Origin of the sequence: Pseudonocardia alni, from assembly GCF_002813375.1 — a bacterium.
GTDB classification, from domain to species: Bacteria; Actinomycetota; Actinomycetes; order Mycobacteriales; family Pseudonocardiaceae; genus Pseudonocardia; species Pseudonocardia alni.
Genome location: NZ_PHUJ01000003.1, coordinates 2120372 through 2234521, shown reverse-complemented (window position 1 = coordinate 2234521; position 114150 = coordinate 2120372). Strand labels below are relative to the sequence as shown.

At 74.4% G+C, this 114150-nt stretch carries 114 protein-coding genes and 1 pseudogene (2 of these 115 only partly in view); 69 read left to right on the top strand and 46 right to left on the bottom strand.

Features of this window, described 5'->3' with window-relative positions; all coding sequences use genetic code 11:
- The 12 genes from ATL51_RS29690 to ATL51_RS11250 all read left to right on the top strand — a co-directional run.
- Positions 1-1112: the 3' portion of an MraY family glycosyltransferase gene (locus ATL51_RS29690; RefSeq protein WP_322789676.1), read on the top strand. 739 nt of this gene lie to the left of the window's left edge; 1112 of the gene's 1851 nt are visible here — the last part of the coding sequence; its start codon lies beyond the left edge, outside the window; its stop codon occupies positions 1110-1112.
- A 280-nt stretch (positions 1113-1392) separates the two neighbouring features.
- Entirely contained in the window at positions 1393-1869 is a 477-nt protein-coding gene (locus ATL51_RS11300) for a hypothetical protein (RefSeq protein WP_157818324.1), read from the top strand.
- A gap of 360 nt (positions 1870-2229) precedes the next feature.
- Positions 2230-3003 (top strand): F0F1 ATP synthase subunit A, encoded by a 774-nt coding sequence (atpB, locus tag ATL51_RS11295; RefSeq protein WP_062397367.1) that lies wholly within the window; start codon positions 2230-2232, stop codon positions 3001-3003.
- Positions 3004-3127: 124 nt separating this feature from the next.
- Positions 3128-3373, top strand: a complete 246-nt coding sequence (locus ATL51_RS11290; RefSeq protein WP_020621511.1) for an ATP synthase subunit c family protein — start codon at positions 3128-3130, stop codon at positions 3371-3373.
- 63 nt (positions 3374-3436) lie between these two features.
- A complete protein-coding gene (locus tag ATL51_RS11285) occupies positions 3437-3985 on the top strand; it encodes a F0F1 ATP synthase subunit B (protein ID WP_062397364.1) in 549 nt (182 codons plus the stop codon).
- Positions 3985-4815, top strand: a complete 831-nt coding sequence (locus tag ATL51_RS11280; protein ID WP_100878599.1) for a F0F1 ATP synthase subunit delta — start codon at positions 3985-3987, stop codon at positions 4813-4815. The genes ATL51_RS11285 and ATL51_RS11280 overlap by 1 nt, the downstream gene beginning before the upstream one ends.
- A gap of 75 nt (positions 4816-4890) precedes the next feature.
- A complete protein-coding gene (gene atpA / locus ATL51_RS11275) occupies positions 4891-6528 on the top strand; it encodes a F0F1 ATP synthase subunit alpha (protein WP_100878598.1) in 1638 nt (545 codons plus the stop codon).
- 12 nt (positions 6529-6540) lie between these two features.
- Positions 6541-7563: a F0F1 ATP synthase subunit gamma gene (locus ATL51_RS11270; RefSeq protein ID WP_100878597.1), complete on the top strand. Its 1023-nt coding sequence runs from the start codon at positions 6541-6543 to the stop codon at positions 7561-7563.
- Positions 7563-8996, top strand: a complete 1434-nt coding sequence (gene atpD, locus ATL51_RS11265) for a F0F1 ATP synthase subunit beta (protein WP_062397356.1) — start codon at positions 7563-7565, stop codon at positions 8994-8996. The genes ATL51_RS11270 and atpD overlap by 1 nt, the downstream gene beginning before the upstream one ends.
- An 18-nt stretch (positions 8997-9014) precedes the next feature.
- Complete coding sequence (locus ATL51_RS11260; RefSeq protein ID WP_100878596.1) at positions 9015-9386, top strand: F0F1 ATP synthase subunit epsilon; 372 nt, start codon at positions 9015-9017, stop codon at positions 9384-9386.
- Positions 9387-9405: 19 nt separating this feature from the next.
- Positions 9406-9855 (top strand): DUF2550 domain-containing protein, encoded by a 450-nt coding sequence (locus ATL51_RS11255; protein WP_062397354.1) that lies wholly within the window; start codon positions 9406-9408, stop codon positions 9853-9855.
- A gap of 61 nt (positions 9856-9916) precedes the next feature.
- Entirely contained in the window at positions 9917-10657 is a 741-nt protein-coding gene (locus tag ATL51_RS11250) for a GIDE domain-containing protein (RefSeq protein WP_100878594.1), read from the top strand.
- A 24-nt stretch (positions 10658-10681) separates the two neighbouring features.
- On the opposite strand, the gene ATL51_RS11245 is transcribed toward ATL51_RS11250, so the two are convergent.
- A complete protein-coding gene (locus ATL51_RS11245) occupies positions 10682-11275 on the bottom strand; it encodes a cob(I)yrinic acid a,c-diamide adenosyltransferase (RefSeq protein ID WP_100878593.1) in 594 nt (197 codons plus the stop codon).
- Between the two features lie 124 nt (positions 11276-11399).
- On the opposite strand from ATL51_RS11245, the gene murA reads away from it, so the two are divergent.
- On the top strand, positions 11400-12668 hold the full coding sequence (murA, locus tag ATL51_RS11240) for a UDP-N-acetylglucosamine 1-carboxyvinyltransferase (RefSeq protein WP_100878592.1): 1269 nt from the start codon (positions 11400-11402) through the stop codon (positions 12666-12668).
- Positions 12669-12867: 199 nt separating this feature from the next.
- Entirely contained in the window at positions 12868-13719 is an 852-nt protein-coding gene (locus ATL51_RS11235) for a DUF1206 domain-containing protein (RefSeq protein ID WP_100878591.1), read from the top strand.
- Positions 13720-13723: 4 nt separating this feature from the next.
- Here ATL51_RS11235 and ATL51_RS11230 read toward each other — a convergent pair whose 3' ends face one another.
- Positions 13724-14056: a hypothetical protein gene (locus ATL51_RS11230; RefSeq protein ID WP_062397345.1), complete on the bottom strand. Its 333-nt coding sequence runs from the start codon at positions 14054-14056 to the stop codon at positions 13724-13726.
- Between the two features lie 218 nt (positions 14057-14274).
- Between ATL51_RS11230 and ATL51_RS11225 the strand changes: the two genes are divergently transcribed.
- Positions 14275-16293: a protein meaA gene (locus ATL51_RS11225; protein WP_100878590.1), complete on the top strand. Its 2019-nt coding sequence runs from the start codon at positions 14275-14277 to the stop codon at positions 16291-16293.
- Between the two features lies 1 nt (position 16294).
- On the opposite strand, the gene ATL51_RS28155 is transcribed toward ATL51_RS11225, so the two are convergent.
- From ATL51_RS28155 to ATL51_RS11200, 7 genes are all read right to left on the bottom strand, one after another.
- Entirely contained in the window at positions 16295-16441 is a 147-nt protein-coding gene (locus ATL51_RS28155) for a hypothetical protein (protein ID WP_157818323.1), read from the bottom strand.
- Positions 16442-16881: 440 nt separating this feature from the next.
- Positions 16882-17031: a hypothetical protein gene (locus ATL51_RS28150; RefSeq protein WP_157818322.1), complete on the bottom strand. Its 150-nt coding sequence runs from the start codon at positions 17029-17031 to the stop codon at positions 16882-16884.
- Positions 17028-17471 (bottom strand): hypothetical protein, encoded by a 444-nt coding sequence (locus ATL51_RS11220; RefSeq protein ID WP_157818321.1) that lies wholly within the window; start codon positions 17469-17471, stop codon positions 17028-17030. The genes ATL51_RS28150 and ATL51_RS11220 overlap by 4 nt, the downstream gene beginning before the upstream one ends.
- A 2-nt stretch (positions 17472-17473) precedes the next feature.
- A complete protein-coding gene (locus tag ATL51_RS11215) occupies positions 17474-17758 on the bottom strand; it encodes an FHA domain-containing protein (protein WP_100878588.1) in 285 nt (94 codons plus the stop codon).
- Positions 17759-17777: 19 nt separating this feature from the next.
- Positions 17778-19058 (bottom strand): methyl-accepting chemotaxis domain-containing protein, encoded by a 1281-nt coding sequence (locus ATL51_RS11210; RefSeq protein WP_100878587.1) that lies wholly within the window; start codon positions 19056-19058, stop codon positions 17778-17780.
- Positions 19059-19092: 34 nt separating this feature from the next.
- Positions 19093-19998 carry a transporter substrate-binding domain-containing protein gene (locus ATL51_RS11205; protein WP_100878586.1) on the bottom strand — a complete coding sequence of 302 codons (906 nt, stop codon included), beginning with the start codon at positions 19996-19998 and terminating at the stop codon, positions 19093-19095.
- A gap of 23 nt (positions 19999-20021) precedes the next feature.
- Complete coding sequence (locus ATL51_RS11200) at positions 20022-20795, bottom strand: enoyl-CoA hydratase-related protein (protein ID WP_100878585.1); 774 nt, start codon at positions 20793-20795, stop codon at positions 20022-20024.
- Positions 20796-20855: 60 nt separating this feature from the next.
- Between ATL51_RS11200 and ATL51_RS11195 the strand changes: the two genes are divergently transcribed.
- Both ATL51_RS11195 and ATL51_RS11190 read left to right on the top strand, forming a co-directional pair.
- A complete protein-coding gene (locus ATL51_RS11195; protein ID WP_157818320.1) occupies positions 20856-21617 on the top strand; it encodes a TetR/AcrR family transcriptional regulator in 762 nt (253 codons plus the stop codon).
- A 29-nt stretch (positions 21618-21646) separates the two neighbouring features.
- Complete coding sequence (locus ATL51_RS11190; protein WP_100880647.1) at positions 21647-22885, top strand: cytochrome P450 family protein; 1239 nt, start codon at positions 21647-21649, stop codon at positions 22883-22885.
- Here ATL51_RS11190 and ATL51_RS11185 read toward each other — a convergent pair whose 3' ends face one another.
- A complete protein-coding gene (locus ATL51_RS11185; protein WP_392567398.1) occupies positions 22886-23422 on the bottom strand; it encodes an NUDIX domain-containing protein in 537 nt (178 codons plus the stop codon). It abuts the gene before it with no gap.
- A 45-nt stretch (positions 23423-23467) separates the two neighbouring features.
- Here ATL51_RS11185 and nucS point away from each other — a divergent pair, with 45 nt between their 5' ends.
- The 4 genes from nucS to ATL51_RS11165 all read left to right on the top strand — a co-directional run bounded on the left by nucS (position 23468) and on the right by ATL51_RS11165 (position 27996).
- Positions 23468-24127, top strand: a complete 660-nt coding sequence (gene nucS, locus ATL51_RS11180; protein ID WP_100880646.1) for an endonuclease NucS — start codon at positions 23468-23470, stop codon at positions 24125-24127.
- A gap of 62 nt (positions 24128-24189) precedes the next feature.
- The gene (locus tag ATL51_RS11175; protein WP_392567365.1) at positions 24190-25722 is read left to right on the top strand and encodes an aldehyde dehydrogenase family protein; all 1533 of its coding nucleotides are present in this window, start codon (positions 24190-24192) and stop codon (positions 25720-25722) included.
- 139 nt (positions 25723-25861) lie between these two features.
- Complete coding sequence (locus ATL51_RS11170) at positions 25862-27646, top strand: 3-hydroxyacyl-CoA dehydrogenase family protein (RefSeq protein ID WP_073578495.1); 1785 nt, start codon at positions 25862-25864, stop codon at positions 27644-27646.
- A gap of 113 nt (positions 27647-27759) precedes the next feature.
- The gene (locus ATL51_RS11165) at positions 27760-27996 is read left to right on the top strand and encodes a hypothetical protein (protein ID WP_083474308.1); all 237 of its coding nucleotides are present in this window, start codon (positions 27760-27762) and stop codon (positions 27994-27996) included.
- A 112-nt stretch (positions 27997-28108) separates the two neighbouring features.
- Here ATL51_RS11165 and ATL51_RS11160 read toward each other — a convergent pair whose 3' ends face one another.
- From ATL51_RS11160 to mce, 3 genes are all read right to left on the bottom strand, one after another.
- Positions 28109-29458, bottom strand: a complete 1350-nt coding sequence (locus ATL51_RS11160; protein ID WP_157818319.1) for a coiled-coil domain-containing protein — start codon at positions 29456-29458, stop codon at positions 28109-28111.
- A gap of 132 nt (positions 29459-29590) precedes the next feature.
- Entirely contained in the window at positions 29591-30922 is a 1332-nt protein-coding gene (gene ccrA, locus ATL51_RS11155) for a crotonyl-CoA carboxylase/reductase (protein ID WP_100878582.1), read from the bottom strand.
- Positions 30923-31111: 189 nt separating this feature from the next.
- Positions 31112-31570 carry a methylmalonyl-CoA epimerase gene (mce, locus tag ATL51_RS11150; protein ID WP_100878581.1) on the bottom strand — a complete coding sequence of 153 codons (459 nt, stop codon included), beginning with the start codon at positions 31568-31570 and terminating at the stop codon, positions 31112-31114.
- 138 nt (positions 31571-31708) lie between these two features.
- Between mce and ATL51_RS11145 the strand changes: the two genes are divergently transcribed.
- A complete protein-coding gene (locus tag ATL51_RS11145) occupies positions 31709-32896 on the top strand; it encodes an acetyl-CoA C-acetyltransferase (protein WP_073578592.1) in 1188 nt (395 codons plus the stop codon).
- Between the two features lie 75 nt (positions 32897-32971).
- Positions 32972-33964: a methylmalonyl Co-A mutase-associated GTPase MeaB gene (gene meaB, locus ATL51_RS11140; protein WP_100878580.1), complete on the top strand. Its 993-nt coding sequence runs from the start codon at positions 32972-32974 to the stop codon at positions 33962-33964.
- Positions 33965-33982: 18 nt separating this feature from the next.
- Here the strand turns inward: meaB and ATL51_RS11135 are convergent, their stop codons facing one another.
- On the bottom strand, positions 33983-35068 hold the full coding sequence (locus ATL51_RS11135) for a hypothetical protein (protein WP_100878579.1): 1086 nt from the start codon (positions 35066-35068) through the stop codon (positions 33983-33985).
- Between the two features lie 84 nt (positions 35069-35152).
- Between ATL51_RS11135 and ATL51_RS28145 the strand changes: the two genes are divergently transcribed.
- Positions 35153-35347, top strand: coding sequence for a hypothetical protein (locus ATL51_RS28145; RefSeq protein ID WP_157818318.1), 195 nt, complete (start codon positions 35153-35155; stop codon positions 35345-35347).
- A gap of 10 nt (positions 35348-35357) precedes the next feature.
- On the opposite strand, the gene ATL51_RS11130 is transcribed toward ATL51_RS28145, so the two are convergent.
- Positions 35358-35861 (bottom strand): MarR family winged helix-turn-helix transcriptional regulator, encoded by a 504-nt coding sequence (locus ATL51_RS11130; protein ID WP_073578491.1) that lies wholly within the window; start codon positions 35859-35861, stop codon positions 35358-35360.
- 65 nt (positions 35862-35926) lie between these two features.
- Between ATL51_RS11130 and ATL51_RS11125 the strand changes: the two genes are divergently transcribed.
- Positions 35927-36241: a thiamine-binding protein gene (locus ATL51_RS11125; RefSeq protein WP_100878578.1), complete on the top strand. Its 315-nt coding sequence runs from the start codon at positions 35927-35929 to the stop codon at positions 36239-36241.
- On the top strand, positions 36238-37041 hold the full coding sequence (locus ATL51_RS11120) for an alpha/beta fold hydrolase (RefSeq protein ID WP_100878577.1): 804 nt from the start codon (positions 36238-36240) through the stop codon (positions 37039-37041). Before ATL51_RS11125 ends, ATL51_RS11120 begins: the two co-directional genes overlap by 4 nt.
- A gap of 163 nt (positions 37042-37204) precedes the next feature.
- Here ATL51_RS11120 and ATL51_RS11115 read toward each other — a convergent pair whose 3' ends face one another.
- Positions 37205-37450, bottom strand: coding sequence for a hypothetical protein (locus tag ATL51_RS11115; protein ID WP_073578488.1), 246 nt, complete (start codon positions 37448-37450; stop codon positions 37205-37207).
- Positions 37451-37923: 473 nt separating this feature from the next.
- Here ATL51_RS11115 and ATL51_RS11110 point away from each other — a divergent pair, with 473 nt between their 5' ends.
- The 3 genes from ATL51_RS11110 (at position 37924) to ATL51_RS11100 (ending at position 41614) form a co-directional block, all read left to right on the top strand.
- A complete protein-coding gene (locus ATL51_RS11110; RefSeq protein ID WP_301548992.1) occupies positions 37924-38871 on the top strand; it encodes a tetratricopeptide repeat protein in 948 nt (315 codons plus the stop codon).
- Positions 38872-38994: 123 nt separating this feature from the next.
- Positions 38995-40314 carry a glycosyltransferase family 87 protein gene (locus ATL51_RS11105; protein WP_100878574.1) on the top strand — a complete coding sequence of 440 codons (1320 nt, stop codon included), beginning with the start codon at positions 38995-38997 and terminating at the stop codon, positions 40312-40314.
- A gap of 43 nt (positions 40315-40357) precedes the next feature.
- Entirely contained in the window at positions 40358-41614 is a 1257-nt protein-coding gene (locus tag ATL51_RS11100; RefSeq protein WP_100878573.1) for an MFS transporter, read from the top strand.
- Positions 41615-41737: 123 nt separating this feature from the next.
- Here the strand turns inward: ATL51_RS11100 and glgB are convergent, their stop codons facing one another.
- The 6 genes from glgB to ATL51_RS11070 all read right to left on the bottom strand — a co-directional run bounded on the left by glgB (position 41738) and on the right by ATL51_RS11070 (position 49777).
- Entirely contained in the window at positions 41738-44326 is a 2589-nt protein-coding gene (glgB, locus tag ATL51_RS11095) for a 1,4-alpha-glucan branching protein GlgB (protein WP_100878572.1), read from the bottom strand.
- 87 nt (positions 44327-44413) lie between these two features.
- Positions 44414-45514 (bottom strand): glycosyltransferase family 4 protein, encoded by a 1101-nt coding sequence (locus ATL51_RS11090; protein WP_100878571.1) that lies wholly within the window; start codon positions 45512-45514, stop codon positions 44414-44416.
- Positions 45511-46374 (bottom strand): alpha/beta fold hydrolase, encoded by an 864-nt coding sequence (locus ATL51_RS11085; protein WP_157818317.1) that lies wholly within the window; start codon positions 46372-46374, stop codon positions 45511-45513. The genes ATL51_RS11090 and ATL51_RS11085 overlap by 4 nt, the downstream gene beginning before the upstream one ends.
- Complete coding sequence (locus ATL51_RS11080; protein ID WP_161151909.1) at positions 46371-47618, bottom strand: glycosyltransferase; 1248 nt, start codon at positions 47616-47618, stop codon at positions 46371-46373. The genes ATL51_RS11085 and ATL51_RS11080 overlap by 4 nt, the downstream gene beginning before the upstream one ends.
- Entirely contained in the window at positions 47606-48253 is a 648-nt protein-coding gene (locus ATL51_RS11075; protein ID WP_100878570.1) for a DedA family protein, read from the bottom strand. Before ATL51_RS11075 ends, ATL51_RS11080 begins: the two co-directional genes overlap by 13 nt.
- 168 nt (positions 48254-48421) lie before the next feature.
- Positions 48422-49777 carry a maltokinase N-terminal cap-like domain-containing protein gene (locus ATL51_RS11070; RefSeq protein WP_100878569.1) on the bottom strand — a complete coding sequence of 452 codons (1356 nt, stop codon included), beginning with the start codon at positions 49775-49777 and terminating at the stop codon, positions 48422-48424.
- A gap of 394 nt (positions 49778-50171) precedes the next feature.
- Between ATL51_RS11070 and treS the strand changes: the two genes are divergently transcribed.
- The gene (treS, locus tag ATL51_RS11065) at positions 50172-52490 is read left to right on the top strand and encodes a maltose alpha-D-glucosyltransferase (RefSeq protein ID WP_301548991.1); all 2319 of its coding nucleotides are present in this window, start codon (positions 50172-50174) and stop codon (positions 52488-52490) included.
- 68 nt (positions 52491-52558) lie between these two features.
- On the opposite strand, the gene ATL51_RS11060 is transcribed toward treS, so the two are convergent.
- A complete protein-coding gene (locus tag ATL51_RS11060) occupies positions 52559-54550 on the bottom strand; it encodes an alpha-1,4-glucan--maltose-1-phosphate maltosyltransferase (protein WP_073578589.1) in 1992 nt (663 codons plus the stop codon).
- Positions 54551-54807: 257 nt separating this feature from the next.
- Here ATL51_RS11060 and glgP point away from each other — a divergent pair, with 257 nt between their 5' ends.
- On the top strand, positions 54808-57381 hold the full coding sequence (gene glgP, locus ATL51_RS11055; protein ID WP_073578588.1) for an alpha-glucan family phosphorylase: 2574 nt from the start codon (positions 54808-54810) through the stop codon (positions 57379-57381).
- Here the strand turns inward: glgP and ATL51_RS11050 are convergent.
- The 4 genes from ATL51_RS11050 to glgX form a co-directional block, all read right to left on the bottom strand.
- Positions 57378-58088 (bottom strand): fibronectin type III domain-containing protein, encoded by a 711-nt coding sequence (locus tag ATL51_RS11050; RefSeq protein WP_167409989.1) that lies wholly within the window; start codon positions 58086-58088, stop codon positions 57378-57380. The two genes, glgP and ATL51_RS11050, sit on opposite strands and share 4 nt — an antisense overlap.
- Before the next feature lie 178 nt (positions 58089-58266).
- Positions 58267-58683 (bottom strand): hypothetical protein, encoded by a 417-nt coding sequence (locus tag ATL51_RS11045; protein WP_100878567.1) that lies wholly within the window; start codon positions 58681-58683, stop codon positions 58267-58269.
- Positions 58684-58776: 93 nt separating this feature from the next.
- Positions 58777-59004, bottom strand: coding sequence for an FmdB family zinc ribbon protein (locus tag ATL51_RS11040; RefSeq protein WP_073578478.1), 228 nt, complete (start codon positions 59002-59004; stop codon positions 58777-58779).
- A gap of 64 nt (positions 59005-59068) precedes the next feature.
- A complete protein-coding gene (gene glgX / locus ATL51_RS11035) occupies positions 59069-61090 on the bottom strand; it encodes a glycogen debranching protein GlgX (protein WP_100878566.1) in 2022 nt (673 codons plus the stop codon).
- A 100-nt stretch (positions 61091-61190) separates the two neighbouring features.
- On the opposite strand from glgX, the gene ATL51_RS11030 reads away from it, so the two are divergent.
- The 9 genes from ATL51_RS11030 to ATL51_RS10990 all read left to right on the top strand — a co-directional run bounded on the left by ATL51_RS11030 (position 61191) and on the right by ATL51_RS10990 (position 69254).
- Positions 61191-61961 (top strand): ABC transporter ATP-binding protein, encoded by a 771-nt coding sequence (locus ATL51_RS11030; protein WP_073578587.1) that lies wholly within the window; start codon positions 61191-61193, stop codon positions 61959-61961.
- 148 nt (positions 61962-62109) lie between these two features.
- Entirely contained in the window at positions 62110-62889 is a 780-nt protein-coding gene (locus ATL51_RS11025; protein ID WP_073578476.1) for an enoyl-CoA hydratase/isomerase family protein, read from the top strand.
- Between the two features lie 79 nt (positions 62890-62968).
- A complete protein-coding gene (locus tag ATL51_RS11020; protein WP_073578475.1) occupies positions 62969-63925 on the top strand; it encodes a class I SAM-dependent methyltransferase in 957 nt (318 codons plus the stop codon).
- Complete coding sequence (macS, locus tag ATL51_RS11015) at positions 63922-65097, top strand: MacS family sensor histidine kinase (RefSeq protein WP_100878565.1); 1176 nt, start codon at positions 63922-63924, stop codon at positions 65095-65097. The genes ATL51_RS11020 and macS overlap by 4 nt, the downstream gene beginning before the upstream one ends.
- A complete protein-coding gene (locus ATL51_RS11010) occupies positions 65094-65747 on the top strand; it encodes a response regulator (RefSeq protein ID WP_073578474.1) in 654 nt (217 codons plus the stop codon). Before macS ends, ATL51_RS11010 begins: the two co-directional genes overlap by 4 nt.
- A 128-nt stretch (positions 65748-65875) precedes the next feature.
- Entirely contained in the window at positions 65876-66481 is a 606-nt protein-coding gene (locus tag ATL51_RS11005; protein WP_073578473.1) for a DedA family protein, read from the top strand.
- 70 nt (positions 66482-66551) lie between these two features.
- Positions 66552-67214 carry a helix-turn-helix transcriptional regulator gene (locus tag ATL51_RS11000; RefSeq protein WP_083659183.1) on the top strand — a complete coding sequence of 221 codons (663 nt, stop codon included), beginning with the start codon at positions 66552-66554 and terminating at the stop codon, positions 67212-67214.
- Positions 67215-67257: 43 nt separating this feature from the next.
- Positions 67258-67779 carry an ArsR/SmtB family transcription factor gene (locus ATL51_RS10995; RefSeq protein ID WP_301548990.1) on the top strand — a complete coding sequence of 174 codons (522 nt, stop codon included), beginning with the start codon at positions 67258-67260 and terminating at the stop codon, positions 67777-67779.
- 11 nt (positions 67780-67790) lie between these two features.
- Positions 67791-69254, top strand: coding sequence for a serine hydrolase domain-containing protein (locus tag ATL51_RS10990; protein WP_073578471.1), 1464 nt, complete (start codon positions 67791-67793; stop codon positions 69252-69254).
- A gap of 113 nt (positions 69255-69367) precedes the next feature.
- Here the strand turns inward: ATL51_RS10990 and ATL51_RS10985 are convergent, their stop codons facing one another.
- The gene (locus tag ATL51_RS10985; protein ID WP_073578470.1) at positions 69368-70306 is read right to left on the bottom strand and encodes a nucleoside hydrolase; all 939 of its coding nucleotides are present in this window, start codon (positions 70304-70306) and stop codon (positions 69368-69370) included.
- A 33-nt stretch (positions 70307-70339) separates the two neighbouring features.
- Positions 70340-70543, bottom strand: coding sequence for a hypothetical protein (locus tag ATL51_RS10980; RefSeq protein ID WP_073578469.1), 204 nt, complete (start codon positions 70541-70543; stop codon positions 70340-70342).
- Positions 70544-70624: 81 nt separating this feature from the next.
- Between ATL51_RS10980 and ATL51_RS10975 the strand changes: the two genes are divergently transcribed.
- Positions 70625-71344 carry an acyltransferase gene (locus tag ATL51_RS10975; RefSeq protein WP_301548989.1) on the top strand — a complete coding sequence of 240 codons (720 nt, stop codon included), beginning with the start codon at positions 70625-70627 and terminating at the stop codon, positions 71342-71344.
- A 14-nt stretch (positions 71345-71358) separates the two neighbouring features.
- Here the strand turns inward: ATL51_RS10975 and ATL51_RS10970 are convergent, their stop codons facing one another.
- From ATL51_RS10970 to ATL51_RS10960, 3 genes are all read right to left on the bottom strand, one after another.
- Positions 71359-72597, bottom strand: coding sequence for a glycosyltransferase family 4 protein (locus tag ATL51_RS10970; RefSeq protein ID WP_073578468.1), 1239 nt, complete (start codon positions 72595-72597; stop codon positions 71359-71361).
- A 76-nt stretch (positions 72598-72673) separates the two neighbouring features.
- The gene (locus tag ATL51_RS10965; protein ID WP_100878563.1) at positions 72674-74167 is read right to left on the bottom strand and encodes a 1,4-alpha-glucan branching protein domain-containing protein; all 1494 of its coding nucleotides are present in this window, start codon (positions 74165-74167) and stop codon (positions 72674-72676) included.
- On the bottom strand, positions 74164-74913 hold the full coding sequence (locus ATL51_RS10960; protein WP_100878562.1) for a class I SAM-dependent methyltransferase: 750 nt from the start codon (positions 74911-74913) through the stop codon (positions 74164-74166). The genes ATL51_RS10965 and ATL51_RS10960 overlap by 4 nt, the downstream gene beginning before the upstream one ends.
- A 152-nt stretch (positions 74914-75065) precedes the next feature.
- Here ATL51_RS10960 and ATL51_RS10955 point away from each other — a divergent pair, with 152 nt between their 5' ends.
- Together ATL51_RS10955 and ATL51_RS10950 are read left to right on the top strand one after the other, a co-directional pair.
- Positions 75066-75290 carry a hypothetical protein gene (locus ATL51_RS10955; RefSeq protein WP_100878561.1) on the top strand — a complete coding sequence of 75 codons (225 nt, stop codon included), beginning with the start codon at positions 75066-75068 and terminating at the stop codon, positions 75288-75290.
- A gap of 172 nt (positions 75291-75462) precedes the next feature.
- Positions 75463-75669 (top strand): hypothetical protein, encoded by a 207-nt coding sequence (locus ATL51_RS10950; protein ID WP_073578464.1) that lies wholly within the window; start codon positions 75463-75465, stop codon positions 75667-75669.
- Positions 75670-75683: 14 nt separating this feature from the next.
- Here ATL51_RS10950 and ATL51_RS10945 read toward each other — a convergent pair whose 3' ends face one another.
- Positions 75684-76907, bottom strand: a complete 1224-nt coding sequence (locus tag ATL51_RS10945) for a PucR family transcriptional regulator (RefSeq protein WP_253068573.1) — start codon at positions 76905-76907, stop codon at positions 75684-75686.
- Positions 76908-77204: 297 nt separating this feature from the next.
- On the opposite strand from ATL51_RS10945, the gene ATL51_RS10940 reads away from it, so the two are divergent.
- The 3 genes from ATL51_RS10940 (at position 77205) to ATL51_RS10930 (ending at position 81287) form a co-directional block, all read left to right on the top strand.
- Positions 77205-79004, top strand: coding sequence for a DUF3556 domain-containing protein (locus tag ATL51_RS10940; RefSeq protein ID WP_100878560.1), 1800 nt, complete (start codon positions 77205-77207; stop codon positions 79002-79004).
- A 77-nt stretch (positions 79005-79081) separates the two neighbouring features.
- Positions 79082-79852, top strand: coding sequence for an SDR family NAD(P)-dependent oxidoreductase (locus tag ATL51_RS10935; RefSeq protein WP_100878559.1), 771 nt, complete (start codon positions 79082-79084; stop codon positions 79850-79852).
- A gap of 22 nt (positions 79853-79874) precedes the next feature.
- Positions 79875-81287, top strand: a complete 1413-nt coding sequence (locus ATL51_RS10930; protein WP_100878558.1) for a phytoene desaturase family protein — start codon at positions 79875-79877, stop codon at positions 81285-81287.
- Between the two features lie 7 nt (positions 81288-81294).
- Here ATL51_RS10930 and ATL51_RS10925 read toward each other — a convergent pair whose 3' ends face one another.
- Positions 81295-81591, bottom strand: a complete 297-nt coding sequence (locus ATL51_RS10925; RefSeq protein ID WP_100878557.1) for a hypothetical protein — start codon at positions 81589-81591, stop codon at positions 81295-81297.
- A 398-nt stretch (positions 81592-81989) separates the two neighbouring features.
- On the opposite strand from ATL51_RS10925, the gene ATL51_RS10920 reads away from it, so the two are divergent.
- The 9 genes from ATL51_RS10920 to ATL51_RS10880 all read left to right on the top strand — a co-directional run bounded on the left by ATL51_RS10920 (position 81990) and on the right by ATL51_RS10880 (position 90804).
- A complete protein-coding gene (locus ATL51_RS10920) occupies positions 81990-82775 on the top strand; it encodes an electron transfer flavoprotein subunit beta/FixA family protein (protein WP_073578459.1) in 786 nt (261 codons plus the stop codon).
- 45 nt (positions 82776-82820) lie between these two features.
- Positions 82821-83768, top strand: a complete 948-nt coding sequence (locus ATL51_RS10915) for an electron transfer flavoprotein subunit alpha/FixB family protein (RefSeq protein WP_073578458.1) — start codon at positions 82821-82823, stop codon at positions 83766-83768.
- Positions 83769-83963: 195 nt separating this feature from the next.
- Positions 83964-84731 (top strand): GNAT family N-acetyltransferase, encoded by a 768-nt coding sequence (locus tag ATL51_RS10910; RefSeq protein ID WP_301549245.1) that lies wholly within the window; start codon positions 83964-83966, stop codon positions 84729-84731.
- The gene (locus ATL51_RS10905) at positions 84728-85858 is read left to right on the top strand and encodes a lysophospholipid acyltransferase family protein (RefSeq protein ID WP_100878555.1); all 1131 of its coding nucleotides are present in this window, start codon (positions 84728-84730) and stop codon (positions 85856-85858) included. The genes ATL51_RS10910 and ATL51_RS10905 overlap by 4 nt, the downstream gene beginning before the upstream one ends.
- A gap of 67 nt (positions 85859-85925) precedes the next feature.
- Positions 85926-87134 (top strand): cysteine desulfurase family protein, encoded by a 1209-nt coding sequence (locus ATL51_RS10900; RefSeq protein WP_100878554.1) that lies wholly within the window; start codon positions 85926-85928, stop codon positions 87132-87134.
- A gap of 3 nt (positions 87135-87137) precedes the next feature.
- Entirely contained in the window at positions 87138-88220 is a 1083-nt protein-coding gene (mnmA, locus tag ATL51_RS10895) for a tRNA 2-thiouridine(34) synthase MnmA (protein WP_073578456.1), read from the top strand.
- A 268-nt stretch (positions 88221-88488) separates the two neighbouring features.
- Positions 88489-88950: a nitroreductase family deazaflavin-dependent oxidoreductase gene (locus ATL51_RS10890; protein WP_100878553.1), complete on the top strand. Its 462-nt coding sequence runs from the start codon at positions 88489-88491 to the stop codon at positions 88948-88950.
- A gap of 101 nt (positions 88951-89051) precedes the next feature.
- Positions 89052-89498, top strand: a complete 447-nt coding sequence (locus ATL51_RS10885) for a nitroreductase/quinone reductase family protein (protein WP_253067394.1) — start codon at positions 89052-89054, stop codon at positions 89496-89498.
- Between the two features lie 271 nt (positions 89499-89769).
- Positions 89770-90804, top strand: a complete 1035-nt coding sequence (locus tag ATL51_RS10880; RefSeq protein WP_301549244.1) for a uroporphyrinogen decarboxylase/cobalamine-independent methonine synthase family protein — start codon at positions 89770-89772, stop codon at positions 90802-90804.
- 375 nt (positions 90805-91179) lie between these two features.
- Here ATL51_RS10880 and ATL51_RS10875 read toward each other — a convergent pair whose 3' ends face one another.
- Complete coding sequence (locus tag ATL51_RS10875; RefSeq protein ID WP_100878551.1) at positions 91180-91959, bottom strand: isocitrate lyase/PEP mutase family protein; 780 nt, start codon at positions 91957-91959, stop codon at positions 91180-91182.
- Between the two features lie 104 nt (positions 91960-92063).
- On the opposite strand from ATL51_RS10875, the gene ATL51_RS10870 reads away from it, so the two are divergent.
- From ATL51_RS10870 to ATL51_RS10845, 5 genes are all read left to right on the top strand, one after another.
- The gene (locus ATL51_RS10870; RefSeq protein ID WP_073578452.1) at positions 92064-92465 is read left to right on the top strand and encodes a hypothetical protein; all 402 of its coding nucleotides are present in this window, start codon (positions 92064-92066) and stop codon (positions 92463-92465) included.
- Between the two features lie 213 nt (positions 92466-92678).
- Positions 92679-92999 (top strand): hypothetical protein, encoded by a 321-nt coding sequence (locus tag ATL51_RS10860; RefSeq protein WP_100878549.1) that lies wholly within the window; start codon positions 92679-92681, stop codon positions 92997-92999.
- Positions 92999-93658, top strand: coding sequence for an SDR family oxidoreductase (locus tag ATL51_RS10855; RefSeq protein ID WP_100878548.1), 660 nt, complete (start codon positions 92999-93001; stop codon positions 93656-93658). The genes ATL51_RS10860 and ATL51_RS10855 overlap by 1 nt, the downstream gene beginning before the upstream one ends.
- A gap of 195 nt (positions 93659-93853) precedes the next feature.
- A complete protein-coding gene (locus tag ATL51_RS10850) occupies positions 93854-94249 on the top strand; it encodes a VOC family protein (protein ID WP_083659162.1) in 396 nt (131 codons plus the stop codon).
- Between the two features lie 95 nt (positions 94250-94344).
- Positions 94345-94650 (top strand): DUF6506 family protein, encoded by a 306-nt coding sequence (locus tag ATL51_RS10845; protein WP_073578447.1) that lies wholly within the window; start codon positions 94345-94347, stop codon positions 94648-94650.
- Between the two features lie 139 nt (positions 94651-94789).
- Here ATL51_RS10845 and ATL51_RS10840 read toward each other — a convergent pair whose 3' ends face one another.
- The 6 genes from ATL51_RS10840 to ATL51_RS10815 all read right to left on the bottom strand — a co-directional run bounded on the left by ATL51_RS10840 (position 94790) and on the right by ATL51_RS10815 (position 99400).
- The gene (locus tag ATL51_RS10840) at positions 94790-95110 is read right to left on the bottom strand and encodes a transcriptional regulator (RefSeq protein WP_073578446.1); all 321 of its coding nucleotides are present in this window, start codon (positions 95108-95110) and stop codon (positions 94790-94792) included.
- Positions 95103-95501, bottom strand: a complete 399-nt coding sequence (locus ATL51_RS10835) for a hypothetical protein (protein ID WP_073578445.1) — start codon at positions 95499-95501, stop codon at positions 95103-95105. Before ATL51_RS10835 ends, ATL51_RS10840 begins: the two co-directional genes overlap by 8 nt.
- A gap of 583 nt (positions 95502-96084) precedes the next feature.
- Entirely contained in the window at positions 96085-96939 is an 855-nt protein-coding gene (locus ATL51_RS10830; protein WP_301549243.1) for a DMT family transporter, read from the bottom strand.
- A gap of 34 nt (positions 96940-96973) precedes the next feature.
- Positions 96974-98605 carry a peptide chain release factor 3 gene (locus ATL51_RS10825; protein ID WP_073578444.1) on the bottom strand — a complete coding sequence of 544 codons (1632 nt, stop codon included), beginning with the start codon at positions 98603-98605 and terminating at the stop codon, positions 96974-96976.
- 9 nt (positions 98606-98614) lie between these two features.
- Positions 98615-99013, bottom strand: coding sequence for a VOC family protein (locus ATL51_RS10820; protein WP_100878547.1), 399 nt, complete (start codon positions 99011-99013; stop codon positions 98615-98617).
- A 3-nt stretch (positions 99014-99016) separates the two neighbouring features.
- Entirely contained in the window at positions 99017-99400 is a 384-nt protein-coding gene (locus ATL51_RS10815) for an ankyrin repeat domain-containing protein (RefSeq protein ID WP_253067387.1), read from the bottom strand.
- A 118-nt stretch (positions 99401-99518) separates the two neighbouring features.
- Between ATL51_RS10815 and ligA the strand changes: the two genes are divergently transcribed.
- Both ligA and ATL51_RS10805 read left to right on the top strand, forming a co-directional pair.
- Positions 99519-101966, top strand: coding sequence for an NAD-dependent DNA ligase LigA (gene ligA, locus ATL51_RS10810; protein WP_100878546.1), 2448 nt, complete (start codon positions 99519-99521; stop codon positions 101964-101966).
- Positions 101967-102205: 239 nt separating this feature from the next.
- Entirely contained in the window at positions 102206-102925 is a 720-nt protein-coding gene (locus ATL51_RS10805; protein ID WP_062397181.1) for a 3-keto-5-aminohexanoate cleavage protein, read from the top strand.
- 149 nt (positions 102926-103074) lie between these two features.
- On the opposite strand, the gene ATL51_RS10800 is transcribed toward ATL51_RS10805, so the two are convergent.
- Positions 103075-103731: an ACT domain-containing protein gene (locus tag ATL51_RS10800; RefSeq protein WP_073578441.1), complete on the bottom strand. Its 657-nt coding sequence runs from the start codon at positions 103729-103731 to the stop codon at positions 103075-103077.
- 338 nt (positions 103732-104069) lie between these two features.
- Here ATL51_RS10800 and gatC point away from each other — a divergent pair, with 338 nt between their 5' ends.
- From gatC to ATL51_RS29875, 4 genes and pseudogenes are all read left to right on the top strand, one after another.
- Positions 104070-104396, top strand: a complete 327-nt coding sequence (gatC, locus tag ATL51_RS10795) for an Asp-tRNA(Asn)/Glu-tRNA(Gln) amidotransferase subunit GatC (protein ID WP_100878545.1) — start codon at positions 104070-104072, stop codon at positions 104394-104396.
- Positions 104393-105892, top strand: a complete 1500-nt coding sequence (gatA, locus tag ATL51_RS10790; protein ID WP_073578440.1) for an Asp-tRNA(Asn)/Glu-tRNA(Gln) amidotransferase subunit GatA — start codon at positions 104393-104395, stop codon at positions 105890-105892. Before gatC ends, gatA begins: the two co-directional genes overlap by 4 nt.
- Positions 105889-107394 (top strand): Asp-tRNA(Asn)/Glu-tRNA(Gln) amidotransferase subunit GatB, encoded by a 1506-nt coding sequence (gatB, locus tag ATL51_RS10785; protein ID WP_073578439.1) that lies wholly within the window; start codon positions 105889-105891, stop codon positions 107392-107394. Before gatA ends, gatB begins: the two co-directional genes overlap by 4 nt.
- Positions 107395-107445: 51 nt before the next feature.
- Positions 107446-107589 (top strand): annotated as a pseudogene (locus tag ATL51_RS29875) (MarR family transcriptional regulator); the annotation flags it as partial.
- A 53-nt stretch (positions 107590-107642) separates the two neighbouring features.
- Here ATL51_RS29875 and ATL51_RS10775 read toward each other — a convergent pair.
- Positions 107643-108740, bottom strand: a complete 1098-nt coding sequence (locus ATL51_RS10775; RefSeq protein WP_253067385.1) for a glucose dehydrogenase — start codon at positions 108738-108740, stop codon at positions 107643-107645.
- A gap of 55 nt (positions 108741-108795) precedes the next feature.
- Here ATL51_RS10775 and ATL51_RS10770 point away from each other — a divergent pair, with 55 nt between their 5' ends.
- The 3 genes from ATL51_RS10770 to ATL51_RS10760 are packed head-to-tail and all read left to right on the top strand — an operon-like array spanning position 108796 to position 111243.
- A complete protein-coding gene (locus ATL51_RS10770; protein ID WP_073578438.1) occupies positions 108796-109716 on the top strand; it encodes a 2-hydroxyacid dehydrogenase in 921 nt (306 codons plus the stop codon).
- A gap of 25 nt (positions 109717-109741) precedes the next feature.
- Positions 109742-110344 (top strand): DoxX family membrane protein, encoded by a 603-nt coding sequence (locus tag ATL51_RS10765; RefSeq protein ID WP_100878543.1) that lies wholly within the window; start codon positions 109742-109744, stop codon positions 110342-110344.
- Positions 110341-111243, top strand: coding sequence for a phosphotransferase (locus ATL51_RS10760; protein ID WP_157818315.1), 903 nt, complete (start codon positions 110341-110343; stop codon positions 111241-111243). The genes ATL51_RS10765 and ATL51_RS10760 overlap by 4 nt, the downstream gene beginning before the upstream one ends.
- Positions 111244-111263: 20 nt before the next feature.
- Here ATL51_RS10760 and ATL51_RS10755 read toward each other — a convergent pair whose 3' ends face one another.
- The 3 genes from ATL51_RS10755 to ilvD all read right to left on the bottom strand — a co-directional run.
- Positions 111264-112646, bottom strand: a complete 1383-nt coding sequence (locus ATL51_RS10755; protein WP_100878541.1) for an NAD-dependent succinate-semialdehyde dehydrogenase — start codon at positions 112644-112646, stop codon at positions 111264-111266.
- 166 nt (positions 112647-112812) lie between these two features.
- A complete protein-coding gene (locus ATL51_RS10750; RefSeq protein WP_100878540.1) occupies positions 112813-113811 on the bottom strand; it encodes an aldo/keto reductase in 999 nt (332 codons plus the stop codon).
- A 70-nt stretch (positions 113812-113881) separates the two neighbouring features.
- Positions 113882-114150: the final stretch of a dihydroxy-acid dehydratase gene (gene ilvD, locus ATL51_RS10745; RefSeq protein WP_100878539.1), read on the bottom strand. The gene runs 1573 nt beyond the window's last position; 269 of the gene's 1842 nt are visible here — the last part of the coding sequence; its start codon lies beyond the right edge, outside the window — the gene reads right to left on this strand; its stop codon occupies positions 113882-113884.

The window sequence follows — 114150 nt, the reverse complement described above, 5'->3', positions numbered from 1 at the left end:
CCGGCTCGATGATGGTCGGGGTGATGCTGGCCGCCGCGATCACGAGCGCGTCCGGCCGCGTCCCGCAGTCGGACACCCCGTCGGCCGGGGATCTGCTGGCGCTGGTCTCCCCGGTGGTCGTGCTGGTCGGGATCGTCTTCATCCCGTCGCTGGACCTGCTCATGGCGGTCGTGCGCCGGACCCGGGCCGGGACCAGCCCCTTCAGCCCGGACAAGATGCACCTGCACCACCGCCTGCTCCAGGTCGGGCACAGCCACCGGCGCGCGGTGCTGCTGGTCTACCTGTGGGTCGCGGTGATCGCCTTCGGCGCGGTCGCGCTGGCCCTGGTCCCCCGCACCGGGCTGGTGCTCGCCGCGACCGGGATCGCGTTGGTCGTGGCGTTCGTGGCCTCGGCAGTGCCGCACCGGTCGCGGATGCGCACCGCCGCCTCCGCGGCGCCGGTCGCCGCGGGGGAGACGGCGATCGCCTCGACCGACGACCTCCCGGACGCCGGGCCCGGGCGCCGGGCGCCCCCGGCCCGGCCGTCCGCCGGTGGTCCGGTCGAGGACGGTCCCGGACCGCCGGGCCCCGCCGCGGCGGCACCGGTGCCGGGCCGGGTCGTGCCGGGCGGGGACACGTCCGGTCGGGAGCCGTCACGGCGGGACACATCGGGTCGGGACGCACCCGGGGGGCCTGCGCCGTGGACGCGGGGCGCGCACCGGCCGAGCGGCGGGCGTGGCCCGTCGCGGACCGGGACGCGACGCGCGCCCGCCGGCACCGGGGGACCGCTGGTCGCCGGTACTGCGGGACCTGCGCCCGCCGGACCCGGACCCACCCGGCTCGCGGGCACCCCGACCGGGGGGCCGGAACACGTCGGCCCGACGACGTCCGCCGATGCCGGGCCGCCCACACCACCGACCCCGCCCCGGCCCGTCGCCGCCCGTCCGCGGATGCCACGCGGCACGGCCGCCGGACCGCCGACGCCGGCCCCGACCGACCCCGGGCCGGTCCCGCCCCGCCCGCAGCACCCGCGCGGCACCGGCCACCGCGCCCACCCCGCCGCGACACCGGGGCCGGACCAGCCGACCGTCCCCACCCCCGCGCACCACCCCGCCCGGGACCGCGACGCCTGACCGGCGCCGGTCCTGGCCCTGGGGAGAGGTGTCCGCGCTCACGGATCAGGCCCGCCCGCCCCGTACGCCGCCCGGTCCCAGGGCCGTCGAGCGCGTCGAGAAGCACCTGGGTGCCGCCCGACGGCGGTCCGACGACGCTCGGGAGCTTCTCGACGCGGGCCGGGCGGCACGGGACACCGCGGGGGACGGCGCCGGTCGGGGCGCCGGACCCGCCGGTTACCGTGTGCGCGGAGCCGTACCCGCTGGTGGGGCGGCCGGTGAGCCGGGAGGCGGACGCACCGTGTGGCGATGGGACCGCTGGGGGACCGTGGAGTACGACGGTCCCGCGCTCGGTCAGGCGCAGGTCGTGCGGCGGCTGTCGGGGTCGATGGCCCGCGGCGCCGCCCTGGTCGGCGCGGCCACCACGGTGGCCTGCGCCGTCGGCGGGATCGTCGCGGCCGGGGTCCCGGGCCTGTCCGCCGCGGCCCTCGGTGGTCTGCTGGCCACCGGCTCGGCCCTGCTCACGCCGGTGCTGATGCTGCGTACGACCCATCTCGAGCCGGGCGCTGTGATGCTGGCCGCATTCGGCGGCCTCGCGATGAAGGCCATCATTCTCCTGCTCGCCCTGTTCACCCTCGGGGGTGCGCCGGGTCTGCACCGCATGTCACTGGCCGTCACCATGCTCGTCGTCTTCATCACGACGACGGCGGCGGAGGCCTGGGCAGGGCAGAAGCTCCAGATCCTGATCGGCACCGATCCGGGGTCCACAGATGCCTGACCTGGGGTTCGACGACCGTTTCGTCCGTTCCTGCGGCGCCCTCGCGGGCGTCCGCGCGGGCTGTCGAGGGCGTCGGGCGGATGGCCGGGCGGCGACCGCCGGGGGAGTTAACGGTGAATCACCCGACGCGACCCACCGGACCCGATCAAGATCGTTTCGTCGGACGAACGCGCAGGTGAGGTGCGTACGAGCCCCCGACATCGTGTAGAAGTACGGCTGATAGCATCCGCCACGTAGGCGATGTGGGTGACTTCCGGTGTTTCGACCCGGCCGCCCGGAAACACATCGCGCCACGAGGCACCTTGCAGGCGATCCCCCGTTCCGCGTGGATGCGGAACGGGAGCACCGGAAGGACCCCCATTGGGCACGTTGGTACTGGCGGCCGAGGAGTTCACTCCGCCCGGCGCAGGTCTGTTCGAGTACCCGCCGATCTTCGGCGCCGTCACCAAGCCGATGGTGCTGGCGGTCCTGTCGCTGATCATCGTCGCGGCCGTCTTCACGCTGGGCACGCGCAAGCTGTCCATCGTGCCGAGCCGATTCCAGTTCGGACTGGAGTCCTTCTACAACATCCCGCGCAACACGATGGCGCGTGACCAGATCGGCTCCGAGGACTTCAAGCGGTACATCCCGCTGATCCTCGGCCTGTTCAGCTTCATCCTGGTCAACAACATCTTCGCGATCATCCCGGTGATCCAGTTCCCGACGCTGTCGCGGATCGGGTTCCCCATCGCGCTGGCGCTGTTCGTCTACGTCTTCTACCACTACGCCGGGTTCAAGAAGCACGGGTTCTTCGGCTACATCAAGCACGCCGCGCTGCCGCCGGGCGTCCCGGTCTTCATCGCGCCGCTGATCATCGTGATCGAGCTGCTGCAGAAGTTCCTGGTGCAGCCGCTCTCGCTGGCACTGCGTGTGTTCGCCGCGATGTTCGCAGGCCACCTCATCCTCGCCCTGACCGCCGTGGGTGCGGCGTTCCTGGTGTCGGCGGGCTCCGCGCTCGTCATCGCGTCCCCGGTGGTGTTCGCCGCCGGGATCGCGTTCACGTTCCTGGAGGCGCTGGTCCAGGTCATCCAGGCCTACGTCTTCGCCTTGCTGGCAGCCGTGTTCATCGGCGCGGCGATCTCCGAGGACCACTGACAGCACCACCGAGACCCCGGTGCCGCCGGCACCGCGCTCGCACCACCTGCTTCATCCGCCGGCCCGTCCGGGCCGATACACCGAACGACCCGCATCCCGCGGACCCGACGGAAGGAAACCCGAAGTGAACGTCACCCAGGTTCTGGCCCAGGAAGCCGCCAACATCAACCCGGGCCTCGCGGCCATCGGGTTCGGCGCCTCGGCCATCGGCGCCGGTATCGGCGTCGGCCTGATCTGGTCGGCCGTCATCAGCGGCACCGCCCGCCAGCCGGAGGCCCGCGGCCAGCTGATGGGTATCGGCTGGACCACCTTCGTCCTCGCCGAGCTGGTCATGCTGATCGGCCTGGTGCTCTTCTTCATCGCGCAGTAAGAGCCGGCAGATCACTCTCATGCCGGTCCCGGTACCGGCGGCCATGTCAGGGAAGGACACACGGTGGAACTGATTCTCGCCGCCGAACAGCCGCTTCCGATTCTCCCGCACCTCGATGAGCTCGTGCTCGGTGTGGTCGCGTTCGCGATCCTGCTGTTCCTGCTCTGGAAGTTCGCGGTCCCGCGCTTCGAGACGCTCTACGAGGAGCGGACCGACGCGATCGAGGGCGGCCTCAAGCGTGCTCAGGAGACCCAGGAGCAGGCGGACCGGCTGAAGAAGGAGTACGAGGAGCAGCTCGCCGGCCTCCGGGCCGAGGCGGCGCGCATCCGCGACGACGCCCGGGCCGAGGGCCAGCAGATCAAGGCCGAGCTCCGCGAGGAGGCCGAGGCCGAGGCCGCGCGCATCAAGGCCCGTGGCGAGGAGCAGGTGGCCGCGTCACGCGACGCCGCCCAGCGTGCTCTGCGCAACGAGGTCGGGGGCCTGTCGGTCCAGCTGGCCGAGCGCCTGCTGCGCGAGCAGCTGGCCGACGACTCGCGTCGTTCCGCGACGATCGACTCGTTCCTCGGTGAGCTCGACCAGCAGGGCGTGGCCCAGCGGAGCGGGGCGAACTGATGGCGGCTGTCCTGCAGCCCGCCAGCCGTGAGTCCCTCGCGGCGCTGACCGAGCGGTTGGACTCCTGGACCGACTCCGCGTCGGCCCGGGACCTGACCACGACCGCGGACGAGCTGTTCGCGGTGGCCCGGTTCCTGGACTTCGAGCGCTCCGTCCGGCGCCTGCTGGCCGACGCGTCCTCCCCCGAGGACGCCCGCGCGGACCTGGTCCGCCGGCTGTTCGGGTCCCAGCTCTCGCAGCCGACCGTGGACCTCGTCTCCGAGCTGGCGGGCAAGCGCTGGTCCACCCCCCGCGACATCGTCACCGGCGCGGAGGGCCTGGCCCGCCGCACGGCCATCGCGATCGCGGACCGCAACGGCTCCCTCGACGAGGTCGAGGACCAGCTGTTCCGGTTCGGCCGGGTCGTCGCCCGCGAACCGCAGCTGGCGAGCCTGCTCGGCGACGCCGCCCGGCCCGTCGAGGGTCGCGTCCAGCTCCTGGACTCGGTGCTCGGCGAGAAGGTCTACCCGGTGACGGCGGCGCTGCTCCGCGAAGCGGTCCGGCTGCCCCGCAGCCGGCACCTCGACGTCGTCGCCGAGGAGCTCGCCGAGCTCGCGGCGGCCCGCCGGGACCGCTCGGTCGCCAAGGTGCGCACACCCGTCGAGCTCTCCTCCGAGCAGGAGACCACGCTCGCCGAGACACTGGGCCGTATGTACGGCCGCACGATCTCCCTGCAGGTCGAGCTCGACCGGAGCCTCCTCGGAGGCCTGGTCGTGCAGGTCGGCGGCGAGGTCATCGACGGCAGCGTGGCGGGTCGACTCGCCGCAGCTCGCCGATCCCTGCCCAGCTGACCTGCTTCGGACGCGATCGCCGGACCCCGGCGGAACGACCCGAAGACCCCGTTCGAGAGAAGGAACGACGCAGCCATGACAGAGCTGACGATCTCCTCCGAGGAGATCCGGAGTGCGATCTCCAGCTACGTCTCGTCGCTGGAGAGCGGCACGTCCCGCCGTGAGGTCGGGACCGTCGCCGACACCGGTGACGGCATCGCCCACGTCGAGGGTCTGCCCTCGGCCATGACCAACGAGCTGCTCGAGTTCGAGGGCGGCGTCCGCGGTGTCGCGCTGAACCTCGAGCAGAACGAGATCGGTGCGGTCGTCCTGGGCGACTACACCGGCCTCGAGGAGGGCCAGCAGGTCACCCGTACCGGCGAGGTCCTGTCCGTGCCGGTCGGCGAGGGCTACCTGGGCCGGGTCGTCGACCCGCTGGGCAACCCGATCGACGGCCTCGGCGACGTCGAGAGCGACGCCCGCCGCGTGCTCGAGCTCCAGGCGGCCGGCGTGATGGACCGCCAGTCCGTCGGCGAGCCGCTGCAGACCGGGATCAAGGCCATCGACGCCATGACCCCGATCGGCCGCGGCCAGCGCCAGCTGGTGATCGGCGACCGCAAGACCGGCAAGACCGCGGTCTGCGTCGACACGATCATCAACCAGAAGGAGAACTGGGAGTCGGGCGACCCGAAGAAGCAGGTCCGCTGCATCTACGTCGCCATCGGCCAGAAGGGCTCCACGATCGCCGGTGTCCGGCAGTCCCTCGAGGACGCCGGTGCGCTGGAGTACACGACGATCGTCGCGGCCCCCGCGTCCGACCCGGCCGGCTTCAAGTGGCTCGCGCCCTACACCGGCTCGGCCATCGGCCAGCACTGGATGTACCAGGGCAAGCACGTCCTCATCGTGTTCGACGACCTGTCGAAGCAGGCCGAGGCCTACCGCGCGATCTCGCTGCTGCTGCGCCGCCCGCCGGGCCGTGAGGCCTACCCGGGCGACGTCTTCTACCTGCACTCGCGTCTGCTGGAGCGCTGCGCGAAGCTCTCCGACGAGCTCGGCGCGGGGTCGATGACCGGTCTGCCGATCATCGAGACCAAGGCGAACGACGTGTCGGCCTACATCCCGACCAACGTCATCTCGATCACCGACGGCCAGGTCTTCCTCGAGTCCGACCTGTTCAACCAGGGTGTCCGGCCGGCGATCAACGTCGGTATCTCGGTCTCCCGGGTCGGCGGCTCGGCGCAGATCAAGGCCATGAAGACGGTCTCGGGCTCGCTGCGTCTGGACCTGTCGCAGTTCCGTGAGCTGGAGGCGTTCGCCGCCTTCGGTTCCGACCTCGACGCCGCGTCGGCCGCCGCTCTGGGCCGTGGCGAGCGCCTGGTCGAGCTGCTCAAGCAGGCGCAGTACGCGCCGGTCGCGGTGCAGGACCAGGTCGTCTCGATCTGGCTGGGCACCTCCGGCAAGCTCGACTCGGTGCCCGTCGCCGACGTGCAGCGCTTCGAGTCGGAGTTCCGCGAGTACTCGCGTCGCCACGCCTCCGGCGCCCTGAACGAGATCACCGACACCGGGAAGCTCTCCGACGACGCCGTCGAGACGCTGACCAAGTCGGTCGACGAGTTCAAGCGCAACGAGTTCACCGCGTCCGACGGTTCCTCGGTCGTCCCCAAGGAGAAGGCCGAGAAGGCCCTCGACGAGGACGATGTCGAGCAGGAGACCGTCACGGTCAAGAAGAACTGAGGCTGATACCCGATGGCGGCACAGATCCGGGTGCTGCGCCGGCGTATCCGGTCGACGCAGTCCATCAAGAAGATCACCCGTTCCCAGGAGCTGATCGCGACCTCACGGATCGCGAAGGCCCGGGCGCGGGTGGACGAGGCACGTCCGTACGCCGAGCTGATGACGAGCACCCTGTCGGAGCTCGCGTCGAACTCGGCGCTGGACCACCCGCTGCTCGTCGAGCGGGAGCAGCCGAAGCGGGCCGCGGTCCTGGTCGTCACCAGTGACCGAGGTCAGTGCGGCGGCTACAACGCCAACGTCCTCAAGGAGGCCGAGCAGCTCCAGGCCCTGCTCCGTGAGCAGGGCAAGGAGCCGGTCCTCTACGTGATCGGCCGCAAGGGCGTCTCGTACTACCGGTTCCGCAACCGGGAGATCGAGGAGTCGTGGACCGGATTCTCCGAGCAGCCCGGCTACGAGCACGCGGCCGAGGCGGCGAAGACCCTGGTCGACGCGTTCATGGCCGGTGAGGACGACCACGACGGCAACACCGACGGTGTGACCGGCGTGGACGAGCTGCACCTCGTCTACACCAGCTTCAAGAACATGATCACCCAGGTGCCGCAGGCCCGGCGGATGGCTCCGCTCGAGGTCGAGTACGCGGCCGACAGCGCCTCCTCGAGGCCGGTCGGTGCCGGGTCGGAGCTGCCCTCGGTCGCCCGCGACGCCGACGCCGACACGGCCGAGAGCCAGCGGGACCACCCGGAGAGCAAGGGGCTCCAGCCGCTCTACGAGTTCGAGCCGGACCCGGACACGCTCTTCGACGCGCTGCTGCCGAAGTACATCGGGGCCCGCCTCTACGCGGCCCTGCTGGAGTCGGCGGCATCGGAGTCGGCGAACCGGCAGCGGGCCATGAAGGCCGCGACGGACAACGCCAACGAATTGATCCGTAGCCTGACCCTGGAGGCCAACCAGGCTCGCCAGGCACAGATCACCCAGGAGATCAGCGAGATCGTCGGTGGGGTCGACGCTCTCGCCAGCGCAGGAAGTGAGAGCTGATGACCACGACCGCCGAAACTTCGGCCGGCCCGATCACCGGGCGCGTCGTCCAGGTGACCGGCCCGGTCGTCGACGTCGAGTTCCCGCGTGACCAGGTCCCGAACCTGCTCAACGCCCTCACGCTGGAGGTGGACCTCTCCGGCGACAAGCGCAAGCTGACGCTGGAGATCGCCACGCACCTGGGTGACAACCTGGTCCGGGCCATCTCCATGCAGCCGACCGACGGCGTCGTGCGCGGCCAGGAGGTCACCGACCTCGGCCGCCCGATCTCCGTGCCGGTGGGCGACCAGGTCAAGGGCCACGTGTTCAATGCCCTCGGCGACTGCCTGGACGACCCGTCCATCCAGTTCACCGGTGACCTGCGGTCGATCCACCAGAAGGCCCCGCGCTTCGACGAGCTCGAGGGCAAGACCGAGATGCTGGAGACCGGCATCAAGGTCCTGGACCTGATGACGCCCTACGTCGTCGGCGGCAAGATCGGTCTGTTCGGTGGTGCCGGCGTCGGCAAGACCGTGCTGATCCAGGAGATGATCCAGCGTGTCGCGCTGAACTTCGGTGGCACCTCGGTGTTCGCCGGCGTCGGTGAGCGCACCCGTGAGGGCAACGACCTCATCACGGAGATGACCGAGTCGGGCGTCATGAAGAACACCGCTCTGGTGTTCGGTCAGATGGACGAGCCGCCGGGCACCCGTATGCGCGTCGCGCTCTCCGCGCTGACCATGGCGGAGTACTTCCGTGACGTGCAGGAGCAGGACGTGCTCCTGTTCATCGACAACATCTTCCGGTTCACCCAGGCCGGCCAGGAGGTCTCGACCCTCCTCGGCCGCATGCCGTCCGCGGTGGGCTACCAGCCCACCCTGGCCGACGAGATGGGCGAGCTGCAGGAGCGGATCACCTCGACCCGCGGTCGTTCGATCACCTCGATGCAGGCGATCTACGTCCCCGCGGACGACTACACCGACCCGGCTCCGGCGACGACGTTCGCGCACCTCGACGCCACCACCGAGCTCTCCCGGCCGATCTCCCAGAAGGGGATCTACCCGGCGGTGGACCCGCTGACCTCGACCTCGCGGATCCTGGACCCGCAGTACGTCGGTGACGAGCACTTCCGCGTCGCCAACGAGGTCAAGCGGATCCTGCAGAAGTACAACGACCTGCAGGACATCATCGCCATCCTCGGTATCGACGAGCTGTCCGAGGAGGACAAGCAGCTCGTCGGCCGGGCGCGTCGCATCGAGCGCTTCCTGTCGCAGAACCTGCTGGTCGCCGAGCAGTTCACCGGCCAGCCGGGCTCGACGGTCCCGCTCAAGGAGACGATCGAGGCGTTCGACAAGATCGCCAAGGGCGAGTTCGACGACGTCCCCGAGCAGGCGTTCTTCCTCTGCGGCGGTCTCGACGACCTGGAGAAGAACCGCAAGAAGCTCGAGGGCTGATCACCGATGCCTGCTGAGATGACCGTGGAGCTGGTCTCCGTGGAGCGCCGGCTGTGGTCGGGCGACGCACGCTTCGTGCTCGCCCGGACCACGGTCGGCGAGGTCGGCATCCTGCCCGGCCACCAGCCGATGCTGGCCCAGATGGAAGAGGCCGGGGTCGTCCGCATCGACTCCACCGACGGCTCGAAGCGCACCATCGCGGTGCACGGCGGGTTCCTGTCGGTGTCGGCGGAGCGGGTGTCCATCCTGGCCGAGTTCGCCGAGCAGGCGGACGAGATCGATGTCGAGCGGGCCCGGCGGGCGCGCGACGGCGCCGACTCGTCCACCGACGAGGGCAGATCGGCGATCGCCCGGGCCGAGGCCCGCCTTCGGGCGGCCGAGGCGAACTAGCACGGGGACCGGGCAGGCAGTGGAGCTCATCGCGGCGTTCGTCGGAGTTCTGCTGCTGTGCCTGGTCGTCCCCTTGGTCTGGCTCGCCGTACGGCGGGTACGACTCATGCGCAACGGCGGTGTGGACCTGTGTCTGCGCCGCCGTTTCGCTGTCACGGACTGGCACTTCGGCGTCGGGCGCTACGAGGGCGAGCGGTTCGCCTGGTACCGCCTGACCAGCTTCCGGATCGGTGCGACCGTCGTGATGGACCGGGCCGACCTGGAGATCGTGGACCGGCGGCCGCCGCACCGGTCGGAGGAGTTCGCGATCCCGATGGCGGTCGAGGTGCTGCGCTGCCGCGGCCGCGACGCCGCGGGCCGGGGCATCGACGTCGAGCTGGCGATGTCGGCGGGCGTCCGCACCGGCTTCATGGCCTGGCTGGAGTCCACCCCGCCGGGGCAGGGGCACGGCTACCGCGAGGCGTCCTGACCTCGCCGGATCGGTAGCTCTACGGACCTGTCGTCCGTTCTGTCCGTTCTATGCTGCCGCCGTGGATCTGGTCCTCCTGGCGTTCGCGGGCATTCTCGGCCGGCTGGCGTGGACGTCGTTCCGCGAGGCCCGCGACGGGCACGCCCGCTGGACGCGCGGCCTGGCCGCGACCCCGGTGACGGTCGCGGAGCTCGTCGCCATGGCCGGGTCCGTCCGCGACGAGCTCGACGCCCCGGCGTTCCGTCAGGTGGTGTCGCTGTCCGGCACCGTCGAGCCGCTCGACGACGAGGCACGCCCGGCCCCGCTGACCGGGGTCGACTCGGTCTGGTTCCGGTTCGTCGAGGAGGCGCTCTCCCGCGGCCGGGACGACCGGGAGGAACGGCAGGTCGTCGCCGAGCAGCGGCGGGAGCGGCCGTTCCGGCTGACCGACGGTGGCGCGGAGGTCGTGGTCGACCCCCGTGACGCGCGCACCGAGATCCCGGTCGCCGAGCGCCGCCGGGTCACCGACGACGGCGGGGGCCGCGAGTTCGGCCTGTTCCGCCTCGTCGACCCGACGGTGGCCCGAGAGCGCACCGAGTGGCGGATCGAGCCGGGCTCCCGGCTCACCGTGGTGGGGGAGGCCCGGCTGTCCGGGGACCGGGTACGGCTGTCCGCCGCGGCCGGCCACCCGCTCACGCTCACCGTCGCCGAGCGCGGCGACCACCTGGAGCGCAGCCGGAGGCGCAGCGGCACCGCGATGCGGCGTGCCGTGGCGTTCGGCTGCGGCGCCGTCGTCGCGCTGCTGGTGGCGGTGCTGACCTGAGCGGGCCGTCCGGAGCGGGTCCGGTCAGGTGTCCGTGGTCGGTGCTCCGTGCGGGCCGCCCGGCTGCCACAGGACGTCGCCGTCGGGGTTCGCGACCCGGCCGAGGATGAACAGCAGGTCCGAGAGCCGGTTGAGGTACTGCGCGGTCAGCGGGTTGGTGTGCTCCCGGTCGACCTCCAGCAGGCCCCACACCGACCGCTCGGCACGCCGGGTGACGGTCCGGGCGACGTGCAGGTACGCCGCGCCCGGGGTGCCGCCGGGGAGGATGAAGGAGTTGAGCTTGGGCAGCTCGGGGTTGAACTCGTCGCACCAGCCCTCGAGCCGGGTCACATAGCCCTCGGTGACCCGCAGCGGCGGGTACTCGGGGTTCTCGACGATCGGGGTGCACAGGTCGGCACCGACGTCGAACAGGTCGTTCTGGATCTGCCGCAGCGGGTCGACGACCCGTTCCGGGAGTCCCCCGACGGTCACGGCGACCCCGATCGCGGCGTTCGCCTCGTCGGTGTCGGCGTAGGCCGCCAGCCGGGCATCGGTCTTCCGGACCCGGCTGAAGTCGCCCAGGGCCGTCGTACCGTCGTCGCCGGTCTTCGTGTAGATCCGCGTGAGATGCACCGCCACCCCGACAGGCTAGGGGCGCCGGTGCCTCGGCGACCAGATGCGGGGGTGCGCCGGACGGTCCGAAGGGTCAGGGCCGTCCGGGCCGGGCATCCGGCGCGGTGACGGTCCCGTTACCGTTCCCGGCGTGGTGGAGCATTTCGCGGTCAACGGCGGGGCCCGGCTGAGCGGGTCCGTCGACGTCGTCGGGGCGAAGAACAGCGTGCTCAAGCTCATGGCGGCGGCGCTGCTGGCCGAGGGACGGACGACGCTCGAGAACTGCCCGGAGATCCTGGACGTGCCGCTGATGGCCGACGTCCTGCGGAGCCTGGGCTGCACGGTCGCGATCGAGGGTTCGACCGTGCACATCGACGTGCCCGCCGACCCCGGGGCTGAGGCCGACTACCGTTCGGTCTCCAAGCTGCGCGCGTCGGTGTGCGTGCTCGGGCCGCTGGTCGCGCGCTGCCGGCGGGCGGTCGTCCCGCTCCCCGGGGGCGACGCGATCGGTTCGCGGCCGCTGGACATGCACCAGAACGGGCTGCGCAAGCTCGGCGCGACCACCGACATCGTGCACGGCAGCGTCACCGCGACGGCGGGCGACCTGCACGGCGCGCAGATCTGGCTGGACTTCCCGAGCGTCGGCGCGACCGAGAACATCCTGATGGCCGCGGTGCTCGCCGAGGGCACGACGGTGATCGACAACGCGGCCCGCGAGCCGGAGATCGTCGACCTCTGCGTGATGCTGCAGCAGATGGGCGCGAAGCTCGAGGGGGTCGGGAGCTCCACGCTGACCGTGCACGGCGTCGCGGGGCTGCAGCCGACCACGCACCGCGTCATCGGGGATCGGATCGTCGGTGCGACCTGGGCGTTCGCGGCCGCCATGACCCGGGGCGAGGTCACCGTGCGCGGCGTCGACCCGCACCACATCGACCTGGTCCTCGACAAGCTCCGCAGCGCGGGCGCCGAGATCGCCACCGCCGAGCAGGAGTTCTCGGTCGCGATGCCCGGCCGCCCGGAGGCGGTCGACTTCGTGACGCTGCCCTACCCGGGCTTCGCGACGGACCTGCAGCCGATGGCGATCGCGCTGTCCGCCGTCGCCGAGGGCACGTCGATGATCACCGAGAACGTGTTCGAGGCGCGCTTCCGCTTCGTCGACGAGATGGTGCGCCTGGGTGCGGACGCCCGCACCGACGGGCACCACGCCGTCGTACGGGGGCGGCCGGAGCTGTCCAGCGCGCCGGTGTGGGCCAGCGACATCCGGGCCGGCGCCGGGCTGGTGCTGGCCGGGCTGTGCGCACGGGGCACCACCGAGGTCTGGGACGTCGCGCACATCGACCGCGGCTACCCGCGGTTCGTGGAGAACCTGTCCGCGCTCGGCGCCGACATCCGGCGGGTCGCGGGCGAGCCGGAGCGGTAGACGCTCGGCCCGCAGGGGCGCCGACGGCGGCTCGCCGTGGCGGCGCCGGTACCCGGCGGCGAACCGGCCGGGGTGGGCGACACCCCTCGGCGCGACACGGCCCGGGTGCGGCCTCGCCGTTGCTCCGAACGGCCCACCAGCCCGGCGGACCGGTCCGCGCCGTGCCACCCTTCGCGTCGACTCGACGAGGAGGCCCGTCATGGTGAGCACTCCCGACGCCGCGGACGTCTCGCAGGCCGGCCGCAAGGCGGGCCGCGGGGCGCGGGACGCCGCGCACTCGACACCGGTGCGCGTCGCCGCCCGGGTCGGCATCGCCGCGAACGGGGTGCTGCACCTGCTGATCGGCTGGCTCGCCGTCCAGATCGCGCTCGGCTCGGGCGGGCAGGCCGACCAGAGCGGCGCCCTCGGGGCGATCGCCGCCGAGCCGGCGGGCCGGGTGTTCCTGTGGGTGCTGGTGGTCGGGTTCGCCGCGGTCGTCCTGTGGCGGACGGTCTCGGCGGTGTGGGGCTTCCACTACGTCGGCGACAGCACGAAGCGGACGGTGAAGCGGGTCGTCGCCGGCGGGCAGGCGGTCGTCTACGCCGTGCTGGCCGTCACCGCGGCGACCACCGCGGTCAGCGGGCGCGCCTCGAGCGGCGGTGGTGGGCGGGCGACCGCCGGACTGCTCGGCCTGCCGGGCGGGCAGGTCCTCACCGCGCTCGTCGGGCTGGGTGTGCTGGTCTGCGGCGGCGTGCTGGCCTGGAACGGCTACCGGAAGAAGTTCACCGAGGACCAGGACCTCGGCGGCGCCGACAGCCGGCTGCGGCGGATCAACGCCCGTACCGGGCAGGCCGGGTACATCGCCAAGGGGATCGCGATCGGTGTGCTGGGCATCCTGCTGGGCGTCGCCGCGCTGACCTTCGACCCACAGCGCGCGAACGGGCTGGACTCGGCGCTCAAGACGCTGCGCGAGCAGCCCTACGGGGTGTTCCTGCTGGTCGCGGTGGGCGTCGGGATCGCCTGCTACGGGGTGTTCTGCTTCCTCGACGCCCGCTACCACCGGGTGGACTGAGCGCTCAGTCCAGGGAGCGGCGGCTCAGCACCACGCGGGCGTCCTTCACGTCGCGGGGGAAGACGAGCAGCGCCCAGCCGCCGCCGTCGGCGCGCGAGGTCGTCGCGCGGATGCCCTCGGAGCGCAGCCGGTCGCGCAGCACGCGGGCGGCCTCCTGGCCCGGTACCCGGGAGACCTCGGTGAGCAGCCCGGTGGCCACCGGGTCGTCCGGGTCGTCGGTGGGCAGCGCGTGGTGCTTCTGGTGGCCGTAGGTCCAGCGCAGCAGCAGCCCGAGCACCAGCAGCACCACCGCCAGGCCGATGACGGCGCCGAGCCGCGGGACCAGGTCGAGCTCCATCCGCCGATGGTCGCACCCGGACGGGCGACGCGCCCTGTCCGAGGGGTCGGGTGGTGAACCGATCCAGCGCTCGGTTTCCCGCGCGCGTCGCGTACTTTGCCGAACACGCCGACTGTGACGAGGGACGACTCCGTGCCCGTCGCCGGCTACTGACGAGTAGTCTCTGTCCGCATCACAGGCAGTGCCGACTGTGCTCCCGCGACGACACGGAGGTTCCGGTGCCGTACCCCACCGATCGTGAGCGCGACCGTCCGTGGGTGATCCGCACCTACGCCGGTCACTCCTCGGCGGAGAAGACCAACGAGCTCTACCGCCGCAACCTGGCCAAGGGGCAGACGGGTCTGTCCGTGGCCTTCGACCTCCCGACCCAGACCGGCTACGACCCGGACGACGAGCTCGCCAAGGGCGAGGTCGGCAAGGTCGGCGTGCCGGTCAGCCACATCGGTGACATGCGCACGCTCTTCGAGGGGATCCCGGTCGCCGAGGCCAACACCTCGATGACGATCAACGCCCCGGCGATGTGGCTGCTCGCGCTGTACGTGGCCGTCGCCGAGGAGCAGGCGGAGCAGTCCGGCCTGGACTACGCCGAGGTCCGCGCGAAGCTGGCCGGGACGACCCAGAACGACATCGTCAAGGAGTACCTGTCGCGGGGCACCTACGTGTTCCCGCCCGGGCCCAGCCTGCGGCTGATCACCGACATGGTCGCCTGGTCGGTCGGCGAGATCCCCAAGTGGAACCCCATCAACATCTGCAGCTACCACCTGCAGGAGGCCGGGGCCACACCGACGCAGGAGCTGGCCTACGCGCTGTCCACGGCGATCGCCGTCCTCGACTCGGTGCGCGACTCCGGGCAGGTGCCGCCCGAGAAGTTCGGCGACGTGGTCGGGCGCATCTCGTTCTTCGTCAACGCGGGCATCCGGTTCGTCGAGGAGATGTGCAAGCTCCGGGCGCTGGGCAGGCTCTGGGACGAGATCACCCTCGAGCGCTACGGCGTGCAGAACCCCAAGCAGCGGCGCCTGCGCTACGGGGTGCAGGTCAACTCGCTCGGCCTGACCGAGGCACAGCCGGAGAACAACGTCCAGCGCATCGTGCTGGAGATGCTCGCCGTGACCCTGTCCAAGGACGCCCGGGCCCGTGCGGTCCAGCTGCCCGCCTGGAACGAGGCGCTGGGCCTGCCGCGGCCCTGGGACCAGCAGTGGGCGCTGCGGATGCAGCAGGTGCTGGCCTACGAGACCGACCTGCTGGAGTACGAGGACATCTTCGACGGGTCCCGCGTGGTCGAGGCGAAGGTGTCCGAGCTCGTCGAGGGAGCCCGCGCCGAGATCGACCGGGTGCAGGAGATGGGCGGGGCGGTCGCGGCCGTCGAGTCCGGCTACATGAAGGGCGAGCTGGTCAACTCCCTGGCCGCCCGCCGTCGCCGGCTGGAGTCCGGCGACGAGGTCGTGGTCGGGGTCAACAAGTTCGACACGACCGAGCCGAGCCCGCTGCAGGCCGAGGGCGCCGAGGCGATCTTCACCGTCGACCCGGCGACCGAGCGGTCCGCCGTCGAGGCGATCCGCGAGTGGCGCGCCGCGCGGGACCAGGACGCCGTCGACGAGGCGCTGCGGGCGCTGCGCGACGCGGCCAAGACCGAGCAGAACCTCATGCAGGTCTCGATCGACTGCGCCAAGGCGGGCGTGACCACCGGCGAGTGGTCGGGAGCGCTGCGCGAGGTGTTCGGGGAATTCCGGGCCCCGACCGGGGTGGCCGGCGCCAGCATGTCCGGCGAGGGCGCCACCGAGATCTCCGAGGTCCGCGAGCGGGTCCGCGCCACCGGTGACGAGCTGGGCCAGCGGTTGCGCATGCTGGTCGGCAAACCCGGCCTGGACGGCCACTCCAACGGCGCCGAGCAGGTCGCCGTCCGCGCCCGCGACGTCGGGTTCGAGGTCGTCTACCAGGGGATCCGGCTCACTCCGTCGCAGATCGTGGCGGCCGCGGTGCAGGAGGGTGTGCACGCCGTCGGGCTGTCGGTGCTGTCCGGGTCGCACCTGGAGGTCGTGCCCGCGGTCGTGCAGGGGCTGCGCGACGCCGGTGCCGGGGAGGTCCCGGTCGTCGTCGGCGGGATCATCCCGCCCGAGGACGAGAAGCGGCTGCGCGAGGGCGGGGTCGCGGCGGTGTTCACGCCCAAGAACTTCCGGCTGACCGGGATGATGGACGAGATCGTCACCCTGATCCGGAAGTCCCAGGGGCTGGACTGAGTCAGCCCAGCCGCGTGCGCGCGGTACCGGCGAGGCGGGCGGCCAGGTCGCACAGCTCGCCGGTACCGAGGCCGCCCTCGGCGGTCGTGACCCGCAGCACCTCCGACATGGGCCGCCCGTTGGTGCCGACGAAGTCCCGGACGGGCACCTCGGCGTTGCAGGCGGTGTCGCCGTCGGCGCGTGTCCAGGTGCCGGTGCCGGGACCCGGCGGGCGTCGGTGCCCCGCGGGTCGTCGTAGCGGTCGAAGGACAGGGTGATCTGCAGGGCGTCGTCGGCGTCGCCCGCGCCCCAGCCGCACGCCGGCCCGCGACGTCGCGGAAGAACTCCGAGCGGATCGGCCCGGGCAGCACGGTCAGGTCCTCCGGACGCAGCAGGGTGCACCCGTCCGCAGCCCACAGCGCGCTCGGCGTCGGCGGTGTGCGGCGGGGTACACCGTGGGCCAGGGCCGCCGCCGACGACGCGGCCGCTTCGGCGGGGGCGCGCGGTCCGGGGCCACCTGCGCCCCGATCCGGGCGGCGACGCCGGACGGCAGCGGTCCGGATCGGAGGAGCAACGCCGCGAGGCTCTCCGCGGGCACGTTCTCCATGATCAGCAGCGGGCCGCCGTCGAGTTCCAGGACGTCGAAGACGGTGACGATCCGGCCGTGGTGCAGCTGCGCGGCGACCGCGGCCTCCCGAGCCGCTCGCCGACGGTGTAGCGCCCGGCGACGACGGTGCCCGGGACCAGGACCGTGCTCACGGTGTCTCCCGGTCCAGTGCGTCGAGGTCGGCCGCGGCGATCGTGCGGCTGCGGACGAGCTCGGCGACGAGGTTCTCGTCCAGCGCGTCGCCGACCGGCGGCTCCACCCCCTCGGCGAGCAGCCCGGCGACACCCGCGGAGGAGAGCCGCTCGCGGACCGCACGCACGGTGTGCTCGGCCCGTCGGTGGGTCCAGCCCGCCTCCGGGGCCAGCGCCAGCATGCCCTCCCCGACCTGCCGCCAGCGCTGGGGCGTGGGGCGGGAGTCGCCCTGCAGATGGCGCCGGGCCGGCAGCACGACGACCCGGCGCTCGTCGGGTTCCAGCGGCCAGACCGGGGGCTCATAGGTGTGCGCGTCGGGTGGGAGGGCGCCGGTGCCACCCGGTTCCGGGCCGCTCACCCGAACCTCCAGGGCGTGCCCGCGCCCGGGGGAGCCGAGCACGGTCAGCAGCGTGTGGCCGGCCGCCGGCGGCACGGGTGGATCGCCCGGGCGCAGCTCCGTGCCCGCGGGCAGCCGGATCGCGGTCGGCCGCCGTTGTGCACCCACCACCGGCCGTCGTCGAAGCGCAGGAGGCCGTGCTCACGGCTGATCCGCAGGTCGTCGAGCGCCAGGTGCACCAGCGGCCGCTTGCGGCCGAAGACGACCTCACGGCCCTGGCGCGGACCGAACGTCGCGCTGCTCTCGAGGGTCCGTGCGTACCACGTCTGCTCGCCGCAGATCTGGTCCACGCCCGGTCCTCCCGGTGGGTCAGCTCTCGTCCTTCTCACTGCCCCGGCGGCTCAGCAGCTTGAAGCCGGGAATCCCGATGATCGCCTGCCGGACCTCCTTGAGCACGTCCAGGAGCTCGTGCACGTCCGGTCCGACACGGTCGAGCGTCGTGAGGATCGGCATGATGTCCTCCTCCATGTGCTCGGTGAACTTCGGCAGCTGGTCCACCAGCCGGATCGCGGCGCGCACCTCCTCCTCGGAGAGCTCGTCGACGAAGCGCTGGGCCAGCGGAGCCGCCCGGCGGGCCAGCGGGCCGTAGAGGTCCAGCAGCTCACCGGCCTGCTCGCTGGCGCCCGCGGCCTGCCCGACGACCTCGCCCGCCCGGTCGGACACCGCCTTCGCCGCGGTGACGACACCGGTCGCGTCGGTGGTGACGGTCTCGACCTGCCCGATGAGGCCGCCGGCGCGCTCGCTGATCTCGCCGACGGTCCGGATGAGTCCGCCCGCCTCGCCGGTGACCGTGTCCACCCGCGCGAGCAGCCCGCTCGCGTTCCCGGTGACCACCGATACCTGCTCGACGATGCCCTCGGCGTTCTGCGAGACCGTGGTGACCCGCCGGACCAGGTCGCCAGCCTCCTCGGACACCGTGGTGACGCGCCGGACCAGGTCGCCCGCCTCGTCGGAGACGGTGGTGACCCGGCGGACCAGGCCGTCGGCCTGCTCGGACACGGTGGTGACCTTGCGGATCAGGGTGTCGGCCTCGTCGGCGACGCCGGTGACCCGCGCGACCAGCTCCTCGGCGTTCCCGGCGACGCCGGTGACCCGCGCGACCAGCTCCTCGGCGTTCCCGGCGACGCCGGTGACCCGCGCGACCAGCTCCTCGGCGTTCCCGGCGACGCCGGTGACCCGCGCGACCAGCTCCTCGGCGTTCCCGGCGACGCCGGTGACCCGCGCGACCAGCTCCTCGGCGTTCCCGGCGACGCCGGTGACCCGGGCGACGAGCGCCTCGGCCTGGTCCGCGACCGGCCGGACCCGGGCCACGAGTTCGGTCGCCTCCCCGGCGACGGTGTCGACGGTCCCGATCAGCCCCTCGGCCCGGTCGACGACGCCGTCCACCCGGTCGAGCAGCTGCTCGGCGCGGGTCGCGATCGTGCCGATCCGGCCGACCAGCGAGCCGACCTCCTCCAGCAGCTCCCCGGCCCGGGCGGGCAGCCCGGCGACGGTCCCGGCGAGGTCGCCGGTCGCCTCGACCACGGAGGCCGCGCCGGAGAGCAGGTCGGACGGGCCGGGAACGTCGATACCCGCGATGCGCAGCGCCATGGCCCGGATCATTCCAGTCCGGCGGCGGCGCGGCTCAGGAGTCGGGGGTGCGGGCGCAGAGCTCGTCGACGGTGAGGTCGCGTGGCGGCAGGTTCGCCGCGGTGAACCCGAACGGCGCGGCGATCTCCAGCCAGCGCCCGGAGTCCTGCAGCGCGGTGAGCCCGCGGTCGAACTCGTCGCGGAAGGCACCGTCGGCGGGGCGGAACGCGAACGCCCCTGCCCCGACGACCGGTCGTCCCGCCACCTCGGGGGCGAACGCGGCGGTCACCTCCAGACCGATGCCCGCGTTGCGGCGGACCTCGTCGAGCAGCGAGATGCGGGTGAGCGCCCCCACCTGCGCACCGCCGTTCGCGACCTCGCGCACCAGCGCGCCCTGCGAGTCGACGGTGACGATGTGCTCGGCCCGGATGCCGGCCGCGAGCGCGTACTCCTGCTCGGCGCTGCCGTCGAGCACTGCCAGCGTCGCCCCGGACCGGCGGACCCCGGCCAGTGTCGCGACGCCCAGCGGGTTCCCGGCCGGGACCACCAGGCCGGTACCCGCCACGTAGTCGGGGCGGGAGAACGCGACCTGCTGGCAGCGCAGCGCGGTGATCGTCAGTCCGACCGCGATGACGTCGAAGCGGCCGTCGAGCAGGCCGGGGACGAGCTGGTCGAACTTCGTCTGGACCGCGGCCAGGCCGCTGCCGCCGAGGTCGGTGACCACCGCGCGGGCCACCTCCGGGCTCTCCCCAGTGGCCCGGCCGGAGCCGTCGGTGTAGCCGAACGGGCGCTCCCCGGACAGCCCGACGACGACGTCGCCGCCGGCTCGGAGCCGGGACAGCGGGTCCGACGGCCCTCCGCAGCCGCCCAGCAGCGGCCCGGCCAGGGCTGTCCCGCCGAGGGCGGCGGCCGCCCCCAGCAGGCGCCGCCGGCTCAGCCGGGTGGTGGTGCGGATCTGCATGGTCCCGCGAGCCTAGGTGTCGATCAGTCGGTCCACTCGGGGGCCCGCTTCTCCAGGAACGACGCCATGCCCTCGCGGGCGCCCCCGGACTGCGACATCGACGCCATGACCTCGGCCGCGACACCGTAGGCGTCGGCCTCGGGACGGTCGAGCTGGGCGTAGAGGGTCTGCTTGCCGACGGCCTTGGACAGCCGGCTCCCGCGGGTCGCGCGGGCGAGCAGCTCGTCCACGCGGGCGTCGAGGTCGTGGTCGGGGACGGCGTAGTTGACCAGGCCCCAGTCGGCGGCGGTCGCCGCGTCGATCGGGTCCCCGGTCAGGGCCAGCTCCATCAGCCGCTTGCGGCCGATGTTCCGCGCGACCGGGACGGCCGGGGTGTGGCAGAACCAGCCGCCCTTGCCGCCGGGCAGCGCGAACGTCGCGGACTCCGCGGCGACGGCGAGGTCGCAGGACGCGACGAGCTGGCAGCCCGCGGCCCAGGCCGTCGCGTGGACCCGGGCGATCACGACCTGCGGCACCTCCTGCACGGTGCGCATGACCGTCGTGCACAGCCGCAGCAGGGAGCGGACCCCCGCGAGGTCGCGGGCGGCGACGTCGCCGAAGTCGTGGCCCGAGGAGAAGGCCTTGCCCTCCCCGGCGAGCACGATCCCGGTCGCGTCGCTGCGTCCGGCGCTCTCGAAGGCGTCCAGCAGCTCGCGCAGGTGGTCCTCGGTGAGGGAGTTGCGGCGCTGCGGGCGGTTCATCGTGATCCGGACCGTGTCGCCGTCCTGTTTCACCAGGAGGTGCTCGTAGTCGGTCATGGAACGACGGTAGCCCGGAATCCGCTCGTCGCCGAGGGGCGGACGCGCTACGGTGACCTGGTGACCGGATTCGTTGGACTGGTCACGTCGAGGAGCGGGGGAGCGGTGGCGGTACCGGACGTGGTCGCGGCGGAGGACACCACGCGGATGGAGCGGGTGCTCGACGCGGCGGCCGAGCTGCTCGTGCGACGCGGCTACCGGGGGGTGACCGTCGAGGACGTCGCGCGCCGGGCGGGGGTCGGCAAGGGCACCGTCTACCTGCACGTCCGCACCAAGGACGCGCTGTTCCTCACCGTGCTGCTGCGTTCGCAGCGACGGCTGTTCGCCGACCTGGCCGACCGGATGCTCGTCGAGCCCGTCGTGGCGCTGCCCTGGGGCATGTCGCGCGAGCTGTACGAGCGGCTGCGCGCCGACGAGGTGGCGCGTGCGCTGTACCTGGGCGACGGTGAGGTCCTCGGCCGGCTCGCGCACGAGGCCGCCGGGACCCTCGGGGAGCTGGGCCGCCGCCGGGACGCCGTGGTGCGCGAGCACTTCCGGGTGCTGCGGTCGGCCGGCCTCGTCGACGACGCGCTGTCCCCGGACGAGCAGATCCACGCCTGGGGTGCGCTGACCTGGGGCTACCTGTTCACCGAGAGCGCGGCGAGCCCGTTCGCCCCCACCGATCCGCGGCGCACCGCGGAGCTGATCGAACACGGTGTGGCCCGCCTGCTGACCGGGCCCGCCCCGGTCGCCCGTGCCTCGGAGGTCGCCGCGGCCGTCGCCGGTCTGTACCGGCCGCTCGTCGAGCACATCGACGCGGAGTGGAGACGTCGCGTCCGCTGACCCGGGCGCGCGAGGAGAGGAGTCCCGAGATGGCCGCACCGAGTGCCGTGGACCTGATGGACCCGGCCGTCACCGCCGACCCGTACACCGCCTACGGGCGGATGCGCGAGCAGGCGCCCACCACCACCGTGACGATGCTGGGCAGCCCGCCCGCCGTGCTCGTCACCCGCTACGACGACGTCCGCACGGTCCTGACCGACCCGCGGTTCGTGACCGATCCGGTGCTCGCCGGTGGGCCGGACACCCGCGAGAAGATCATGGCGACGATGGGGGTTCCGGACGACGTCGCGGGCTACCTGGTGCGCAACATCCTCACCACCGACGGCGACGAGCACACCCGGCTGCGCAAGCTCGTGTCGCGCGCGTTCACGGTGAAGCGGGTGGCGGCGCTGCGCCCGCGGGTGGAGGAGATCACCGCCGCCCTGCTCGACGAGGTCGCCGCCGCCGGGGCCGGTGGCGCGCCGGTGGACCTGGTGGAGGCGCTGGCCTATCCGCTGCCGATCACCGTGATCTGCGAGCTCGTCGGGGTGCCCGAGCCCGAGCGCCCGCAGTGGCACGAATGGGGCGCGGTGCTGACCACGATGGACCGCGAGCGGACCGGGCCCGCGCTGCGGGCGGCGATCGCCCACGTGCACGCCCTCGTCGACGCCCGCCGGGCCGAGCCCGCCGACGACCTGGTCAGCGCCCTGATCGCCGCCCAGGACGACGACGGCGACCGCCTCTCGGACCGCGAGATGGTCACGATGATCTTCGCGATCGTCATGGCCGGGCACGAGACGACGGCGCACCTGGTCACCAACGGCGTGCTGGCGCTGCTGGGCGCCCCGGACCAGCTCGCCGCGCTGCGGGCCGACCCGGCGGGCTGGCCGGACGCGGTGCACGAGCTGATGCGCGCCCGCGGCCCGGTGCAGTTCACCCAGTTCCGATACCCGACCGTCGACGTCGAGCTGGGCGGCACCGTCGTGCCCGCCGGGACCCCGGTCATCGCCGGGCTGCTGCCGGCCAACCACGACCCGCGCGCCTACGACCGGCCCGACGAGCTCGACGTCGCCCGGGAGACCGGGCGGGGCGAGGGACACCTCGGGTTCGGGCAGGGCGCGCACTACTGCCTGGGCGCGGCGCTGGCCCGGCAGGAGGGCGAGGTGGCCTTCCGGATGCTGTTCGAACGCTTCCCCGGCCTGCGGCTCGCCGTGCCGGCCGCGGAGGTCGCCTGGCTGCCCCGCCCCGGGTTCAGCCGGGTGGCGGCGCTGCCGGTGCTCACCGGGTGATCAGGTGCCCGCGTCGTACAGGGTGAGCAGTGTCCAGGCGGCGAGGGACTGGGCGTCGGTGAGCTCGCCGCGGCCCACCATCGCCGCCAGCTCGGCCGGGGTGAACCAGGCGGCGCGCATGTCCTGCTCGGAGTGCTCGCGGCGCGGCGGGCCCGCGGTCAGCCCGGTCGCGAGGTAGACGTGACCGCGCTGGCTGGACATGCCCGGCGCGCAGTCCAGCGTGCCGAGCAGGGTCATCCGCGCCGCGGCCAGCCCGGTCTCCTCGACGAGCTCGCGCACCGCCAGCTCGGCCGGGTCCACGTCGGCCCGGTCGGGCGCGGTGCCCGCCGGGAACTCCCAGCGGCGGCCGCCCACCGGGTAGCGGTACTGCTCGACCAGGTGCAGACGGCCGTCGTCGTCGCGGGGGATCACCAGTGCGTAGGTGGGCTTGTCGACGACGCCGTAGATCCCCCCGGTGCCGTCGGCACGCCGGATGCCGTCCTCCCGGACGGTCATCCAGTCGTTGGCGTACACCTGGCGGCTCGAGGTCTGCTCGATCACCCGCCCAGGATGATCCCTCCACCCGGCCTTACAGTGAGCCGGGTGCGTCTCGTCATCGCCCGCTGCCAGGTGGACTACGTCGGACGGCTGACCGCCCACCTGCCCATGGCCCCCCGGTTGCTGCTGGTCAAGCGGGACGGCTCGGTGAGCATCCACGCCGACGACCGCGCCTACAAGCCGCTCAACTGGATGTCGCCACCGTGCTGGCTCACCGAGGAGCCCGGCGTGTGGACGGTGAAGAACAAGGCCGACGAGTCGCTGGTCATCACCATCGACGAGGTGCTGCACGACTCCAGCCACGAACTCGGCGTCGACCCCGGCCTGGTCAAGGACGGCGTCGAGGCGCACCTGCAGGAGCTGCTCGCCGCGCACCCGGAGACCTTCGGGGAGGGCCACACGCTGGTCCGCCGCGAGTACATGACCGCAGTCGGCCCGGTCGACCTGCTGCTGCGCGACGGGAACGGCGCGCACGTCGCGGTCGAGGTGAAGCGTCGCGGGGAGATCGACGGCGTCGAGCAGCTCACCCGGTACCTGGACCTGATGAACCGCGACCCGCTGCTCGCGCCGGTGCACGGGGTGTTCGCGGCCCAGCAGATCAAGCCGCAGGCCCGCACGCTGGCCGTCGACCGCGGGATCCGCTGCGTGACCGTCGACTACGACGCACTGCGCGGGATGGCGCGCGACGACCTGCTCCTGTTCTGAGGCGGCCCCGCCGGGCCAGCGCGGGCCCGGCCGGGCCCTGCCACGGCGTCTAGCCTGACCACGTGAGTGCCACCGCCGCTGACTCCGCCCCCACGACCGCCGCCGTGCCCGCCTCGGGGGACTTCGCGTCCCTCTCCCCGCGCACCGGGGAGGAGCTCGCCCGCTACCCCGTCCACGACGGTGAGCACGTGCGTGCCGCCGTCCGTGACGCCGGCGAGGCCGGGGTGTGGTGGGACGGGCTCGGGTTCGCCGAACGCCGTCGCCGGCTCGCGGCCTGGAAGAAGGTGCTGGTCGCGCAGCTCGACCGGGTCGCCGGTGTCGTCGCCGCCGAGACCGGCAAGCCGCTCGACGACGCCCGCCTCGAGGTCGTGCTCGCCATCGACCACCTGGACTGGGCCTCGGCCAACGCCGCGAAGGTGCTCGGGAAGCGTTCGGTCTCCCCGGGCCTGCTGATGGCGAACCAGGCGGCGTCGGTGGCGTACCGGCCGCTGGGCGTCGTCGGCGTCATCGGGCCGTGGAACTACCCGATCTTCACACCGATGGGCTCGATCGCCTACGCGCTGGCCGCCGGCAACACCGTGGTGTTCAAGCCCTCGGAGCTGACCCCGGGCGTCGGGCACGAGATCGCCCGCACGCTCGCCGAGGCCGTTCCCGAGGTGGGTCGGTACCCGCTGCTGACCGTCGTCACCGGGTTCGGGCCGACCGGCGCCGAGCTGTGCCGCGCCCCCGGCGTCGGCAAGATCGCGTTCACCGGGTCCGCCGCGACCGGCCGCCGGGTGATGGCCTCCTGCGCGGAGAACCTGGTGCCGGTGCTCATGGAGTGCGGCGGCAAGGACCCGCTGATCGTCGACGCCGACGCCGACCTCGACGCCGCCGCGGACGCCGCCGTCTGGGGCGGCATGTCCAACGCGGGCCAGACCTGCGTCGGGGTCGAGCGGGTCTACGTCGTCGAGTCCGTCGCGGGCCGGTTCCTGGAGAAGGTGCGGGCCTCGGCGTCGAAGCTGCAGGTCGGCACGGCCACGAACGAGGGCGACCTCGGGCCGATGACGATGCCGTCGCAGACCGAGATCGTGCGCCGGCACGTCACCGACGCCCTGGAGCGCGGCGGCCGCGCGATCGTCGGCGGCGCCGACTCGGTGCCCGCCCAGGGCGGGTCGATCTCGCCGGTCGTCATCGCCGACGTGCCCGAGGACTCCGTCGCGGTCACCGAGGAGACCTTCGGCCCGCTGGTCGTGGTCAACCGGGTGCCCGACGTCGACGAGGCGGTCCGCCGCGCCAACGCCACCGGCTACGGCCTCGGCGCGACCGTGTTCTCCGCGAAGCACGGCGAGCGGATCGCCGAGCGACTCCGCTGCGGGATGGTCTCGATCAACGGCGTGATCTCCTTCGCCGGGATCCCGTCGCTGCCCTTCGGCGGGGTGGGGGAGTCCGGCTTCGGACGCATCCACGGCGCCGACGGCCTGCGCGAGTTCACCCGCGCCCAGTCGATCGCCCGGCAGCGGTTCGGGATGCCGATCGTCGTCACCAGCTTCAAGCGGACCGCGCGCACGATGCAGACGCTGGTCGGGATCGTGAAGGCCCGCCACGGGCGCTGAGGGGCCCCTCACCCGACGACCAGGACCGTTCCCGCACGTCGGGGTGGTCCTGGTCGCATGTTACCCACTGGTAGCGCTTCCGGATGACAGGATGCGCGACGACGCGGAAGACAGGGTTGTCGAACCAGGAGGTTGCAGCGTGGCACGTGAGTTCCGGACCGTCGGAGTGGTCGGCCTCGGCACGATGGGGGCGGGCATCGTCGAGGTCTTCGCCCGCAACGGTCTCGACGTGGTCGCCGTCGAGGTGGACGAGGCGGCGGGGGAGCGTGGCCGGGCCCACCTGGCGGCCTCGACCGACCGCGCCATCGAGCGCGGCAAGCTCACCCGTGAGCAGGCCGACGAGCTCCTCGGTCGCATCACGGTGACCACCACCCTGGCCGACCTGGCGCCGGCGCAGCTGGTCGTCGAGGCCATCCCGGAGAGCCTGGACGCCAAGACCGCGCTGCTGGCCGAGGTCGACAAGGTCGTCGCCGAGGACACCATCCTCGCCTCGAACACCTCGTCGCTGTCGGTCACCGAGCTGGCCGTGCGCACCACGCGTCCCGGCAAGGTCGTCGGGATGCACTTCTTCAACCCGGCACCGGTGCAGAAACTGGTCGAGGTCGTGCGGACCGTCGTCACCGAGCCCGACGTCATCTCCGACGTCCAGGCGTTCGCCGACTCCCTCGGCAAGGTCCCGGTCGTCATCGGCGACCGCGCCGGCTTCATCGCCAACGCGCTGCTGTTCGGCTACCTGAACCACGCGGCGAAGATGTACGCCGAGCGCTACGCCAGCCGCGAGGACCTCGACGCCGGCATGCGCTACGGCTGCGGCTACCCGATGGGCCCGCTGGCCCTGCTCGACCTCATCGGCCTCGACACCGCCTACGAGATCCTCGAGACGATGTACGGCGAGTCGCGCAACCTGATGCACGCGCCGAACCCGGTGTTCAAGCAGATGATCACCGCCGGGCTGCTCGGCCGGAAGACCGGGCGCGGCTTCTACACCTACTCCGCCCCGCACAGCTCCACCGTCGTCGCCGACGGTGAGACCCCGGCCTCGGCCGTGCCCGACGACGTGACCCTGCGCGACGTGGCGCGGGTCGGCGTGATCGGCACCGGCACCATGGCCTCGGGCATCGTCGAGGTGTTCGCCAAGGCCGGCTACGACGTCGTCGTCCGCGGGCGCAGCGACTCCAAGGTCGAGGGCTCGGTCGCGCTGGTGCGCAAGTCCCTGGACAAGGCGGTCGCGCGCGGCAAGCTGGACGAGGCGGGCCGCGACGCCGTCCTCGCCCGGATCAGCGGCACCACCGCGCTGGAGGACATGGCCGAGGTCGACCTCGTCGTCGAGGCCGTCGCCGAGGAGCTCGACGTCAAGCGGGCGATGTTCGGCGCGCTCGACGAGATCTGCAAGCCCGGCGCGATCCTGGCGACGACGACGTCCTCGCTGCCCGTCGTCGAGTGCGCCGCGGTCACGAGCCGCCCCGGCGACGTGATCGGCATGCACTTCTTCAACCCCGCACCGGTGATGAAGCTGGTCGAAGTGGTGTCCACGATCGGCACCTCGCGCGATGTGGCCGCCACGGTCCTCGACGTGTGCCAGAAGCTGAAGAAGGTCCCGGTCAGCTGCGGTGACCGGGCCGGGTTCATCGTCAACGCGCTGCTGTTCCCGTACCTGAACGACGCGGTCAAGATGCTGGAGGCGCACTACGCGACCGCCGACGACATCGACGCGGCGATGAAGACCGGCTGTGCGCTGCCGATGGGCCCGTTCGAGCTGCTCGACGTCGTCGGTCTCGACGTGTCGCTGGCGATCCAGCGCTCGCTGCACGCGGAGTTCCACCAGGCCGGGTTCGCCCCCGCGCCGCTGCTGGAACACCTGGTCACCGCGGGCCGGCTCGGGCGCAAGACCGGTCACGGCTTCCGGGACTACACCAAGCGCTGAGGGATCCCGGCACCCCTGGGACACTGGGGGACATGGCAGGACGGCGTGCGCGACGGCCCCGCCCCTCGGAACGGGGGCGGGGCCGTCCCGTCGCACCACCGCTGGGCAGCGGCATGACGACCGACCTGGAGAGCGGCCGCGACGGCGAGCACTACGTCCGCCGGGTGCCGGGCGGCACCACCGTGAAGCACTACCGGTGCCCCGGCTGCGACCAGCTGCTGCCCTCGGGGATGCCGCACGTGGTGACCTGGCCGGCCGAGGACGGCCGCGGGGTCGAGGAGCGGCGGCACTGGCACCTGCCGTGCTGGAACGCGCGCGACCGTCGGCGGGCGGGCTTCCGGCGGCACTGAGAGGCGCGGTGCCGGTTCCCGGCGGTACCGGGCGGCGCGGTGCGGCTCCCGGCGGTCCCGCGCCGCGCGGGGCCGGTTCCCGGCCGTACCGCGCCGCGCGGACGGGTCCCGCTCAGCGGGTGCGTGCGGTGCGCTTGCTGCCGCCGTAGCTGCTGCGGGCCCGCGGCGAGGGCCGGGGGCGGCCGGACCCGGAGCTCCCGCTGCCCGCCGGCCCGGCCGGGGGCTCCGGCTGGGTCTCCGCGGCCGCGGCGGGCCGGCGCTCCTTCGCCGCGACGGCCTCCTCGACCGTGCGGGGCGTGCTCGCGGGGGTGTCGGCCGCGCCCGGCGCGGCGGGAGCCACGGTGGTCCGCGGCTCGCTGATCCCGGCCGGGGGCTGCTCGACGGGGGCCTGCCCCGCGGGCGGCTCGTCGGCGGGCAGGTCGGCCAGGGCCGGGCCCGCATCGAGGTCGTCGACGCCGGACTCGATGAGCGACCGCGCGCCACGCAGCTGCTCGGCGACCCGTGCGCGCAGCCCGATGAGCTGCTCGACGCGGCGCTGGGCGGCGGAGGTGGTCTCCTCGGCGTCCCGGCGGGCGTCGGACCGGATCTTCTCGCCGTCGGTACGGGCCTGGTCCAGGTCGCGGCGGATCCGCTCCGCGGCCTCGCGCTCACGGCGCGAGATGTCGGCCTCGAGCGCGTCGCGCTCGGCGAACAGCGAGGTCAGCGCCTCGGTACGGCGCTGGTCCATCGCGATCCGGAAGTCGTGCTCGACCTGCTCGCGGTTCTCCCGGGCCTCGGTGTCGGCGCGGGTGATCCGGGCGGTGACGGTGCGCTCGGCCTCGGTGAGCTCGCGCTCGGTGGAGCTGCGCTGCTCGGCGAGGTCGCGCTCGGTCGTCGTGCGCTGCTCGGCCAGTTCGGCCTCGGTGACGCGTCGCCGCTCGGCGAGCTCGGCCTCGGTGCGCTCACGCAGCGCGGCCAGCTCCCGCTCGACGCGGGACTGCTTCTCCTCGACGGCGCGCTCCCGCTCGGCGGACCGGTGCGCGGCCTCCGCGGCCGTGGCCTCGGCCTGCGCGAGGGTCTGCTCGGCCCGGACGCGCGCGTCCTCGACGACGGTGCGGGCGTGCTCCTCGGCCCGGCGGCGCTTCTCGGCGATCTCGCGGTCCGCCGCGGCGTGCATCTCGGCGACCTCGTCCTCGGCGAGACGCAACATCGACCGGAGCCGCTCGCTCATGCCCTGCACGCTCTGCGGCGGGCCGGCGAGCCGGTTGACCTGCTGCTGCATGGCCTCGGCGCGGGTACGGGCGTCGTCGAGCTCGCGGCTCAGCCGGGTGTTCTGGGCGACCGCCGCGTCACGGTCGGCCGCCAGCATGCGCACCTCGGCGTCGAGCCGGCGCAGGTGGCTGTCGACCTGCGCCTGGTCGTAGCCGCGGCGCGCGATCGAGAAACCGGTCCGGGGTACGGGCACATCGTGGTCACCGGCCATGTCGTTCACCGTACCGTCGCCGACGTTCCACAGCCGTGAGTTCTCCCGCCGAGGGTCACAGGGTTCACCCCGCTATGGACAGAGGCCCCGTCCGTGTGACACGGACGGGGCCTCCGGGTGACCGAACGGGGGTCAGACGCCCCGGAACCGGTTGATGCCGGACAGGTGCTTCTCGCGCTTCTCCGGGTTCGTGACACCGAGTCCCTGCTCGGGAGCCAGCGCGAGCACGCCGACCTTGCCCTGGTGGAGGTTCTGCTTGACGTCGTTGGCGGCCTGGCCGGTCTCGGTCAGCGGGTACACCCGCGACAGCGTCGGATGGATCATGCCCTTGGCGACGAGCCGGTTGGCCTCGTAGGCCTCGCGGTAGTTCGCGAAGTGCGAGCCGACGATCCGCTTGAGGTTCATCCACAGGTAGCGGTTGTCGAACTCGTGCATGTAGCCCGAGGTCGAGGCGCAGGTGACGATCTGGCCGCCCTTGCGGGTGACGTAGACCGAGGCGCCGAAGGTCTCGCGGCCCGGGTGCTCGAAGACGATGTCGGGGTCCTCGCCGCCGGTGAGCTCGCGGATCTTCGCGCCGAGCCGCTTCCACTCCTTCGGGTCCTGGGTGGTCTCGTCCTTCCAGAACTTGTAGCCCTCGGCGTTGCGGTCGATGACCAGCTCCGCGCCCATGTCGCGGCAGATCTGGGCCTTCTCCTCCGAGGAGACGACGCAGATCGGGGTGGCGCCGCCGTTGAGGGCGAACTGGGTGGCGTAGGAGCCGAGGCCGCCGGAGGCGCCCCAGATCAGCACGACGTCGCCCTGCTTCATGTCGGCGCCGTTCTTCGACACCAGCTGACGGTAGGCGGTGGAGTTGACCAGGCCCGGGGACGCGGCCTCCTCCCAGGTGAGGTGGTCCGGCTTCGGCATCAGCTGGTTGGACTTGACCAGGGCCAGCTCGGCGAGGCCGCCGAAGTTGGTCTCGAAGCCCCAGATGCGCTGCTCCGGGTCCATCATCGTGTCGGAGTGCCCGTCCGGGCTCTCCAGCTCGACCGAGAGGCAGTGCGCGACGACCTGGTCGCCCGGCTTCCAGCTGTTCACGCCCGGCCCGGTCCGCACGACGACGCCGGCGAGGTCGGAGCCGACCACGTGGTAGGGCAGGTCGTGCCGCTTGGCCAGCGGCGAGAGCTTGCCGTAGCGCTTGAGGAAGCTGAACGTCGAGACCGGCTCGAAGATGGAGGTCCAGACGGTGTTGTAGTTGATCGCACTGGCCATGACGGCCACGAGGGCCTCACCGGGGCCGAGCTCGGGGACCGGGACGTCCTCGACGCGCAGGCTCTTGCGCGGGTCCTTCTCCTTGGTGGTCAGACCCTCGAACATGTCCGCGTCCTCGGCGCGGACGGTGACGCCCTGGTAGTGCTCGGGCACCTCCAGGCCTCCGACGTCGGTGAACCGTCCGGCGAGGATGGCGTCGCGGATGTCCTTCACTGGTGGCCTCCGATGGCGACGTTGTCAGGGGAGTCGGGTGGGCTCACCCGATGATGCTTGGGATACCGCAAGTTACTGCGTAGTATCTTAACCGTAGGTCGCCGGTGAGGGTGATACCCGAAGTGCGCTTCGTGATGCACCCCACCGGACGTGCGTACTGTCCTTCGGGACGGGGTCGTGCCTCGTCCGTCAGTGCGCGTCCGCGGCCGGCTCGACGAGCTCGACCAGCACCCCGCCGGCGTCCTTCGGGTGCACGAAGTTGACCTTCGAATTCGAGGTGCCGCGGCGCGGGGCGTCGTAGAGCAGGCGCAGGCCCTTCGCCCGCAGCGCGTCCGCCGCGGCGGCGACGTCGGTGACCCGGTAGGCGACCTGCTGCAGCCCCGGGCCGTTGCGCCCGATGAACTTCGCGATCGTGGAGTCCTCGTTCAGCGGGGCGAGCAGCTGCACCTTCGTGGCGCCGGCCGCCTCGCCGGGCGCCCCGAGCATGGCCTCGCGCACGCCCTGCTCGGTGTTGGTCTCGGTGTGCACCGCGACCAGGCCCAGGTTCTCCGCGTACCAGCGGATGGCCTCGTCCAGGTCGGGCACCGCGATGCCCACGTGGTCCACGGCCAGGACCAGCGGCGACAGGGCGTCCTCGGTTGTCGTCATGGGGGCAGAAGCTACCGGTTCTACTCGTCGGTAGGTGCCTGTGCCACTGGTCACCCCCACCGTTCGGTGCGTCCGGACGGGTCGTGGCCGTGGGTATGGTGGCGGCCCACCTGACAACGAAGCCTGATGGAGGACCCCGTGTCCGGAACCGTGATCGTCGCCGGCGCCCGCACCCCGATGGGCCGTCTGCTCGGCTCCCTGAAGGGCTTCTCCGGGGCCCAGCTGGGCGGCGTGGCCATCAAGGCCGCGCTCGAGCGCGCCGGTGTGGCCCCCGACCAGGTCCAGTACACGATCATGGGTCAGGTCCTCACCGCCGGCGCGGGACAGATCCCGGCGCGTCAGGCCGCCGTCGAGGCCGGCATCCCGATGGACGTCCCGGCGCTGACCATCAACAAGGTCTGCCTGTCCGGCGTCGACGCCATCGCGCTGGCCGACCAGCTCATCCGCGCCGGCGAGTTCGACATCGTCGTCGCCGGTGGCCAGGAGTCGATGACCCAGGCCCCGCACCTGCTCACCAAGTCCCGCGAGGGCACCAAGTTCGGTGACGCCACTCTCACCGACCACATGGCCTACGACGGTCTGTTCTGCGCGTTCGACCAGGTCGCGATGGGTGCCTCCACCGAGAAGTACAACGAGCGCTACGGCCTGACCCGCGAGGAGCAGGACGCCTTCTCCGCCCGCTCGCACCAGCGCGCCGCCCGCGCCGCGCAGGACGGCACGTTCGACCAGGAGATCGCCCCGGTCGAGATCCCGCAGCGCAAGGGCGACCCGGTCGTCTTCTCGACCGACGAGGGCGTGCGCGGCGACACCACCGCCGAGAGCCTCGGCAAGCTCCGGCCCGCCTTCGCCGCCGACGGCACCATCACCGCGGGGTCGGCCTCCCAGATCTCCGACGGCGCGGCCGCCGTGGTCGTGATGAGCAAGGCCAAGGCCGAGGAGCTGGGCCTGGACTGGATCGCCGAGATCGGCGCCCACGGCGTCGTCGCCGGTCCGGACGCCTCGCTCCACGAGCAGCCCGCGAACGCGATCGCCAAGGCGTGCGAGAAGGAGGGCATCCAGCCCGCCGACCTCGACCTCGTCGAGATCAACGAGGCCTTCGCCGCGGTCGGCATCGTCTCCGCCCGCAAGCTCGGCATCGACGAGGAGAAGGTGAACGTCGACGGCGGCGCCATCGCCCTCGGCCACCCGATCGGCATGTCCGGCGCGCGGATCGCGCTGCACCTGGCGCTCGCGCTCAAGGCGCGCGGCGGCGGCGTCGGTGCGGCCGCGCTGTGCGGCGGCGGTGGCCAGGGCGACGCGCTGATCGTGCGCGTCCCCCAGGCCTGATCCCCGTGTGATGCACGTCGGCCCCCGCCTCGGCGGGGGCCGACGTGCATCCGCTCCCCGACAAGGAGGCCGACCGTGCCCGGACCGCCGGACCCCCGCGAACTCGTGGAACGCGCTCGCCGCGGCGAGCAGCTCGCCGTCGCCCGGCTCATCTCGATGGTGGAGAACGCCGGCCCGCAGCTGCGGGAGGTGTCGGCGGCGCTGTCGCCGCACACCGGGCGCGCGCACGTCGTCGGGCTGACCGGGTCCCCGGGGGTGGGCAAGTCGACGTCGACGTCGGCGCTGGTCACCGAGCTGCGGACGCGCGGACGCCGGGTCGGGGTGCTGGCGGTGGACCCGTCCTCACCGTTCAGCGGCGGGGCGCTGCTGGGCGACCGGGTGCGGATGGGCGACCACGCCGACGACGACGGCGTCTTCATCCGGTCGATGGCCACCCGCGGGCACCTGGGCGGGCTGTCCTGGGCGACGCCGCAGGCCCTGCGGGTACTCGACGCCGCGGGCTGCGACGTCGTGCTGATCGAGACCGTCGGTGTCGGGCAGTCCGAGGTGGAGATCGTCGGGCTCGCCGACAGCACCGTCGTGCTGCTCGCGCCCGGGATGGGCGACGGCATCCAGGCGGCCAAGGCCGGGATCCTGGAGATCGGCGACGTCTTCGTGGTCAACAAGGCCGACCGCGAGGGGGCCCGCCGCACGGTGCGGGAGCTGCGGAACATGCTGCACCTGCGCATTCCGGACGGTGCCGAGAGGAGCGCAGGCGGAACGAGCATCGGCACCGAGCCGTGGGAGCCGCCGGTGCTCTCGACGGTCGCGTCCCGCTCGGAGGGGATCGGGGCCGTCGCCGACGCCCTCGACGAGCACCTCGCCTGGGCCGAGAAGTCCGGTGAACGGGAGCGGCGGCGCCGCGAGCGGGCGCGCCGTGAGATCGAGGGCATCGGGATGGAACAGGTCCGGGCCCGGATGGAACGGGTGCGTGGCGGCGACGCGCTCGACACCCTCACCGAGCGGGTGCTGGGCGGCGAGCTGGACCCGTGGGCCGCCGCCGACGAGCTGCTGGAACAGTCGGGCTGAGCCGATGCCCCCCCCCGGTCAGGGGGGCGTGGCCCCGGGCAGCGTCGCGAGCCGGTCGAGGACGCGCTGCGACCCGCTGCGCAGGGCGAGTGCCCGGGCCCGGGCGTGGGCGGCCCGCGCGGCGGGGCCGTCGCCGTCGCGCAGGGCGGCGAGCACCTCGTCCAGGGCGAGGTCGGTGCGCTCGCGGACCGGGCTCTGCGGCGGGCCGTCGGCGACGGTGAGCCACGCGGGGGCGGTGTGGACGTCGATGGTCGGGCAGGGCCCGGGGCCGGCCCGTCCGGTCCCGCCGCTGTGTCCGGCCTCGCCCCCGGGGGCGGCATCCCCGGGCCCGGCGGCGCCCGTCGAGGTGGTCGCGCGCCGTCCGGTGGCGCCGTGCGCTCCGACCGGATCCGGAGCACCGTCCTGCGCGTCGACGGCCGGCAGCTCGGCCAGCAGCCGCTCCCGCCGGTGCCGGGCCTCGTCCGCGGTGCCCGGGTCACCGGCTCGCAGGGCGGCGGACTCCGCCTCGACGTAGGCCGCCCACGCCCGGTCCGGGGCGGCACGGTCGCGTTCCTGGTCCCCGAGCCGCAGCGCGGCCGCGGCGAGCAGCCCGGTGAGCGCCCGCACCCGGCGCGGGTCCCGCGCGTGCGCGGCCGGCTCGCGCAGCTGGGCGACCACGGCGGCCACCGCGTCGTGGGCGGCGGCCGTGCCCAGCCGGTCGTCCAGCGCGGTGGTGGCGGCCCACTGGGCGCGCAGCAGGTCCAGCTCCTCCTCCCCGACGGCCGCGGCCCGTTCCAGCGCCGCACGCAGCCGCGCCGCCCCGTCGAGGGGGTCCGGTCCGGTCGCGTCGGCGAGGCCGAGCCCGGCGGGGGTGCTGTCGTACAGCTCGGCCAGGAGTGCGCGGTGCGCGGCGTCCGGGACGGCGTGGCCGTTCTCCCAGCGCGACAGCTGGGTCTTCAGGCTCGCGGCCCGCGCGGTGCCGCCGCTCCCGGCGACGAGCGCGGCCAGCGCGCGGGCCGCCTCGGACTGGGACCAGCCCCGCCGGTCGCGCGCCGCCCGCAGCGCCGCGCCGGTACCGGGCCGGGCGGGGGAGGGCCGGTCGGCAGAGGGCGGTGGAGCGTGCACGCGACCGATTCTGTCGGTGCCCCGTCGTAGGGTCAACACCGTTGACGCAACCTGCGTCACCACCACCCCCGAATCCTCCGGAGCGTGCCCGTGGACCTCATCGACTACCTGGCGTGCGTGGGTCTGTCCGGCCTCAGCGGAGCGCTGGCCGGGCGGGCCGCGGTGCGGCGGATGCTGTGGCCCCGGCCGCCCCGCGGATCGGTGATGCGCAACTGGCGCGGCCCGGGACACGGCGGTCCGCCACCGGGCGGGCCGCGACGGCGGAGACGGGCCGGCTGAGGTGCGCGGATCAGGCGAAGTCGCCGGCGGCGCGGCGCACCGAGCGCAGCAGCGCGGTCAGCTGCTCCTCCTCGGCCGGGTCCAGCCCGGACAGGCCGAAGTCGATGCCGGTCACCGCGGCCGTGGCCTTCTCCAGCCGGGCACGCCCCTCGGTGGTCAGCTCGACCAGGGTGGCGCGGCGGTCGGTGGGGTGCGGCACCCGCCGGACGAGGTCGTCGCCCTGCAGGCGGTCGACGATGTTGGTCACGCTCGTCGGGTGCAGCTGCAGGCGCTCGCCCATCACCCGCATCGGGAGGCTGCCGCGGCGCGCGAAGTCCAGCAGCACCAGGGCCTCGTAGCGGGCGAAGGTCAGCCCGTGCGGCCGCAGCGCCGTGTCGACGGCGGAGAGCAGGATCTGCTGCACCCGCATCACGCTGGTGACCGTCGCCATCGTGCGCGCGGGGCCGACCCGCTCCTCCCAGAGCTCGGCCGCACGCTGGATCGGGTCGAAGGGGAGCGACCCGCGGGATGCCATGGCCCGACGCTAGCAAGTGCCGTGACCGGATCCGTTCCGCACGCCGGGCGTGGCACGGTGTCGGCATGCTCTTCGCCTTCAGCATCGCCCCGTCCGGATCGGACTCCGGGGACGGCAGCGTCGGTGCGGCCGTCGCCGAGGCCGTCCGGGTGGTCCGCGAGTCCGGCCTGCCGAACGAGACCACCTCGATGTTCACCACGATCGAGTCCGAGACCTGGGACGAGGGGATGGCGGTGGTCAAGCGCGCCGTCGAGGCCGTCACCGCCGTGTCGCCGCGGGTCAGCCTGGTCCTCAAGGCCGACATCCGGCCCGGGCACCAGGGGCAGCTGCAGGCCAAGGTGGAGCGGGTCGAGGAGCACCTGCGCGGGGGCGGCGCGTGAGCGCCCCGGCCGGACCGGGGGCCGGGGGACCCGGTCCGGCACGGGTCGTGCTGGTCCACGGCGCCTGGCACCGCGGGGTGTCGTGGGCGCCGGTGGCCGAGGCACTGGCGGCCCGGGGTGTGGCGGCGGGCGCGCCGGACCTCCCGTCCGACGAGCCGGGGGTCGGCCACGCCGAGCTCGTCGGCGCGGTCCTGTCCGGGGCCGGCGACGGGCCGGGCGGGCCCGGTCCCCGGGGCGACGGTCCGCCGGTCGTGCTGGTCGGCCACTCGCTCGGCGGCCTCGTGGCCACCGCGGCCGCCGACCGGATCGCCGACCGGGTCCGGGCGCTGGTCCTGGTCGCGGCGCTCGTCCCCGAGCCGGGTCGTCCCTACCGGGACCGGATGCGTGCCGAGCGCGACCTGATGGTCGCCGGCTACGACGCCGAGGTCCGTCGCGGCCCGGGGGTCAGCACGTACTGGCCGGACGCACGGGCGGTCGCCGACGGGCTCTACCGGGGCGTCGCCGACGAGCTCGACGCGGCGGGACGCGACGGGCGGGCCGTGGTCGCGGACGCGGCGGCGGAGCTGCGCCCGCAGGACTGGTCGCTGCTCGCCGAGCCGTGCCCGGTGTCGTCGTGGCCCGCGGTGCCGACGGTGTCGGTGGTGTGCGCGGAGGACCGGGTCGTCAGCCCCGTCGCGGGACGGCGGGAGGCGGACCGGGTCGGGGCGCGGCTCGTGGAGCTCGCGGGCGGGCACTTCCCGATGCTCACCCGGCCGGAGGAGACGGCGGAGCTGCTGGCCGGGCTCGCCGCGCCGGCCTGACGACGGGCCCCGCCGGCCGACGCGCACCGGGGCGGGGTCACCGGAGCGCCGGGGGCCGGGACGACGACGGCCGGTGACGGGAGACCCGTCACCGGCCGTCGGGCATCCGGACCGGGTCCGGAGGCCGTGTCGTCGTCGCGGCGTACCGCGAGGAGGGCCGTCGTCAGCCCGCCATGATCGTCGAGAAGTAGTACACGCCCGCGAGGATGCCGACGAAGCTGACGGTCATGCCGATCTGGGCGAGCTTGGCCATGCCCGGCTTGCGGTAGGCGAGGAAGCCGGCGACCAGGCCCGCGGCACCCAGGATCCAGGCGGCGATCGGGACGAGGAACGCGGCGATCGCGATGATGCCCAGCGCCAGCGACGCGTAGGCCAGGGTCGGCTTGTCGGTCGTCTGCATGTTGCTCATCGGGTTGGAGCCCTCCGTTGTGCGCCGGGGTGCCGGCGGTCGTTCTGTCGGGGAAGGGAACCGCGGGGTGGGGCAACCGGGGGAACGCCCCGCCGCGGTCACGCAGAGTCAACATCGAGTCCCTGCAGGGTGTTCAACGAGTGACGACGCCCGGTGTTGCTCCGCCGGTCCGGTGATCGTGGGAGCACCGTCGTCCTCGTCCTCGGTCGTGCGGCCCCGTACCGCGGGCTGGGCCCGGCGACCGAACGGCACAGGGGCGGCCGGCCGGTGAGCGTCGCCCGGGGGTGGGGAGGGAACGGGCCGAAAGCGGACAGGGCCCGAGTCGGCGAGGGGATGACGCCGACCGGCCGGGGCGCACCCGTCGCGCGGGGGCGCGTGTCACCGGGCGGGGCGTGTCACGCCGGACACACGGACGTGCCAGGATGGACGGCGTGTCTCGCCCAGATCCTCGTCAGGCGGCCCAGCGTGCGGCGATGTCCTCGGCCATGGCCGGGGCGGTCGACCTCTCCGGGCTGAAGGCCCGTGCCGATGCGGCGAATCGTCCCGCCCCGTCCGGCGGTGCGGCGGGTGGTCCACCCGCGACCGGCGGGGGCGAGGGCTCCTGGGTCGTCGACGCGACCGAGCAGGGCTTCCAGAACGAGGTCCTCGAGCCGTCGCTGCAGGTCCCGGTCGTCGTCGAGCTGTGGGCCAGCCGCTACCCGCGCGAGGAGCAGCTGTCGGCCGAGCTGGAGCGGCTCGCCTCGACCGGCGGCGGCGCCTGGCGCCTGGCCCGGGTCGACATCGACACCCAGCCCCGGGTCGCCCAGGCCTTCGGCGTGCAGCAGGTCCCGATGCTGGTCGTGCTCGTCGGCGGTCAGCCGGTCGACGCGGTCAACGGCGCGATCCCCGAGGACCGGGTGGCCGAATGGGTGACGTCCCTGCTCGACGCGCTGCGCGACCGGATGCCGGCCATCGCCGAGGGTGAGCGCCGGGCGGCCGCAGCCGGTTCGGACGAGCCCGTCGAGGAGCCCGAGGACCCGCGCTTCACCGCAGCCGAGGACGCCCTGGAACAGGGTGACTACGCCGCCGCCGAGGCCGCCTACACCGCGATCCTCGACTCCGAGCCCGCCAACGAGCAGGCGAAGGCGGCGCTGGCGCAGGTCCGCTTCCTCGCCCGGGCCGAGCAGGCCGACCCGTCGTCGATCGAGCGGGCCGACGCCGCGCCCGACGACCTCGACGCCCAGCTCGCCGCGGCCGACGCCGAGCTGGCCGCCGACCGGGTCGAGGCCGCCTTCACCCGGCTGGTCGGCACCGTCGCCCGGACCGGGGGCGAGGACCGTGACCGGGCCCGCGGGCACCTCGTCGGGCTCTTCGAGCTCTTCCCGGCCGACGACCCGCGGGTCGCCACGGCCCGGCGCGCCCTCGCCCGCGCCCTGTTCTGAGCCGGACCCCGCCCCGATGACCCACCGGCCGCCGGTGGTCCGCCCGCGGACCCCGCGGCCGCCGGATCCGGTGCCCACGAGGACCGGGGCCGCATCGGCCGCGGCCGGTCAGCGGGACACGCGGTGACCGCGGACCTCCGGTCGGGCCCCGGCGCGGCGGACCCCGTGCGGACGGGGTGGACCGGGCGGACGGCGCGGCGGGCGCGCGCGGCGGGCGACGCCGTGCACCGCCTCGCCCGGCCGGTGGCGCCGATCGTCGCCGTCGCCGCGCTCGTGGCCGCTGCACTGCTGGTCCTGCTGGGCGGCCCGCCGTTGCTGCGCTGGATCCCGGCGACCGACATCGCGCGGATGCACGTCGACTTCGACACCTTCCGGGCCTCGGCGCACGCGCTGGTCCAGCACGGCCCGGGCAGCGCCGCGATCTACGACACCGGCGCCCGCCTGCACAACCTCAACCCGCCGCTGCTGTCGGTGCTGCTCGCGCCGCTGGCCCTGCTCGACCCGGTCACCGGCTACCGGCTGCTGACGGCCCTGTCGGTGCTGCTCGTCGTAGGGTCGGTGCTGCTGGTCTGCCGGGAGCTGCGGCTGGGCCGCCGCTGGACGACCGGCGCGCTCGTGGTGGTGCTGGCGTCGTCGCCGTTGCACGGGACGCTGCTGCTGGGCCAGATCTACCCGCTGCTGCTGGCCGGGCTGACCGCGGGCTGGGTCGCCGAACGGCGCGGGCACCCGGTGCTGGCCGCCGCCTGCTACGGCGTGACGGTCGCCCTCAAGCCCTCGCTCGCGCCGGTGCTGCTGCTCCCCGCCGTGCAGGCCCGGTGGCGGCCGTTCGCGGCCGGGATCGCCGCCGCGGCGGTCGCGACGCTCGTCGGCGTCGCCGTCGCCGGGTGGCCGACGGCGTTCCAGTGGCTGGCGATGGCGCTGGCCGAGCCGGTCGGCCCCACCCCGGACAACGCGTCGCTCCCGGGCCAGGCGTTGCGTTGGGGGATCCCGACCGTCGTCGGGGCCCTCGTGGGCGCGGCGGTCGCGGCCGGCACGCTCGTCCACCTCGGGCGGCGTACCCGCCGGCACGGAGTCGGCCCGGCCGTGGGCACCGACCCGGGCGGGACGGCGCTGTTCGCGGTGCTCGCCACCGGTCTGCTGGCCGCGCCGATCGCGTGGCACAACTACCTGCTGCTGCTCGTGCCCGGGCTGCTGGCGCTCGTCGCGTCCGGGGAGGCGGGGGACACCCGCCGCCGGGTCGTCGTCGCGATCGGGTGTCTCGCCGTCGTCCCGGTGAGCTGGTCGGACCTGTGGGCCGACGGCGGCTGGGCGACCCCGCTCGGGCGGGCGCTCTACACGGCGGTGCTCCTGGTGACCTGGTGGTCACTGCTGCGTCCGGCGACCGGACCGGTCCCCGGCGGGTCCTTCCGCTCTGCGGAAGAATCGGCCCGCGCACCGGCCTGACGGTCCAGACTCCGCGCCACCCGAGACGCAAGGAGGCTCCCGGATGGCGCAGACGTCACGGCCCGACCCCGCCCGCGGACCCACCACCGCCCCCGGCGCTGTCCGCCACGGGGGCTGGGTGGCCCCACTGTGCTGGGCGGCGGTGGCGCTCGAGGGCTTCGACCTGGTGGTGCTCGGCGTCGTGCTGCCGTCGCTGCTGGAGGAGCCCGCCTGGGGCCTGACCCCGGCGACGGCGTCGCTGGTGTCCACCGCCGGGCTGCTCGGTGTGATGGCCGGCGCCCTCTCCGCGGGCCCGCTCGCCGACCTCGTCGGACGGCGCCGGGCGATGCTGGCGACCGTCGTCGCGTTCTCCGTGCTGACGCTGCTGTGCGCGGTCGCGACCGGCCCGTGGACGTTCGGCGCACTGCGCTTCCTGGCCGGGCTCGGCCTGGGCGGGGTGCTGCCGGTGGCGCTGGCGATGGTGAACGAGCACAGCGGACCCGGGCGCGGCGGCAGCGCGACCACGACCCTGATGACCGGCTACCACGTCGGAGCCGTCGCGACCTCGCTGCTCGGGATCCTGGTCATCCCGGTCTGGGGCTGGCGGCCCATGTTCGTGCTCGGTGCGCTCCCGGCGATCGTGCTGGTCCCGCTGCTGGCCCGGTACCTGCCGGACACGCTGCCCGCCGAGGCCCGCGCGACGGCCGCACCGGCCGGGCCACGGTCGCGCAACCCGGTCGCCCAGCTCGTCCGCGACGGCTACCTGCGCTCATCGGTCGCGTTCTGGGTCGCCTCGTTCATGGGGCTGCTGCTGGTGTACGGCCTCAACACCTGGCTGCCGCAGATCATGCGGGTAGCCGGGTACGGGCTCGACGCGGCGCTGGCCCAGCTGCTCGTGCTGAACGTCGGCGCGATCGTCGGTCTGCTCGTCGCGGGCCGGGTCGCCGACCGGATCGGGCTGCGCACGGCGACGGTCGGCTGGTTCGTCGCGGGCTCGGTCTTCCTGGCGCTGCTCGCGGTGCCGCTGCCCGGCGGCGGGATCTACGTGAGCGTCCTGCTCGCGGGCGTGTTCGTGTTCAGCTCGCAGGTGCTGGTCTACGCGTTCGTCAGCCGGCACTACCCGGACCACGCGCGGGCCTCGGCGCTCGGGGCGGCCAGCGGGATCGGCCGGCTCGGCGCGATCTGCGGGCCCCTCCTCGGCGGTGTGCTGCTCACCGCGGGCCTCGCCTACCCGTGGGGCTTCTTCGCGTTCGGGGCGGTCGCCGCGCTGGGGGCCCTGGCGGTACTGGCCGTACCCGGCGACCGGCGCGTGACGGGGTGAGCCGATGGCGCGCGTCTGGATGGGCCCCGACGACGAGCCGTCGCGCAGGCCACCGGTCGACGGCGACCGTCCGCCTGCCCGCGACCGGCCCGGCGAGGGGCCGGACCGGTCGCACGGCGGAGATCAGTCGCCCGCGGTGGTCCCGGTGTCCGACGCACCCGTCCCGGAGCTCCCGTTGACGAACGTCCCGGTGCGCACCGCCCGGACACCGACGGTGCCGGGTGCGGGCGCGACCGAGGTGGACACCTGACCGGCGTCCGGGACGTCACCGGAGTCGTCCGGCCCCGGGTCGACGAGGTCGGCCGGGTCCGCCGGGGCGGCGGAGACCCGCAGGTCGTCGTCCGGGGTCACCGGCGCCTCGACGTCGGTGTCCTCCGGCTCGTCGGGCAGCGCGGCGGCCGGCAGCGGCGGCGGGACCGTCGCGGCCGGGGCCGCCTCCTGCGCCGGGGCGGACAGCACCGGGCCGCCGGTCTCCTCCGGCACCAGCCACAGCACACCCGACGGCGGGAGCCGCAGCACCGCCGAGGCGGGCTGGCCGTGCCACATGACCTGCTCGCCCCTGACCCGCCCGAGGTTGCCCACCCCGGACCCGCCGTAGGCCGACGCGTCGGTGTTGACGACCTCGGTCCAGTTCCCGGCGAACGGCAGCCCCACCCGGTAGTCCTCGCGGGGGGAGCCGGAGAAGTTCGCGACGCAGGCCAGCACGGTGGCGCGGCCCTCGGCGTCGACGCCGTGGCGCAGGAACGAGAACACGTTGCCCTGCGCGTCGTTGGCGTCGATCCAGCCGAAGCCGTCCGGGGTGGTGTCGCGCGACCACAGTGCGGACTGCGCGCGGTAGGTCCGGTTCAGGTCCCCGACGAGGGTGGTGATCCCGCCGTGCAGCGGGTCGTCGCTCTGCAGGTGCCAGTCCAGCGACCGCTGCTCGGACCACTCGCGCGGTTGCCCGAACTCGCCGCCCATGAACAGCAGCTGCTTGCCCGGGTGCGCCCACATGTAGGCCAGCAGTGCGCGGACCCCGGCGGCCTTGTTCCAGTCGTCACCGGGCATCCGGGTCCACAGCGACCCCTTGCCGTGCACGACCTCGTCGTGGCTGATCGGCAGCACGTAGTTCTCGCTGAACGCGTACATCAGCGAGAAGGTCATCTGGTTGTGGTGGTAGCTGCGATGGATGGGGTCGCGCCCGGTGTAGTCGAGCGTGTCGTGCATCCAGCCCATGTTCCACTTGAGCCCGAACCCGAGACCGCCCATGTAGGTGGGCCGGGTGACGCCCGGCCAGGCGGTGGACTCCTCGGCGATCGTGACGACTCCCGGGTGCTCCCGGTAGACCGTCGCGTTCATCTCCTGCAGGAACGCCACCGCGTCGAGGTTCTCCCGGCCGCCGTGGACGTTGGGCAGCCACTGGCCGTCGGCACGGGAGTAGTCCAGGTAGAGCATCGAGGCGACCGCGTCGACGCGCAGGCCGTCGATGTGGAACGACTCGAGCCAGTACAGCGCGTTCGCGACGAGGAAGTTGCGCACCTCGTTGCGGCCGAAGTCGAACACGAGCGTGCCCCAGTCGGGCTGCTCGCCGCGGCGCGGGTCGGCGTGCTCGTAGCAGGCCGTGCCGTCGAAGCGGGCCAGCGCCCACTCGTCGCGCGGGAAGTGCGCGGGCACCCAGTCGACGATCACGCCGTAGCCCGCGCGGTGCAGCCGGTCGACGAAGTACCGGAAGTCGTCGGGCGTGCCGAACCGCGAGGTCGGGGCGAAGTACGAGGTCACCTGGTAGCCCCAGGACCCGCCGAACGGGTGCTCGGCCACCGGAAGCAGCTCGACGTGGGTGAACCCGGTGGTGTCCAGGTAGGCCACCAGCCGCTCGGCGATCTCGCGGTAGTCCAGCCCCGGCACCCAGGAACCGAGGTGCATCTCGTAGACGCTCATCGGTTCCGCGTGCGGTCGGCGCTGCGCGCGGTCGGCCATCCACGCGTCGTCGGTCCACTCGTGGACGTCGCGGGTCACGACCGACGCCGTCTGCGGCGGGATCTCGGTGGCGAAGGCCATCGGGTCGGCCTTGTCCCGCCACCGGCCGTCGGGGCCCAGGATGCGGAACTTGTAGCGGTCGCCGACGCCGACGCCGGGCAGGAACACCTCCCAGACCCCGGAGCTGCCCAGCGAGCGCATCGGCAGCGTCCAGCCGGCCCAGCCGTCGAAGTCACCGGTGACCCGCACACCGCGGGCGTTCGGCGCCCAGACGGCGAAGCTGGTCCCGGCGACCGGGCCGGAGGGGGTGTCGTAGTCCCGGACGTGTGCGCCGAGGACGTCCCACAGGCGTTCGTGCCGTCCCTCGCCGATGAGGTGCAGGTCCATGTCGCCGAGCGTCGGCAGCCAGCGGTACGGGTCGTCGACCGTCTGCTCGGTCGTGCCGCCGGCGCCGTCGCCGTAGGTCACGAGCAGCCGGTAGTCGCCGCCGGAGCCGGGGACGAGGCCGGAGAACAGTCCGGCGTCGTGCACCCTGGTCAGCTCGCAGGCCTGCGCGCGGTCACCGTTGGGCAGCACCGTCACCGAGACGGCGTGCGGCCGCAGGACACGGACCACGGTGCCGTCGACGTGCGGATGCGCGCCGAGCACCGAGTGGGGGTCGTGGTGGGCACCGCCCAGGAGCCGGTCGGTCGTCGCCTGGTCCGGTGCGTACGCATCGGTCTCGGAGCGGGTCGCTCGGGTCTCCTCGGAGGTCACTGCGGAACCGTACTGCGGGTGACGAACGCCCGCCGCGCGCGGTCGCACAGTGTTGCCGGATCGCAGTCGAGCGTGAGCGGGGGCGCGTCATCCCCGCCCGCGCCGGCGCCGGTGACGGGCCAGCGCCCGTTCCAGGACCGCCTGCAGCGCGCCGGCGGCGCCGTCCCAGGTCTGCTCGGCGGCCCGGGCGCGCACCGCGTCGGAGCGCTGCGTCCACGTCGTGTCCAGCGCGCGCACGGCGGCGGCGAACCCGGCGTCGTCGCCCGGCGCGACGAACACCCCGGCGTCGCCCGCGACCTCGCGGAAGGCCGGGATGTCGGTGACGACGACGGGGCAGCCCCGCGCCATGGCCTCCAGCACCGGGAGCCCGAACCCCTCGTCGCGGGAGGCGGAGACCAGCGCGGTGGCGCCGTCGAGCAGGGCGCGGTAGTCGTCGTCGTCGACGCCGTCGTGGAACACCGGCCGGGCCGGCGCGGCGAGCCGCTCCAGCTCCGCGCGCACCCCGGGCGGGACGGGGGAGATCATGTGGAACTCGTGGCCGGGCAGCCGGGCCGCGGCCCGGGCCAGGGTCGCGACGTCCTTGTAGGGCATGAACGACCCGGCGTAGACGATCCGGTTCCCCGGCGGCCGGGACCGCGCCGGCGTGCCGGGCGGCAGGTGGAAGTCGGTGGCGTCCGGGACGACGGCGACCTCCCGGCGGGACAGCCGGTGCGCCGCGACCAGGCCCGCGGTCGCGCCGGACACGCATGCGACGGCGTCGGCGCCGGCCAGCAGCAGTCGCTGCGGCCACCACGACAGGTGGTAGGCCCGCCACACCGCCCGCACCGGCGCGGGCAGCCACGGCGGCGGCGCCGGGTGCCGGTAGTAGATGAGGTCGTGCACGGTGAGCACCACCGCGTAGCGGCGCCCGAGCGTGCCCATCGTCTGCATCGGGCTGAAGACGACCGCATCGGGTGACCCGGCGACGATCCGGTTCACCCGCCGCGCGACCAGCGGCTCCCCGGCCCCGGTCGGGGCGGGCAGGGTGTGCGCGGGCCGGTCGGGCAGCCCGTCGCGCTGGCGCGGGTCGGACACCAGCAGCTCCACCGGGGCGATCCGGTCCAGCGCGCGGACCAGCCCGGTGGTGTAGCGGCCGATGCCGTCCGGGCGTCCGGGACGGATGTAGCGGCAGTCGACGAGCACCCTCACCGCGCCACGAAACCCCGGATCTCGCGGGCCGCCCACGCGGGGGCCTCGTAGTGCAGGAGGTGGCCGGTGCGCGGCAGCAGGACCAGCCGGGCGTCGGCGAAGGCGGCGGCGAGCGCGTGCTGCCCGGCCGGTGGGGCGACCCGGTCGCGGGCCCCGGCGAGCAGCAGTGTCGGCACCGTGACCCGGGGCGCCCAGGGCCGCACCGAGCCGGAACCGGCGGCGCGGAGGCACTCCAGCAGCGACGCCGTCGTGGCGAAGGTGCCGAAGTGGGCGCGGTGCTCGTCGGAGATCCAGTGACGCAGCAGCGGGTCGCGGGTGGTGGTCATGGAGACGGTCGCGGCGTCGGCGAGCAGCCGGTGGCGCAGCAGGCCGTCGAGGCCGAGCCGGGCGGCACCGGAGTGCAGCAGCGCGGTGGCGGCCGTCCCGAGGCCGGTGACGCCGCCGGCGTCCGAGGCGGGCTCGGCGATCGGGTTGACCAGGACCAGCGCCCGCGGGGTGGTCGCGGCGGCGGCGCAGACGGCCGCGGCCACGATCGACCCGAACGAGTGCCCCAGCAGCACCGTGTCCGGGCCGAGGTCGGCGAGCAGCGCCGAGGCCCAGCGGGCGTAGCCGTCGACGTCGTGGGTGCGGTCGGTGAACGCCGGCGACGCCCCGAACCCGGGCAGGTCCGGCACGACGACGCGGTACCCGGCCAGTCGCGACGCCAGCGGCGCGAGCCCGTGGTGGCTGCCGCGCAGCCCGTGCAGCGCCAGCACCGGCGCCCCGTCCGGGTCCCCGAGGGTGTGCACGACGGTGGGCGCGCCGTCGACGACGTGCACGGGAGAGGCCACCGCGAGGGCGGGCGACGGCGTCGCGGTCACCGCCGGGTGTCCGCGTGCCGGCGGGCGCGGCGTGCCGAGCGGAACGCGCGCACCGGCACGACCGGGCGGGCCTTCGTCCGGTACAGCTCCTCGAAGGTGTCCACCGTGGTCGCCAGTGAGTGCTCGGAGGCGATCTGCAGGCTCGCTGCCCCCAGCTCGGCCGCGCCGTCGGGGTCGTCGAGCACCCGGGCCAGCCGGTCGGCGAGCGCGGCGACGTCGCCGTGGGGGTAGCGCCAGCCGTTCACCCCGGGGCGGGCCAGGTGCGGCAGCGCCCCCGCGTCGACGGCGACGACCGGCTTCCCGGTCGCCATCGCCTCCAGCGTCACCAGGCTCTGCAGCTCGGCGGTGCCGGCGTTCACGAACACGTCCAGGGCCGGGTAGACGTCGGGGATCTCGTCGTCGGTGAGCCGGCCGGTGAAGGTGACCGCGTGCTCCAGGTGCTCGGCGCGGACCAGGGCGCCCAGCCGGGCCCGCTCCTCGCCGTCGCCGACGACGACCAGCTGCGCGTCGGGCACGGCACCGGCACGCAGCAGCGCGGTGGCGCGGACCAGCTCGTCGACGTGCTTCTCCCGGTCCAGCCGCCCGACGAAGCCGACCAGCGGCACCCCCTCGGCGATGCCGTGCCGGGCGCGGAACGCGGGCCCGCGACCGGTGGTGTCGGGCCGGAAGCGGCCCAGGTCCAGGCCGTTGGACACGGGCAGCACCGGGCCGGGGACGCCGCCCTGCTCGGCCATCGACGCGGCCAGCGGGGTGGGTGCGGTGACCAGCCCGGCCCGGCTGAGCACGCGCACCGCGTCCCACCAGAACAGCTTCTTGAGCCCGGACTCCGGCAGGTGCAGGAAGCTGATCGCCGGGATGATGTTCTCCGGGATCATGTGCGTGGTCGCCATCGACGGGACGCCGAGGTCGGCGGCCGCGGTGAGCAGCATCCGGCCCAGCACCATGTGGCTCTGCACGTGCACGACGTCGGGCCGGACCCGGCGCAGGATCGCGCGGCAGGTCCGGCGCAGCCCGGGCGGCGGGCAGAGCCGGAAGTCCGGCGGCTTGGGGACGCGGCAGGAACGGACCCGGTGCTCGGTCACCGGCCCGACCCGGCGCGGCGGGAGGCTGCGCAGGCCGCGCGACGGTGCGACCACGTGCACCTCGTGCCCGCGGGCGGCGAGCTCGGCCGCCAGCCGCTGTCCGGCGTAGCTGGCCCCGTTGACGTCCGGTGCCCAGGTGTCGGCCCCGATCAGGACGCGCACACGTTCTCCTTCCGCGAGGTCCTGGCACGCACCCACAGCGCGCGCCCGGCCACGAGCACCAGGCCCACGCCCAGCCCCACCGCCACGATGATCCACGGCCGGTCGGCCAGCTCCGCGGCGAACCGGCCCCCGACCACCCAGCCGATCCCGACCAGCAGTGCCGAACGCACCGCCGTCAGCGGGACCACCCAGGCCACGAATCGCCGGTACGACACCCCGGCCAGGCCGATGGCCAGGAACGCGGGGATCGCGCCGACGTCCACCAGTTTCGCGCCCAGCACCAACCGGCCCGGACGGCCCCCCACCTTCGCGCGCAGTGTGTCCCAGCGACGCTCGGTCAGACCCAGCCGGACCAGCAGCGGAGCGATGGCCGGGCGGCGCCCGCCGCGGCCGAGGACGTAGAAGGCGGTGTCGGCGACGACGTCGGCGGCGAACGCCACCAGCCACACCACCCACCAGTCGAGCAGCCCGGCGCCCGCGAGTGAGCCGGCGACGACGCTGACGACCGGCCCCTCCACCAGCACACCGAGGAAGAGCACGGCCAGCGTCACGCCGAGCGTGGGCCCGTCGGGGCGCTGGACGAGGCCCAGGACGCCGTCCAGACCGTCCGCACCGAGCAGACCGGCCGGGGTCACGAGAGGTCCTCGGGCCGGGTGGGGGGTGGTCGTCTCACGGTGGGTGTCCTCCTGGTCGGGGAGGATTCCACGATCCCGCGCCGGGCCGCCCGGGGAGTCGGGCGTCGCCCCGGCGTCGTCGGCGGGAAGGTCCGGTGACCACCGGGTGTCGCCGACGGCCCGGACGTGCTAAGCGGTGCCGCGCGCGATCGCGGTGAGCGGGATCGGCAGCCAGGACGGACGGCTGCGGGTCTCGTAGAGCACCTGGTAGACGGCCTTGTCCAGCTCGTAAGCGCGCAGCAGCGCGGCGTGCACGCGCGGGTCCTCACCGGCGCGGGCGGCGTAGCCGGCGCAGAACGCGTCACGGTTCGCGGCCGACCAGTCGTGAGCGAGGCGTGCCTCGGTGGTGTCCGAACCGAGACCTGCCCCGGGCGTGTCGGACCGGGTCAGCAGGTGGTGGAAGGCGGCGTAGTCGAAGGAGAACAGCATCCCGACGACGTCGCGCACCGCGGAGTCCGGCGCGCGCCGCTCCTCGGGGGAGGCGGCCGGCTCGCCCTCGAAGTCGATGACCAGCCAACGCCCGTCCGGGCGGCGCAGCGTCTGCCCGAGGTGCAGATCGCCGTGCACCCGCTGCACGACGACGGGCGCGCCCAGCGCGGCCACCTCGTCGTAGACGGCGCAGATCGCGGGCACGTGCGGGGCGAGCACCGGCACCTGGTCGGCGACCTCGGCGCACCGCCGGGTCCAGTACGCCGCCAGCTCACGCGGGTCGGCCTCGGAGGTGCCGAGCTCGGCGCGCAGCGCGACGTGCACGTCGGCGAGCGCCTCACCGAGCGCGCGGGCGTCGCCGGTGAAGTCGGTCCGGTCGCGGACCGCCGCGGTGGCCCGCTCCCAGCCGTCGTGCGAGCCGGCCGCGAACTCCTGCAGCAGCGCGAAGGTGGCGGGCTCGCCGTCGAGGACACCCTCGATCCCGCCCTGCAGCGCCGCGACCGACGTCGACCCGGCCGCGCGCAGCGCCCGGTGCAGCTCCAGATCGGGGTTCAGACCGGGGGACAGGCGCCGGTAGACCTTGAGGATGGAGCGCTCGCCCCAGCGGACGGAGGTGTTGGACTGCTCGGCGTCGACGACGCGGCCGGTCTCGGTCAGCGGCAGGTCTGCGCCCGGCTCGGGCACGAACGACAGGTCATCGACGGTCGCGCCCTCGGCGATCAGCCGCAGCAGCAGCGCGGTGACGCGCCCGTCGTGCAGGCCGTCGTAGAGGACCTGCCCGTCGTGGTCGCCGATCGGGGCGGCCCCGGCCGGGGCGTGCGGGGCGCGGGCCAGGAGCAGCTGGTAGTGCCGGTCCGGACCGTCGGCGAAGGACACCGCGAGGATCAGCACCTCGAGCCCGGTGACACCCTCGGCGGCGGGCAGCGGGTGCCGTGACGCGACGGCGACGCCGGTCAGCGGACGCCCCTTCTCGGCGAACCAGCGACGCCCGGGCAGCCAGTCGCGCAACAGGCCCGGGAGCGCCGTCAGGTCCTCGGAAGCTCCGGTCGGCCGCACGCGTCGTCCCCCTCCTGCCGGGCGTCCGCCCGGCCTGTGAACACCACCGCGGACCGGTCGCGGCCACCGCCCGCACCACGTCGGGGTACCGGTCGGCGCCACCCGGGCCCGCAGGCGAAAACCCTAACCGGGACAGGCCGACCCGGCCGGGTCAGGAGGTCGGGTGGGCGGTACTGTCCGTGTCGGATCGACCACCCGTTGGTCACGGGCGGTGATCACGCCTCTGTCCGGCATCCCCGTGCCGGGAAACCCATACTGGACGCGGTGCCCGCGGGTACCCCGCGACGGTGCGCACGCGCCCGCGTGCGGATCGCCGTCGCAGGGCGCACCGTGGGCCGGACATGCCCAGAACCTGCCCTGACCTGCCCCCCACAGCGACCGGAGGACCGGCGGCGTGACCGAGCGAGAGCCGAAGGCCGACATCCCCCCGACGATCCCGGAGACCCAGGCCCGGATCGCACCGGCCGATCCGCTCGCCGCCGTCGAACCGGTGCCCGCCGAGGCCGAGCACGTCCCGGAGCCACCGGACGTGAACTTCGCCGAGTACTACCACGAGGCGCGTCCGCGCACGCTGCGTCACCGCGCCCGGGTGCGGTCCACGGTGCGGCGCCGGTCGGTGGCACAGGACGGCCCGGCATCGGGGGAGAACCCGGTCTACGTGTCGTGGCTGCTGTCCCAGTCGATGCTCGGCCACGCCGACGAGCTGGCCCGCCAGTTCTCCGGGCAGGGCTCGATGTGGCAGAACCCCTACGCCAGCCCCGGCCCGCGGCACGCGGTCGAGACGGCGTCGGTGTGGTTCACCGCCTACCCGATCTCGCTGATCACCGCCTCCGGTGAGTCGTTCCTGGCGGCGCTGGGCAACGAGGAGCTGTGGCAGGCGTTCGAGACGATCGGCATCGAGGGCGTCCACACCGGGCCGGTGAAGAAGGCGGGCGGACTCTCGGGCTGGCAGCCCACCCCGAGCGTCGACGGCCACTTCGACCGCATCTCCAACGAGCTCGACCCGGCCTTCGGCACCGAGGACGAGTTCCGCGCGATGTGCGCGACCGCCACCTGGCACGGCGGCACGATCATCGACGACATCGTCCCCGGCCACACCGGCAAGGGTCCGGACTTCCGGCTCGCCGAGCTCGCCTACGGCGACTATCCGGGCATCTACCACATGGTCGAGATCGAGCAGTCCGACTGGGGGATGCTGCCGGACGTGCCGCCGGGGAAGGACTCGGCCAACCTCGACGCCGCGACCGAGGAGGCCCTGGAGAAGGCGGGCTACATCGTCGGCCGGCTGCAGCGGGTCATCTTCTACCGCGAGGGCGTGAAGGAGACCAACTGGTCGGCGACCGGCGAGGTCACCGGCGTCGACGGCGTCGTGCGGCGCTGGGTGTACCTGCACTACTTCAAGGACGGCCAGCCGTCGGTCAACTGGCTGGACCCGACCTTCGCGGGCATGCGGATGGTCATCGGCGATGCCCTGCACTCGCTGGCCGACCTCGGCTCGGGTGCGCTGCGCCTGGACGCGAACGGCTTCCTCGGCGTGGAGAAGGCGGGCTCCGGGAACCCCGGCTGGTCCGAGGGGCACCCGTTGTCGGAGGCCGCGAACCACCTCATCGCGAGCATGGTGCGCAAGGTCGGCGGGTTCACCTTCCAGGAGCTGAACCTGACCGTCGACGACATCAAGGTCACCTCCGAGGCGGGCGCGGACCTGTCGTACGACTTCATCAACCGCCCCGCCTACCACCACGCGCTCGCGACCTCGGACACCGAGTTCCTGCGGCTGACCCTGCGCACCGCGCTGGATCTGGGCGTCGACCCGGCGTCGCTGGTGCACGCGCTGCAGAACCACGACGAGCTGACCTACGAGCTCGTGCACTGGACCGCGGGCCACACCGACGAGCTCTTCCACTTCCGCGGCGAGGACATGCGCGGCGGGGATCTGGCCGACACGATCCGCCGCGACCTGTGCGACGTCCTCACCGGACCGGACGCGCCCTACAACCTGATCTTCACGACGAACGGGATCGCCTGCACCACCGCGACCGTCATCGCCGCCTCGCTCGGCATCTCCGCGCTCGACGACATCGGCCCCGACGATGTCGAGCGCATCCGGCGGGTGCACCTGCTGCTGGTCATGTTCAACGCCTTCCAGCCCGGGGTGTTCGCGCTGTCGGGCTGGGACCTGCTCGGCATGCTGACGCTGCCGCCGGACTCGGTCTCGGACCTGCTGAACTCCGGGGACACCCGGTGGATCTCGCGGCCGGCGCACGATCTGATGGGGCACCGGCCGGACGCCGAGAGGTCCTCGTCGGGCATGCCCCGCGGGCGCAGCCTCTACGGGTCGCTGCCCGACCAGCTGACCGAGGAGACCAGCTTCGTCCGCCAGATGCAGGCGATCCTGGCCGTGCGCAAGCGCTCCGGGGTGGCGACGGCCCGCCAGGTCGACGTGCCGGACGTGTCGCACCGCGGCCTGCTGGTGATGGTGCACCTGCTCGACGACGACCGGACCAGCGTGACCGTCCTGAACTTCGCCGACGAGCAGGTGGACGCGTTCGTGCGGTCCGAGCACCTGGCGCCGGGAGCGACGGTCACCGACCTGTTCTCCGGCGAGACCGTCGGCACCGTCGACGACCTCAACGGGTTCCGGATCGGGATGGCCCCGTTCCGGGCGACCGCCGTGGTCCTGGAGCCCCCGGCGGACGACGCCGACGAGGACTGAGCGCCCACACCCGTCCGCCGCCGTCCACACCCGTCGCGACGGGTGTGGACGGCGGCGGACGGGGCGGGTCAGAGCAGCGGGGCCTGCGCGGGCAGCGTGATCACGTGCGCGACGTGGTCGGTCGGGACCAGCCGCACGAAGTTGTACTCGCCCCAGCGGTAGGTCTCGCCCGACACCTCGTCGTGCACCTCGACGACGTCGGTGTACCGCAGCCCCAGCGCCGGCATGTCCAGCTTGAGGGTGCCCTGCTGCGGCGCGTGCGAGTCCAGCGTGCACACCACGAGCACCTGGTCGCCGGTGGACGGGTCCACCTTGGAGAAGGCGATGATGTGCTCGTTGTCCACCTCGTGGAAGTGGATCTCGCGCAGCTGCTGCAGCGCCGGGTGCGCGCGGCGGATCTCGTTGAGCCGGGTCAGGTACGGCTCCAGCGAGCGCCCCTGGTTCAGGGCGGACTCGAAGTCCCGCGGCCGCAGCTCGTACTTCTCCGAGTCGAGGTACTCCTCGCTGCCCGGCTTGACCGGCGTGCCCTCGTAGAGCTCGAAGCCGGAGTAGACGCCCCAGGTCGGCGCCATCGTCGCGGCCAGGGTCGCCCGGATCGCGAACATCGCCGGGCCGCCGGTCTGCAGCGACTCGTGCAGGATGTCCGGGGTGTTGGTGAACAGGTTCGGACGGCACTCGTCGGCGTGCTCGGCGTGCATCGTCGCGAAGTCGGCGAGCTCCTCCTTCTCCGTCCGCCACGTGAAGTACGTGTAGGACTGGGTGAAGCCCAGCCGCGCGAGCCCGAACAGCCGGGCCGGGCGGGTGAACGCCTCGGCCAGGAACAGCACCTCCGGGTGGGTCCGCTTGACCTCCCAGATCAGCCAGTGCCAGAAGTTCGGCGGCTTGGTGTGCGGGTTGTCGACGCGGAAGATCGTCACCCCGTGCTCGACCCACTTCAGCACCACGCGCAGGCACTCGGCGTAGATGCCCGCCGGGTCGCGGTCGAAGTTCAGCGGGTAGATGTCCTGGTAGCGCTTCGGCGGGTTCTCCGCGTAGGCGATGGTGCCGTCCGGGCGGACGGTGAACCACTCCGGGTGCTCGGTGACCCACGGGTGGTCCGGGGCGCACTGCAGCGCCAGGTCGAGCGCGACCTCCATGCCCAGCTCGTTCGCCCGCGCGACGAACGCGTCGAAGTCGTCGAAGTCGCCCAGCTCGGGGTCGATCGCGTCGTGCCCGCCCGCGGCCGAGCCGATCGCCCACGGGGAACCGACGTCGCCCGGCTCGGCGTGGGTGGAGTTGTTGCGGCCCTTGCGGTGCACCGTGCCGACCGGGTGGATCGGCGGCAGGTAGACGACGTCGAAGCCCATCCGCGCGACGCGGTCGAGCTCCTTCGACGACGTCGCGAACGTGCCGTGCACCGGCCGGCCGGTCTCGTCCCGCCCGCCGGTGGAGCGCGGGAAGAACTCGTACCAGGAGCCGTAGAGCGCGCGGGGCCGGTCGACGAAGATCGTCCGCTCCGGGCCGCGGGTGATGAGCTCCCGGACCGGGCGCTCGGTCATGATCGCGACGACGGCGTCGAACAGGGCGGGGGCGACCCGCGCGCGCAGCGGCAGCGCGGTGTCCCGCAGCGTGTTCGCGGCACCGAGCAGCAGGTCGCGGCTGTCCTTCTCGGCCGGGCGACGCCCGACCCTGGCGAGCAGCCGGGCGCCGACCTCGAGGTCGTTGGCCAGCTCCTCGGCCGTCTGGCCCGCGGCGATCTTCTTCTCCACACCCGAGCGCCAGGTCGCCCACGGGTCGCTCCACGCGTCGACGCGGAAGGTCCAGCGACCCTCGGCGTCGGGGCGGACCCAGGCCACGAAGCGGTCGGTGCCCACCCCGTCGGGCTGCATCCGCACGTACTGCGCGTCGCCCGGCGTCCCGTCGGCCGACAGCGGGGTGAACACGACGTTCGCCGCGACGGCGTCGTGTCCCTCCCGCCACACGGTCGCCCGGATCGGGACGACCTCGCCGACCACGGCCTTGGCCGGGTCTCCGCTCTCCACGAACGGGGTCACGTCGTCGATTCCGAGCCGACCGGTCATCGGCTGCACCCCCAGGAAATTGTCACCGTCGGTAGAAGTCCCACCAGAGTCGAGACGGTCAGTCTGACGCCGCCACGTCACCTGTCGCCACACCCGCGGGACCATCGGCGTGAACGGATCGGAACGGATGTGGACGGAACCGATTCGACGTGCACGGACCCACTGATCCCGCGGCAGTGCGACCCTACCGGTGGGACCCCGTCCCGGCCGGGCGGGACACCGCGTGCGTGTCGGTGTTCCCGGCTACCCTCGCGGCCGTGAGAGCCCTCCGTCGTTTCACCGTCCGTGCCCAGCTCCCCGCTCCGCTCGCGCCGCTGCAGACACTGGCGACGAACCTGCGGTGGACCTGGCACGCGCCGACCCGGGACCTGTTCGCCTCCCTGGACCCCGACGCCTGGGACGCCAGCGGGCAGGACCCGGTCCGCCTGCTCGGCGAGATCCCCACCGGTCGGCTGGCCGAGCTCGCCGCGGACGACGCGGTCGCCGCCGAGGTCGCCGAGCGGGCCGCGGAGCTGGAGGCCTACCTGTCCGAGCCGCGCTGGTACGACGAGGCCGACGGCGCGGGCCGGCCGTCGGCCGTCGCGTACTTCTCGATGGAGTTCGGCGTCTCGGAGGTGCTGCCCAACTACTCCGGCGGTCTCGGCGTGCTCGCCGGCGACCACCTGAAGGCCGCCTCGGACCTGGGCGTTCCGCTCGTCGCGGTGGGGCTGCTGTACCGGTCGGGGTACTTCCGTCAGTCCCTGTCGCTCGACGGCTGGCAGCTCGAGCACTATCCGGCGATCGACCCACAGGGGTTGCCGCTGCAGCTGCTCACCGACGCCTCCGGCGCGCCGGAGCTCGTCGAGGTCGCGATGCCGGGGGACCGCACGCTGCACGCGCGGATCTGGCAGGCCGCGGTCGGGCGGGTCCCGCTGCTGCTGCTCGACACCGACATCGAGGAGAACGCCGGCTCCGACGGCGGGGCCGACCTGCGCGGGGTCACCGACCGGCTCTACGGCGGCGACCAGAACCACCGCATCCAGCAGGAGATCCTGATCGGTGTCGGCGGGGTCCGCGCGGTCCGCGCGTTCTGCCGGCTCACCGGGCACCCGACGCCGGAGGTCTTCCACACCAACGAGGGCCACGCCGGGTTCCTCGGCTGCGAGCGGATCCGCGAGCTGTGCACCGGCTCGGCGGTGTCGTCCAACGGCGCGGGACCGGCGACGGCGTCCGCGTCGTCCGGCGGGCTGGACTTCGACGAGGCGCTCGCCGCCGTCCGCGCGGGCACGGTGTTCACCACCCACACCCCGGTGCCCGCCGGCATCGACCGGTTCGGCCTGGACCTCGTGCGGCACTACCTCACCGACCGGCTGCTGCCGGGCCTGCCGACCGACCGGCTCCTCGCGCTCGGCGCCGAGGAGGATCCGGAGACGTTCAACATGGCGCACATGGGTCTGCGCCTGGCCCAGCGCGCCAACGGTGTCTCCCGGCTGCACGGGACGGTGTCGCGGGAGATGTTCGGCGGGCTGTGGGCCGGGTTCGACCGCGAGGAGGTGCCGATCGGCTCGGTCACCAACGGCGTGCACGGCCCCACCTGGGAGGCCCACCAGGTCACCGAGCTGCTCGGGGAGCCCGGCAGCAGCACCGCCGCGGTGTCCGACGCCGACGTGTGGGGCCTGCGCAACACGCTGCGGTCCCGGCTGGTCGACGAGGTCCGCCGCCGGGTGCGCGCCGCCTGGCTGGAGCGGGGTGCGTCCGAGCCGGAGCTGGGCTGGACCGACCACGTCTTCGACCGCGACGTGCTCACGGTCGGCTTCGCCCGCCGGGTCCCGACCTACAAGCGGCTCACGCTGATGCTGCGCGACGCCGACCGGCTCCGCAGCCTGCTGCTCGACCCGCACCGGCCGGTGCAGCTCGTCGTCGCGGGGAAGTCGCACCCCGCCGACGACGGCGGCAAGGCGCTCATCCAGCAGATCGTGCGCTTCGCCGACGACGCCGGCGTGCGCCACCGCATCGTCTTCCTGCCCGACTACGACATGTCGATGGCCCGCTACCTCTACTGGGGCTGCGACGTCTGGCTGAACAACCCGCTGCGCCCGCTGGAGGCCTGCGGCACCTCCGGCATGAAGTCCGCGCTCAACGGCGGGCTGAACCTGTCCATCCGCGACGGCTGGTGGGACGAGTTCTACGACGGCGCCAACGGCTGGGCCATCCCCACCGCCGACGGCGTCGAGGACCCGACCCGGCGCGACGACCTCGAGGCCAACGCCCTCTACGAGCTCATCGCCACCCAGGTCGGCCCGGCGTTCTACGACCGCGTCGACGGTGTCCCGCACCGCTGGGTCGAGATGGTCCGCCACACCCTCACCACCCTGCGGCCGAAGGTGCAGGCCACCCGGATGGTGCGGGAGTACGTGCAGGACTGGTACACCCCGGCGGCCCGCGCCGCCGCGGACGCGGCCGCGTCGGACTACGCCGTCGCCCGCGACATCGCGCAGTTCCGGGCCCGGCTGAACAAGGCGTGGAACCACGTCCGGATCACCGGTGTCGACGCGTCCGGGCTGCCCGACACCCCGGTCGTGGGGTCGCCCATGACCGTCCGGGCGGGGGTGGACCTGGCCGGGCTGGACCCGTCGGACGTGACGGTCGAGGCCGTCGTTGGGCGGGTCGACTCCTCCGACGAGCTGGCGGACCCGGTGACCGTCGCGATGGAGCACCGCGGCGACGGATCCTGGGAGGTCGCCGTGCCGCTGCCGCACGCGGGGCTGACCGGGTACACGGTGCGGGTGCTGCCGCACCACCCGCACCTGGCGTCGTCGGTCGAGCTGGGGCGGATCGTCCTGGCGGGCTAGCGCAGCGTGGTCCGGCTCGTGGTGCGCTCACCCCGCGGGGCGACGGTGGTCAGCGTGAGCTCCCGCGGTCCCGGGGGCAGCGCGCCGACCACGATGTCCTGGGTGGCGGCGTAGCCGCCGCAGGTGCCCGACCAGAGCACCCGGCCGGCCGTCGCGAGCGTGCACGGGCCGGACACGAAGGGGTCGACCGGCGCCTCGCGGGTGGCGCGCACGTGCACGCGCCCGTCGGCGGCGCGGGCCGCGGTGATCGACATCGTGAGGGCGCACGGGGCCTGCTCGCCGTACGTGGTGAGGACGGCGGGCCCCGGCTCGGACCGGCTCTCGTCGACGTCGCGGCTCACGGCGCGCACCGACACCGTGAACGGCGCGACGCAGTAGTCGCCGTACACCGGGGCGCTGGTGGTGGTCTCGGTCGAGGCGGAGTGGAGGACGGTGCCCGCGTGGTCGCGGACCTCGACGTCGTAGTGGGTGCGCAGGGCGCCCTCGTTCCGGACGGGCGGGGACCAGGACACCTGCAGTCCGAGGCCGCGGGCGCCGCCGCCGGGTACGGGTGAGACCTGCAGGGCCTGCACCGGCCCGGGCGCCGTGAGCGCCTCGGCCGGCGGCGACGGCGGGGCGGGGATCGCCGCCGTCGTGAGCAGGGCGGTGGTGGCCACGGCGGCGACGGCGGTGGCGGCACGGAGAAGGCGGGGGAGCGCTCGGGGCACGTGGACTCCAGTCCCACGGGGTCAGATGCTCTCGGCGTATCGGAGCAGTGTTGACGTACGTCACACGTTCGAGCGGAATACGCCCGTTCGGCCTAGCAGCAGTGTGGCGGTCAGTCGCCGCAGACGGGCAGCGGGGTGTGGGCACCGGGGATCTCGCCGTGCTGGGGGAAGTACCAGGTCAGCGTGCGGTAGGCCGGGCGCCCGGCGCAGGTGCCCGGGTCGCCCGTTCCCGGGTCGCGGCGGCGAGCGGCTGCCCGGGGGCGGCGTAGGCGGCCGTCCCGGTGCCGGTGGCGGTCGGGCCGCCCCAGCTCTGCCACGTCAGGTCCTCGACGATGCCGGTGGAGCTCGCCCTGCCGAGGTCGACCAGCGGCGGCCGCGCGGTCCCGAGACCGCGGGCCTGCGGCCGGTCCGGGCTGCCGAGCACGATCGTCACCGGCGGTCCGGTGCCGGTCGACGCGGAGTCCGACGGTGCGGCGTCGGCGGACGCGCTCGGGCCCGCCGCGGTCTCCGCGCCGCGGGTCGGGGCGAGCGGGGAGGAACCCGCACAGCCCGCGCCCAGGACACCGACCAGCAGGACGGCCGGGAGCACGAGCACGACGCGCCGGGCCGCCCGTGACGTCCCACCGCCCGCCGGACCTCCGCCCGCCGGACCGTGGTCCGAGGGGGCGGGACCCGTCGTCGGCACGGGTCAGCCGCCGCAGCACCCGCCGCCGCAGCAGCCCCCGCCGCCACCGGCCGGGGTCATCGCGGGCCGGGGTGCGGCACCGGACCGGCCGCCGAGCGCGATCGTCGAGAGCAGCTTGACGGTGTCCGCGTGTCCGTGCGGGCAGTCCGCCGGGTCCGACGACGCGGCCATCGGCCGTTCGACCTCGAACGTCGTGGCGCACTCGCGGCAGCGGAACTCGTAGCGCGGCATGCGCGGAGCCTACGCCGCCCGGCCCGTCGGACCCAGCTCCCCGAACCCGGCTGGCCGGGTCCGGTCAGCGGCTGCGCAGCAGGCGTACCGAGCGGGGCGGCAGGACGATCGTCGCCCCGGCGTCGAGCGGGGTGGTGTCGGCGGGGGTGCCGTCGGGCGCGGTCGAGTCCAGGACCGGGTCGAATCCGTGGTCGCTGGGCAGCACGCAGTCGGCGGGCTCGTCGCCGGCGTGCAGGACCAGCAGCCAGTAGTCGGCCAGCAGCAGCGCGAGGGTGCGGCGGCCGCCGTCGTGCCAGTCCCCGGGCTCCATCGGCCGCCCGGACGGGTCCCACCAGAGGACCTCGCCGTCGACGTAGAACTGGTCGCGGTGCAGCACCGGTGACTCGTGGCGCAGTGCGGCGACCTTGGCGGTGAACGCCTCCATCGCCGTGGTCTCGTCGGTGCGGGTCCAGTCCACCCAGGAGGTCTCGTCGTCGCGGCAGTAGGCGTTGTTGTTGCCGCCCTGGGTGCGCCAGCGCTCGTCGCCACCGGTGATCATCGGGGTGCCGATCGACAGCAGCAGCGTCGCCATCATCGCCCGGGCCGTGGCCTGCCGGGCGGCGCGGATGCCGGCGTCGTCGGTCGGGCCCTCGGCGCCGTGGTTCTGCGAGCGGTTGTCGTCGGTGCCGTCGCGGTTGTTCTCGCCGTTGTCCTCGTTGTGCTTGTGCTCGTAGGACACGAGGTCGCGCAGGGTGAAGCCGTCGTGGGCGGTGACGAAGTTGACCGAGGCCCACGGGCGACGCCCGGAGAGCTGGTAGATGTCGGAGCTGCCGGTCAGCCGCGACGCCAGCTCGGCGACGCCGCCGTGGCCGCGCCAGAAGTCGCGCACCGCGTCGCGGTAACGGCCGTTCCACTCCGACCACGCCACGCCGAACCCGCCGACGCGGTAGCCCTCGCCGGTCGCGTCCCACGGCTCGGCGATCAACTTGGTCGTCGACAGGGTCGGGTCCTGGGCGATCGCGGTGAGCAGTGCGGAGTCCGAGGAGAACGGACCCGACCGCGGGCGACCGAGCACCGAGGCGAGGTCGATCCGGAACCCGTCGACGCCGTAGGCGTGCACCCAGTGCCGCATGGCGTCGCAGACCAACCGGATCACCGTGGGGGAGCCGGCGTCGAGGGTGTTGCCGGTGCCGGTGATGTCGGCGTCGTGCCCGGACCCGCCGAGCGAGTAGTACGCCGGCGCGTCGAGGCCGCGGTAGGACAGGGTGGTGCCGCCGACCCCGCCCTCGCAGGTGTGGTTGGGGACGATGTCGAGGACGACCTCGATCCCGGCCGCGTGCAGGGTGTCGACGAGGTAGCGGAACTCCGCGACCTCGTTGCCGGGGTCCGAGGCGTAGCCGGCGTGCGGGGCGAGGAAGCCCAGCGTGGCGTAGCCCCAGTAGTTCGACGCGCCCCGCTCCAGCAGCGGTGGCTCGGGGGCGTTGGCCTGCACCGGGAGCAGCTCGACGGCCGTCACCCCGGTCCGCTGCAGCTGCGCGATCACCGCCGGGTGGGCCAGCCCGAGGTAGGTGCCACGGTGCGCCTCGGGCACCTCGGGGTGGAGCTTCGTCCAGCCGCGCACGTGGATCTCCGAGATCACCGTCTCCGACCACGGCACGTCCGGGCGGGGCGGGCGCGGCGCGGCGTCGGTGGCGGTGACGACCGACAGCGGCACCGAGCCGAGCGAGTCGACGGTGCTGGGCCGCCCGGACATCGGGTCGCCGTCCCACCCGCGGGCGGCGACGACGTCGGTGACGGTGCCGGTGATCCGCGCGGCGTAGGGGTCGACGAGGATCTTGTGCGGGTTCGCGCGCAGCCCGTGGAACGGCCGGTACTCGCCGTGCACCCGGTAGCCGTAGCGCTGACCGGGCCGCACCCCGGGCACGTGGCCGTGCCACACGCCGAAGGTGTGTTCACGCAGCTCGACGCGCCGCTCGGTGAGACCACCGCCCTCACCGTCGGCGGCGCCGTCGATCAGGCACACCTCGACGGTCTCGGCGCTGGTGGTGGCGACCGCGAAGCGGGTCCCGTGGTCGTCGGGGTGGGCACCGAGGGGGAAGACAGGCACGATCGGCCAGGATAGGGGGGTGACTTCGCCCCGAACCCCGTCCGCGCCCGGTGTCACACCCGTTTCCACCCCGATCGACGACGAGGACGTGGTCGTCGGGATGGACGGCGCCACCGTCCGCCGCGGCGACACCATCCTGCTCGATGCCGTCGACTGGCGGGTGGAACTCGACGAGCGCTGGGTCGTCCTCGGCCCGAACGGCGCCGGCAAGACGACCCTGCTCCGGCTCGCCGGTGCGGAGCTGCACCCGACCGCCGGCACCGTCCATGTGCTCGGTGAGCGCATGGGCCGGGTCAACGTCTTCGAGCTCCGCACCCGGATCGGTCTCACCTCGGCGAACCTGGGCGTCCGGATCCCGGGCGACGAGATCGTCTCCGACGTCGTCGTCTCCGCGGGCTACGCGGTCCTCGGGCGCTGGCGCGAGGAGTACGAGCGCGACGACACCGGCCGCGCCGAGCAGCTGCTGGGCCAGCTCGGCATGGCGGGGTTCGCCGGGCGCGCGTACGGCACGCTCTCCGAGGGCGAGCGCAAGCGGACCCTGATCGCCCGCGCGCTGATGACCGACCCGGAACTGCTGCTGCTCGACGAGCCCGCCGCCGGGCTGGACCTCGGCGGCCGCGAGGACCTCGTCACCCGGCTCGCCGACCTCGCCGACGACCCGTACGCCCCGGCGTCGGTGCTGGTCACCCACCACGTCGAAGAGATCCCGCCGAACTACAGCCACGGGCTGCTGCTGCGTGAAGGGCGTGTGGTCGCCGCGGGGCTCCTGGACGAGGTCATGACCTCCGAGCCGCTGTCGGAGACGTTCGGGCTGCCGCTGACCGTCGAGCGCCGCGGCAACGGACGGTTCACCGCCCACCGGCGCGACTGATCCGCCGCCGGGCGCCGGTGCCCGCACCCGCGTGGGGCGACCGTCGCGCGGGTCGCCGCGAACCGGGACGGGACGCCACGCCGGCCGAGGCGGCCGGGTCGGATCACTGCGCGCTCCGGGGCGCCGGAGGCGACTAGGGTCCGCAGACGTGACCGAATTCGTGAGCCTGTCCGTGGACGAGGGCGTCGGGACGATCCGGATCGACCGCCCGCCGATGAACGCCCTGAACCGTCAGATCCAGGGTGAGCTGCTGGAGGTGGCCGACGAGGCCGCCACCCGCGCCGACGTGCGTGCGGTCGTCGTGTACGGCGGGGAGAAGACCTTCGCCGCGGGTGCGGACGTCAAGGAGATGGCGTCGATGTCCTACTCGGACATGGCGCCGCAGGCGCGGCGGCTGTCCGCCGGGCTGGGGGCCGTCTCGACGATCCCGAAGCCGACCGTCGCCGCGGTGACCGGTTACGCCCTCGGCGGCGGCCTGGAGGTCGTACTCGGGGCCGACCGGCGCATCGCGGGGGACAACGTCAAGCTCGGCTTCCCGGAGATCCTGCTCGGCATCTTCCCGGGTGGCGGCGGCACCCAGCGCGCCGCGCGACTGATCGGGCCGTCGCGCACCAAGGACCTGATCTACACCGGCCGCATGGTGAAGGCCGACGAGGCGCTGGCGATCGGGCTGGTGGACGAGGTCGTCCCGGCCGACGAGGTCTACACCCGCGCCGTCGCCTGGGCGCAGCAGTTCACCGCGGGCCCCGCCCTGGCCTACGCCGCCGCCAAGAAGGCGATCGACAACGGCCTCGACACCGACCTGCGCACCGGCCTGGACATCGAGTCCGAGCTGTTCGCGGGCGTGTTCGCCACCGACGACGCGAAGGCCGGCATGGCCAGCTTCGTCGAGAACGGCCCCGGCAAGGCCACCTTCACCGGCCGCTGAGCCGTCCGCCCCCGCCCGGACGCGCGACGCGCCCGGGCGGGGAGCAGGTCGGCGGCCGTGTTCTGCGAAACTCCTCCTCATGAGTTCGGACCCGGCGCCCACCCCGCACGCCACCGCCGAGCAGGTCGAGGCGGCCTGGCACGACCCGAAGCTCGCCAACGTGCTCTACCACGACTGGGAGGCGGGCACCTACGACGAGAAGTGGTCGATCAGCTACGACGAGCGCTGCATCGACTACGCCGCGGGCCGATTCCGTGCCGCGGCCCCGTGGGACGGCCGCCCCTACCTGCGCGCCCTGGAACTGGGCAGCGGCACCGGGTTCTTCCTGCTGAACCTGATGCAGGCCGGTGTCGCCGAGCGCGGCGTCGTCACCGACCTGTCGCCGGGGATGGTCGACGCCGCCACCCGCAACGCCGAGCACCTCGGGCTGGAGGTGGAGGGTGCCGTCGTCGACGGTGAGCACATCCCGTTCCCCGACGACAGCTTCGACCTCGTCGTCGGGCACGCGGTGCTGCACCACATCCCCGACGTCGAGGCCGCGTTCCGTGAGGTCCTGCGGGTGCTGGAGCCGGGCGGGCGGTTCGTGTTCGCGGGCGAGCCCACCACCGTCGGCGACGCCTACGCCCGCACGCTCGGCCAGTGGACCTGGAAGGCAACGACCACCCTGACGAAGCTCCCGGCCCTGCGGGGCTGGCGGCGCCCGCAGCACGAGCTCGACGAGTCCTCCCGGGCCGCCGCGCTGGAGTCGGTCGTCGACATCCACACCTTCGACCCGGCCGACCTGGAGCGCACCGCGACCCGGGCCGGGGCAGAGGGAGTGCGGGCCTCCACCGAGGAGTTCGCCGCCGCCATGCTGGGCTGGCCGGTGCGGACCTTCGAGGCGGCCGTCCCGCCCGGAAAGCTCGGCTGGAACTGGGCGATGTTCGCCTACCACGGCTGGCAGCGGCTGTCCTGGCTCGACGAGCACGTCCTGAACCGGGTCGTGCCGCGCAGCTGGTTCTACAACGCCCTGATCACCGGTACCAAGCCGAGATGAGCGATCGGCCCCGGCGCGGCGCGCTGTCGGTCAGCATGGACGACGTGGAGCACCCGCTGGAGCCGTTCTGGCGCGGCGTCATCGCCTACCGCCTGCTCACGCTGCTGACGGTCGTCGGCGTGACGCTCTACCACCTGCCCACCGGCTACGAACGTCCGCCGGCCGCGGTCGGCGTGCTCGTCGTGATGGCGGTGTGGACGGCCGTGACGTCATGGGGCTACCTCGGCGGGCTGCCCGGCGCCCCGGACCGCCGCGGCCTGCTCGCCCTGGCCGACCTCGGCGTCTGCGTCGCGATCATGGCGACCACGCCGCTGGTCGTCCGGGTCGCCCACCTCGACGAGGGCGGCCCCGGCATGGGGTCGATCTGGACCTCCGGCGGGGTGCTGGCCTGCGCGGTCGCGTTCCGGATCACCGGCGGGGTGCTCGCCGCCGCCGTGATCTCGGTGGCGCTGGTGCTGTCCAAGCAGCGGTTCGGGGTGCTGGAGCTGGGCGACATGCAGCTGCTCCTGCTGGCCGGGCTGACCGTCGGGTTCGCCGCGCACGTGCTCGACCGCACCGCCGCCCGGCTGCGCCGCCTCGTCGCCGAACAGGCCGCCACCGCCGAACGCGAGCGGCTCACCCGGGCCGTGCACGACGGAGTCCTGCAGGTGCTGGCGCACGTCCAGCGCCGCGGCGCCGAGCTGGGCGGCGGGGCGACCGAGCTCGGCGTGCTCGCCGGAGAGCAGGAGACCGCGCTGCGTGCGCTGCTGTCCGGGCCGGGGACCACCGACGCGTCCGGGTGCCGCGACCTCGCCGCCGCGCTGCGGATCCTCGCCTCGGACCGGGTCACCGTCTCGGCCCCCGGACGTCCGGTCGAGCTGGGCCGGCCGGTCGTCGACGAGGTGGAGGGCGCGGTGCGGGCCGCGCTCGCGAACGTGGCGCTGCACGCCGGGGCGGACGCGCGCGCGTGGGTGCTGGTCGAGGAGCTGCCCGGGGCGGTCGAGGTCAGCGTCCGCGACGACGGCCCCGGCATCCCCGAGGGCCGCCTCGCCGAGGCCGAGGCGCAGGGCCGGATGGGGGTGTCCCGCTCCATCCGTGGCCGCGTCGGCGACGTCGGCGGGACACTGACGCTGGACACCGGACCGGACATCGGGACCGAATGGGTCATCCGGGTCCCCAGGGAGGGCACATGAGCATCCGGGTGATGGTCGTCGACGACCACCCGATCTGGCGCGAGGGCGTGGCCCGCGACCTCGCCGAGCGCGGCCTCGACGTCGTCGCGACGGCCCCGGACGCGCCCGCGGCCGTCCGGATCGCGACGGCCGTGCGGCCGGACGTGATCCTCATGGACCTCAACCTGGGCGTGACCTCCGGCGTGGACGCGATCGCCGGGATCGGGCAGCAGAGCCCGGACAGCCGCGTACTGGTGCTGTCGGCCTCCGGTGAGCACGCCGACGTCCTGGAGGCGGTCAAGGCCGGTGCGCTCGGCTACCTGGTGAAGTCCGCCGGGGTCGACGAGCTGCTGGAGGCCATCCGGCGCACCGCCGACGGCGTCGCCGTGTTCACCCCGGGGCTGGCCGGGCTGGTGCTGGGGGAGTACCGGCGGCTCGCCGACGCCCCGCGTCCCGCCGACGGCGCGCCCGCCGTCCCGGCACTCACCGACCGCGAGACCGAGGTGCTGCGCCTGGTCGCGAAGGGCATGACGGCCAAGCAGATCGCGGCGAAGCTCGTCGTCTCGCACCGGACCGTCGAGAGCCACGTGCAGAACACCCTGCGCAAGCTGCAGCTGCACAACCGCAGCCAGCTCGTCCGGTACGCCATCGAGCAGGGCCTCGCGGACTGAGCAGGCGGGGCGGTGCGTTCCCTGCGGTGAGCGGAGTGAACCCGTAACGGGGGCCACCCCCATCACGAACAGGTCACGGGACCGGGCAGACTCGGCTCCGCCCCCGACGCTCGACCTCCGGAGAGCCCGTGACCGACCCGAGCGCCCTGATCGGGTACCTGCTCCAGAGCCCCTGGCTGGTGCCCCTGCTCGCCGTCGCCGTGATGTGCGACGGGCCGCTCCCGTTCCTGCCGAGCGAGCCGGTGCTGTTCAGCGCCACGGCCGCCGCACTGGCGGACGGCGACCGGTGGCGGATCGTGGCCCTGTTCGGTGCCGCGGTGGTCGGGTCGCTGCTCGGCGACGCGGTGCTCTACGGCGCGGGACGCAGCTCCCACTCGGTCGTCCGGGGCACCCGTCGCGGTGACGGGACCGGCGCCTGGGTCCGCCGCCACCTGCATCGCCGACCGGTCGCCGCGCTGGTCGCGACCCGGCTGCTGCCCGGCGGACGGCTGGCGAGCGTGTCCGCGGCCGGCCGGGTCCGGCTGCCGCTGCGCGCGTTCCTGCCCGCGACCGTCGCGAGCGCCCTGGTGTGGAGCACCTGGATGACCGGCATCGGCGTCCTGGTCGGGCCGATCACGCACGGCGACCCGCTGATGTCGGTGCTCGCCGGGTTCGTCCTCGCGGCGCTCGTCGCCTCCGCGGCGGCCGCGGCCAAGGCGCTGCTGCGGCTGCGCCGCCCCGTCGTCGCGGTCTGAGCCCGCCCGGCCCGTTCGCGCCGAACCGGCGGGTTCCGCGCCGTTCGGACGGCCTACTGTGCTGCGGCACATGGCAAGCTGGGCCGTCCGGACGAACGGGGCGGGGAGAACTGAGGACGTGCACGACGACGGCGACCGGGTCTCGGCGGTGGCGGTGGGGCGGCCGGTGGTGCCGCCGGGGGTCGAGGTCGTGGCCCACGTGCCGCCCGCGCCCGCCGAGGGGGCCGCGGCTGCGGTCGACCGCGCCCGGCCCGGTCTGGTCCTGGTCGACCTGACCGGCCCCGAGGGTGTGGCGCCCGCGGTGATCGCCGCCGTGCTCGCCCGCGTGCCGGACGCGGCGGTGCTCGCCGTCGCCGGTGCGGTCGCCGACCACGCCCGGGTCCTCGACGCGGTACGGGCCGGGGCGACCGGCGTCGCGACCGGTGCCGACCCCCGGGAGCTGGCCGCCGTCGCCGCCGCGGCCGCCGCCGGGCGTCCCGCGTTCTCCCCGGGGCTGGCCGACGTCGTCCTGGAGTCGGTCGCGGCCCCCACACACGCGGTGCCCGAGCTCAGCCCGCGCGAGTCCGAGGTGCTGCGGCTGGTGGTCGAGGGGCTCACCGCCAAGCAGATCGCGGCCCGGCTCGTGCTGTCCCCGCGCACGGTCGAGAACCACGTGCAGCGGCTGCTGCGCAAGTTCGAGGTGCCCGGCCGTGCGGCCCTCGTCCGGCACGCGATCGAGTACGGGCTCGCCTGAACGTCGTTTGTGCGTTTCCACGTACTTCCGTATTTTGAGGTGCGTGAGCGGCATCGAGGAGCGGCTGCGCGCCGTCGAACAGGCCGTCGTCGAGCTGCAGGAGGCCCTGCGGGCCGCCGACCGACCGGACGCCGTCGGGCCCGCGGACACCTCCGTCCCCGACGACGACGCGCTGTGGGCGCTGACCGGGCTGGAGGCCCGCAGCCCCGGCGCGGTGCTGATGGCCGGCAGCGTCGGGCTCCCCGGCGACGAGGGCACCGTCCGCTGGCAGTACGCCCGCCCGGGCGAGGTCCTGCTCGACGCCGACTGGCCCGAGCTGAGCGCGACCCTCGACGCGCTCGCCCACCCCGCGCGGCTCGCGATCCTGCAGCACGTGCTGGGTGGCGTGCACAGCACCGCCGAGCTGCTGGAACAGCCCTCGGTGGGCACGACCGGCCAGCTGCACCACCACCTGCGCCAGCTCGTCGCCGCCGGCTGGCTGGCCTCGACCCGGCGCGGCCACTACGAGGTCCCGGCCGCCCGGGTCGTCCCGCTGCTGGTCACCGTCCTGGCCGCGCACCGCTGAGAGGACCCGCCATGACCGCCACCACCTCCGCGCCCGCCGGGGTCGGACGCCGCATCGGGACCGTCGCCGCTGTCGCCGCCGTGTTGGCGGTGCTCGTCGGCGTGGTCGCCGGCCCCGAGCACCGACGGCTCGGGCCGCAGACCACCGGCGATCCGGCCCTGGCCGAGCGGGTCCGGGCCGCCGCGGGCGGGCACGGCGGCTACCGGTCGCTCGCCGTCGCCGAGGTCACGCCGACGACGGTCACCACCTCCGGGCTCGGCCCCGCGGACATCGGGGCCCCCTTCGAGATCGGGTCGGTCACCAAGACGTTCACGGCCGCGTTGTTCGCCGACGCGGTGACCCGCGGCGAGGTCCGCCCCGACGACCCGCTCGAGCGCGCACTGCCGGAGCTGACGGGCACCCCGGCGGGCGCGGTCACGCTCGCCTCGCTCGCCCAGCACCGCTCCGGGCTGCCGGCGCTGGGGGCGACCGCCGCCGCCCGGGCCCTGGCCACGACGGTGAACCTGAACCCGTACGCGTCGACGACCACCGCGCAGCTCCTCGACGACGCCCGCGCCGCCGCGGTCGACCCGCAGCAGCCGCCGACGTACTCCAACTTCGGCGTCGCGCTGCTCGGGACCGCGGTCGTCCGCGCCGCCGGCGCCGACGGGTACCCGCAGCTGGTCGCGGACCGGATCACGGGGCCCCTCGGCATGACCTCGACGAGCTTCGCCGCCACCGGCGCGCAGGTCCCGGACACCGCGGTCCCCGGGCACCGCGACAACGGCCGCCCCGCGCCCCGCTGGGCCGGCGAGGGCTACCTGCCTGCCGGGAGCTCCACGTTCTCGACCGTCGACGACCTCGCGCGCTGGGCCGCGGCCCAGCTCACCGGCGCCGCACCCGGCACCGGCGCGCTGGTCCCGACCGCGCAGGACGACCCCGGCACGTCGATCGGCTGGATCTGGGTCACCAGCGGGGCCACCGGCGCCGACGGCGCCCGGTACCCCTACGTCTGGCACAACGGAGGCACCGCCGGGTTCAGCAGCATGCTGGCCCTCGACCGCGAGGGCGGGCGGGCGGTCGTCGTGCTCGGCGACACCACCGCCGGGGTCGAACCGGTCGCCCGCACCCTGCTGTTCGGCACACCCCCGTCCGACGAAGGCGCGGACCTGCTCGCGTGGGCGCCGGCCGCGATCGCGGCGTTCTTCTCGCTGCTCGCGCTGCGCCGCGCGCTGCGGGAGGGTGCGCTGCTGCCGATCGCCGACGGCCTGCTGACCGCGGTGTTCGGGCTGGTGCTGCTGTGGAACCGGGGCCCGTGGGCCTCGGTCGGCGGCTGGGTGTGGGGGCTCGCGCTCGCACCGGCCGCCGCAGCGCTGGCGGTCGCGGTGCTGCGGGGCCGGGGGCTGCCGCTGCACCCGGCCGGGCGCACCGTCACGGCATGGGCCGGGCCCGGTGTCTCGGCACTGCTGGTCGCCGTGGTGGTGTGGGCCGGCTGAGCTGCGGGCGCGCGCTGCACGGAGGCGAGAGGCGCGCCGCGCAGTGCTGCCGCCGCACCGACCCGCGGGTGCCGGGTGCGGGGACACACCGCGTCGGGCCGTCGCCGCGCCGGCTACGGGCGCGCGGTGAGCCGGGCCAGCGCCGCGTCGAGGACGGCCGGCACGTCCGGCGCGGACAGCACGTCCACCGGGCGGGTGCCGGGTCCGGCGGGCACGGTCGCCCCGCGGGCGGGGCCGAACCCGGTGTCCACGGTCAGCGCCGTCGGCGTCGGCGTCAGCGACCCGGGTGCGACGCACTCCAGCAGCGCCGTCGCGTCGTGCAGGGCGACCGCGTCGCGGCCGTAGCGTTCCCGGTAGAACCGCATGTACGGGGCGATCATCGCGGCCAGCTCGGCGCCGACCGGGTCGGCGTCGCCCAGTGCGGCGACCCACTCCGGGCCCGCGGCACAGCCCAGCGTGGTCTCCAGGGGCACCAGCGCGACCGGCACGGAGCCCTCGCCGGGGTCCTGGGCCAGGACACGGTGGGCGGCCTCCGGGTCGGCGTGGACGTTGAACTCGGCGGCACCGGTGACGTTCCCGCCGCCGATCGCCCCGCCCATGACGACGACCCGCTCGATCCGCCCCACCAGATCCGGGCGGGCGGCCAGCAGGATCGCGGTGTCGGTGAGCGGGCCGATCGAGGCGATCGTGACCGGCTCGGTCGCCTCCTCGAGGACCCGCGCCATCAACGCGGCCCCGGACCCGGGCATCGGTGCGGCGGGGCCGGGCAGCGACGCAGCGCGCCCGCCGAGCCCGTCGGAGCCGTGCACGTGCCCGGCCCGCCGCTCGAGCCGGTGCACCAGCGGCCGCGCCGCGCCGACCCCCAGCGGGACGTCCGGGCGCCCGGCGAGGGCGAGCAGGCGACCCGCGTTGGGCAGGGTGGCGTCCAGTCCGACGTTGCCGAAGGTGGCGACGACGGCCCGGACGTCCACCTCGGGGCTGCGCAGGGCCAGCACGAGCGCGACGGCGTCGTCGACGCCGGGATCGGTCGAGATGATCAGGGGGCGGGGCACACCGGCGAGCCTACGACCGGCCCGCCGGGGTGATCACTCGCTGCGGGTGGGCTCGTCCTCGTTGTCCGCCTCGACCTCGCGGGCGGCCGCCCCGGTGGCCCCGGAGTCGTCGGTCGTCGCGTCGGGCCGCGGGTTGCCTGCCTTGTCCGTGTCGACGCGGGAGGTGCCGCCTCCTCCGGAGGTCAGCTCGTCGGTGCCGACGTCGGTGCCGTCGTCGGGCTGGCGGTGCTCGCTCACAAGCGGACCTCTCGGGTGGGGTACGGGTACTCGCCGGAGGTACCCGTCGCCGGTGGGGTGCACACGCCTAGTCTCTGCCGGGTGCGACGTCCGCCGATCCCCGACGCCGACCCGGAGCAGGCGAAGCTGTTCAGCCTCACCTCGCTGCGCTGGATCCTGCGCCACCGCGCGTACAGCCCCTGGTACCTGCGGCGGTACTGGCGGCTGGCGAAGCTGCGACTGCGGCACCCGCACGTCGTACTGCGCGGCATGGTGTTCCTGGGCCGGGACGTGACGATCGAGGCCCGACCCGGATTCGGGCGGCTCGAGATCGGCCGCTGGGTGCACATCGGCGACGGCACCGCCCTGCGCTGCCACGAGGGTTCGATGCGGATCGGCGACAAGGTCGTGTTCGGCCGGGACAACACCGTCAACTGCTACCTCGACGTCGAGATCGGCGCGACGACGCTCGTCGCCGACTGGGTCTACGTCACCGACTTCGACCACCGCACCTCCGACGTCCGGCGCCCGATCAAGGACCAGGGCATCGTGAAGTCGCCGGTCCGGATCGGCGAGGGCTGCTGGCTCGGGGTGAAGACCTCGGTGCTGCGCGGCACCCGGATCGGCCCGGGCAGCGTGCTCGGGGCGCACGCGGTCGCGCGGGGGGACATCCCCGCGGAGTCGATCGCCGTCGGGACCCCGGCCCGGGTGGTGCGCGACCGGCGGGCCGACTACGAGGCCGCCGCCGCCGAGCGCGCCGCGGTCGCGGACATGGCACGCAAGGCCGACCGGGCCCTGCAGGCCCGGCTCGACCGGGCCTGAGCCGCGCCGCGGGCTCAGGCGCTGAACAGGTTCCCGGTGGGGATCTTCGGACGGGGGAGCTCCCGCGGCCCGGCAGCGGTGGCGCCGGCGTAGATGCGGGCGGTGTGCCCGGCGATGACCGGCCAGGCGAAGTCGGTGCGCAGCCGGGCCCGGGCCGCGCGGGCCCGGCGGCGGGCGGCGGACGGGTCGGCCAGCGCCCGGTCGACGGCGTCGGCGATCCCGGGGACGTCGCCGGGGGCGAACCCGAGGCCGGTCTCGCCGTCGCGGACCAGCTCGCCGAGCCCGCCCGCGGTCGAGGCGACGAGAGTCGCTCCCACCGCGGCGGCCTCCAGCGCGACGATTCCGAACGGCTCGTAGCGGCTCGGCAGGACGACCGCGTCCGCGCCGCGCAGCAGGGCGGTCAGCTCGCCGTCGGGCAGGTGGCCGAGGAAGGTCACCGAGCGCGTCACCCGGTGCTGCGCCGCGCGCTCGGCCAGCATCTCCTGCTGCGTCCCGCTCCCGGCGACGAGCAGCCGGGTCCCGCGGTGCCGCCGCCGGATCCGGGGCAGTGCCGCGATCAGGTCCTGGACGCCCTTCTCGTACTCCAGACGTCCGAAGTAGACGATCCTCGGCCCGTCGCCGGCGTGCGCGGGAGCGGCGGCGCGGGACCGCCAGCGACGCGGGTCGATGCCGTTGTGCACCACATGGACGGCGGCCGGGTCGAGGTCGTGCAGTGCCGACACCTCGGTGCGCATCGCGCCGGAGCAGGTGATGACCTCGTCCGCGCGCTGCGCGAGCCACCACTCGGTGGAGTGCACCTGCCGGTTCAGCGGCCCCGGCAGCCAGCCGGAGTGCCGGCCCGCCTCGGTGGCGTGCACGGTCGCGACCAGCGGGACCCCGAGGACGTCGGCGAGCGCGATCGACGGGTGCGCGACGAGCCAGTCGTGGGCGTGCACGACGTCCGGCCGCCAGCTCGGCAGCAACGCGGTCAGTGCGTGGCGCAGCATCGCGTGCCCCATCGCGAGCGTCCACGCGACCAGGTCGGTGCCGAACTCCAGCTCCGGCGGGTCCTCGGCCACCCGCAGCACCCGCACCCCGTCGACGGTCTCGGTGCGGGTCGGGTGGGTCTCGGCGTCGGTGCCGGTGGGGGCCCGGGACAGCACGACGACCTCGTGCCCGGCCGCGACGAGCTCGCGGGACAGCGCGTGCACGTGCCGGCCCAGCCCGCCGACGACGACCGGCGGGAACTCCCAGCTGACCATCAGCACCCGCATCGCTAGATCCTGACAAACACCGGACCGGCGGTAACCCCCGGGGCGCCGTCCGCGCACCGGGTGAGCGAGTTCGTGGTCAGACCCGTCCCAGGTCCCGGGCGTCCACGTGCCCGAAGGTCGGCAGCGGCGTGTCCGCCCACGCCGCGACCCGGCGCTGTGCGGCGCGCCGTCGCCCGGCGCGCAGCAGCCCGGACAGCTCCGCCACCCGTCCGGCGTGCAGGTCGGCGCGGGAGCGGGCGTACCCGGCTGCGGAGTCCTTGCTGACCATGAACGCCCAGTCGCTGGACAGGGCGTGCAGCGCCTGGTCGGCGAGCAGGTCGGCCAGCGGGTCCCGGAGGGGGCCGGGCAGCGGGGCGGCGAGCAGGTCGGACTGGACCGCGGCGTTCCGCGCGACCAGGTCGGCGACCTGCGGCCCGGCCCAGACCCGCCAGTCCTTGCCCGAGCCCCAGGACGACTCCCGCAGGTCGACCGGGTCGCCGACCAGGCCGTCGTCGACGGCGTCGCCGAGGGTGCGCACGGCGACCCCGGCCTCGGGCAACCTGCGGAGCACGGCGGCCAGCCAGGCAGGTCCCTCGTGCCACCAGTGCCCGAACAGCTCGGTGTCGAACGCGGCGACGGTCAGCGCCGGGCGGCCGTGCTCGGCGCGCAGCGCGGTCAGCCGTGCGACGACGGTGTCGACGAAGTCGTCGGCGTCGCGGGAGACGGCGCGGGCGGCGAGCGCGGGGGCGTAGGGCTTCTTCCGCTCGGTCGGTACCCGCCGTCCGGTGACCCGCGCCGGTTTGAGGCCGGACTCGTGGTCCCAGGTGTGGAAGTCGCGGTACTCGGCCGAACCGGGGTAGCCCTTGCGGGGCGACCACACCCGGTAGGTGATCTCCAGGTCGCGGCCGACGCACACGACGTCGGAGGTCCCGACCGGCCTGGCGAACGCGGTGTCGCCGCGCAGCGCGGGGCCGTCGACGAGGAAGCGGCGCACCCCGGCGGCGGCGTAGCCGTCCTCCATCCCGGGTGCGAAGCCGCACTCGGGCGCCCAGATCCCGGCCGGCCGGGCGCCCAGGCGCAGGGCGTGGTCGTCGAGCCCGGCGCGCAGCGAGAACGCCCGCACCCGCGGGTCGAGCAGCGGCTGGAACGGGTGCGCCGCCGGCCCGCCCAGCAGCTCGACGGCGCCGGAATCGCGCAGACCGCGCAGGGCGGGCGACCCGCCGTGGCGCCAGTGCCGCTCGAACTCGGCCGTCGCCGCCGTCGACACCCGGTGCTCGTGCGCGGCCAGGTCCGGCAGCCGGCCCGCCGCCGAGTGCGCGCGCAGCGTCCACCCGCCGAGCCAGTCGTGCACCCCGCGCAGGCAGTGCGGGTCGTCGAGCTGCGCGGCCAGCACCGGCGTCACCCCGAGGGTGGCCAGCCCGGTGCGGCCCTCCTCGGCCAGCTCCCGCAGCATCGCGACGACGGGCAGATAGGAGTGCGCCCAGGACTGGTACAGCCACTCCTCGCCGACCGGCCACCGGCCGTGCCGGGCCAGCAGCGGCAGGTGCGAGTGCAGGACGAGGCAGAACGTCCCGACGGGCGCGCCGCTCACGGCCGGGTCGCCGTGACCAGCAGGTCGAGCGAGGCGTCGAGGTCGGTGTCGTCGCCGGTGCGCAGCACGAAGTGCGAGCACCGCACCCCGGCGACGTCGACGGCCAGCGCGTGCGGCCACGGCTCCCCGGACAACGCCAGCCGGGTCTGCGCCTCGATGAGACCACCGTGGCGGGCGTCGAGCTCGCGCAGCCGCGGACCGTGGTGCAGCCCCTGCACGACGACACGGCCGAACCCGGCGTCGTCGACCAGGCCGGCCAGTTCGCGCGGGTCGAGCTCGCGGGTGTGGAACGGGTTGAGCGGGGTGTCACGACCGGGGGAGAAGGTGATCCGGTTCGGCGTCGACACCATGAGCCGCCCGCCGGGACGCAGCACCCGCCTGCACTCGCGCAGGAACCGCTCCTGCTCCCACAGGTGTTCGATGACCTGCAACGACACGACGACGTCGACGCTCCCGTCGGGCACCGGCAGCGCCACGAGGTTGGCCCGGGCCACGCCCACCCGCGGGTAGCGGGCACGGACGTGGGCCACGGTCGTGGCGTCGTAGTCCAGCGCCAGCACCGAGCGGGCGGCCCCGGCGAGCAGGTCGGCGCCGTAGCCCTCGCCGCAGCCGGCCTCCAGCACGGCCACGCCCGAGCAGTCGGCGGCGATGGCCGCGTAGACCACCTCGTGGCGGCGGAACCAGTAGTTCTCGTGGCTGATGCCCGGGACGGTGCGCTCTCCGGTGAGGGGCAGGCTGCTGGTCACCCACCGACTTCACCACGCCCGTCGGAGGGAGTTCGCACCGGTCCCCTCGCGTGCGCTACCGCTCGTCGACGCGGAGCAACGCAGTGTCACCACGGACGTCTGATGACGTGGAGCCCGACCGACATCCCGCCAGGCACGACGGAGGGGGACACATGAACGACATCGCGACCGACGAGGACACGGTGACGCTGACCATCACCGGCCGTAGCGGATCCTGGCTGGTGTCGGGTGTGCTCGGCCGGGAACCGCTGCCGCTCAAGGGGCTGGACGACGGCGCACTCGCCGAGATGCTGTGGGCGATGCTGCCGGTGGCACCGTCGTCAGCGCACGGGCCCGCGTACCCGGGCCCGGCGCCCGGCCGCCGTCACCCGGGCTGAGCCGCAGTCCGGTCGCGCACGTCCGTTTCGCGGTCGGCGCACGGTTCGTGCCGGTCGGCGTGCGGTCGGCCCCCGGACGGGTATCACCTGCCCACCGACGGGTATCCGCCGTACCCCGGGCCCGTGCGGGCCAGGGGTGACGCCGACGGCGTCGTGCCGAGAGGAGCCCAGGATGAACGACCCGGTGGACGAGAACGAGACGCTGTCGCTCACCATCACCGGGCGGTCCGGGTCCTGGGTGGTGTCGGGTGTGCTCGGCGACGAGCCGGTCGAGCCGCGCGCGATGGACGACGAGGCACTCGGCGAGGTGCTGTCGATGGTCGTGCCCGAGGAGGACCGCGTCCCCGCCGAGCCCCCGCCCGGCCGCCGCGTGAGCTGAGCAGAGGCGTCGGACTACAGCCGTCCCCGCAGCAGCGACGCCGCCAGCAGCGCCACCTCGACCTGCAGCCGGTCCTCCCCGACCGGGCGCCCGAGCAGTTCCTCGGCCTTGCGCACCCGGTAGTGCACCGTGTTCTTGTGCAGGTGCAGCCGGGCCGCGGCCTGGATGTAGCTCCCCCCGGCGGCCAGGAACACCCGCAGCGTCTCGCGCAGCTGGTCGGTGCCGGGCTCGTCGGCGGTCAGCCCGGACAGGGTCCGGGCGACCCAGCGGCGCAGGTCCTCGGACCGGTCGGTGAGCAGCGCGGCGACGGCGACGTCGTCGAACCGGACGACCGCGGGCCGGTCCTCGGCGGTCTCGGCCACCGCACGGGCCCGCTGCGCCTCGGCGAGCGAGCCGCGGAACCCGTCGATCCCGGCGGCCGACCCGCCGACGGCGATCCGCACCCCGGCCGGGAGCCGGTCGCGGAGCAGGCCGACGTCCAGCCGCACCTCGTCGGGCCCGGACAGCCACGCCCACAGTGTGCGGCTGTCCGCGAGCACCGTCAGCGGGGTCCGCCCGCACGCCTCGTAGAGCAGCCGGGCCCCGGCCTGCAGCGCGTGCCCGTCGGCGGGGCCGTCGCCGGACGCGGGGGCCCACACCAGCGCCGCGGTGTGCCGGCCGGTCACCGGGATCCCCAGCAGCTCCGAGGCGGCCGCGTCGGTCAGCGGGTCGGTGTCGAGCACCATCCGGACCCGGGTCGCGAGCCCCGCTCCGGACCGGGTGCTCCACCGCCGTCGCTCGGCTTCGTAGATGTCGATGAGTCCGGCGATGACCTCGTCGATGTAGCGGTTCGTGCGCTCGCTCAGCACCGACACCGCGTCGAGCACGTCCGGGTCCCCGTGGTGCGGCCCGGCCCGCAGCGCGTCCAGCGCCCACTGCGCGAACATCTGCTCGCCGAGCCGGTAGGCCCGCAGCAGCGCCTCCAGCGACAGGTCGTGCTGGGCGAAGCGGCGGGCGTACTCGGCGGCCGCGGGCGGCACCGTGATGCGGTCCATCGGGATCGAGTGGACGAGCATGTCCATGATCGCGACGAGGTTCGCCGAGGTGCTCGCGACCATCAGACTGCGCAGCGTCTCGTCGTGCCGGAACTCGGGGATGACCTCGACGAACCAGTCGGTCATCGCGGTCGTCAGCTCGGGCAGCCGGGCCTCGACGTCGCGGGCGACGGCCGCCACGACCTCGTCGACGTGGGCGGACACCCGCGCGACGCTAGCGGGTCGGCCGGGCCCCGGACCGGCGGGTACGTCCCGGTTGTGTCCCCGGCACAACGGGCCACCCGCGATTCGTGATCGCCGTACATGGCGTCGGTCACACCCGGGGACCTACGTTTCCCCGACACCGATCCCGACGGCGGCCGGCGCGCCCGCGCACCGCCCGGCCCCCGTACCCGGCACCCACCGACCTCCCGCGGACCCGCACGGTCCGGCGGGGGAGCCGTCCTGCCCGGACACCGCCCGCGGACGGCCACCGAACCTTCCACCGGAGAGGACCGCACGATGGGGTTCAAGACGGGGGACTTCCCCCCGGTCGATCTCGACACCTTCCTCGACAGGCCGTTGTTCGAGCGGACCAAGGCGCTCGCCCTGCACTGGACGCAGTACGGCTTCGGGTCGCCGAAGATGATCCCGGCGACCTACGTCGTGAAGCTGCTCGTCCTCTACTGCGTCATCGGGACCGCGCTGATCACCTGGACCTCCGGCGTCGGCCCGTTCTGGGACGTGTCGGGCTGGTGGGACCAGCCGGTCGTCTACCAGAAGCTGGTGCTCTGGACGGTGCTGCTGGAGGTCGTCGGCGTCGCCGGGTCCTGGGGGCCGATCGCGGGCAAGTTCAGGCCGATGACCGGCGGCATCCTGTTCTGGGCCCGCCCCGGCACCATCCGGCTCCGCCCGTGGAAGGCCGTCCCCGGTACCGACGGCGACACCCGCACCCTGCTCGACGTCGTGCTCTACCTGGGCCTCGTCGCCTCGCTGCTGACCGCGGTGGTGCTGCCCGGCGTGCCGAGCGCGTCGCTGTCGGCGGTGCTGCCCGACAACACCTCCGGGCTGGTCGCGCCCTGGCTGATGATCGCGCCGATCGTGCTGCTGGTCCTGTGCGGCCTGCGCGACAAGACGATCTTCCTGGCCGCCCGCGGCGAGCAGTACCTGCCCGCGATGGTGTTCTTCGGGACGCTGCCCTTCGTCGACATGATCGTCGCGGCGAAGCTGCTGATCTGCATGGTGTGGATCGGTGCGGGCGTGTCGAAGTTCGGCAGGCACTTCACCAACGTCATCCCGCCGATGGTGTCCAACAGCCCCTGCATCCCCTCGAAGTGGATCAAGCGGGCGCACTACCGGGACGCCTCGGGCGACCTGCGGCCGTCGCGGCTCGCGACGTTCATGGCCCATGTCGGCGGCACGACGGTGGAGATCATCACCCCGCTGGTGCTGCTGTTCTCGACCGACCACCGGCTGACCCTGGCCGGTGTGGTGCTGATGGTGGTGTTCCACCTGTTCATCACCTCGACGTTCCCGCTCGCGGTGCCGCTGGAGTGGAACATCCTGTTCGGCTACCTGGCGGTCTTCCTGTTCCTCGGCTTCCCCAACGGCGACGGCTTCGGCGTCGGGGACATGTCCTCCCCGGTGCTGACCGTCGCGATCGTGGCCTGCCTGGCGTTCTTCCCGGTGCTGGGCAACCTGCGACCCGACCTGGTGTCGTTCCTGCCGTCGATGCGCCAGTACGCCGGCAACTGGGCGTCGGCGCTGTGGACCTTCACCCCCGGCGCGGAGGAGAAGCTGAACCGGCTGCCGCACCGGCCCACCACCAACCAGGTCGACCAGCTGCAGGCACTGGGCTACCCGCCGGCGGTCGCCGAGGTCACGATGCAGCAGACGATCGCCTGGCGGGCGATGCACTCCCAGGGCCGCGGCCTGTTCTCGGTGCTGGCCGCCCGGCTCGACGACCTGGACTCCCGCACCGTCCGCGAGGCCGAGTTCGGCTGCAACTCCGTCATCGGGTTCAACTTCGGCGACGGCCACCTGCACGACGCCCAGCTCATCGCCGCCCTGCAGAAGCGGATCGGGTTCGCGCCCGGCGAGTTCGTCGTCTGCTGGGTGGAGTCCCAGGCCATCCACTCGTCGGTGCAGCACTACCAGCTGATCGACGCCGCCCTCGGCGTGGTCGAGCGCGGGTACTGGAAGGTCGCCGACGCCGTCGCCGAGCAGCCGTGGCTGCCGAACGGGCCGATCCCGCTGACCGTCACCTGGCGCGCCCCGCAGCGGGCGACGGCCGGCGACGGCGTCGAGGCCCCGACCCCCTGAGACCCGGCGGGACGGGCGGAGACACCGCAGCCCGCCCGTCCCGCCGGACCGACACCGCACGACGAGAGGGACACGACATGGGAGACGCACTGGACGGCCGCGTCGCGCTCGTCACCGGCGCGGGCAAGGGCCTCGGCCGGGCGATCGCCCGGCGCTTCGCCGAGGAGGGGGCGACCGTCGTCGTCTCCGACATCGACGGCGACGCCGCACGGCGCACGGCGCAGGAGATCCCGGACGCCACGCACCTGTCCTGCGACGTCCGCGACGAGGAGCAGGTCCAGGAGCTCGTCGCGCACACCGTCGAACGGCACGGCGGGATGCACGTCCTCGTCCCCAACGCCGGGGTCGGGCGCCCGCAGCCGCTGCTGGAGATGAGTCTCGCCGACTGGCGGGAGGTCACCTCGGTCAACCTCGACGGTGTCTTCCTGTCGATCCGCTACGCCGCGCCCGCGATCATCGCCTCCGGTGGCGGCACGATCGTCACGCTCGCCTCGGTCACGGCGACGGCGGGCTCCCCGCTGATCGGGCACTACGCCGCGGCCAAGGCCGGCGTGGTCAACCTGACCAGGACCGCGGCGACCGAGCTGCGGCCGTACGGTGTGCGGGTCAACGCGTTGCTGCCGGGTTTCGTCGACACCGACCTGGTGACGTCGGCCCGCCCCGGCTTCGAGGCCGCGCTCGGCCTGCCCGCCGGTGGCTTCGACGGGCTGATCGAGCAGAAGCAGGGCGGCTACGGCACCCCCGACGACGTCGCGGAGGCCGCGCTCTTCTTCGCGAGCGACCGGTCCCGCTTCTGCACCGGCAGCGGGCTCGTCCTCGACGGTGGCCTCGACGCGTCGCTGCTCTGACCCGGTACCCCAGGAGGACGCCATGACCACCGCGACCGTCGTCGGATCCGGGCCGAACGGGCTCGTGGCCGCGGCCCTGCTGGCCCGCGCCGGGGTGGCGGTGACCGTGCTGGAGGCCGCCGACGAGATCGGTGGCGGCACCCGCACGGTGGAGGCGATCGTCCCGGGGCTGCTGGTCGACCACTGCTCGGCGGTGCACCCGATGGCCGTCGGCTCGCCGGTGCTCGAGGAGCTGGGCCTGGACCGGTACGGGCTGCGGTGGCGGCTGCCGGAGGTCGACTGCGCCCACCCCCTCGACGGCGGCGACGCCGGCGTCCTGGTCCGCTCGGTCGCCGGCACCGCGGCCGGCCTCGGGGCCGACGGCGCGCTGTGGCGTGCGCTGTTCACCGGACCGGTGCGCGACTACGACACCTTCTCCCCGGACTTCCTCGGCCCGCTGGTGCGGATCCCGCGCCACCCGCTCCTGCTGGCCCGGTTCGGTGCCCCCACCGTGCTCCCGGCGGAGGTGCTGGCCAGGGCGTTCCGCACCGAGCGCGGGCGTGCGCTGTTCCTGGGGTCGGCGTCGCACGCGTTCCGGCCGCTGAACCGGCCGCTGTCCTCGGCGATCGGGCTCGGCCTGTTCACCGCCGGGCACCGGCACGGCTGGGGCGTCGCCGAGGGCGGGTCGCGGGCGATCTCCGACGCGCTCGCCGCGGTGCTCGCCGAGCACGGGGCGAAGGTCGAGACCGGGGTGCACGTGCGGACGGCGGACGAGCTGCCGCCGTCGGACGTCGTGGTGTGGGACGTCGGCCCGGATCGGCTGCCCGCCCTGCTGGGGGACCGGCTGCCGGCACGGGTCGCGCGGGCCTACCGGCGCTTCCGCCACGGCCCGGCCGCGTTCAAGGTCGACTACGCGGTGGCGGGCGGCGTGCCCTGGACGCACCCCGACGCGCGACGGGCCGGGACGCTGCACGTCGTCGGGTCGGCGGCGGAGAACGCACTCGTCGAGCGCGAGGTGCACGCGGGCCGGATGCCGGAGCGGCCGTTCGTCCTGGTCGGGCAGCAGTACCTGGCCGACCCGTCCCGGTCGGCGGGCGACGTCCACCCCGTGTGGGCCTACGCGCACGTCCCCCGCGGGTACACCGGCGACGCCACCGAGGCGGTCACCGAGCAGATCGAACGGTTCGCGCCCGGTTTCCGGGAGCGGGTCGTGGGCACGATGGTCACCGACCCGGCCGCGTTCGCGGGCAACCCGAACTTCGTCGGCGGGAACATCCTGACCGGGTCCAAGGACCTGCGGCAGCTGCTGCTCGGGCCGCGGACGACGCTGCAGCCCTACGACACGGGGGCGCCGGGCCACTTCCTCTGCTCGGCCGCGACGCCGCCCGGCCCGGGTGCGCACGGGATGTGCGGCGCGCACGCCGCGCGTCGCGCGCTCGCCCACTTGGGCCGCTGAGGGCTGCTCAGACGGGTTCGGGCTCCCCGCTGACGGCCACAACCCCGCCGATGTCCTGGCGCAGCCACGCCAGCAGCGTCGCGTCCTCCAGGGTCAGCGGGACCTCCGGCCCGCCCCACCCCAGACGGGTGGTCGGCCGGTAGACCAGCGCGTCCTCCAGCATCGCGGCCAGACCGTCGGTGGCCCGGACGGTGCGACCGCCGTGCTCCACGGTCCGGCTGCCCGGTACGTCCTCGTCGGCGTGCGGTCCCGTGCTGAGCACGTAACCGGTCCCCAGACGGTCGTCGAACCCCGTCACCTGCACGACGGCTCCCTCCTGCCGAGTGCGCGAGGTGCCGACGGTAGCGAAACCGGACCCCCGATCAGGGGTCGCGGCGTGTGACCTCGTGCGCGCACCAGGTGAGGAGTCCCGCGCGTGAGTACGGTCACGAGCTGCCCCGGTTTGCCGGGACGCTACTCGTTGGTAACAATGAACGTCACAGTGGCACGGCGTGCCGTTACGGCACGAGCAATGGCAGAGTCACCGGCTACGACGGGCGCGACGCCGCGGCCCACCCCCGCTCCGACCAGAGCGCGCGGCGCAGCACCGTCACGGTGACGCGAGACGACCCGGCCCCGGGACGACCGGGACGGGACGCGACGAAGGACGACGCGGTGTGCGCGTGGGCGCAGGCCGCCGCGGCAGGAGGTCGAAGAGGTCCTATGAAGATCGTGACCCTGGTGAAGCAGGTGGCCGACACCTACTCGGAGCGGACGCTGTCCGACTCCGACCACACCCTCGACCGTGAGGGTGCCGAGGCGGTGATCGACGAGATCAACGAGCGCGCGGTGGAGCAGGCCCTGCTGCTGAAGGAGGCGAACGACGGCTCCGAGGTCGTCGTCGTGAGCATGGGCCCGGACCGGGCCACCGACGCGATCCGCAAGGCGCTGTCGATGGGCGCGGACTCCGCGGTGCACCTGTCCGACGAGGCCATCCACGGCTCGTGCGCGGTGCAGACCGCGAAGGCGCTGACGAAGCTGATCGGCACGGTCGACGGCTGGGACATGGTCATCGCGGGCAACTCGGCGTCCGACGGCCAGATCGGTGCGGTCCCGGCGATGATCGCCGAGCTGCTCGGTGTGCCGTCGCTGACCCACGCCAACGAGCTCTCGGTCGAGGGCACCACGGTGAAGGCCAAGCGGGAGACCGACGAGGGCGTCACCCACCTAACCGCGGAGCTGCCGGTCGTGGTGTCGATCGGGGAGAAGTCCAACGAGCCGCGCTACCCCTCGTTCAAGGGGATCATGGCGGCGAAGAAGAAGCCGGTGGAGACCCTCGACCTGGCCGGCGCCGGGATCGACGCCTCCGAGGTCGGTCTGGCGAACGCCCTGACCACGGTCGTCTCCGCGGCGCCGAAGCCGCCGAAGCAGGCCGGCGAGAAGGTCACCGACGAGGGCGACGGCGGCGCGAAGATCGCCGAGTTCCTGGTCGGCCAGAAGCTGATCTGACCCCGGTTCTTCCTGGCTTCCCTCTTCGTTTGGAGATAGAGAATCATGGCTGAGGTTCTGGTCCTCGTCGACCACGTCGACGGTGACATCAAGAAGACCACCTACGAGCTGCTGACCGCCGCCCGCGCGCTGGGCGAGCCGTCGGCGGTCGTCGTCGGTGCCGCGGGCACCGCGGACACGCTGGCCGACGGCCTGACCGAGCACGGCGCCGAGAAGATCTACGTCGCCGAGACCGACTCCACCGACTTCCTCTCCCCGGAGACGACGGTCCTGGAGTCGCTCATCGGGTCGGCGTCCCCGGCCGCGGTGCTGCTCGCGGCCACCGGCAACGGCAAGGAGGTCGCCGGTCGGCTCGCCGTCCGTACGAACTCCGGGCTGCTGTCCGACGTCGTCGGCGTCTCGGCCGACGGGGTGTCGCACTCGATCTTCGGTGGTGCCTACACCGCCGAGGCCAAGTCGAACACCGAGCACCCGGTCATCACCGTGCGCCCGGGCTCGATCGAGATCGAGGCCGCCGCCGGTGCGGGTGCCCGCGAGACCGTCGAGGTCCCGGCCCCGTCCGGGCGTGCCGCGACCGTCACCGGCCGCGAGCCGATCCAGGGCGGGTCCCGTCCGGAGCTGACCGAGGCGACCGTGATCGTCTCCGGTGGGCGCGGCGTGGGCTCGGCCGACGACTTCACGGTCGTCGAGGGCCTGGCGGACTCCCTCGGTGCCGCCGTCGGTGCCTCGCGCGCCGCGGTCGACTCCGGCTACTACCCGCCGCAGTTCCAGGTCGGCCAGACCGGCAAGTCGGTCTCGCCGCAGCTCTACATCGCCCTCGGCATCTCCGGGGCGATCCAGCACCGCGCCGGCATGCAGACGTCGAAGACGATCGTCGCGGTGAACAAGGACGAGGAGGCGCCGATCTTCGAGATCGCCGACTTCGGCATCGTCGGCGACCTGTTCAAGGTCGCGCCGCAGCTGCAGGAGGAAGTGGCCAAGCGCAAGGGCTGAGCCCTTCCGGTCCGCCACCGCGCCGACGCCCGGGTGCCCCGCGCACCCGGGCGTCGTCGTGTGTGCGGGGCCTGTTCACCCGCTCCTGCCTGCGACGACACCTGTCCGGGTCCGTTCACCCCGATGCCACCGACGTGTCGGTCCGCAACCGCCCGGGTGTCGCACCCGGCCGGTACCAAGCCGGGTGTGAACCAGGTGATCGTCTCGACCCCCGAGACCGCGGCCCGGCGGTACTCCCTGCTCCTCACGACCGACGACGGCGACGTCGCCGCGGCGCAGGCGCTGCGGCACCGGGTGTTCGCGGGTGAGCTGGGCGCCCGGCTCGACAGCCCCGTCCCCGGCCGCGACGTCGACCGCTTCGACGCCCACTGCGACCACCTCGTGGTCCGCGAGGACGCGACCGGCGAGATCGTCGGCACCTACCGGATGCTCCCGCCGCAGCGGGCGCGCGCCGCGGGCGGCCTCTACGCCGACGGCGAGTTCGACCTCACCAACCTCGACCCGCTGCGCCCCGGCATCGTCGAGACCGGGCGCTCCTGCGTGCACCCCGACCACCGCGGCGGCACCGTCGTCGGGCTGGTGTGGGCCGGGCTCGCCCGCTACATGCTGCTCACCGGGCACCGCTGGCTGATCGGCTGCGCCAGCGTCTCCCTCGCCGACGGCGGCACCCGGGCCGCCGCGGTCTGGGACCGGGTCCGTGCGAAGCACCTCGCGCCCGAGGAGTACCGCACCGTCCCGCACCGCCCCTGGGACCCGACCGGCGCCCCCGCGGGCCGGGGCGGCGGCATCCCGCCGCTGCTGCGCGGCTACCTGCGCCTGAACACCTGGGTGTGCGGGCCGCCCGCGCACGACCCGGACTTCGGTGTCGCGGACTTCCCGGTGCTGCTGGGGATGGACCACATCGACCAGCGCTACCTGCGCTTCTTCCTGGGCGAGGACGCCGCCGGGGTGACGGGCGCATGACCATCGCCGCCGGGCCGGAGGGCGACGCCGGCGCGCCCCTCCGCCCGCGCCGCCGGTTCCGGCCGCGGGGCCGTGCCTCCACCGTCCCCGTCCCGTCCGCCGGAGCCGCGTTGCTGTCGTCCGCTCCGCCAGGAGCCCCGGCTGCCCCGGTCGTCGTCCCGCCGGCCCCGGTCGTCCCGGCTGTCGTGGGGGACCCCCGTGGCGCCGTGCACCACCCGGCCCGCGCCGCCCTGCGGACCCCGGTGCACCCGCTCGTCGACCACCCCACGCACCCGCCGGCACCGCCCGCGTCGCGGCGTCCCGGCGGGCCGTGGGCGGCCTGGTCGCCGTGCACCCCGCGGGAGTGCCTGCCCCCGCGTGCGACGACAGGCACGCTGCGCCTGGCCCGCCGTACCGCGGCACTGCTGTCGGTGCTGGCGGTGGCCGTGACCGTCGTCCCGGTCGCCGCGCTGTTCGGCGCCCGCGTGCTGGACCCGGTCCTGCGGGCGCTGCACCGCGCGGTGCTCCGCGCCGCCGGGGTCCGGCTCGTCGTGCGCGGCGGGCCGCTCGCGCCCGCGGACGGGCGGGGCGCCCTGGTCGTGGCCGACCACACGTCGTGGATCGACATCCCGGCGCTCGGTGCGATCGGCCCGGTCACCATGCTCGCCAAGCGGGAGGTCCGGGACTGGCCGCTGATCGGCGCGCTCGCGGCCCGCATCGGGACCCTGTTCGTGCACCGCGAGGGCCTGTCCCGACTCCCCGGCACCGTCGCGACCTGCGCCGACGCGCTGCGGGACGGCACGCTGGTCGGTGTCTTCCCCGAGGCGACGACGTGGTGCGGCGCGATCTCCGGGGACTACCGGCGGGCCCCGTTCCAGGCCGCGATCGACGCGGGTGCCCCGGTCCGGCCGGTCGCCGTCGCGATCACCACCCCGGACGGGCGGCCGACGACGGCGGCCGCGTTCGTCGGCGAGCAGACCCTCGGCGACACCGTCGGCCGGGTGCTGCGGCTGCCCGGCCTGGTCTGCGAGGTCACCGTGGGCGAGCTCGTCGAGCCGGGCCCGCACACCGACCGGCGCGCGCTGGCCGCCCGGGCCCGCGACCGGGTCCGTCACCCGCCACCGGTCACGACCGCCACGGCCGTGTGAGACGGACGGTCGTCCACGACGGGTTCGGCACGCACCGCTGTCACGACGGGGTCTACCCTGGAGGCCGATGACGTACCTGGACCACGCGGCGACCACACCGATGCTGCCCGCCGCCGTCGCCGCCATGAGCGACGCGCTCGGCCGCACCGGCAACGCGTCGTCGCTGCACTCGTCGGGCCGCCGCGCCCGGCGCGCGGTCGAGGAGGGGCGCGAGCGGATCGCCGAGGCGGTCGGCGCGCGCCCGTCCGAGGTCGTGTTCACGACCGGCGGCACCGAGAGCGACAACCTCGCGGTCAAGGGCCTGTTCTGGGCCCGCCGGGCCGCGGACCCGCGCCGCACCCGGGTGCTGGTCTCGGCCGTCGAGCACCACGCGGTCGTCGACGCGGCGGAGTGGCTGGCCGCCCACGAGGGCGCCCGGCTGCGGATGCTCGAGGTCGACGCGACCGGCCGCGTCCGCCCGGAGACGCTGCGCGCCGCGCTCGCCGAGGACCCGGACGGGAACGCCCTGGTCTCGGTCATGTGGGCCAACAACGAGGTCGGCACCGTCAACCCGGTGCGCGAGCTCGCCGCCGTGGCCCACGAGTTCGGGGTGCCGTTCCACACCGACGCCGTGCAGGCCGTCGGGATCCTCGACGTCGACTTCGCCGCGAGCGGCGCCGACGCCCTCACCCTCACCGGGCACAAGCTCGGCGGCCCCTACGGCGCGGGCGCGCTGCTGCTCGGCCGCGAGGTCACCTGCACCCCGCTGCTGCACGGCGGCGGCCAGGAGCGCGACGTCCGCTCCGGCACCCTGGACGTGCCGTCGCTGGCCGGGCTGGCGACGGCCGTCGTCGAGTCGGTGGCCGCCGCGCCGAGCCGCCGCGTACACCTGGCCGGGCTGCGCGACGAGCTGGTCCGCGTCGTGCGCACCGAGGTGCCCGACGCGGTCCTGAACGGCGACACCACCGACTCCCGGGTCGACGGCGGCCCCGGCAGGCTGCCCGGCAACGCGCACCTGTCGTTCCCCGGCTGCGAGGGCGACAGCCTGCTCATGCTGCTCGACGCCCACGGCATCGACTGCTCGACCGGCTCGGCCTGCACCGCGGGCGTCGCCCAGCCCAGCCACGTGCTGCTGGCGATGGGCGCCGACGAGTGCACCGCCCGCGGGTCGCTGCGCTTCTCCCTGGGGCACACCAGCACCTCCGCCGACGTGGCCGCGGTCGCCGGGGCCATCGGGTCGGTCGTGGAGCGTGCCCGCAACGCGAGCCGTCGCACCCCCGCGTCGGTCACGGGCTGAGCCGTGCGGGTCCTCGCTGCGATGAGCGGCGGCGTCGACTCCGCGGTGGCCGCCGCGCGGGCGGTCGCCGCCGGACACGACGTCGTCGGGGTGCACCTCGCGCTGTCGCGCACCCGGGACGCCATGCGCTCCGGATCACGGGGCTGCTGTTCCAAGGAGGACGCGGGCGACGCCGCCCGCGCCGCCGACGTCCTCGGCATCCCGTACTACGTCTGGGACCTGTCCGAGGAGTTCACCCGCGACGTCGTGGACGACTTCGTCGCCGCCTACGCGGCCGGGGAGACGCCGAACCCCTGCCTGCGCTGCAACGAGAAGATCAAGTTCGCGGCCGTGCTGGACCGGGCGCTCGCCCTCGGCTTCGACGCCGTCTGCACCGGCCACTACGCGCAGCTCGACCCGGCCGGGCCGGTACTGCGCCGCTCGGCCGACGCGGGCAAGGACCAGTCCTACGTGCTGGCGGTGCTGCGCGCCGACCAGCTGCGGCACGCGATGTTCCCGGTCGGCGACACCCCGAAGCCGGAGATCCGGGCCGAGGCCGCCCGGCTCGGGCTGCGCGTCGCCGGGAAACCCGACAGTCACGACATCTGCTTCATCCCCACCGGCGACACCCGCGGTTTCCTGGCCGACCGCCTGGGCACCACTCCCGGCGCGCTGGTCGACGCCGCCTCCGGCGAGACCCTCGGCACCCACGACGGCGTGCACGGCTTCACCGTCGGGCAGCGCAAGGGCCTCGGGATCGACCGGCCGGCCGCCGACGGCCGCCCCCGCTACGTGCTCGGCATCGAGCCGGTCAGCGGCACCGTGCGGGTCGGACCGGAGGCCGCGCTCGACGTCACCGCGATCACCGCGCGTACCCCCGTGTGGACCTCGGGCGCGGCGCCGGACGCACCGTTCGGCTGCGTCGTGCAGGTCCGCGCGCACGGCGGCACCGCACCCGCCACCGTCACCCCGCTCGACTCCGCCGTGCAGGTGGAGCTGTCCGAACCGCTGCGCGGTGTCGCCCCGGGGCAGGCCGTCGCCTTCTACCGCCCCGACGACGACGGCGACGTCGTCCTGGGGTCGGCGACGATCACCGGGACGGCCTGACCGAGATCGCCGGCCGCGTCCGCCCGGCGGCACCGACCGACCCGGGCCCGCCCGGCGGCGCCTGACCGGCCCCGGAGCACGCCTCCCCCCCCGCCGGCGCCGCGAGTGGCCTGGTCCGGCATCGCCTCTCCGCCGAGATGCACCCCAGCGGGCTGCGCGGAGCCGTTCGAGCCCGCTGACCTGCAACTCGGTGCAACCTGCCCGCCGCACCGACCCCGACGAGAGCACTGCTCTTGCTCTTGTGCGACGGATAGTGAACACTGCTCTCATGACGAACCAGCGCTCTCAGATCCACTACCTCGCCCCCGGTCGCATCACCCGCCGGGTGATGAACCCCCTGGTCGCCGGGCTGACCCGGCTCGGCCTCCCGCTCGCCGGCTCCGCGGTGCTCGGCGTCCGCGGTCGCCGCTCCGGCGAGGTCCGCACCACGCCGGTCAACCCGCTGCGCCACGACGGCGCCCGCTACCTCGTCGCCGCGCGCGGCGAGACCCAGTGGGTGCGCAACCTGCGCGTCGCGGGAGAGGCGGAGCTGACCGTCGGCCGTCGCACCGAGCGGGTGGCCGCGACCGAGCTGACCGAGCCGGCCGCCGTCGTCCCGGTGCTGCGGGAGTACCTGCGTCGCTGGGCCTGGGAGGTCGGGACGTTCTTCGACGGTGTCGACGCGTCCTCGTCCGACGCCGAGCTCGCCGCCGTCGCCCACCGCCACCCGATCTTCGTCCTGGCCGCGTGATCCTTCTCCGCGGAGCCGGGAGCGCCCCCTCGGGCGCCGTGGGCTCCGGGAGGAGGGATCACCGGAGCGACGGACGGCGTGATCGGTGAGAGGCTGTCGCGGTGAGCGACCGTGACTACCGAGCACCCGGCATGCTGGTGCGCCGCGTCCTCAACCCGCTGGTCGGGGCCCTGGCCCAGCGCGGCATCACCCCGGGTGACACCGCCGTGCTCGCCGTCCGCGGCCGGCGCAGCGGCAGGATCCGCACCGTCCCCCTGACCCCGGTCCTGCTCGACGGGACCCGCCACCTCATCTCGCCGCGCGGTGAGACCGACTGGGTCCTCAACCTGCGCGCGGCCGGCGGGAGCGCCGAACTGCGCGGTCGTGGGGGAGCGGAGCCGGTGTCGGCCGTCGAGCTCGACGCCGCGGCGGCCGTCCCCGTGCTGCGCGCCTACGTGCGCGGACTCGGCCGGGCCGCCGGGATGCTGTTCGACGACGTCGATCCCGCCTCCACCGACGCCGAGCTCGCCGCCGCCGCACCCCGCCACCCGGTGTTCGCCCTGCGGTGACCACCAGGAGCGGAGCACCGGGCGCAGCCCACCCGCCGCCGCACTCCACTCCCGGCGACCACGCCCGCCGACGCCGGACCGGGGCCGCACGCACCCGGACGGGACGGCGGAGGACACTGGGGGTGTGACCGTCCCGGATCCCACCGACCCGCTGGCCGCCGCGCTCGCCGCCGCCGGACTCGGCGACGTGCGTCCCGGTGAGACCCTCCCGCCCCCGCCGCGCATCGAGGTCGTCGACGACGCCCCCGCCGAGCCCGCCGCGCCCCGCGCCCTGTGGCCCGCGGGCGTCGGCACCGGCGTCGGCTCGCTGCCCGGCGTCGACGTCCGCGAGGCGTGTGCGCTGGTCACCGGCGAGACCCCGGAGTTCCCGGCACTGCCCGAGCTGCCCGCCCGCGGTGTCGGCGCGGACATCGTCGGCCGCACGGCCGGTCTGCTCGTGGACCTGGCCGTCGAGGTCGTGCCGACCGGCTGGCGGGTCGCCGCCCACCCCGGGCGCGACCTGCGCCGGGCCCGCGACCTGATGTCCGGCGACCTGGACGCCTTCGACGACGCCTGCGACCGCATCCGCCCGTCCTGGGTGAAGGTCCAGGTCGCCGGCCCGTGGACGCTCGCCGCCTCGGTCGAGCTCGCCGCCGGGCACCGGGTGCTCACCGACCGCGGCGCCGTCCGCGAGTTCGCCGCCAGCCTGACCGAGGGGCTGCGCGCCCACGTCGCCGAGGTGGCGCAGCGGACCGGGGCGACGGTCGTCGTCCAGCTCGACGAGCCCGGCCTGCCCGCCGTGCTCGCCGGGTCGCTGCCGACCGCGTCCGGCTACGGCACCGTCCGCTCGATCGCCGCGCCGGACGCCCAGGACCTGCTCCGGGACCTGATCGCGGGCATCGACGCCCCGGTCGTCGTGCACTGCTGCGCGGACCGCCCGCCGATCCGGCTGCTCGCCGGGACCGGTGCGGCCGCGGTCGGGATCGACGCGACCCGACCGGCGTTCGCCGGGGCCACCGCCGAGCCACGCGCTCTCGACGCCATCGGCGAGACCTGGGACAGCGGTGTCCCGCTGTTCCTCGGGCTGCTGCCCGGCACCGCGCCGGCCCGCGAACCGGCGGTCGGCGACCTCGCCCGGATCGGCTACGACCTCGCCGACCGGCTGGGCTTCGACCGGCCGCGGCTGGCCCGGCTCGCCGTCCCGACGCCCGCCTGCGGGCTCGCCGGGGCGACCCCGGCCTGGGCGCACCGCGCGCTCGCCCTGTCCCGGGAGCTGGGGAAGGCCTTCGCCGACCCCGACGAGGTCCCGCCCGCCGACGAGCGCTGACCCCCACGCGCTCTGCCCCCCGGCGATACAGCGACCTCCGTGAGCTGATCCACTCGTCGCGCGGTGATCCGCTCCACGCGCGTGTCCGGACGCGCGCGCCGGAGGGGTCACCGCGCGGCGGACGGATCAGCGCGCGGCGGGGAGGGTCCCGCGCCGGTCAGCGCTGCCCGTCCACCTACTCCGGGGGGCGTCGGAGGGCAGCTTCGGAGCCCCCCGACGCACGCACCGCCGACCAGGTGGCGATGCCCGTCGACGGGCAGTTCGCCCAGGCCGCGGCGGACCCGGCCGGGAAGTGACGACGACGCCGTCCAACGCGGGCGCGCCGGACATGTGAGACCGAGGGCCGGGCCGACGTGACGCCGGCCAGGTCGCCGCTCAGTTCAGTTTGCGGGTGCCCTCGGGCAGGCCACCACCGGCGTAGACGTCGGTGGCGAGGTCCTCCAGCGCGGTCAGCGCGACGTTCTGGCTCCACGGGCCGTAGGAGACGCGGGCGACGCCCAGCTCCTGCGCGCGCTTCAGCGGGATCGACCCGGGGATGCCGATCAGGTTGACCCGGCGCTCGCCGAGCGCCTCGACCAGGCGTCCGACCTGGGTCTCGTCGAGCTTGCCCGGCACGAAGAAGTTCGACGCGCCGGCGTCGAGGTAGGCCTTCCCGCGCTCGATCGCGTCGGCCAGCACGGCCTCGGGGTCCCTGTCGCCCGCCTTGAGGAACGCGTCGGTGCGGGCGTTCAGCACGAAGTCCACGCCCGCGGACTCGGCCGCGGCGACGGCCGCCTCGACCGCCTTCACGGCGTCGGCGAGCGGCTTGACCTGGTCCTCCAGGTTCGCCCCGACGATGCCGACGTCGATCGCGCGGGCCACGGTGCCGCCGGGGTCGCCGTAGCCGGCCTCCAGGTCCGCGGTGACCGGCAGGTCGCCCGCGACCTTCGCGATCAACCCGACCTCGGCGATCATCAGGTCGCGCGGGATGTTCTCGCCGTCCTCGTAGCCGCGGGAGGCGGCGATGCCGTGGCTGGCGGTGGCCAGGGCCTTCGTGCCCGGCGTCTCGGCGACGACCTTCGCGGTGATCGCGTCCCAGACGTTGACGACGAGCAGCAGCTCGGACGCGGCGTGCAGCTCCTGGAGCTTCGTGGCCTTCTCGGCGGTGGAGGTCATGCGGTCACCGTAGGGCGGTTGCGGGACCGCCGCCGCGTACCCAGAACTGAGGATCTGTCGTGTCCCTGACAGCGGTGGGGCCGCCCGGCCCCGATTCTGGGGCCGTGCTCCGAGACCGGTCCGACACCCGACACCCGACCATCCCACGGGGTGGCCTCGGGTCGTCCGCGCTCGTCCTGGGAGCGCTGGGCTCGGTGTTCGTCGCCGTCGCCACCGCGCTGTCCGCGGTGTCGTCACCGACCGTCGCCGGTCTCGCCCTCGCCTCCGCCGGGGTGGTCCTGGCCATCGGCGGTCTGGTACTCGGCACCCTGGGCGCGGTCCGCTCCTGCCCGGGCCGGTCCCGCACCGCGATCGCCGCCGCGGGACTGTCGGTGGCCGGGCTGGCCGGCGGGCTGATCTGGCTGGCCGCCTTCGTGATCCTCGCCGTCACCGGGCCGGGACCCGCCCCGCTCGACGGCACCGACACCACACCGGCCTGTGCGCCGGACGTCTGCCACATCCACTGACCTGCGGGCCGGCCGCCCGGCCCGCTCGCCGCGGGGCCTGCGCGGCATGGTCGGCACGGGGCGTCGCCCGGCGGAGATGATGGCCTCGACGCGCGAGCACGGCGCCGAGCTCGCCCTCGCCCTCGCGCCGTCGTCGGCGGCCGGCGACGTCGTGACGGGTAGCTCGTGCCGGTGCCGGGGGATGGGCGACCTGATCACGGGGTAACCGGTGGTGTGCCACCGATTCCCTGCACCGACGCCGTCGCACGGCGGCAGCCCGACGTGCACGAGCCGGGCGCCTCCGGCGAGCTCGCGACCACTGCCACCGTCGCGACGCCGACGTTCCTGCCGCAGCACGCCCACGCGCCGCGGCGCCGGGTGCCCGCCGGCGACCCGATCGCGTTCCGGCCGTGGCACGGGCTCGCCGCGCACCGCCCGACGGGACCGGTGGACCGGCTCCGCCGGCGCCCCTGCCACGAGCTCGGCGCGCGGTGCGGCGGTAGGGACACCGTCGCGGTGACCGGGATGCGGTCCACCTCGGAACTGCCCGACTGATGGCCGCCGTGTTCGTCGTCGGCGCGGGGCCGGGCATCGGCCGCTCGGTCGCCCGCCGCTTCGCCGCCGCCGGCCACCCCGTCGGGGTGCTCGCCCGCTCGTCGTCCACGGTGGACGGCCTGCTCGCCGACCTCCCCGGCGGGGCAGCCGGTGCCACCGCCGACGTCGCCGACGAGGCGGCGCTGCGCACCGCGCTCGGCGGTCTGGTCGAGCGGCTCGGGGTGCCCGAGGTCGTCGTCTACAACGCCGGGGTGATCCGTGCCGACACCGTCACCGGGCTCGACGCGGCGACGCTGCGCGACACCTGGGCGGTCAACGTCGGCGGCGCGGTGACCACTGCCGCGGCGCTGCTGCCGGCGATGGCCGACGGCGACGGCGGCAGCTACCTGATGACGGCCGGCATGCCGCACCCACTGCCGCAGCTGACGAGCCTGTCGCTGGGCAAGGCCGGGCTGCGCGCGCTGGCCGAGCTGCTCGACGCCGAGTTCGGGCCGCGAGGGGTGCGGTCGGCGACCGTGACCGTGTGCGGGCCGGTCGCGCCGGGAACCGCCTACGACCCGGACGACATCGCCGAGCACTACGCCCGGTTGCACCGGCTGCCCGCCGGGGCGTGGCCGGTGGACGTGCGCCACGGCGACCCGGCCGACGCGGCGGGCTGACCCCCTCCCTGCCCTGTGGCGTCCTGCTCGGTCGCACCCCGCCCGCCGTACCCCGCCGCGTCGGGTGGCGGGCGCGCCGCGTCGGTTCGGGAGCTGGTGGGGCGCGGCCCGCAGAACGGTCGTGCACGATTGATCATCGGGTGGAACGGGAACCCAGGACATGCACGTCCCGCCATGCGATCCGGAGGTCGTCCCGTGCCCGAGTTCCCCGCCATCCACCACCTCGCACTCTCGGTCACCGACCTGGAGGTCAGCGAGGCCTGGTACTCGAAGCTGATCGGCTCCGAGCCGGCGATGACGTTGTCCGACGGGCCGTTCCACCGCCGCGTGTTCGCGCTGCCCTCGGGCCAGCTGCTGGGCCTGACCCGGCACGACTCCGTCGACACCGGTGACGCGTTCGCCCCGGACCGGCCGGGCATGGACCACGTCGGGTTCGGCGTCGCGGACCGGGCGGAGATCGAGCTGTGGCGCGACCACCTGGACTCGGTCGGGATCGCCCACGACGGGATCGTCGAGGCCGACTACGGCCTGGCGCTGTCGTTCAAGGACCCCGACGGCAACGCGCTGGAGTTCTTCGTCCTGGCCTCCTGACCTGGCCGGCCGGACCGCAGCGCGGCCCGCGGCGGGGCCGGGTGTGCCCGGACCGGGCTTGACCCGGAGCGGGGTTCAGTTCCGACGATGGGTCCATGACCACCGAACCGGCCCGCTGGGCCTACCTGGTCGAGCACCCCGGCGCCGACCCCGACCGTGATTGCCTCGTGCTCGAGTCCGGTGGGCAGTGCTCGATGGTCGTCGCCGTCGCGTCGACCGCGGACGCGCCCGCCGTCGCCGCCGGCCTGGTCCGCGACGAGCGGGTCACCCTGGTCGAGCTGTGCGGCGGCTTCGGGAGCGGCGACGTCGCCGCCGTCGGGCACGTCGTGTTCGGCGCCGACCAGATCCCGGCCGCCGCCTACGCGACCGCCGCCGGTTCCGTCACGGGCCGGCCCCGGTGAGTCGCAGCGCGGGGAGCGGGAGACCCTGCTCCCCGCGCGGTGCAGAAGCGTCGACGCCCGACGCCGTCGGGTGTCGCCCGGAGCGGGGGCCGTGTCCCACCGGCCGACGGTCGCGGTTCCTTCTACCCGGCGCGGCGCGTCACCCGGATCCGGACCCGTCGGCGCCACCGGCGATGTCGCGCAACGCGCCGACGTGGACCTCGACCTGCCGTCGCCCGTCCGGGCTGAGCCGCAGCCACGTCCGGCGCGCGGGCCCGTGCGGCTCCCGCCGCGAGGTCACCACGCCGGCGTCGGACAGGGCCTTGACCTGCTTCGACAGCGCGGAGTCGCTCAGTCCGACCCTGTCGCGGACGAACGCGAACTCGACCTCGCCTGCGGCGAGGAGTGTCGCGACCACACGCAGGCGGGTCGGGTCCAGGAGCAGCGGGACCAGTCGGGTGTCGGGAGAGTCCTCAGACATCGCGACCGGCGCGTGGCAGGATCCGGGTGACGAGGACGCTCCCGAGCGGGCGTGACACGCCGAGGAGGATCCCGGCGGCGGTGTTCGGGCGGCGCAGCCGGCTGCGCCGTAGGAGGGCGACGGCCACCCGCTCGGCCGCGAACCAGCCGATGGAGGCTCCGAACAACGCCGCGGCCCTGCCCGGGGCGGGTCCGTCAGCGGCCGCATAGACGACGACCGGAGTGGAGCGCACGTCGGCGAGTGAGACGCCGAGCACGCCGGCGAGGGCGACCGCGGTGACGACCCGCTGACCGCGTCGCGGCAGGTGGTCCTTCGCAGCGAAGTCGAGGACGGTGAGCGCGGCGGTGGCGATCAGGACCGCGGGCCGAGAGCGCCGGTCTGCGGCGTCCACGGCCCGTCGTGCCGCCTCGATCTCCTGAAGCGCCTCGGTCGCTCGTCGTGCGTCCGGAGTGTCCATCCGAGCCCCCATCGGTGTCGTCGGGGTCGAGCGTGCCAACTAGTTGCCGCTCAGGCAAGTAGTTCTGATGCGAGATGGTTCGGGTCCTCCGGCGGTGTGGTGGGCGATGGCGCGGCGGGAGGCTGCGCGCAGGTGGCCCGGGTCGCGCACCCTGCCGTGCCTCGGAGGTGTGTCGCCGCGATCGCCGGTACGTGACCGACGGGTCGGTGGTGGCCAGGCGGATGTCCTCGGCTGCCCGGTCCATCACAGGCCCGGCGGTAGATCGTCTTCCGCCGGTCCGCGAGTCCGCGACGCGTGCTCGCCGGCCTCAGCCGCGCGCTCATGCTGTCCCCGGCCGCGACGACCCACCGGCTCGACCACGCGCAGCCTCGACCCGGAGAACCTCCGCAGCATCCTGGCCCGCCTCACCGACCCCGGCCGCGAGCTCGTCGACCGGGCCGTCGCCGACCACGTCGACGACGAGCGGCGGATCCTCGGCCCGCTCGGCCCGGACGACCGCACCCTCCTCGACGGGTTGCTACGACGCCTGCTCGCCGGTGTCGAGGACCCCTGACCGCTCCCCGGATCCCGCGCTCGCCCGCGCCAGCGCGACCGTCGCCACCACGAGCACGACCACCAGCACCGCGACGAGCAGCCACCCCGCCCCGCCGGTGGCCAGCCGCTCGTCGAGCACGGTCACCCCGACGACCGCCGCGACCACCGGTTCCCCGACGACCACCGCCGGCAGCGAGGCCCCGAGCGCGCCGGCCTGGAACGCGGTCTGCTGCAGCAGCGTGCCCCCGACGACGGCGACCGCGAGCGCCCAGGTCTCCCACGACGTCAGCAGCGCGACGAGCCCGTCGGACAGCGTGTCGACCACGCCGAGGGTGAGCGCGGCGACGACGCCGTAGGCGATCCCGGTCGCCGCGGCGAGCAGCAGCGCCCGGGCGGTGCCGGTCGCGCTCCGGGCCGCGACGAGGCACGCGGCGAACAGCACGAGCAGCACCGACCCGGTCGGCGCCCAGGCCGCGAGGCCCGTCCGGTCGACCCCGGCGGTCGGCTCGCCGACGGTCACGAACAGCACCAGCGCCACCACCAGCACCGCGGCCCAGACCAGCTCCCGGCGCGACGGGCGCCGCCCGGCCCACCACGCGGCCAGCGGCAGCGCGAACACCAGCTGGGTCACGATGAGCGGCTGCACCAGCAGCAGCGACCCGAACCCGAGCGCAACGGCCTGCATCGCGAACGCCACCGTGTCACCCAGCGAGCCGGCGAGCCAACGCGGGTCGCGGACCAGCCGGGCGAGCATCGCCGTGCCGCGGTCGTGCGGGTCCGCCGCCGCCGAGGTCTGCTGGGCGACGGCGGCGAGCGCGAACAGCAGCGCCGCGAGCAGCGCGGCCCCGACCGCGGCGACGGTGCTCAGCGGATCAGGAGATCGACGACCCGGCGGGCATGGCCTCGAACCGCATGTCGGGGAACTTGCGCTGGATGATGTCCATCCGCCACTTGTTGGTGAACAGCGCGAGGTGCTCGCCGTCCGAGGCGCGTCGCAGGACCTCGCACTCGGACTGCCCGGCCAGCGCCTCGACCGCCTCGGGGTCGACCAGGCGCGCGATCTGGTACGGCAGCCGGTCGAGGGTGACCGGGGCGTTGAACTCGGTCTCCAGCCGCGTGGTGACGACGTCGAACTGCAGCGGCCCGACCGCGGCGAGCACCGGCGCCTGGTCGCCGCGCAGGTCCGAGCGCAGGATCTGGATGACCGCCTCGTTGCCGAGCTGCTCGATCCCCTTGCGGAACTGCTTGTACTTGCCTGCGTCCTTCGCACGGATCACCGCGAAGTGCTCCGGGGCGAACGCCGGGATCGACGGGAACTCGACCGGGTCGGCGGCGTAGAGGGTGTCGCCGGGGCGCAGGGCGGTGGCGTTGACCAGGCCGACGATGTCGCCGGGGAAGGCCTCCTCGACGGTCTTGCGCTCGGCGCCGAACACCGACTGCGCGTACTTGGTGGCGAACGGCTTGCCGGTCGCGGCGTGGGTGAGCACCATGCCGCGCTCGAACCGGCCCGAGCAGATCCGCAGGAACGCCATCCGGTCGCGGTGCGCCTTGTCCATGCCGGCCTGGACCTTGAAGATCAGTCCGGAGGTGGGCGCCTCGAGCGGGCGGTCGTCGCCCTTCACGTCCGGGCGGGGGGCGGGCGGCGGGGCCAGGTCGACCAGCGAGTCGAGCAGCCGGGCGACGCCGATGTTCGACAGCGCCGACCCGAACAGCACCGGGGTGGCCTTGCCGGAGCGGAAGCCCTCCTCGTCGAACCCGGCACCGATCTCGTCGAGCAGGCCCAGCTCGTCCTGCGCGTTCTGCCAGTACTCCGGCTCCTGCGCGGCGATCGTCTCGGCGTCGACGACGTGCGCGGTGGCCTTGGTCGCGCCGCCCGCGGCGCGGGTGAACGCGGTGTACTCGCCGGTGGTGCGCTCGATGAGCCCCTTGAACTGCCCGGCGATGCCCAGCGGCCAGGTCAGCGGCATCGGGCGCAGGCCGATGGTCTGCTCGACCTCGTCGAGCAGCTCCAGGGCCTCGCGGCCGGGCCGGTCCCACTTGTTGACGAAGGTGACGATCGGGACACCGCGCGAGCGGCAGACGTCGAAGAGCTTGAGGGTCTGCGGCTCGAGGCCCTTCGCGGCGTCGAGCAGCATCACCGCGGCGTCGACGGCGGCGAGCACCCGGTAGGTGTCCTCGGAGAAGTCGCCGTGGCCGGGGGTGTCGAGCAGGTTGATCACACAGTCGCGGTAGGCGAACTGCAGCACCGCCGAGGACACCGAGATGCCGCGGGCGCGCTCCATCTCCATCCAGTCCGAGGTGACGCCCTTGCGGCCGGACTTGCCGTGCACCGCACCCGCGGAGTCGATGACCTCCGCGTGCAGCGCCAGCGCCTCGGTGAGGGTCGACTTGCCCGCGTCGGGGTGGGAGATCACCGCGAACGTGCGCCGGCGGGCGGTCTCGCCGACGACGCGTGCGTCGGTGGCGGATCCGGGCTGCCGGGCGTCGCTCTCGGTGGTGCTCACACCCGCATTCTAGGCGCCGCCACCGACAGCCTCCGAGGACGGCGCCCGGCTCAGGTCGACCACGCAGAACACGTTGCCGTCGGGGTCGGCGAGGACGACGAAGTCGGGCTCGGCGGGGTAGCCGTCCCAGTCGGGCAGGGTCGCCCCCAGCGATCCGAGCCGCGCGACCTCGGCCTCCTGCTCGTCGGTGGTGTCGACCAGGAGGTCCAGGTGCAGGCGGGGCCTGGGCTCGGGTGGGGAGGCACTGTGCATCAGGCCGAGTACCCGGTCGCCGCCGGGGCCGGTCAGGGTGCGCCAGGAGGGGCTCGCCCACTCCTCGGAGACCTGCAGGTGCAGCGCGGCGGCCCAGAACGCGGCGGCCCGGTCGAGATCGGCGACGCCGACGACCGGGAACCCCAGCCGCAGCACGGCTCAGGCCCCCGCTTCCAGCAGCGCCCGCATGTCGGGCAGGTCGAAGTGCTCGACGGTCGCCCACGCCGACGGGCTGCCGTGATGCGGGTCGGCGCCCGCGGCGAGCAGCGCGGTCACCGACGGCGCCGACCGGGCGAACAGCGCGGCGGCGAGCGCGGTCTGGCCGCGGTCGTTGGTGTGGTCCGGCGTCGCGCCGCGGGCCAGCAGATCGGCGACGACCGCGTCGTGGCCGTAGTAGGCGGCGAGGATCAGCAGGGTGTCGCCCTTGGGGTCGGTCAGCCCGACCGGGACGCCCGCGTCGAGGTAGGCGGCCAGCTGCTCCGCCGCACCCTCGCGGGCCAGGTCGAACATCCGGTGCGCGAGTTCCACGGCGGCCTGGTCCACCCCGCCACGGTAGGGGTGCCGCGGCCACCCCGCCGGGCGGCGCCCGCGGTACCGGACCCGGCCCGCCACCCGTCCGGGAACCCTCGGCGACGGGTGGCTGTCGGGGGTCGCCGCTAACCTGCGCGTCGTGAGCTCCCAGTCCGACGCCCCGCAGGCCCGCGAGCGCCACGCGCAGCTGGCGGCCGAGGTGGCCGACCACCAGTTCCGGTACTACGTGCTGGACGCGCCGGTCGTCTCCGACGGCCAGTTCGACGAACTGTGGCACGAGCTGCTCGCGCTGGAGGAGGCGCACCCCGAGCTGGTCACGCCGGACTCGCCGAGCCAGCGCGTCGGCGGCACGTTCTCCACCGACTTCACCGCCCACGACCATCTCGAGCGGATGCTGTCGCTGGACAACGCCTTCTCGCCCGACGACCTGCGCACCTGGCAGGAGCGGGTGACGAAGGAGGTCGGCGAGGACCTGCACTACCTGTGCGAGCTCAAGATCGACGGACTGGCGGTGAACCTGCTCTACACCGACGGGCGGCTCACCCGCGCGCTGACCCGCGGTGACGGGCGCACCGGCGAGGACATCACGCTCAACATGCGCACCCTCGCCGAGGTGCCCGAGCAGCTCTCCGCCACCGACGAGTTCCCGGTGCCGGGACTCGTCGAGGTCCGGGGCGAGGTCTACTTCCGGCTGGAGGACTTCGAGCGGCTCAACGCCTCGCTGGTCGAGGCGGGCAAGGAGCCGTTCGCGAACCCCCGCAACACCGCGGCCGGCTCGCTGCGGCAGAAGGACCCCCGGGTCACCGGCTCGCGCAACCTGCGGCTGATCTGCCACGGCCTCGGCAAGCGGGAGGGGTTCACCCCCGACACCCAGTCCCACGCCTACGACGCGCTGGTCGCCTGGGGCCTGCCGATCTCCCCGCGCACGACCGTGCTGCGGGGCATCGAGAAGGTGATCGAGTACGTCGAGCACTGGGGCGAGCACCGGCACGACGTCGAGCACGAGATCGACGGCGTCGTGGTGAAGGTCGACGAGGTGGCGCTGCAGCGCAGACTCGGTGCGACCTCCCGGTTCCCGCGCTGGGCGATCGCCTACAAGTACCCACCGGAGCAGGCCACCACGCGGCTGCTCGACATCCGGGTCAACGTCGGGCGCACCGGCCGGGTCACCCCGTTCGCGGTGATGGAGCCGGTGAAGGTCGCCGGGTCCACGGTCGAGATGGCGACCCTGCACAACGCCGACGAGGTACGCCGCAAGGGCGTGCTGATCGGCGACCGGGTGGTCATCCGCAAGGCGGGCGACGTCATCCCCGAGGTGCTGGGCCCGGTCACCGACGTGCGCGACGGTTCCGAGCGCGAGTTCGTGATGCCGACGCACTGTCCCGAGTGCGGCACCGCGCTCGTGCAGCAGAAGGCGGGCGACGTCGACCGGCGCTGTCCGAACGCCCGCTCCTGCCCGGCACAGCTGCGGGAGCGGCTGTTCCACGTCGCGGGCCGCGGCGCGTTCGACATCGAGGGCCTCGGCTACGAGGCCGCGGTGGCGCTGCTGACGTCGGGCGTGCTGACCGACGAGGGTGACGTGTTCGCCCTGACCGAGGACGACCTGCTGCGGACCGAGCTGTTCCGCAACCAGAAGGGCGAGCTGACGGTCAACGGCCGCAAGCTGCTCACGAACCTGGAGGCGGCGAAGGAACGGCCGCTGTGGCGGGTGCTGGTGGGACTGTCGATCCGCCACGTCGGGCCGACCGCCGCGCAGGCGCTGGGCCGTGAGTTCGGCTCGATGGAGGCCCTGGAACGCGCCGCGGCGCAGGCGAAGGCGGACACCGAGGCGGCCGGGGTCGCGATCGTCTCCGACGGGACGGCGGGGGAGGACGACGCCGCGGCCGAGGCCGCGGCGCCGACGGCCGAGGGTGCCGCCGCCGAGGCGGCCGGCGACGTCGAGACCGCGGAGGCGGAGGCCGCCGCCGGGGCGGCGGACTCCCCGCAGGCCGTGGACGGCGCCGAGGGTGTGGGCGGCGCGGAGGGTGTGGACGGCGCCGAGGGTGTGGACGGCGCGGAGAACGCCGACGAGAACGCCGACGAGGCGGACGCCGCGGCCGCCGAGGCCGCGAAGCAGGAGCGGGCGGCCGCGCGCGCCCGGGCGAAGGCCGTGGCCGAGGCGCTCGCCCCGATCGCCGGGGTCGACGGCGTGGGCCCGACCATCGCGGCGGCGGTGCGGGACTGGTTCTCCGTCGACTGGCACCGCGAGGTGGTGCAGAAGTGGCGGGCGGCGGGCGTCGCGATGGAGGACGAGGTCGACGACTCGGTGCCCCGCTTCCTGGAGGGCCTCTCGATCGTGATCACCGGCTCGATGGAGAACTGGTCCCGCGACGAGGCCAAGGAGGCGATCATGGCCCGCGGCGGGCGCGCGGCCGGGTCGGTGTCGAAGAAGACGGCGTTCGTCGTCGCGGGGGAGGCACCCGGCTCGAAGTACGAGAAGGCCGTCGAGCTCGGGGTGCCGGTGCTGGACGAGGCCGGGTTCTCGGTCCTGCTCGACCGCGGTCCCGACGCGGCCCGCGAGCAGGCCGCCGACGCCTGACCGCCGGCCCGGGCACCCGGCCGGCCCGTCCCGTCCGGCGACACGGCGTGCGCCACGCCGACAGTGAGCGACCGCTCACCGGGCGTGTTCGACGTCCGGCGCGGCCCGGTAGCCGGACGTCGACGTCCCCCGCCCGCGCCCGCGCCCGGCCGCGGGCCGCGGTCGATCACCGCCTACTCTCGGTCGCACGGCGGGGTCCTCCCGGCCGGAGGACGACCACTCGGATCGGGGAACACACGGTGTTGCAGGCGGCGCTCAACGGCTCACGACCGGCGGACGCGCACCCGGCGCTGCCGACCCTGGCCCGCCACCTCGCCCGCGACGCCCGGGCCGTCGCCCGGCTCGGCGTCACCTCGGTGCACGTGCACCCGCGCGACGACAGCGGTGCCGAGTCGATCGAACCCGCCGTGGTCGGCGACGTCGTGTCGCTGATCCGCCAGGAGGCCCCGGGCATCGAGATCGGCGTCCCGACCGGGCGCTGGATCCAGCCCGACCCGAAGGACCGTGTCGAGACCGTCCTGTCCTGGGGCCGGCTCGGCTCCGGCAAGCCCGACGTGTGCGGCGTCAACGTGCACGAGCTCGGCTGGACCGAGGTCTGCCACGCCGCGTGGTCGGTCGGCATCGCCGTCGAGCTCGGCGTCTGGACCAGCGGCGACGCCGTCACCCTCCGCCAGAACGGGCTGCCCCCGGGGACCCGGCGGGTGATCGCGGAGTCGACGGTGATCGACCCCGAGACCGCCGTCGCCGAGGGCATCCGGATCCTGCGCGCCCTCGGTCAGCCCCCCGTCCCCGTGCTGCTGCACGGCGAGGAGGAGGGCGCCTGGCCGGTGCTGGAGTACGCGACCCGGGTCAACATCGACACCCGGATCGGCTTCGAGGACGTCCTGGTGCGTCCCGACGGCTGGCTCGCGACCGGCAACGACGACCTCGTCCGCACCGCCCTGTCGATCCGGGTCTGACCCGCCGGGCCGTCGCCCCGGCCGCTCGTCCACTCCCGGCGCTGCTCCCAGGGGAACTCTCGTGGCTTAGAGCGCTACGAAAGTTCCCCTGGGAGCAGGCCCCCGGGCCCGGGCCCGGGGCCTGCGGAGGGGTGCGGTGGCGCGGCGGGTCAGGCCTTCAGGACCGTCGCGACGATCCCGGCCAGGTGCGCCAGCCGCGCCAGCTCCGACGGCCGGAACACCGGCCCACCCGGCCGCCCGACCACCAGCGTCTTCGGTGGTACCCCGGTCCCGAACGGCGCGGCGGCCAGTTCGGTGTCCATCGCCCGCCAGGGCTCGGGCACCCAGTGGCTCTCGTCGAGGGCGATCGCCCGGTCCAGCGGCAGCCAGGGCAGGTCCCCGGACCGGGTCTCGGGCGCCGCGGAGCTCTCCGCGATCCGGTAGGAGCGGCCGTGCTCGCTGACCGCGACGAGCGCCCACCCTGCGCGGAACAGTCTCGGTACCTCGGCGGCGAGCAGGTCGAGCCCGTGCGCGTGGTCGCCTGCGATCTCGTCGAGCAGCTCCAGCTCGCGGTGGGTGTCCAGCTGCCCGGTGTGCGGGCGCACCGACTCCACCGACACCCCGGGCACCGACTCGGCAGCGGTGATGAGCACGTCCGGCGGCCGGTTGGTCGGCAGCTCGACGGCGATGTCGTCGACCGCCTGGCCGTCGCCACGCTCCACGACGTCCACGCTCAGGATGTCCGCCCCGGCCCCGCCGAGTGCGGACGCGACGGCGCCGAGATTGCCGGGCTTGTCCGGGAGGACGACCCGGAGCAGGAACGACACGGAGTGGATCCTCTCCCTCGACAGCGGGCGCCTCGTCGGCACGCGCATGCACCGCACCGGAGCGGCGGGGAGCGGTTCCGGGCGGGAACGATGATCCTGCCACCCACGGGGCCCTCGGTCACCCGCCACCCGCAGCGGGGTGTGCGCGCCCGGTCGCCGGGGGGCGATCGGCCGGTGGACCGGCGGGAATAGACTCGGTGGGTAGACCGGCGCGCGCGGGAGCGACCGGGTCGTGTCGGCAGCCGGACCGGCGGTCGCACCGTCGTCGCCGCTGCCACGGCACCGCCACGACCGTCCACCCGCCGTCGTCATCATCGGACACCATCTCGAGGAGGGGCATGACCGCCGATTCCGCGGAGCGGACGGGTGGGGTCATCACCCGGGACGAGGTCGCACACCTCGCCCGGCTGGCCCGCCTGGCCGTCACCGACTCCGAGCTGGACACCTTCGCGTCCCAGCTCGACGTCATCATCGGGTCGGTGGCCCGGGTCGGGGAGGTCGCCGCCGACGACATCCCGCCGACCTCGCACGCCGTCCCGCTGGACAACGTCTTCCGCCCGGACGAGCGCCGCCCCGGCCTGAGCCAGGAGCAGGCGCTCGCCGGCGCCCCGGCCGCCGAGGACGGGCGCTTCCGCGTCCCGCGGATCCTGGGGGAGGAGCAGTGAGCGACCTGATCCGGCTGACCGCCGCCGAGCTCGCCGAGAAGATCCACTCCCGTGAGGTCTCCGCCGTGGAGGCCGCGCAGGCCCACCTCGACCGGATCGCCGCCGTCGACGGCGAGGTGCACGCGTTCCTGCACGTCGGAGCCGAGTCCGCGCTGGCCGGCGCCGCGCTGGTCGACGAGCGGATCGCCGCGGGCGAGGCGCCGGAGTCCCCGCTGGCCGGGGTGCCGCTGGCGCTCAAGGACGTGTTCACCACCTCCGACATGCCCACCACCTGCGGCTCGCGGATCCTCGAGGGCTGGCAGCCGCCCTACGACGCGACGGTCACCGCGCGCCTGCGCGCCGCCGGGATCACGATCCTGGGCAAGACCAACATGGACGAGTTCGCGATGGGCTCGTCCACCGAGCACTCCGCGTACGGCGTCACCCGCAACCCGTGGGACACCTCCCGGGTGCCGGGCGGCTCCGGCGGCGGCTCGGCGGCCGCGCTGGCCGCGTTCGAGGCGCCGCTGGCGATCGGTACCGACACCGGTGGCTCGATCCGTCAGCCCGCCGCGTTCACCGGCACCGTCGGCGTCAAGCCCACCTACGGCCAGGTCTCCCGCTACGGGCTGGTCGCCTGCGCGTCGTCGCTGGACCAGGGCGGGCCGTGCGCGCGCACCGTGCTGGACGCGGCGCTGCTGCACGAGGTCATCGGCGGCCACGACCCGCGCGACTCGACCTCGATCGACCGGCCGGTCCCGGCCGTGGTCGAGGCCGCGCGCCAGGGTGCGACCGGTGACCTGTCGGGGCTGAAGGTCGGCGTCGTGCGCGAGCTGGGGGGCGAGGGCTACCAGCCCGGCGTCCGGTCGGCGTTCGACGCGTCGCTGCGCAGCCTGGAGAAGCTGGGCGCCGAGATCGTCGAGGTCGGGTGCCCGCACTTCGAGTACGGCATGGCCGCGTACTACCTGATCCTGCCGAGCGAGGTGTCGTCGAACCTCGCCCGGTTCGACGCCATGCGCTACGGCCTGCGCGCGGCCGAGGGCCGCTCCGCAGAGGAGGTCATGGCCAACACCCGCGAGCAGGGCTTCGGGCCCGAGGTCAAGCGGCGGATCATGCTCGGCACCTACGCGCTGTCCAGCGGCTACTACGACGCCTACTACGGGCAGGCGCAGAAGGTCCGCACGCTGATCAGCCGGGACTTCGACGCGGCGTTCGCCCAGGCCGACGTGCTCGTGTCGCCGACCGCGCCGACCGTGCCGTTCCCGATCGGGGACAAGGTCGACGACCCGCTGGCCATGTACCTGAACGACCTGGCCACCATCCCGACCAACCTGGCCGGGGTGGCGGGCATGTCGGTGCCCAACGGGATCTCCGAGGGGCTCCCGACCGGTCTGCAGATCATGGCGCCCGCGCTCGGCGAAGCCGTCATGTACCGCGTCGGGGCGGCGTTCGAGGCCGCCCGCGACGCCGACGAGGGCGGTCCGCTGATCGCGCGTGTTCCGGAGGTGACCCGGTGACCACCACCGAACCCGAGCTCGTGGAGTTCGACGACGTCGTCGCCCGCTTCGACCCGGTCCTGGGCATCGAGGTGCACGTCGAGCTGTCGACGAACACCAAGATGTTCTGCGGCTGCCCGACGGAGTTCGGCGCCGAGCCGAACACCCAGGTCTGCCCGGTCTGCCTGGGCCTGCCCGGCGCGCTGCCGGTGGTCAACCGGGCCGCGGTGGAGTCGGCGATCCGGATCGGCCTGGCGCTGAACTGCTCGATCGCGCCGTGGGGCCGGTTCGCCCGGAAGAACTACTTCTACCCGGACATGCCGAAGAACTTCCAGACCAGCCAGTACGACGAGCCGATCGCCGTCGACGGGTTCCTGGACCTGACCCTCGACGACGGCGAGGTCGTCCGGATCGGCATCGAGCGCGCGCACATGGAGGAGGACACCGGCAAGTCGTTGCACGTGGGCGGTGCCGACGGCCGCATCCACGGCGCCGACCACTCGCTGCTCGACTACAACCGCGCCGGCGTCCCGCTGATCGAGATCGTCACGAAGATGATCCCGGACACCGGCGCCCGCGCCCCCGAGGTGGCGCGTGCCTACGTCACCGCGCTGCGCGACCTGATCCAGTCCCTGGGCGTCTCCGACGTCCGGATGGACCAGGGATCGATGCGTGCCGACGTGAACCTGTCGCTCTCGCCGAAGGGCGGCGCGCTGGGCACCCGCACCGAGACGAAGAACGTCAACTCGCTGCGGTCGGTCGAGCGCGCGGTCCGGCACGAGATGAGCCGGCAGGCCGGCGTGCTGGACGCGGGCGGCGAGATCGTGCAGGAGACCCGGCACTTCGACGAGTCCACCGGCCACACCCGCGCCGGGCGGCGCAAGGAGACCTCGGAGGACTACCGGTACTTCCCGGAGCCCGACCTGGTCCCGATCGCGCCCTCGGCCGAGTGGGTCGAGGAGCTGCGCGGCACCCTGCCCGAGCTGCCCTGGGAGCGCCGCAAGCGCATCCAGACCGAGTGGGGCATCTCCGACGAGGAGATTCGCGACCTGGTCAACGGCGGCGCGCTGGAGCTGGTCGAGGCCACCGTCGCGGCGGGTGCACCGTCGCAGGAGGCCCGCTCCTGGTGGGTGTCCTACCTCGCCCAGCAGGCCAACACCCGCTCCGTCGAGCTCGTCGACCTCGCGATCACGCCGGAGCAGGTCGCCCGGGTGGTCGAGCTGGTCGCCACGGGGGAGCTGACCAACAAGCTCGCCCGCCAGGTCGTCGACGGCGTCCTCGACGGCGAGGGCGGCCCGGACGAGGTCGTCGCGGCCCGCGGGCTGAAGGTTGTCTCCGACGAGGGTGCGCTGATCGCCGCCGTCGACGCGGCGCTGGCCGAGCAGCCCGACGTCGCGGAGAAGATCCGCGGCGGCAAGGTCCAGGCCGCCGGGGCGATCGTCGGTGCGGTCATGAAGGCGACGAAGGGCCAGGCCGACGCCAAGCGGGTCCGGGAGCTGATCGTCGAGCGGGTCGGGGCCTGACCTGGCCGGGGCGCGAACCTGCCCCGGATCGGCGACGTCAACCAGGCGGTCGTGCTGGACGCGCTGCGGCGCGCCCGGCACGACCTGTCCCGGGCGGAGCTGTCCACGGCCACCGGGCTGTCCGCACAGTCGATCACCGACATCGTCCGCAGGCCGGTCGAACGCGGCCTGGTCCACGAGCGGGAACCGGTCGGGTCGCAGGGGCGGGGCCGGCCGCGTCGTGGACGCAGGATCGGTACCGGGTGGTGTCAGATGGCGCTGGCGCCGCCGCCGGTCGGCGGCTGGATGCGTACGACCCGGTCGTCGGTGGCGCCGGGGGCGCCGCCGTCGCGGTTGACCGTCCCCAGCCACAGCAGGCCGTCCGGGGCGAGGGTGACCGGGCCGATCCGGCCGTAGGTGCCCTCCAGGACCGGCTTCGGGTCGCCGGTGAAGGTGCCCTCGGCGCCCGGGTTGAGCACGAACAGCGCTGTGCCGGTGCTCTGCGCGACGACGACCGCGCCCGGCAGCACCGTGCACCCGGCGACGCCCGGGCGGTCCGGCCAGGTCCAGGCGGGCGCGCCGAGCGTGCCCGGCGTGACGCGGTGCAGGACGTCGCGGCCCGGGGTGCGGTCGGTGACCCAGGTGGTCCGCGCCGCGGGGTCGACGCACACCCCGCCCGGCGCGGTGAGCCCGCGGGCCAGGACCGGCGAGGCACGGTCGGGGTTGCCCGGGGCCGGACGGCCCAGGGTGTCGATCCGCAGCACCGCCCCGGCGAGCGGTCCCGCCCCGGCGGGCGTGGCGACGAGCAGCGAGGAGCCGTCGGCGTCGACGGCCAGCGCCCCGCCCGGCGGCAACCCCTCCAGCACCGGCTTCGGCGCCTCACCGGGTGCGATCCGCCAGACCCGTCCCTCGGAGAGGGCGTAGAGCAGGCGGTCCTCGGCGTAGCCGGGGGACAGGACCAGCCCGGTCAGCCCGCCGGCCGGGTCGACCGGCACGGTCGCGACCGGCTGCGGGGTGGCGTTGCGGCGGACCTCGAGCACCCGCCCGGTCCGCCGCTCGGCGACGAGTGCGCGGTCGCCCTGCGGGAGCACCGCCACCGCCCCGACCGGGCCCAGACATGCGGCGACGACCTGCGGGTCCGGGTCGACGCACGGCTGCGGCGCCGGCGCGGACCCCTGCTGCTGCGGCGACGGCGCCCCGCTCGGCGGCGGTGTCCGCTCCTCCGGCGCCATCTGCGGCGGCCCGCCGAGCTCGCCCTCTCCCTCGGCCTGCGGGCGCCAGTCGCGGGAGCCCGCGTCGGGGAAGGTGGCGCAGCCGCCCAGCAGCACGACGAGCGTCGCGACGATCAGCAGCAGCCGGGCGGTCACGAGGAACCAGGCTAGGCCCCGCGAGGTGAGTGCCCGGTGAGTACGGTCGGGCGTCATGAGCAGCCCCGTGACCGTCCTGGTGCCGCACACCGTCGGCGCCGAGATCCTGTCCGGTGTGGACGGACTGGACCCGGTTGTCTACGACCCGGAGAAGCCGCTGCCCGACGAGGCCGCCCACGCCCGCGTGCTGGTCGCGCCGTTCCTGGCGGGCTCCGACGCCGTCGGGATCGTCGAGCGGGTCCCGAACCTGGAGCTGGTGCAGCTGCTCACCGCGGGCGCCGAGACGTGGATCGGGCGGCTACCGGAGGGCGTCGGCCTCTCCGACGGACGCGGCGCGCACGGCGGCGCCACCGCCGAGTGGGTGGTGTCGGTGCTGCTGGCCGTCTACCGGCACCTGGACCGCTTCGTGCGTGCCCAGGACCGCGGCGAGTGGGACTACCACCAGACCGAGGAGCTGGCCGGCAAGAAGATCCTCATCGTCGGCGCGGGCGATGTCGGGCAGAGGACCCGGGCCCGTCTGGAGCCCTTCGAGGTGGAGACCACGCTGGTCGGGCGCACCGCCCGCGACGGCGTCCACGGCTGGGACGAGCTGCCCGCGCTGCTGCCGCACCACGACGCGACCGTGCTGATCGTCCCGCTCACCGACGAGACCCGCGGCATGGTCGACGCCGGCTTCCTGGCCGCCATGCCCGACGGATCGCTGCTCGTCAACGGCGCCCGCGGGCCGGTCGTGGACACCGACGCGCTGGTCGCGGAGCTGACCTCGGGACGGATCCGGGCCGCCGTCGACGTCACCGACCCCGAGCCGCTCCCCGCGGGCCACCCACTGTGGTCGGCGCCCGGGCTGCTGCTCACCCCGCACGTCGGCGGCAGCGTGCCGCTGGCGATGCGTCGCGCCTACGGCGTCGCGGCCGAGCAGCTCGCGGCGTTCGCCGCCGGTGACGCGCCGCCGAACCTCGTGACCGGCGCCTACTAGGCGCGCGCCGGTACTGTCGCCGACCATGAGCGGGCCCACGCAGCAGTACGACTGGGGCAACATCTCCGGCGACGAACCGGCGGAGAAGACCCGCCCGGAGCGCATGCCGGTCCCCGCCCACCTCTCCTCCGACATCGGGCTGCTCGTGCTGCGGCTGGTCGTCGGGGCGTCCTTCGCCGCGGCGGGGGCACGCACGCTGTTCGGCGTCGCGGGCGGGATCGGCCTCGACGCCAGCGCGACCGCGCTCGCCGACGCCGGGTTCACGTCCTTCGCCGGCCCGCTGGCCTGGGTGCTCGCGGTCGGCCAGCTGGTCCTCGGCGTGCTGCTCGTGCTGGGGCTGCTGACGCCCTTCGCCGCGGCGGGTCTGCTCGCGTCGAAGGTCGTGGCGGTGGTGGTGGCGCTGGTGCCGGCCCTGTCGGTGCCGCTGTTCGCCTCGGACGGCGTGAGCTCCCTGGAGCTGGACCTGCTGCTCGGTGCCGGGGCCGCGGCGCTGGTGTTCGCCGGGGCCGGGCGGATCGCCCTCGACGCCGGGCGTACCTATCAGCGACGCCCGCTGCCGTGGTCGGTGCTGTCGCTGCTGGTGGCGGTCGCGGTGGCGCTGCTGGTCCTGTTCGTGCTGCGCCGGTGACCCCCGCCGACGACGTCTGGCTGCGCCCGCTCGCCCGGCGCCGCCGTCGCGACCTCGCGGTGCGGGCACGCACGCCGCTGACCGGCGGGTACGCCTCCGGCGGGGCCGAGCGGATCGACCTCGACGACGGCACCGCGGTCGTCCTGAAGCGGACCGGGGCGGTGGAGACGGCCGCGCTGCGTGCGGTCGCGGTGGTGAACGGGCCCGTCCGGCTGCCCCGGATGCTCGGCTCCGGCGACGGCTGGGTGCTGCTGGACCACGAGCCCGGCGCGCCGCTGCCGGTCGGGGCCCCGGTACCCGACGACGTGTGGCGCACCCTCGCGCTGGTCCACGCGCACTGGCGGCGCAACCGGCCGCGCGGCGTCCCCGTCGTCGACGACGCCTGGTGGGCGCGGCTGTGCGGGCACGCCGCGGACCGGCTGACGGCGGCCGGGCACGACACCGCGGCCGCGTCCGTCGTGGCCTGGGCCGGGGACGACCGCGCCCGCACCGCGCTGCGCGCCCTGCCCCGCACCCTGTGCCACGGCGACGCCCACCGCGGCAACGTCGTCGCCGGTCCGGCCGGTGCGGTACTGCTGGACTGGGGCAACGCCCGCGTCGCGGTGGGGTCGCTCGACGTCGTGGTGCTGGCCGCGCCTCCGGCAGGGGGCCCGGCCGACGCGCCGTCGGCGCCGGTGCCCGCGGTCTACCGGGAGACCCTGCACAGCGCGCTCGGCGCGCCGGACCCGCCCGCCATGGTCGCGGTGGAGACGGCGTGGGCGCGGGCGGCGGCGCACGTGCAGTACCTGCCGTTCGCCGCCGACCACCAGGACCCCGACCGGGTCACCTCGATGGTCCGGGTGGCCGCCGCGGCCCTCGACGAACTGGGCGCCCTGCTCGCCGAGGCCCGCCGCGGCTGATCCCGGCGAGGACCGGAGCGTCAGCCCCGAGGCTTCGCCGTGCGACGCAGCCGGGTGTTGACGAACTCGCCCATGCCCCAGCGGCCCAGCTCGCGACCGAAACCGGAGCGCTTCACCCCGCCGAAGGGCAGCCCGGGCAGCGTCGTGCCGTGCTCGTTGACGTAGGCCATGCCCACCTCGAGCCGGTCGGCGATCTCCTGCGCGCGCTCGATGTCACCGCTCCACACCGACCCGCTGAGCCCGTAGCTCACGTCGTTGGCCAGTGTGACCGCCTCGTCGACCGAGTCGACGCCGTACACCACGGCCACCGGCCCGAAGATCTCCTCGGAGTAGGCGTCCATGTCCTTCGTGACGCCGGTCAGTACGGCCGGGCGGAGGAACGCGCCGTCGCCGTCGGGTACCTCGCCGCCGGTGTGCAGGGTGGCGCCCTGCTCGACGGCGCGGCGCACCTGCTCGGCGACGCCGTCGCGCGCCGCGACCGAGGACAGCGGGCCGAGCCGGGTGCCGGAGTCGGTCGGGTCGCCGTGCTCGGTGGCCTCGAACGTCGAGACCAGCACCGACACGAACTCCTCGACCTTGTCGGTCGGCACGATCATCCGCTTCGGGGAGTTGCAGGCCTGACCGCCGTTCATCAGGCGGGCCCGGGCGGCGACCTTCGCGGTGCGGGCGACGTCGGCGTCGTCGAGGACGATGAACGCGTCCGACCCGCCCAGCTCCAGGACGGCCTTCTTCAGGTTGCGCCCCGCCGTCTCGGCGACCGAGGCACCGGCCCGCTCGCTGCCGGTCAGCGAGATCCCCTGGATCCGCGGGTCGGCGATCATGTCGGCGATCTGCTCGTTGGTCGCGTAGACGTTGACGTAGACGTCGTCGGGGACACCCGCGGTGTGGAAGATCTCGTCCATCACCTCGGCCGAGGCGGCACAGATCGGGGCGTGCTTGAGGACGATCGTGTTCCCGACGACCAGGTTCGGCGCGACGAACCGCGCCACCTGGTAGTACGGGAAGTTCCACGGCATGACCCCGACCAGCGGTCCGATCGGCTCGGTCTGCACCACCGACTCCTGCGCGCCCTGCGGGTCCAGGGTCTCCCGGGTCAGCAGGTCCGGGCCGTGCTCGGCGTACCAGCGGTAGATCGACGCGGCCAGTGCGACCTCGCCCGCGGCCTCCTTGACGGGCTTGCCCATCTCGGTCGCGATCAACGCGGCCAGCTCGTCGCTGCGGGCCTCGTAGGCCTCGGCCACCCGGACCAGGATCTGTGCCCGGTCGGCGGCCGGGGTCGCGCGCCACCCGGGGTAGGCGTCCGTGACGCGGCCCAGGACGTCGGAGACCGCCGCGTCGTCGAGCTCGGGGAACGTCTTCTCGGTCTTCCCGGTGGCGGGGTTCGTGGTCACGTAGGCGGTCATGGTGTCCTTCCGTCGCGGGGTGGCGCGGGTCGCGCTCCTGCCCGACGGATGTCCGTCGCGGGGGGACCGGCAAACATCGGGTCCGCCTCGTCACCCCACGCCGGCCGCGGGGCACCGCCGCGCCGTGGCCGCCGCCTCCGGCTGAGACGGCGGCCGGGAGCCCTGCTCAGCGGCCGACGTTGCGCTGCAGGTGCGCCGGGTAGCGCTCCCCGGCCACCGCGGACGCCGGTGCGGCCGCCTCGATCTCGGCCAGCTCGTCCGCCGACAGCTCCAGCGCGGCGGCCTCGACGTTCTGCTCCAGGTAGGTCCGCCGCTTGGTCCCCGGGATCGGTACGACGTGCTCCCCGCGGCTCTGCACCCAGGCCAGCGCGAGCTGCCCGGCGGTGACCCCGCGGCGCTGCGCGATGGCGGTCAGCGCCTCGACGATGGCCAGGTTCGCGGCCATGTTCTCGTCGGAGAAGCGGGGCAGGCCGCGGCGCATGTCGCCCTCGCCGAGCTGCCCGGTCGAGGTGATCGCGCCGGTCAGGAAGCCGCGCCCGAGCGGGGAGAACGGCACGACGCCGACGCCCAGCTCGGCGCACGTCGGAGCGACCGACTCCTCGATGTCGCGTGTCCACAGCGACCACTCCGACTGCACCGCGGCGGGCGGGTGCACGGCGTGGGCGCGGCGGACGGTGTCCGCGCCGCACTCGGAGAGCCCGTAGTGGCGGATCTTCCCCTCCTCGATCAGCCCGGCGAGCGCGCCGACGGTCTCCTCGATCGGCGTGTCCGGGTCGACGCGGTGCTGGTAGTAGAGGTCGATGTGGTCGACGCCCAGGCGCCGCAGCGACTCCTCGGCGCACCGCCGCACGTAGGCCGGGTCGCCCTGCGCGCCCTGGTTGCCCTGCGCGTCGCGCACGATGCCGAACTTCGTCGCCAGGACCACGCGGTCGCGGCGGTCGGCGATCGCGGCGCCCACGAGCTCCTCGTTGGCGCCGTCGCCGTAGACGTTCGCTGTGTCGAGCAGGGTGACGCCCAAGTCGAGGGCGCGGTGGATGGTCGCGATCGACTCGGCGCGGTCGGAGGTGTCGCCGTAGGCCTGGCTCATGCCCATACAGCCCAGGCCCTGGGCGGAGACGGTGAGATCGCCGAGTCGACGGGTTCCGAGGCCGGTTCCGGTAGCCATGACAACCAACCTAGACGCGAACGGCCCCGGTCCGCAGGAGAGCGGACCGGGGCCGTCGTGCGTGCCGGGGTCAGGGGATGCGGCGGACCGCCCCGGTGTCGGCGCTGGTCGCCAGGTGGGCGTAGGCGCGCAGCGCCTTCGACACGACGCGCTGCCGGTCGACCGGCTGCCACGGCCGCTCCGAGGACTCCATCTTGGCACGCCGGTCGGCGAGCGTCTCGGCGTCGACGAGCAGCTCCAGCGACCGGGCGCGGACGTCGAGCCGGATCCGGTCGCCGTTCTCTACCAGGCCGATCGTGCCGCCGGCGGCCGCCTCGGGGGAGATGTGGCCGACCGAGA

What these genes read in the sequence shown, in the direction of transcription:
- ATL51_RS11280 (WP_100878599.1), top strand. Translation starts at nt 3,985, where the DNA reads ATGGCGGCTGTCCTGCAGCCCGCCAGCCGTGAGTCCCTCGCGGCGCTG.
- atpA (WP_100878598.1), top strand. Translation starts at nt 4,891, where the DNA reads ATGACAGAGCTGACGATCTCCTCCGAGGAGATCCGGAGTGCGATCTCC.
- ATL51_RS11270 (WP_100878597.1), top strand. Translation starts at nt 6,541, where the DNA reads ATGGCGGCACAGATCCGGGTGCTGCGCCGGCGTATCCGGTCGACGCAG.
- atpD (WP_062397356.1), top strand. Translation starts at nt 7,563, where the DNA reads ATGACCACGACCGCCGAAACTTCGGCCGGCCCGATCACCGGGCGCGTC.
- ATL51_RS11260 (WP_100878596.1), top strand. Translation starts at nt 9,015, where the DNA reads ATGACCGTGGAGCTGGTCTCCGTGGAGCGCCGGCTGTGGTCGGGCGAC.
- ATL51_RS11235 (WP_100878591.1), top strand. Translation starts at nt 12,868, where the DNA reads ATGGTGAGCACTCCCGACGCCGCGGACGTCTCGCAGGCCGGCCGCAAG.
- ATL51_RS11230 (WP_062397345.1), bottom strand. Translation starts at nt 14,056, where the DNA reads ATGGAGCTCGACCTGGTCCCGCGGCTCGGCGCCGTCATCGGCCTGGCG.
- ATL51_RS11210 (WP_100878587.1), bottom strand. Translation starts at nt 19,058, where the DNA reads ATGGCGCTGCGCATCGCGGGTATCGACGTTCCCGGCCCGTCCGACCTG.
- ATL51_RS11205 (WP_100878586.1), bottom strand. Translation starts at nt 19,998, where the DNA reads ATGCAGATCCGCACCACCACCCGGCTGAGCCGGCGGCGCCTGCTGGGG.
- ATL51_RS11200 (WP_100878585.1), bottom strand. Translation starts at nt 20,795, where the DNA reads ATGACCGACTACGAGCACCTCCTGGTGAAACAGGACGGCGACACGGTC.
- ATL51_RS11190 (WP_100880647.1), top strand. Translation starts at nt 21,647, where the DNA reads ATGGCCGCACCGAGTGCCGTGGACCTGATGGACCCGGCCGTCACCGCC.
- ATL51_RS11165 (WP_083474308.1), top strand. Translation starts at nt 27,760, where the DNA reads ATGACGACCGACCTGGAGAGCGGCCGCGACGGCGAGCACTACGTCCGC.
- ATL51_RS11160 (WP_157818319.1), bottom strand. Translation starts at nt 29,458, where the DNA reads ATGGCCGGTGACCACGATGTGCCCGTACCCCGGACCGGTTTCTCGATC.
- mce (WP_100878581.1), bottom strand. Translation starts at nt 31,570, where the DNA reads ATGACGACAACCGAGGACGCCCTGTCGCCGCTGGTCCTGGCCGTGGAC.
- ATL51_RS11130 (WP_073578491.1), bottom strand. Translation starts at nt 35,861, where the DNA reads ATGGCATCCCGCGGGTCGCTCCCCTTCGACCCGATCCAGCGTGCGGCC.
- ATL51_RS11125 (WP_100878578.1), top strand. Translation starts at nt 35,927, where the DNA reads ATGCTCTTCGCCTTCAGCATCGCCCCGTCCGGATCGGACTCCGGGGAC.
- ATL51_RS11115 (WP_073578488.1), bottom strand. Translation starts at nt 37,450, where the DNA reads ATGAGCAACATGCAGACGACCGACAAGCCGACCCTGGCCTACGCGTCG.
- ATL51_RS11110 (WP_301548992.1), top strand. Translation starts at nt 37,924, where the DNA reads ATGTCCTCGGCCATGGCCGGGGCGGTCGACCTCTCCGGGCTGAAGGCC.
- ATL51_RS11100 (WP_100878573.1), top strand. Translation starts at nt 40,358, where the DNA reads ATGGCGCAGACGTCACGGCCCGACCCCGCCCGCGGACCCACCACCGCC.
- ATL51_RS11060 (WP_073578589.1), bottom strand. Translation starts at nt 54,550, where the DNA reads ATGACCGGTCGGCTCGGAATCGACGACGTGACCCCGTTCGTGGAGAGC.
- ATL51_RS11040 (WP_073578478.1), bottom strand. Translation starts at nt 59,004, where the DNA reads ATGCCGCGCTACGAGTTCCGCTGCCGCGAGTGCGCCACGACGTTCGAG.
- ATL51_RS11030 (WP_073578587.1), top strand. Translation starts at nt 61,191, where the DNA reads ATGGACGGCGCCACCGTCCGCCGCGGCGACACCATCCTGCTCGATGCC.
- ATL51_RS11020 (WP_073578475.1), top strand. Translation starts at nt 62,969, where the DNA reads ATGAGTTCGGACCCGGCGCCCACCCCGCACGCCACCGCCGAGCAGGTC.
- macS (WP_100878565.1), top strand. Translation starts at nt 63,922, where the DNA reads ATGAGCGATCGGCCCCGGCGCGGCGCGCTGTCGGTCAGCATGGACGAC.
- ATL51_RS11010 (WP_073578474.1), top strand. Translation starts at nt 65,094, where the DNA reads ATGAGCATCCGGGTGATGGTCGTCGACGACCACCCGATCTGGCGCGAG.
- ATL51_RS11000 (WP_083659183.1), top strand. Translation starts at nt 66,552, where the DNA reads ATGGCAAGCTGGGCCGTCCGGACGAACGGGGCGGGGAGAACTGAGGAC.
- ATL51_RS10990 (WP_073578471.1), top strand. Translation starts at nt 67,791, where the DNA reads ATGACCGCCACCACCTCCGCGCCCGCCGGGGTCGGACGCCGCATCGGG.
- ATL51_RS10970 (WP_073578468.1), bottom strand. Translation starts at nt 72,597, where the DNA reads ATGCGGGTGCTGATGGTCAGCTGGGAGTTCCCGCCGGTCGTCGTCGGC.
- ATL51_RS10955 (WP_100878561.1), top strand. Translation starts at nt 75,066, where the DNA reads ATGAACGACATCGCGACCGACGAGGACACGGTGACGCTGACCATCACC.
- ATL51_RS10950 (WP_073578464.1), top strand. Translation starts at nt 75,463, where the DNA reads ATGAACGACCCGGTGGACGAGAACGAGACGCTGTCGCTCACCATCACC.
- ATL51_RS10940 (WP_100878560.1), top strand. Translation starts at nt 77,205, where the DNA reads ATGGGGTTCAAGACGGGGGACTTCCCCCCGGTCGATCTCGACACCTTC.
- ATL51_RS10935 (WP_100878559.1), top strand. Translation starts at nt 79,082, where the DNA reads ATGGGAGACGCACTGGACGGCCGCGTCGCGCTCGTCACCGGCGCGGGC.
- ATL51_RS10930 (WP_100878558.1), top strand. Translation starts at nt 79,875, where the DNA reads ATGACCACCGCGACCGTCGTCGGATCCGGGCCGAACGGGCTCGTGGCC.
- ATL51_RS10920 (WP_073578459.1), top strand. Translation starts at nt 81,990, where the DNA reads ATGAAGATCGTGACCCTGGTGAAGCAGGTGGCCGACACCTACTCGGAG.
- ATL51_RS10915 (WP_073578458.1), top strand. Translation starts at nt 82,821, where the DNA reads ATGGCTGAGGTTCTGGTCCTCGTCGACCACGTCGACGGTGACATCAAG.
- ATL51_RS10905 (WP_100878555.1), top strand. Translation starts at nt 84,728, where the DNA reads ATGACCATCGCCGCCGGGCCGGAGGGCGACGCCGGCGCGCCCCTCCGC.
- ATL51_RS10900 (WP_100878554.1), top strand. Translation starts at nt 85,926, where the DNA reads ATGACGTACCTGGACCACGCGGCGACCACACCGATGCTGCCCGCCGCC.
- ATL51_RS10890 (WP_100878553.1), top strand. Translation starts at nt 88,489, where the DNA reads ATGACGAACCAGCGCTCTCAGATCCACTACCTCGCCCCCGGTCGCATC.
- ATL51_RS10875 (WP_100878551.1), bottom strand. Translation starts at nt 91,959, where the DNA reads ATGACCTCCACCGCCGAGAAGGCCACGAAGCTCCAGGAGCTGCACGCC.
- ATL51_RS10855 (WP_100878548.1), top strand. Translation starts at nt 92,999, where the DNA reads ATGGCCGCCGTGTTCGTCGTCGGCGCGGGGCCGGGCATCGGCCGCTCG.
- ATL51_RS10845 (WP_073578447.1), top strand. Translation starts at nt 94,345, where the DNA reads ATGACCACCGAACCGGCCCGCTGGGCCTACCTGGTCGAGCACCCCGGC.
- ATL51_RS10840 (WP_073578446.1), bottom strand. Translation starts at nt 95,110, where the DNA reads ATGTCTGAGGACTCTCCCGACACCCGACTGGTCCCGCTGCTCCTGGAC.
- gatC (WP_100878545.1), top strand. Translation starts at nt 104,070, where the DNA reads ATGACCGCCGATTCCGCGGAGCGGACGGGTGGGGTCATCACCCGGGAC.
- ATL51_RS10770 (WP_073578438.1), top strand. Translation starts at nt 108,796, where the DNA reads ATGAGCAGCCCCGTGACCGTCCTGGTGCCGCACACCGTCGGCGCCGAG.
- ATL51_RS10765 (WP_100878543.1), top strand. Translation starts at nt 109,742, where the DNA reads ATGAGCGGGCCCACGCAGCAGTACGACTGGGGCAACATCTCCGGCGAC.
- ATL51_RS10755 (WP_100878541.1), bottom strand. Translation starts at nt 112,646, where the DNA reads ATGACCGCCTACGTGACCACGAACCCCGCCACCGGGAAGACCGAGAAG.
- ATL51_RS10750 (WP_100878540.1), bottom strand. Translation starts at nt 113,811, where the DNA reads ATGGCTACCGGAACCGGCCTCGGAACCCGTCGACTCGGCGATCTCACC.